The sequence below is a fragment of the Roseburia sp. 1XD42-34 genome (genome assembly GCF_009917385.1).
Taxonomy (GTDB): Bacteria; Bacillota; Bacilli; order Bacillales; family Amphibacillaceae; genus Virgibacillus.
This window is the reverse complement of sequence record NZ_QWLJ01000011.1, coordinates 57,672-149,114: the sequence shown is the minus strand read 5'-3', so window position 1 is coordinate 149,114 and position 91,443 is coordinate 57,672. Positions and strand designations below refer to the sequence as shown.

The following is a 91,443-nucleotide window of genomic DNA, read 5'->3' as shown; positions in this document are numbered from 1 at the left end:
GGTGCCCCTCAAAAAAAATCAATGATGAAGGGCTTAGCTTCGTATTGCCTTTAGCCAAGGGTATTTTCATACAAAAGCATAAAAATTTTGGCTTATGAGTACCGATATAACGGAATAGCCATGTCCGACTTAAGCGTCCAGCAACTAGGCGACTTTAGAAATGCGCCCTACGATAAGGCCTCATCGGTTCGTGCTTAAGAGGAGGGCCGACTAACAACGGGCTTGCCGCTCAGGCGTCGGCATACTCCTGTTGCAGGAGCATGATTCCTAAAACTTTAGTTTGATTCGCTCCAGTCGCTACGTTGCTAACCGGGCGCCCCCACGCCTTTGTTCCTTAAAAATAAGTAATAAGGCAAACCACACCATAAGTAATGGATGTCTTTAGTAAAATAAATCCCCTTTATTACAGATGATAAGAGACAAGCAGATAGCTCCCTTGGTAAAATGGGTTCAACAACCATTAGGAGACAATAAAATGAACAAAATTTAGGGATTCAATGAGCTACATTCGCCAAAGGACATTTTTAGGAAATACATGGGATATACTATTGTCTTAACACTAGAAAAAGTGGGATTTAAAGAGATTGGCACAACGGCTAGGTATTTGCAATTCTTGGAGATGCAGATAGTGAACTAATTGATTTTGAAAAGCATCTTGGATTATCAAAACAATTATAGAAAATGGAAAACGCCTGTCTTTGCATATATGGAGGTAGGTTATGGTGATAGCGCGGAACAAATAAATATATCCAGAAGCTCACGGTTGAAGCTAATAGCCAAATACCTACGTATGCCTTATCAAAGATTTACGAAAAACCTGAACCTACCGCGAAAAATTGATATTGTTCGAATGAAGAATATGCCCAATAGGAGCTTATGAATACAATCAGTCAGCAGTAGACCAAGCAAAGCCCATGTAAAAAATGATATTAGTAATCACTTTTCCCAAATTCCCTCATATAATTTTTAGAGGTGATAAAAATGCCGAGAGTAGCATATACAGATAATGACGTGGCTTTAGTGGCAAGGATGATGCGAGCAGAGGCGGAAGGTGAAGGACAGTTAGGGATGCTGATGGTTGGTAATGTTATTGTAAATCGCTTAGTTGCTAATTGTTTAGACTTTAAAGATTTAAGGTCCATAGACGACGTAATTTTTCAAATACAGGGAGGCAATTACTCTTTCGAAGCTGTACAAAAAGGAAATGTTTTCTACAACAGAGCGAGAGGTGTAGAAAAGAAGTTAGCCAAAAGAGTATTAGATCATTGGAGAGAGCATCCATCCAAGTATGCGCTATGGTATTTTAATCCATACGCTCCATGCCCGCCTACATGGTATGGTCAACCATTTGCAGGGCAATACAAGTTACATTGTTATTACGAACCACAGGCAAATACATGCGAAAGTGTTTATATGGGTTAGGTGTTTTGAAAGGATGGAGTTCACATTTGGAAAAGATGATCTTTAGCGAGAGCTCATACAAGGATTTCTTATCATCGCGATGAACTAGTGAAACAAATTGAAATAGCCCCTTTTCCTTTTGAGGAAGCGGGGGTTATTTTTGTAAGATTTGATAAGAGAAAATAATGTTATAAAAACTATGGGTGCATGCATTTGTGGGTGGGAGTTAGTTCCCCCTTTCTATTCTTAATGGAATCATGGTAGTAAACATTAATTTTTCCGTTGCCTATTCTTCACTTATTGTGGCTGTACTGTTATTTAATTAAAAACTTTGTACATGTGAGCTGTTTTCTCGATGGGCTGTGTTTAAACCGTTTGGCACTACCACGACAAGCATTATTATTATATGTTTTTCTACTTTTATTTAATGGATTTTTATTGCACTCATCGCTACCACTATCCGAATATATTTGACAACACAAACAGAAAGCAAGCCATTGTACCTAAAAAAGAAGAGATAAACCCATAAAGATTCTCTATCTCACTAATAAACACAATCTTGTTCTTTACATTCTTCTTTTTCTTCAGGGAAACCTTCATCTGTGCTTACTCCAGCAATTGTAAAGTCATCATGTAGCGTTATAGAAAACCCTATTTCATTATTTACATTTCCGTCAACTTTCATGGATCCCAAGAGACTTGTAAGAGGATCTTCTAACTCAATGGACAGAATGTTTTCATAGTTATTCGTAATATTCATTCCTAATTACTTTTTTGGCTTTTGCAATAGTTTCATCATCATATGTTTATCCCGTCTTTACAAAGCACCCTCCTAATAGTAGGATAATGGGGGATACTAAGAAATAATTTCCTTTTTTACAATCCCCCACCCTCTAAGCAAAAAAGCGCTATTAGTAACAATATATTATGCAAATTTAATAATCGCATGCTTTTTCTTTGCACTCCTCCTTTCTCTCAGGAAATTCTTTTCCTACAGCACTTGAAATAATTTTAAAATCATCTTCATAATCGATATCAATGGAGAAAGTTGCTTTTTCATTATTATTAACCGTACCACTAATCACCATTCCGCCCATAGGAGTACTATAATCATTCTTTTTGAAATTTATTGTATGGATATTTTTAAAATTTTTATTTAAATAACTTTCTACAGTTTCTTCCGCCTTACGAATTGTTTTATCATCAAAATTTTCCTTGTTTGAGTTCACAAAACAACCTCCCAATAGTATAATTGCAATAGTGGATATTATTGTAATTAAAAGATTTTTCACGCGTTTCACTTCCTAACTAGTATCAAAAATATGGGGGATACAAGAATGGTAAATCCTAATAACATAACAGACTTAACCGCTTCTACAATTTCCAGGCAATCTTACAAACAGATTCCAAAAAAGGTTTTCATTGAAACTTCTTCCTATACACAAGTTTGGGAAAACATCGAAACCATTAAAGACTCCGATACAGGTTTACATGGTTATGTGCTCCAAAACGCTGATACAGATGAAATCGTTATCAGTTTTAGAGGAACAGAGCTTCCTAAAACAACCGCAACCAAAGTGAAAGAAAAATATTTAGGAACACCCTCTCAAGATGCTAGGCTAGCTGGTGCTGGGGGAGGAGCAGAACTGAAAAATGGAAACATTGTTTATGAACAAAAGGACTCCGACTATTCTGAAACCATAAAGGATGTTGAAGAAGACCTCTATGGAATTGTTCTTGGTGATTCCGATTATACCAAAAAAGATTATAGAAAAACACCTTATTTAGGAACACCCTCTCAAGATGCCGCTTTATTAACTGATAAGGTGAAACTTAACCCCAAAGATAAAACCCTCACATATGACACTAAAAATCAATTTACAGCAGCTGAACAAGTGGTTGAAAAATATGTAAAGGAACATGGACCGGACAACATCGTTTTTACAGGACATTCTCTTGGCGGAGGTCTGGCTCAATATTATGCTGTCAAACATGATTCGAATGCCGTTACTTTTGCCGCAGCGGATGTGTTTCATTTATTATCCAAAGAAGATCGGGAACGTGCTTTAAATGGAGAATTTAAAGATAATATTATCTCCTATACGTATCCGAACGACGTCGTTGGCACTTTCTATAAGCATTCTATTGGTTCCGTATATTATATGAAAGATCCTGTGGAAACAAGAGGTATTGGACTTGCTACTCATGGGATAAAAAACTTTTTGGAAAAAGATTTATATAATAAAGACGGGTATTTCAACCCTGATTACTTATACGACGAAGTCATACAGGGGTCGCTTTCTATAGGGGGTATAACCAAGTCTCCACTTGAATTAAAAAATAGCGGTGTTGGAGATTTTCCTATTGTTATACAATCTGCACTAATGCATGCATTTTCTATTGATTTAAAAAATAGTGAGGAGCAACTAGCTTTCACAAGAAAAGCACTTATAAGATTTTTAGATCATTATTTTGCGGATATGAGCGAAATAAAAACCATGTTTTTAGGAGCAGCAGGAATAGGGACTTATGATAAATTGACCGTTGCAGATGTAGAAGATGCGTTTCGAGAAGTAGTAAAGGTGGAAGACGGCATTCCCATGCTGCTTGATCTGGATGGATTTGAAGATTTATTAGTCACTTTAAAAGACCTGCAGAAGGACACTGGGGAAATAGCGCATCATATGGAAAAGATGGCTCAGGATTTTGAACGTACAGACCAAATTCTTGCTGATTGGTTTGGAATTAAAAATTAAAGAGGTGATCAACTTGAAAGAATGGGAAGAATGGTGGGAAAATTATTTAATCAGCAGAAAACAGAAGGAAGCATTGAGAACACATATTAAAGATGTTTTGCAAAAAAAAGCAAAGGAATATAGAACATTCTTTGATGAATGCTTTTATGATGAGTCTCTTTATGATAAGCATTCGCAATTAAAGAGCATGATAAGGCAACAATTTGACGGAAAGGCAAAGAGAGCCCTTATAGAACGTCTTGAGATGAATACATTAAGAGTATCAAGTATGAATATTAAACGTTACATTGTTCATGACAGTATTCAATTATAATAATTTTTTGAGCAGGACTTTTACTCAAGGTATTTTAATATTATAAAAAAATTATTTAAATGCATTGCGGTAAGTACCTTCAATAATGGTAAAACGGAATTTCGAAATTAGTGAAACTATGAATCAATTTCTGAAGAACCCGGTACAGGTAACTCGTACATCGGGATTACCGTATTCTGTGGAGGATGAGTCGTCAATTGGGCGACTTTTCTACCTAGAAGGCAAAAATTATCTGACTTTTCCCTCTGCTTGTCTTCTTGTTTCAAAAACACCATTTATTTTAAAAGTATCGCCTTTTATTTGTAGTACGCGCAAGTAGAATTTTATTTGAATGTGAGAGTGCAATTCGTTAAATCCGGACGCCATTATAATTTGATTCTCTTCATAAATGGAAAAACCTAACGGTGCGCGTAAAATTCTTTCATCGCCGTTAGTTTATTTGTTTGTAAAGTCTATTGTTTTATTTCCATTATATTGCCTCCCTAATAAATGTCTCCCTTTGTATGGATAAGTAATGTCTTTAACTAATAACCAAATTATGAATACACATGAAAATTCTCACTTATTTGAATTAATTAAATGCTAATTACTCTTTTAATTCAACTATTCTGCCCGTTCTCGTAATAATTCTGTAGTGCACAGGGCATTCGTGGATGGGGCCCACTCTTTTTATTTTTGAAGAGGGGATGAGATCATGTCAGTTATGGAAGCGTGATGTCTTCCACCTTACTTGGAATGGTTTTTTATAGAATATTTGTAAGATCAAACTGGAAGTAGCATAAAAACAGCTTTTGTTAAAATAGAATAAGCAATATGATAGATTAAACTATTAGATATATTTAATTATCGGAAAAAAAGAAAATAAGTTGTTTTAACTCCAGATTAAGCCCCACGCTATAAGTAGGGGAACAGAAACGGAAGTACCTTTACGTGTGATAAAAAAGTCCTCCTCTGCTATCATGACAAAGGTTTCGCAAGTCAATGTCGGGCAAAGGAGGTCATCCATAGTGGATAAATCAAGTTTATCACAAGCAAAGTGGAATTGTATGTACTATATTGTGCTTATTTCTAAATATAGACGAAGAACTATGTATGGAAAAATCGGAAAAGATGTTCGTGAAATAATTAAAAGCTTTGTGAGTATAAAAGAATTGAAATTGTAGAAGGAAGTGTTCAATTGATCATATCCATCTATGTGTCAAAATACCACCAAAACTTAGTGTTTCAACATTATGGGGTATTTAAAAGGTAAAAGTGCGTTAATGATATTTGATGGACATCCAGAATACAAGCATAAAGGTAATAGGCACTTTTGGGCAAGTGGATATTATGTGAATACAGTAAGAAGAAATGAAAAAGTTATTAAGAATTTTATAAAAAACCAAACTGAAGCAGACATGATAGAAGATGAAATCAACATTTAAGAAATAACACATATAGAAAATAATTAATATGATCCATAAGTGGGGAGAGAACTATTTAAATGGAAAAGTGGAATTTTATATGATTATTTTGCGCTCTCAGAATTCTAAGGAACAAATTACCTCATGTGCTCCCACTAATTCTAGACATTTTCTACGTAAAGCTGCAAAGAACCAAAATTGTAAAAATTATCTCCGCTTTCATCTCCTATTATATGATACAATTAGTTGAGAATAATTATCATTATTAATAGTGTTCGTATTGGGAGGGCTATATCATGAATCTTACTGATTTACAGCAAGGTGAAACAGCTGTCGTATCAGATGTTACAAAATTAAATGACATAGTAAAACAACGTTTAATCGATATGGGTCTCGTGGAAGGTCAAGAAGTTTGTTTAAAATGTACCATGCCATTTGGCGGTCCTATAATGGTCGAAGTGTGTGGACAATGTCTCAGTTTACGTCGTAAAGAAGCGTCACGTATAGGGGTGAGATGATACGTGTCTCAATTTGCATTATTTGGCAACCCTAATACTGGTAAAACATCACTTTTTAATAACCTAACAGGTTCCTATGAATATGTGGGAAACTGGAGCGGGGTAACGATTGAAAAAAAGGTGGGAAAGCTTCGCAACCAAAAAGGTCTGTTAGTCGATTTGCCTGGTGTATACTCATTAAATCCACTTTCCAAAGATGAGGAAGTGGTGACAGAATTTTTATTGACGGGCGAATTTGAAAAAATATTGAATATTGTGGATGCTTCCCAGCTAAAACGCAATTTACAGCTAACGGTTCAATTAATGGAATTTGGCAAGCCTCTTATAGTGGGGCTTAATATGATAGATGTCGCCCAAATAAGAGGGATGAAAATTAATAACAAGAAGCTAGCAGACATATTAGGTGTCCGTGTAGTTCCGATTATTGCCCGAACTGGCAAGGGCTGTGATCTATTGACGAAGGAACTAACGAACCATACAACGAAAGAATCGCAGACTTCTTCTATTTTCAAAGTGGATTATGGCTTTTTAGAAGAAATGATTGATCGAATCAGCCAACTTATTCCAAATGAAGCTAACTTGAATAAAAGATGGGTGGCTATTCAATATTTAGAAGGTAATAAACGAATAACATCCTATTTGGATCAACACATATCAAATACAGCTATGCTTGAACAAATAAAACAGGAAGCAGAAGAAGAACTTGTAAAGCGCGGGCACTCTTGCTCTTTAAGACAATTTATCTATCATATGAGAGATAAAAATATTATTCATATATTGGAACAGGTCATAACGGTCACTTCGTCAAATAAAACGACTGCGACTGATTTAATAGATCGCATGGTTACAAACAAATTTTTGGGTCTACCAATTTTCTTGTTTTTTATGTATGTGATGTTTATGCTGACATTTGATTGGTTAGGATCACCGTTGTCGGATGTATTAGGTGGATTTTTCTCTGGTCCGTTAACTAACGGCTTGGAGAATGGACTAAATGCTATTGGTGGTTCTAGTTTCATTAAAGACCTGGTGCTTAATGGAATTGTAGCTGGGGTAGGTGGAGTGCTCGTATTTGTCCCACAAATTTTTATCATGTTTTTCCTTATCTCTTTCCTAGAGGATTCTGGTTATATGGCTCGGGTTGCCATGGTGATGGACAGGATAATGGAATCCATCGGACTTAACGGGAAAGCTTTTATTCCAATGATTATTGGTTTTGGATGTAATGTTCCTGGAATTATGGCAGCACGTACTATTGAACAACCGAAAGAAAGGTTGTTAACGATTTTATTAACGCCTTTCATGTCTTGCTCTGCACGTCTTCCTGTATATGCTTTATTCGTTGGTGCCTTTTTTGTGAAACAACGAGCAATAGTGGTCCTTTCTCTATATGTGCTTGGAATTGTTGTAGCTATGGTGATGGCGCGAATATTTTCCTATCTGTTCTTAAAAAATGAAAAAAGTGTGTTTGTTATCGAGTTACCCCCTTACCGTGTTCCTCAAGCTTTAACATTATGGAGAAGTACATGGGAAAAAGGGAAAGGGTTTATTCGGAAGGCAGGGACGTTTATTTTTGCAGGTTCGGTTTTAATATGGCTGCTGACCTATGCAGGACCACACGGATTGAATGTGGAAATGGATGATAGCTTTCTTGCTTTAATTGGTGGTGTTTTGGCACCTGTTTTTCAACCATTAGGATTCGGAACTTGGCAAGCAGCTGCATCCTTACTAACGGGATTTCTAGCAAAAGAAGTAGTGGTATCTACCATGAATATTATTTATCATGTTCCGGATACAGCGTCACTAGCTGGCATATTAAGCACACAGTATTCTGCTCTTTCAGCGCTGAGCTTTATGTCATTTATTCTATTATACGTTCCATGCCTAGCGACAGTAGCTACAATCAGAAAAGAAACAGCTTCTAAGAAATGGTCCTATATTTCAATTATATATTCGCTGCTCATTGCTTATATCATTTCCACTATCATCTATCAAATCGGCGGGTTACTTTTTTAAGAAAGGGGCGTGACACATGATGGTGAATTTATTGATTGGTTTAATTATATTTGGTTATGCGGGTTGGATGATGATTCGCCATATTAAAAAAAGCAAGCAGGGAAAGTGTACAGCTTGCCCGCTTAATAAGTCCTGTAGCGGTTCTTGCTCTGAAACAAACTCGGCCTCTATGACGGAGATGAAATAGATACTCTGACGTAACGTTAAATGCATATTGCAAAAGGTGGGTGTAGAGCTCAGAAATGTTTGGTGAGTCAAAAGAATATACTGATAAAAAAGTATAAGGAAACAACTGAGTAGCCACGTATAGCTACAGCGCGCAGCAACCAGGAAACATCATGTAATCACCTTACGATAAGTCACCATCAGTTCATTGTATTAAAAACGAGTTTGCCGCAGGGCCTTCCTTATTTTAGCCCGCGTGATTTTCTTGATCTCAGTTTGGTTCTAGTCGCTACGCTGCTAAAGGGGTGCCCTTGCCCTTTTTTCTGCATTTTGGTTGCGTGTGGGCGCAAAGGTGGAATAGTGAATTAAATAATAGCTTAGTCTCTTTAATTGTTTTATCCATAATTGGGGATATTTTCATATAGATTCGTAACATTCTTATGCTGTGTCAACAACATAAGGGATGTGATGAAGCTTAACATTAATCTCGCATCCATATATAAAGTTCTTATTTAAATTCTTTTAATTATGTCTGACTGATACTGTCTTTCCTTTGCTAAAGACTAGCAACTTATATGATAACGAATCATTTCGGTATTGCTTTCACAGTTGTGAATATATGAATAATTGATATAAGATAGATAATGAACGAACAGGGTAATTTAAGAGATAAATTAACAAGAGGTTTTATTAATGGGATTTTTATCCCGCGTGTAAGGTGCTGTCTCCCCTTCAAGACCTGAGTAAATACAAAAGGTCTAAGGAGGAGAAAACGGAAAACGGTACCTCAATGCCTAATTCGTTCAAGGGCTTTTGGGTCATACCCTAGCGGTACTAATATTCAGTAGGAGATGGAAGAAAACTCCTACTGAATGAAGTTTTACTTGATAATACTTGTTTTTATTAAAGGAAAGACAGGGAGTGGCAGAGATGCTGTCTAGTCGGATGATGCTTATTTTGCAGGAATTAATGGCTGCGAAAACAACTGTTACAAGTAATGATTTAGCTGATAGAATTGGTGTAACGCCAAGAACGATTCGAAATGATATAAAAGAGCTAAATGGTATTTTATTACAAAGTGGCGGTTTTATTGAGGCAAAAAGAGGAATTGGATATGAGTTAGTAATAGAAAACAATAAAACATTTAAAGCGTTTTTACAAAACATGACGCAGAAATCTAATGCTAGTATGTTACCCAGCTCACCTGAAGAACGCGTAATCTATATAGTTAGGATGCTTCTATTAAACAATGGTTATATAAAATTAGACGATATGGCGGATGAATTATATATAAGCAAATCTACCTTACAAAATGATTTGATTGGGGTTAAAAAAATATTAACAAAATTTAATCTAAAACTAATAAGTAAACCTTACCATGGAGTAAAAATAATAGGGGAGGAAATGAGTGTAAGGTTTTGCTTATCGGAATATTTATTTAATCGGGAGGAAATGTTGATTGATATGCAAAAACAAGCCGATTTCATCCTTCCGCAAGGAGACATAAATAAAATTTATACGATTATTTTAAAAGAAGTCAAAGCAAGTAGAATTGAGATGTCTGATATCGCACTCAATAATCTATGTATTCATATTGCGATAGCTTGTAAGCGAATTCGGGAAGAAAATTATGTACAGCTGGCCCCTGAAGATTTTGCAGGAATTCACACCCAAACTGAATATAAAGTGGCTAAGGGAATTGTAACCCAAATTGAAAACGCTTTACATGTTTCGTTTCCCAAAACAGAAATAGCATATATAGCTATTCACTTACTTGGAACGAAAAAAATTGCCAAAATAAATGTAAACCCAGAAGAATTTGAATCCTTTGTGGAAAGCGATTTACGATCCGCTATCAAAGAATTTATTCACAAAGTTGATGAACACTTAAAATTGCATTTGATTAATGATCATGAATTGTTTATAGCTTTAGGCTTGCATCTGCAACCTACATTAAATCGTTTGCGTTATGGAATGAATATGCGAAACCCAATGCTCGATGAGATAAAAACAAAATATCCTCTTGCGTTTGATGCTGCTATTTTAGCGAGAGAGGTGTTTAACAAAAGATTAGCAATTGATATTGATGAAGATGAAGTTGGTTATATTGCTTTACATATCAGTGTAGCCATGCTGAGACAAAAAATGCAACAAGATATCAAACGCTGTATAATTGTTTGCGCAACGGGTGTAGGAAGTGCGATGTTACTCAAGTATAGACTGCAATCTAAATATCCTAATCAGCTACAAGTGGTAGATACAACAGATTTTTATCGGTTAAATGAAATTTCTTTAAAGGGAATTGATTTTATTATAACTACTGTTCCAATGGAAAGGAAGTTAGCCGTTCCAATTATTTATGTAAATACGATATTAGGAGCGGAGGACTTAAGAAAAATAGAGGATTATTTAAAAAATAGAACAGAAAACAAAATAGACTTTCTAAAGGAAGAGCTTATCTTTTTGCAGAAAGACTTACCAACAAAAGAAGCCACTATCCAGTATTTAGTAGAAAAAGTCGTGACAGCTGGTTATGTGGATGGTTCATTTGGTGCTTCTGTTTTAAAAAGGGAAGAGCTCTCACCTACGAGTTTTGGCAATTTGGTAGCCATCCCTCATCCAATGGAGCCGTATACAACTGAAACCTTTTGGACAATCTGCACATTAAAAAAACCGATTGATTGGGAAGGAAGCCATGTGCAATTTGTTTGTTTATTAAGTATAGGAAAAAATAACACATCTGATTTAAAGCTAATGTATGATTATTTAATTGAAATAATTGAGAATAAACGAAAGGTCAATCAATTACTCCGCTGTGAAGAAAGAGATGAATTAATCGAGACAATAAATGCAATGTTGTGAAGTTAAATACATTATGTCACACAAGGGGGAATTATTTTAGGCTCCATCCCGCATATAAAGTGCTGCATGACTACTGTTTGAATAGGTAGAAGTTTTACTTGAACAAGTTGAAGCGGTAGATAACAGAACCTAAGTCCCCGATTTGTTCTACTAACCATCTGCAGGAGAAGAAAACCCAGCTGATGGAAGGTTCACTTTTTCACAGGACCCGTTTCAGTTGCTACGTTGCTAAACAGGCGCTCTGTATTTTTCTTAGAGTTATCGTAAGGTAGAAGCTTACTGATAACTCTTTTTTTCTGTAGGAAATCACCATGGATCGCAGAGTCAAGCCACCACCTATCGTGAAAAGCACTTGAAGACGGTTTTTTTCATGCAAAGTTAAGGAGAGAAACGATATCTCTCGCTAACGTTTAGTGACAGTCTGCTTTTTCTACTACGAGTAATGATTTCCTTTGCGTTGAGGAAAAAGTATGTGTTCAAATGTTAACGATTTCACTCTATGATATAGATGTAAGCAGAAAAGAGGAGAAGTACGAAGTATACAGAGATTCCGTTAACTTTAAGGGGAGATTTAAATTGAGCATAGAAGAAATGAGCTTTCAAATTATTTTACATGGAGGAAATGCTCGAACTTCCGCAATGGAAGCAATTCAACATGCAAAAGATGGAGAACTTGACATAGCTGAACAAAAAATTCAAGAAGCAAATAAGGAAATTGGGGAAGCACATCGAACCCAAACAGATCTCATCGAAAGAGAAGCGCGAGGAGAAAAAACGGAAATTCGTTTATTACTCATCCATGCTCAAGATCATTTAATGAATGCAATGACTGTGAAGGATCTAGCTCAAGAAGTAATTGAGCTTTATAAAAGAATACATTAATTGGAAAGGGGATTATTATGACGAACCACTCATTAAAAGTAGCAACCATTGGTGGAGGTTCAAGTTATACTCCAGAGCTAATTGAAGGCTTTATTAAACGGTATGAGGAATTTCCGCTGACAGAGATATGGTTAGTGGATATTGAAGAAGGAAAAGAAAAGCTTGATATCGTGGGTAATCTAGCTAAACGAATGATTAAAAAAGCAGGTCTTCCCATCGATGTTCACTTGACCTTGGATCGTAAAGCGGCGTTAAAAAATGCTGATTTTGTCACTACTCAATTCCGTGTCGGTCTGCTTGCGGCACGCGCTAAAGATGAGCGCATTCCGCTAAAATATGGGGTACTTGGTCAAGAAACAAACGGACCCGGTGGTTTATTTAAAGGGCTCCGCACGATACCTGTCATCTTGGAGATTTGTAAAGAAATGGAGGAGCTTTGTCCAAACGCATGGCTAATTAACTTTACAAACCCAGCTGGAATGGTAACAGAAGCAGTGCTTCGTTACTCCAATATAAACAGAGTTATTGGTTTATGTAATGTTCCAATCGGAATGGAAATGGGGATTGCTAAATTACTGAATGTGGACCATTCTCGTGTCCGGATTGACTTTGCCGGATTAAACCATATGGTATACGGCCTAGAGGTATATATAGACGGCGTGAGTGTCAAAAAAGAGGTTATGGAAAAATTGACAAATCCAGAAAATAGCAGTTTTGTTAAAAATATCGAAGGAATGGGTTGGGAACCAGAATTTATTCGTGCGCTCCATGCGATTACATGTCCGTATCATATGTATTACTATAAATCCAAAGACATGTTGGATAAAGCAATGGAAAGCGCTAATAATGAAGGTACTCGCGCAGAAGTGGTCCAAAAGCTGGAAGAAGAATTATTCGAGTTATACAAGGACGAAAATTTAAATATTAAACCGCCGCAATTAGAAGAGCGTGGCGGGGCATATTATTCAGATGCAGCCGTGCGATTAATAACTTCTATATATACAGATAAACGCGATATCCAACCAGTCAACACAAGGAACTATGGAGCTATTGCAAGCCTGCCAGCAGAATCAGCTGTTGAGGTTAGCTGCGTTATTACTAAAGATGGTCCAATACCACTTGCCATGGGGGATATCCCGGTTGCAGCCCGTGGGCTTGTACAGCAAATTAAGTCATTTGAACGCATTGCAGCAGAGGCTGCTGTAACAGGGAATTATGATCAAGCGGTGCTTGCTTTAACAATTCATCCACTTACTCCATCCGATACTATCGCAAAACAAATAGTAGATGAAATGATGGAAGCACACAAAGCACATCTCCCTCAATTTTTTAACTGACATATAAAAGAGGATGGCCTGGACAATCAATTGATAGATTCCGGTTACCCAGTTATAAGGTACGGTAAGGCTTCCGGATTGAGGAGTTGGATTAGCTGTACTGCAGCACTTTTAAGTGGAAAACAACAGTACTAAAGGCGCTGTTTTGTAAGAGGCTCAAGTACTTACCCTTGAGCCAGTAACAAGCCGTGAGTGACTCACTGAGTATAGATTTACTGGATAGATTTTTAAAAAGGAGCGAAGATAACGTGTTACATGAAAAGTTAAAACCGTTTCCAAATGATTTCCTATGGGGAGCAGCATCTGCAGCGTATCAGGTAGAAGGTGCCTGGAATGTCGGTGGAAAAGGAGTATCCAACTGGGATAAATTTGTTCGTCTTCCCGGAAAAACATTTAAAGGAACGACTGGGGATATAGCTGTAGATCACTATCATCGATACAAAGAAGATATTGCGTTAATGGCTGAAATGGGTTTGAAGACATATCGATTCTCGGTGGCATGGACCCGTATTTTCCCGAATGGAAAAGGTAAAGTAAACCAAAAGGGCCTTGATTTTTACAATCGATTAATCGATGAGTTAGTAAAACACCATATAGAACCAATCGTAACTATCTATCATTGGGATTTACCGCAAGCACTTCAAGACGAATATGGCGGTTGGGAATCGAGACAACTAATAGAAGATTTTAGAAACTATAGCGTTACCTTATTCAAGGCATTCGGAGATCGTGTGAAATATTGGGTTTCCTTAAATGAACAAAATGTATTTACTAGATTAGGGTACCAAACGGGAATGCATCCACCTGGGGTAAAAGATAATAAGTTATTTTATCAAGTAAATCATCATGCCAACCTAGCAAATGCAGTGGCAATTAAAGCGTTTCGCCAATATGTACCTAATGGGGAAATTGGACCAAGCTTTGCGTATTCACCGGCATATGCTGCTACATCAAAACCCGAAGATGTACTCGCTGCTGAAAACGCGGAGGAATTTACGAATCATTGGTGGATGGATATATACGCATGGGGAGAGTATCCGAAAATAGCTTGGAGTTACTTGGAAAGTAAAGGCATAGCTCCGTATATGGAGGAAGGCGATTTTGCGTTATTAAAAGAAGGAAAGCCTGATTTCATGGGTGTGAATTATTATCAAACGACAACCTATGAGAAGAACTCATTAAATGGGGTAACTATGGACGGACATTTTAACACCACTGGTAAAAAGGGAACAATGGAGGACACTGGGATACCGGGGCTTTTTAAGACCGTTACCAATGAACACGTAGAAAGAACCAATTGGGATTGGAATATAGATCCACAAGGTTTGCGAATTGGTCTTCGTAGAATAACAAATCGCTATAGATTACCAATCCTAATTAGTGAGAATGGTTTAGGTGAATACGATACAGTCGAAGAAGACGGCAGCATTCACGATGACTATCGAATTGCCTATATTAGCGCCCATGTAAAAGCAATTCAAGAAGCAATTACCGATGGTGTAGAAATGATTGGTTATTGCGTATGGTCATTTACAGATCTGTTAAGTTGGTTAAATGGGTTTCAAAAGCGATATGGCTTTGTATATGTTAATCAGCATGAAGAAGGTGAACTTGATCTTCGGCGAATAAAGAAGAAAAGCTTTTATTGGTATAAGAATGTAATAGCAAGCAACGGAGAAACTCTTTGACTAACGCTAAACATTACATGGTATTTACCATTAACGGAGGAATGTAACATGAAAAAAGTACTCATTATTTGTGCAGCTGGTATGTCATCATCATTAATGGCGAAAAAAACAACCGAATATTTAAAAAATAAAGGGGAGAATGTTTTAGTAGATGCCATTTCTGCTACAGAAGGTAGTAAGATGATTGAATCGAGCGACTTTGAATTGTTTTTGATAAGTCCACAAACAAAAATGTATTTTAAAAAGCTTAAAGAAACTGGAGATCGCGTAGGGAAAAAAGTGATAAACATTCCACCGCAAGCCTACGTTCCAATCCCTATGGGAGTTGAAAAGTTAAGTAATTTAATTTTACAAGAGCTTTTAAAATAATTTGTCATGGAACTGTTTATTAGAAAAATAAATCCTAAGAACCCTTACACGATTATAACAAATGCCCTTCACCACCTGCTAGGTCTTTGCTTACTAACGAAGGGCTAAATAAAAAATGAGGGATTGCATATGAGAAACAATGAAATAACGGTTATGGAACAAAACAGAAAAAAATTAAGTTTGAAGGCGATGTACTTTAACCGATATTTACTTGTACGGTATATTTCTGCGTTATTCTTTTTTACGAATTTATATTGGTTCATTTCATTGTTTATGAGCAATTCTTTACTGTGTTTTATCCCTTTATTGTTAATGATTGCATTAGTCATTAGTATTACGGAGCAAGTGAAAATATATAGTAAGCATACTAATAATGCTATATACACCAAATATTGTTTTATCATGTTGCTTTTAACAAATGTATGGTTAGGTATATCCATTTGGTTTTCGTCTACTTTCACGCATCTATATCCTTTTCTCTTAGATGAAGAGAAATCTAGAATATTAATTTTAATTATTTTGTGTGCAGGAATATTGTTAAGTACATTGGTTCTTTACCGTTTAGAGCGAATTAAACATAATGCAGATAAGCATTATAAACGCATGAAGCAATATGAAAAAATTGTGAATTAACATTTGGAAAGGGGTATTCTTATGGGAACAGAAAACAAAGTATTTGCTCTATTAGAAAAATATTTAATGGGTCCAATGGGTAAAATTGCTTCCTTACGTGTGGTACGTGCAATCATGGCAGCAGGTATGGCGTCCATACCGTTTGTTATTGTAGGATCGATGTTCTTGGTTTTTAATGTTTTACCACAAACATTTACATTTTTAGAAGGCTTTTATGATGGTACTTTTTTTAAAATTAGTGATTTATATATGTTAGCAAACAAAGCGACAATGGGTATATTAGCATTATATTTTGGACTTGTCATAGGGTATGAGTATACAAAAATACATGCAGAAGAAGAGGACCTAAATCTCAATCCATTGAATGGTGCTTTGCTATCATTGTTTGCATTCTTTATGACGGTGCCTCAATTGGTTTTAGACAATGGAAAAATGTCTTTAGTAGAAAAAATGGACGAAAACAATACTATTCTTTATGGCTGGGAAATGGTTGGAGATGGTGTTAGTCGTTTAGGAGCAACTGGAATATTCACTGCTATCATCATGTCTGTTGTCGCTGTGCAATTATATCGCTTATGCGTGAAACGAAATTGGGTAATAAAAATGCCCGAAGCAGTGCCAGAAGGTGTATCTAGATCTTTCACAGCCTTAATTCCAGCATTCTTAGTTGCTTTTACTGTTTTACTGATTAATGGTATTTTCATTGCATTAGGTACGGATATATTTAAAATTGTCGCCATTCCATTTGGATTTGTGGTTAATTTAACGAATAGCTGGTTAGGTATTCTAATTATTTATTTCATTATTCATGCGCTTTGGCTAGTGGGCATTCACGGTGCCAGCATTGTTGGGGGATTCTTAACGCCAATTGTTCTTGCTAATATGCAATCTAATATAGACGGGGCTACTATTCCATATGCTGGTGAATTTAACAATGCGTTTGTATATATTGGTGGTTCTGGTGCTACGCTGGGTTTAGTATTGTTTATTGCCTTTTTTGCGAAATCAAAACAATTAAGAGTGCTCGGTAAAGCAGCTGTTGCGCCTGGTATCTTTAATATTAATGAACCTATTATCTTTGGGTTACCAATAGTTTATAATCCATACTTGGCGCTACCATTCTTTTTAGCACCAATGGCAGCAGCTTCAATTGGTTATTGGGCAATTAAGCTAAATATGGTTGAAGCTATTATTGCGCAAATGCCTTGGCCAACGCCAATAGGTGCAGGTGCTTTTATTAGCACAGGTGGTGATATAATGGCTGTTGTTGTTGCAGTGATTTGTGCCATTGTAGCTTTTCTCATCTGGCTTCCATTTATAAAATTATATGATAAGAAATTAGTAGAGCAAGAAAAAGGAGAGGAAGCACTTATTTAAACGAAATTAGCTTGTTTATGAAAGAGAATTGGTAGTTTGCTCCGATCACATCCATATGTTAGTTAGTATACCACCAAAATTAATTGTATCTCAATTTATGGGCTATTTAAAAGGAAAAAGTAGCCTCATGGTTTTCGATCGCCATGCCAATCTTAAATATAGATATGGAAATCAAAAATGTTGGTGTAGAGGATTTTATGTTGATACAGTGGGAAGAAATAAAAAACAAATTCAAGAATATATCAGGAATCAGCGCAGGACAAAAAATAAGAGATTCTTTTAGAATCAGTGAGTGAATGTGGTGGGAAACCCGATCGGTGCGCCTTTAAGGTCGAGGCCGGAAATAAAGGCTTTCAGCCGCAGAGCAAACCACCAGTTCACACCACACACTGGTGGTTTTGATTTGCTTTTCTATATTTAAAGTTTTGAACAATCTCTTTTTTGGGGGAGTTTTTTGTTTGGTATAAACATTAGTTCACCACCCGCATAGAATTTCAGTTTCGCACACTGTCGAGAGCTCAACATAAAAATCATAATAAAAGCCAGGCACCTACAAAATCTGGCACCTGGTTCTTTTTTATTTCGTATAATTATCAAAATATCCTTGGATATAAATAATCGGAGTACCTTTATCGCCACTACCTGAGGTTAAGTCAGATAAGGAGCCAATAAGGTCAGTAAGCTTTCTTGGCGTTGTTCCTTGTGTTTCCATGGATCCTACAAGATCTTCGCCTTTATTTTCAATATAGTTGTTAATCGCTTCCTCAAGTTCCTTTCCTTTTAAGTCAGCAAAGTTATTATCAGCAAGGTACTTTAATTTCACTTCGTTTGGTGTGCCTTCAAGACCAGATGTATAAGCTGGTGAAACGACAGGGTCAGCAAGCTCCCAGATTTTCCCTACAGGATCTTTAAATGCACCATCCCCGTATACCATCACTTCTACATTATTTCCAGTCTTTTCCTTAAGCATCTGTTGGATTTCATCTACAACAGGCTGACAATTTCTAGGGAAAAGCTTAACTGTATTCTCTGTGGACTTATTAGAACCTAAAAGGCCGTATGCTTCATTATAGCCACTTCCATCAATAGATTGAGTTAAGATGTCATCCAAACTGTAAACTTTCTCTGCGCCGTTCGCCGTTAAAATTCTTTTCGTTCTGAATCGTGAATGAATATCACAGCTGAGCACGTTTTTCGTGTAGTCTAAGATCGTTTTTGGATCATTGGCGAAAATAACTTCACATTCAATCCCATATTCTTTCACAATGGATTTATAGTAATCGATATAGTCAATACCAGTAAACGTATGCTTTTGATGGCCAAAAAGGTAGCGGAATTGCTTTTCTGTTAACACATCTGTCCAAGGGTTAACGCCTTTTTCATCCAGCGTATCAAGATCTACTAAATGATTTCCCACTTCATCAGATGGATAGTTTAGCATTAGGACAATTTTTTTAGCGCCTTTCGCAATACCGCGGAGACAAATTGCGAAACGATTCCGACTTAAAATGGGAAATATAACTCCAATTGTTTCTTCACCAAATTTGGCTTGGACGTCCGCTGCGATATGATCGATCGAAGCGTAATTGCCTTGAGCACGCGCTACGACTGATTCTGTAATAGTAACGATATCCTTATCATTTATTTGAAAGCCTTCCACTTCGGAAGCTTTTAATACACTATTTACCACAATATCTTCAATTTTGTCACCTTGATTAATAATGGGGCAACGAAGACCTCTGACAACTGTTCCGACTACTCTTTCCAAATTAATCGCTCCTAACCATGCTAAAAATAAAACACTTATACTAGTAATATACATGAATGAAGGGCAATAAGTAAAACAAATGTACCAAATATTGATTAAAAAACGAATGATTTTACGAATTTATGTGGAAACGATCGTAAATTAACACTTCCTCCCCATGTAAAAAGAGCTGTGTTTATAAGCAGCCCTCGCTTATAAACACAGCCTATTAAACTGACTAATAGATTCCGTCTTTTTCCTCTTTCATACTGATGAAAATATTTTTTGTTTGGGTATAAGCATCGAGAATACTTTTATATGTTTCTCGACCAATACCCGATTTTTTATAGCCGCCAAATGGTGCACCGGCAGAGAAGTTTGTATACTGGTTCACCCACATGCGGCCTGTTTCTACTTTACGAGATACACGCAAAGCCGTGTTTAGATCCTTTGTCCATACGCCGCCTCCAAGACCATATTCGGAGTCGTTGGCTAAACGGACCGCTTCTTCTTCGGTTTTAAATTTAATCACCGTAGCAACAGGTCCGAAGATTTCCTCTTGGGCAATACGCATATTGTTATCTGCATCAGCAAGAATAGTTGGTGTCATAAACACACCATTTTCCAGTCCGTTCTCTTTGATTTGATAACCACCTGTGATTAACTTAGCGCCTTCCTTTTGCCCGATTTCAACATATTGTAAAATTTTATCCAACTGTTTTTGATTGATCTGTGCACCCATTTGTACGTCATCTTCCCAAGGGAGACCAACCTTAATGTTTTCGAACGCTGCTTTTAATTGGCTGACAAACTTATCATAGATACCCTCTTGAACGAAAATACGCGATCCAGCACTACAAACTTGTCCTTGGTTAAATAAGATACCAGATTGTGCGCCTTCAATTGCTCTTTCCCATGGTGCATCATTAAAGAAAATATTTGCCGATTTTCCACCTAGCTCTAATGTAGCTGGAACTAAACGATCAGCTGCTGCTTTTGCTACGGTATAACCAACCTCTGTTGAGCCAGTAAAGGCTAGCTTGCTAATGCCCTCATGGTGAAGCATATAATCACCTGAATTAGCACCTCTACCGGTAATCACATTGACAACGCCTGCAGGCAATACTTGGTCCAGTAACTTTGCCAATTCTAGTAAGCTAAGGGAAGTAGATGAAGACGGATGAATAATAACTGTATTCCCTGCTGCAATGGCTGGAGCAATCTTCCAAGCAGCCATTAAAATGGGGAAGTTCCAAGGTATAATTTGACCTACAACACCAATTGGTTCTTTTAGAGTTAATGTTAATGTATCATCATCAAGTTCCTTAGCGGTCCCTTCTTCAGAACGAATAACACCAGCAAAATAGCGAAAATGATCTGCACTTAATGGAACATCAGCCCCACGTGATTCTCGGATCGGTTTACCATTATCTAGTGTTTCCACCATTGCTAGATGATCTGCGTTTTCGTCGATCAAATCAGCAATTTTTAGTAGTAATTTGCTTCTTTCTTCAACGCCAACGGTTTTCCATGATTGAAATGCCTTTGTCGCTGCCTCCACTGCCATATCAACATCAGCATGTGTTGCATCTATTACTTCAGAGAGCTTTTCCCCTGTACTAGGGCTATAGCTAGCTATTTTTCTACCTTCTGTTCCTTCCACCCATTGGCCGCCAATATATAGATCGTACGATGGATCAATGAGCTGCGCTGTATTCACTTTGCTGTTCATGACTCCTTACTCCCTCTCTTTTTGTAAAATATTTACTTATATTAGCTATTGTACTTAGGATTGAAACTGTTTACAATTAAACAGCTTATGAGAAATAAAGTTGATTGATATAATATATTTGGGTATAAATTATTTTGTGTAAAATTACACACAAGAGTTTATATCCCTAAATCATTCCGCCCTCCCCTCCTCCGCTATATTAGAATTGGGTGTTGCTTCCATCTTAAATCAATTTCTAATCACACTTAATAGGATAGACCAGAATATTCCAGGTAATTACCACCTACATGATGAATGATTGAATTTGAAAAGCAATATGTTTATAGAACTAAAAGTGTTATACTCGTTGCAAGAAGTTAGTTTGGTAACTGAAATACTTTCAAGATCTGCTTTTTTTCGTAGTCTAAACATGTTCCTTGATATACATATTAATTGTTACGGGGGTAGTAATTTGAACAAAAGAAATAGATTTACTGTCCAAATAAAAAGAAATGCAACCATAATCAGCCTATTTATAACAATATGTGGAGTATTGGTATTGCAAGGTTGCAATAACGCAAACGGAAATGCCAGTAGCATTGACAGAGCAGCGAAGAAGGTGAGCGATTTGTTTGAATTGGAAGATGAAGAAACAGTTAAAGAGTGGGAAACAAGTAAAATAAAAGATTCAACAGACCAAGAACAAGTTAGTGAAGCACAAGAGGCAATTGATGAAATTGATATGAACACCTTGGAACAGATGGAGGACTATGATAATGTATTTAGTCTTCGTTCTGCTGTCCTTCATGCGCAAAACCAAATAAAAGAACGGAAAGATATACGGAAGGCGGCTGATAACAGGGCAGAAAACGAACAAATAAAAGAATTCATTCCAGATGAAGATGATGTTGTTTGGAAAAATAATAAACTAAAAAATAAAGATATGCTTGAAGAATTTATGAAAATTGCAGGAGAAAACGGCAAGAATAATACCAGTGAAATTAGAGTCGTGAAAGATGAAGGCGAACAAGGTGTATTAATTTATGATTTAAAATCAATGTATGATAAAGATGCTGACCAAAGTTGGATTCTCGTTACGCCAGATGACAGTTACTATAGCGCAATAGAAAATGAAGTACAAGACGTTTTCAATTCGCGGCAGCAATGTGGGTACATGGAAAAAGATGAGCAGGAAGGGTATTATAAGTTGTTTGAATGTCGAACACATTGGGAATATCGGCTTCTTCCAACAGGTAATCTCTAACGTTTTTATAGAGGTAAAGCGAATAGTTATTACCAACGGTTTGCAAATATTAGGGAGCGTACACTATTTGTGTAAATTGGGAATCGCACAAAACTATAAAGGGTTAACGTGAAGAAGTGGACGTGCTCGCTTTGTTATTTAAAGGTATAGTATAAGCTAATTAACAACGACGAGCCAAATATTCTATATAAAACTATGCATATTATCATCTAAACTTTAAATGATTCTTCTTTCTGGTTTTATACCTCTAACCGCATGTGGAGAAATGCAATTAATATTGCCAGGACATTTTTCTATTAAAGGGTGTTGGTGTTTAGAGGAACAAAGGCGCAGGACGCCAAAGCCAGACGTGGCTATTCAGTTATTCCCTTTTATCCCAAAGCAACAAATTTTATGCTTTCTTATCTTGCAAAAAAAACAGCTCTAATTAGGAGAGCTGTTTCCTTACATCATACCTTTTCCAAGTTTCATTTACCTTTTTACTTCATAATGCAGCTCAACAAATTGATTAAATCGTTTCGTTTTTTTCAAAGAAAGGTCTAATTGGTAGTTTCCTTTTTTAAATAATGGAATTCCATCACCTAATATAGCTGGGGCAACGGTTATAATAAGTTCGTCTAGCAATTTCTCTTGTAGAAAAGGATGCAATAATTCTCCGCCGCCGACAATCCAAATGTCTTTTCCTTTTTGCTGTTTTAAGTGTTGAATAAAACTAGACACATTGTCAGACACAAACTTCACGTTCTCCGTATCGGTAACAGGAGATCTCGTAAACACATAGGTTTGTTTATTCTTATATGGAAATTCCTGAAATTCCTGCTCCATTATCCAATCATAGGTTCTTTTCCCCATTAAAACGATATCAACGGTTTCATAAAACGCCGCAAATCCGTTATCTCCTTCACCATCTACTTGAAATAACCATTCCAAGGAATCATCTTTCGTGGCAATGTATCCATCTAAACTTGCTGCGATAAATAATACGACATTTCGATTTTGCTCCACATTCATTCTCCTTTCCATAGCTGTAAATTAAGTATATACTTTAAATATGACACCTTTTGTCATATTTATCCCGGATATAAGGTGATGTGAGATCTCACTTCAAGAATAGAAAATATGAACTGGACAATGGTAAGTGGAGATAACAATACCTCCATCCCTGGTTCGTTCATTTAACAATCAGAGTGGGGTGAGAGAAAAAGCCCCACTCATTAAAGATTCACTTTATAGCTTTTGCTTTATTTTCACCTAAGGGACTGATGTTATGAGAGCCGATCGATTAATGAATATTATGATCTTGTTGCAAAATAGAGGGAAAATGACCTCAAAGGAATTAGCTAGCGAATTAGAGGTGTCAATTAGAACGATCCTTAGAGATATGGATGCACTAAGTACTGCAGGGGTTCCTGTCGTATCGGAAAGGGGAAAAGAGGGAGGATGGCGCCTGTTAGATAACTTCCGTAGTCAATTAAGCGGATTTAATATGGATGACATGAAATCTTTATTTCTTTTCCCTTCAGAAAAATTACTCGAAGACTTGGGGTTGACTAGTCAAGCATTAGAGACAAGAGAAAAATTATTTGCAGCCATCCCTGATATGTATCGGAATGAAGCGCAAAGCATGTGGGAAAGAATTCACATCGATGCGAGTACTTGGCGACAATCTAAAGAAAAAGTAGGCGCTCTCAAAATTGTTCAACGTGCTGTTTTGAAAAGAAAAAAGTTAAGAATTCATTATGAACAGCTCAATGGGGAACAAAAGGAAAGGTTAGTTGAGCCATTAGGATTGGTGGCAAAAGGGAGTAACTGGTACCTCGTCGCTGTAAGAAATGGAGAGCTACGTAATTATAGAGTTTCACGCATACTCCATGCAAAAGTGGAAGAGAAAGATTTTGATAGACCACAGGGTTTTAACTTGGCGGTATACTGGGAACAGTCAAAAGCAGAGTTTATTCAAAGTTTACCTAAGTACGATGTGCAAGTAGAAGTAGACCCAGAAATAATGAAACGGCTTCGGTTTACAGGTAAGTTTGTTCAAGTTATAGAACCAGAGCATCAACGTGATGGTCAATGGATAGCAGCGACTGTACGTTTTCACGATGAGCAAGAGGCGATTGAATTTTTAATAGGGTTTGGACATAAACTGAAGGTAATTTCGCCAAAGGATCTTCCTAATAAAATCGTAGCGCTTGCTAAGTCTGTTATTGACTACTATCAAGGTGCCAAATAGGTTTGTTCTATGGATTGAATTATGAATAAAGAGGGAAGAGTAACAATAAAAAATACGTGATATATAAGTGAAACACTTTTCATATAGATAGCTAAAAAAATTTATTCCTTCAGCAAAGATCATTCTAAATATAATGTGCTTTAATTACAACAATCACTCTATTTATTAAAGCGGTTTCTTGTAAATAACCTTAAATCCGTATATTTGAAAGGGAGATTATCATGAATGTAAGCACTAATCAGCTAATGAAGGCTGTGAACACAGATGATAAGCGAATGAGAGTAAAGCCTGTACCGGGAAAAGAAGAGTCAGGTCATATCGACCCACGTACGCTTGAAGAGCTAAGTATGACTGCAGAGGAAGCATCTTCAGAAGAAATGACGAGCGAACCTACAGTTGAGATGATGCGTGCTGGTATCGGATGGTCCAACGCCAAAGATATTACTACACATGAACTTATAGTGGAAGACACAGAATTTGCAGGCATCCCTGTTCGAACATATGTAAAAAAAGATATAGTAAATGACATATTACCAGCCATTGTATTTTACCATGGGGGTGGATTTTTTGGCGGTTCTCTAGATCATGTTGATTTACCATGTAGACGGTTAGCAGATTTAGGGGAGGTACGTGTTTTCTCCGTAGAATATGGCTTAGCACCAGAACTCCCCTATCCAGAAGCTGTTATAAACGCACATCAATCAGTTGTTTACATTCATCATCACCACGAGGAATTAAAAGTAAATGCAAATCATATCAACGTCATGGGCGATTCAGCTGGGGGGAATTTAACTTACGTCGTTTCTTTATTAGACCGGTTATATGGGACAAACTACATTAACAATGCCGTTTCCATTTATCCCGTTGTATATCAAGGGAAAAATGAAGCGTTATTAAATCGTTTTTATGATTTATCGGCAATTCATGCACATGAACATGAGCAGTTGGTGCATGAGCATATAAAAGGATTTATGCATTTCTTTCATTTTATTGATCAATGGTATATTCAAGGGGCGGATGCCGAAAGCTGGATGATCTCACCGTATAATGCGGAGGAAGATTTACTAAAAAACATGCCACGCACTTTATATATTGCTGGGGAATATGACGCATTACGTCTTCAAGGAGACGCGTTTTTTGAAAAAGCAAAACAAGCGGGCGCAGATGTGTATTGCCTGCACTATAATGGAATGGTTCACGCATTTATGGATAAGGTCGGCGACTATGTCCAAGCAGACGATTGTTTAAAAGAGTCTGTCAAGTTTATCTTAGAAGCGAAATAAAATGAATTACGCTCTATATTGGAGAAGAAAGCAAAGGATAAATAATAGATAAAACAAGCAGGAGAGAATGAAGCCCTGCTTGTTTTTACGAGATAAGAAACCGCCATGGCTGGCTTGTACCAGCATCTACTCTGAAAAGCATGATATAAGCTTTTTCATACAAACAGCATGGGCTCTCACTCGACGAAAAGGTCGATGCAATATGTTGTAATTATTCAGTCAGTCGCGCATATTCCTGCTATTTGTTTAGCTTGTAAAAGATTTGTTGTGCTACATGGGCAGTATTCTTTTGGTGCGCCAAAAAAAGCGATATACGAAGGCGTTTTCTGCCTATCTTGCACGTCAATCTTATGGAGCCACAGTTACTCATACATCTAGACAAGCAAGCTCCCTATTCTCCATGGAGCACTTTTTCAAGGGAGAGCTACATGAGAAAGTGAGGAAGGACAGGAGGACGTATACCAAGAGGCAGATGTTTTTCATTTATTTAGAAACTTTGCTATACTTTTCTGATATATCACCTATTTATTTTGGTGTTGATCCGGAATTTTAGATAAAAAAGAATTTAGCCCCCAATACAGTGTGTACACTCTTAGGTCAACTCTTCAAAATACTGGGTAAAACGGGAAAAAAGATGTATAGTAAGTCCAAAATAAAGAATAAGCGCACCTTTTACGATATGCATCACCAATAATCGTAAATCATGACTTATCATATTTGATCTGCGATTATTTGATTTACTTTTCCCGGTAGTGATAACCGGGAGGCATCACCTTTACAGTTTTTACATGTATAAACACGTTCAACGTGTTACCCTTTCATCATGTTCGTCGGAATAAAAATTTGCCCACTTTACTCAAAGAAATTAGGAAACGGCGTCAATTATAGGAGTATTGTTTGAAAGTCGGTATAAGCATTGTTCGAAAAATCATCAGATCTTTTATGCAAAAGCGTAAACTAGTTTTCCATTTCGAAAATGAGGCTCAATATAAGTTTGGATATCTGGGCGTATGTAAATACCGGATTTTGTATCCTGGCATTCCGTAATTGCTTTAGAATGTCTAGTTTATTAAATATGCTTTTAACAATTGAATCTTCAAGAAGTATTATTATGGTAATTAGTAAGCGTATTTTATATTGACAGTTTTAGGGGTTAGTTTAGTTCCTAGAACACTTTGCTCTTTACCAAACAAGGCGTTTCTCGTCGGAAAGACCCTTCGTTTGGCTAACTTCGGTTTAACGTGGTCTAATGTGATTCTGTTAGTCTACTTTACCTTAATTATGTCTTTTTTCTAGTGTAACCTACCCATGTTTCGATATTTTAAGTTAAAAGAAATAAATTTATGGAGGAAATGAAGTTATGAAAAACATAATGAAGGGATTAAATATTTTGGTACTAGAAGACGATAAATACATATCTGAGTTTTTGCATGAGTTTTTAAGTGATTACTTTGCTAATGTATTTGTTTACACGGATAATAGATTTAACTATTCTAAATTAGAACATATAGACATATTCTTATTAGATGTTGAAATTCCTTTTGACAATGGTTATGAAATTTGTAAACGGATAAAATTGTTGTTTCCTCAAAAGCCAGTAGTGTTTCTAACCGCTCATAGCCAATTAGAGGATAAAATTAAAGGGTTGGAACTAGGAGAAGATTTTATACCTAAACCATTCGAACCTTTAGAACTTATAGCTCGATTAGAGAATTTATTGAGTAATAAATACAGTGAATATTTTTATTTGAGCGGTCTGTTGGTTAATAAAGTTAAACATAGCGTTTTGAATAGTAAAACAAAGCAAGAAATTAAGTTAAGCAATACAGAAAAAAAACTGTTTTTTTATTTATATAATAATATAGATCTTTGCTTATCCAAAGAACAGATCATTGAACACATCTGGGGCATTGATTATAATGGTAAAGCAAATTCTCTAAATGTTTATATAAATAATTTAAGAAATAAAGTAGATAGCAATGGAGAAATTATTCATACAATTTATGGATATGGTTATAAAATGTCAACTCATTAAGGAGTAAATATGTTTCACAAAAAAGTTTATTTCATAACATTCGTTTCTATATTATTTTTTCCTTTTGCTTTTATAGCTTCCAACTACACGATATATGGAATACATTTATTGTATAATTTAATGAGCGGTACGGATACGCCCTTTAAATCTGATGAGAATTATATATATATATTTTCCCTTTTCTTTATATTGATTTTATTATACGTATATTTCCTTTCTAAGACTCTTAAAAATATATCGGTTGAAATTACTAACCTTTCAAAACTAATACGAGATATAGCAGATGAACAAAATATTCCAGACATCGTTTCCATTTCAAGTTTAAAATTTGATGAAATAAGGCATTTAAGTGAATCTATTAATATATTAATAGAAAGATTACAATACAATCAAAAAAAATATAATGAGTCTGAAGAAATAAGAAAAAAATACTTAAACCAGCTCTCTCATGATATCAAGACCCCTCTTTCGATTATTAATATTAACTTATACTATATTCAGACAGGTAAAAATATAAATCAAGCAATAGAAGAAATCACCAAAAATGTAAATATTATATCAACACTTAGTGATCGAATATACCATAAAAATTATTTGAATTCTGATTCAATAATTATTAAGAAAGAACCTGTTGTGTTATCTCATTTTGTAGAGCAGATTTCACAGAAATGGAATAATGCTTTCAATCATAGGGAAATACAGTGTAATATGAATATTGATTCAAGTATTATTTGGACTTTAGATAAAATATGGTTTGAAAGATTGTTTGATAATATATTACAAAATGTACTTTATCATTCAAAAGCGAGTGCTGTAGAAATAAAAACGATAAAGGAGAAAAAATACGAGCGCTTAATTATTGTAGACAATGGTATAGGATTTGATTATCCAGAGCAAAACTTTTCTAATGGAAAAGGGTTAACCATAATTAAAGAGATTCCAAATCTATTAGAACTTGAAATCTCAATAAACAGTGATGAGTTTGGCACTAAAATAATCTTAACTCATCATATATAAAGCTAATTTGTAATCTTTTATATTTAGAATAATATCAAATAATTGACCGCTTTTCCCTAGAAAGAAACCTGGATTCCTATTTGGATATGAAAAGCCGGAGTCCCAAGAATAGCTCATTGTATGAGTACGCAATCCCTTGTTCCACTTTTCAATATCAGGAAAGGAATTTTCTCTAAGAGATTCTATGGCCTTTAACACCAACATGTTTCCATGTGTGCCATGACATACGCTTTTTCTGTTATTTAAATTAGATACGTCTAGACAGAGGATTTCTATTAGTTCTTCCATGTAGGTTATTTTAAGATATGGAATATATTGTTGAATTAAAATTCTTGCTAGTAATATACCAGAGAGACCGTTACACCAAGTAGTGGGTTCTTCAAAACTTAAAGCTTTATCTTCATAAATTAAAATTTTTTCTATTGTATGGATAATTTGCTCATCTTTATAAATGAAGTGAACATATTTTGCTAAAGTTAATGCTATACCTGAAGTGCCATGAGCCAAGCCTGGATTCATTTTCAAATCTTTAGCATCCTGGTCCCAAAATATCTCATCATTTGACACTTTAGATTTGGATAGCAGTAAATCTTTCAAACTTTCTATCGCATATAATATTTTTTTATGACCAGTAGAAGTGTAATAGTCGATTAATAGTGATATTATCCCGACCAGTCCGCCTATATAGTCTATGGGGTACCGACTACTATTAGCTATATGTGTATTATACTCCTGTATTAATTTTAGTAAATTGTCCACATTTTTGTTTATTTGATTTTCTTCAGAAATTTTATCGAGAATATATATATATTTAAAATAGGAAAATTTCCCATGGTAAATTGAAAAATTATTAGTTTTATCTATCTTATACAGATTTTCAATAGAGTTATTAATTTCCTTTAAACTGTATGAATAATTTTTCTTATTTTTTAATATCCAATAACTTAGTAATAACGCTATGCCTCCTAAACCGTCATATAAATTGTATCCAATAGGGCTAATGATTGCTTCCCCGTTACTATTATGACGAAGACTTAATAGCATTGAAAAATTATCTGTATTTGAAATTAGTTTTTCAATTTCATAGTTAATATCTTTTTTATCAGGCAGTTTTTTAAGTGAATGAACTTCAACCTTTTTTAAACTATTTTCTTTATAAGCGTCTATAGCTAAATCTAATAAATGGGACTGTTCTTCCAAGTCCTTAAGTGATAATTTATCTATTCTTAATAAAACTTCTTCTCTAGGTTTTTTCTCAAAAAAATTAAAAGCTACCTTCTCATTAGAAGTTGGACTTTTAATGTCTTTTTTATCTATATTTACAGTAAAGTAAGGTACATCATAATTTAAAAGACTTTTATATTCTAAATCAGTTATAACGTCTTTAGAATTATAATGAACATTTGAGTTCTGAAGTATGCTGTAAAGTTCAGTGTTATCTTTCAAGTGGCTTTGTTTTAAAAATTCTATATATGTAGCATAGGTATATGTTGGCTTGAGTACATATCTTACATTAAAATTTGGATAAGCAGACAGTATTTGCTTGTATTTTTTCTTATTCTCAACTATATACAAATATGCTTTATTAAATCCTCTCACAACTTCTTCTTTAAAAGAATAAATTTCCATAAATTTTCCTTTATATTTGGGTATATTTTTACTACTATTTGTAAAAAATTCTTTATAAACATAACGCATATTATTTGTGTTTTTATCAATTAAAAGTTCTTCAGTTTTAGATGTTAATGTTTGATTTGTAGTACCACCTAAAAATGTTATACCTTCTCCAGTGAAAGAAGTAGCATAGTCAAACAGTAAACTTTGCAAGATACTATCATTTAAAAAGAGGGGATTATTTTTTATAAGTTGATTATGACTGAAGTTGATAGTTCCTTGCATAATAGTTTCTAGGTCGATAATAACTGGATTATTAGAATTACTTATTATGTTTTCATAATGAATATCATTGGATCTTAACATATATGTGTAGAAAATGTGGATTCCCAAATGGTAATAATATGTTTCGATTTCTTTGATCGTATTGCAATTTTTATACTCTATAAACTCTTGCCACGCATGAGAATTATAATTATATATTTTGGGTATTTTTAACTCACTGTTATTATCATAATTAAATTTTTGTATTAGTTTGTAATAAAAGATATCACTTTCTAGGTTTCTTGGCTTGTAAACGAGCTTTGTACCGTTATTTAAAAACAATACTACGACGGTTTTTCCATTATTATGAGTATCTCCTTTGTCAACAATGATGTAGTTTATTTTAACATTTTGATTTGGAAAGATTTCTTCTCTGTTATTACAAAAATTCTCCATTAAATTGTGATAATATTCCAATAGATTAGCAATGTTATTGTCTAAAATACATCTTAAGTTTTTAAATTTATCTAATTGTAGGTCTAATTTATTTATGTAATAATTAATCCCAGCATTTTTAAATCCATCCTTCTCCTTTTTGATTTTGGAATTTTCATGAAAGTCTTCGAGCATAAATTTACCACTTATGTTTTCTATTTTTTCTATGACCATATTTTTAATGTCTTTTCTATAATTACTTGATAATATATGACTGAAATTTTTTTCTATTTCTATAATATATTTTTCTATTTTTTTAGAAAAAAGTTGTTCATATATTTGTATGCTAATAATGTTACTCATAAATTAAATCCCTCCTAAAAAATAATAGATGCCCCCTGTAATAGAGGGCATCTATTATTGAATAATGTACGTTAGTCATTACAAGGTTTGACAACGGATGCACATTTAGTTGTTGGACAAATCGCTAGAGAAACTGGAATAATTGTAGCAGGGGTTCCTTGTGGCTCACTTGCGCCGCCTGAAATCTCTTTTAAATCATTAGCACTAATTTTTTTGTAAGCCGTTACTTTATTTTCCATATAAAAAACCTCCTTTCTTTTATTAGGAAATAAAACATAATTTGCTAAATTGTTCAAATTATAGTATTATTTCTTCATAACATATTATTCTCACTTTTATAATAACACAAATATACAAAAATTCAAACAAATGGGAGGGAATTAATTTATGAAAGAAAAAGATTTACAATTGTACAATACTGCTGGAGATTTTATGAGTGAACTAGAAGAAGCATCTTTAGATAATATTTCTGGTGGTGCAGCAGAACCTATGGGGATATCTCAAGGTAATGACGGGAAGTACTGTACTATAACTTGGGAATGCTCTATTTGTCCTACGCATACTTGCTGGTGTTAAGAATAGTGGTGGTGGGGGTATATCCCCACCACCACTTAAACGTAAAGTAAAGGGAGATTTTAATGGAAAAATTAAATTATTTTATAGAAAACTTATATAAAAGTAAAGGTATTTCAGTAAATAACATAAAAAATGCACTTAAGGAATTAAATATACCTAATTTAGAATATCTACATAAACACTATTACATTAAAAATAGATCTTTAATATCTAACCTGCCAAATAATGAAAATGATGAGTTGAATTATAATAAGTTAAAGCTAAAAAAGATAGAACCCAAGGATAATAATAAAAACCTCCTTCTTTTTACTGATTTATTTTTGGAATTATATCATCCTCGTTTCACCAAAAAATTAAATGTGCTTAAAGAATTTGTGGATATGGATTTTTGTAAAGAAGAAAAAAATTTAACAGAGCAGATCTCACATTTACTAATGTCTGTTGCTCATAGGACATTAATCTATGATATTAATAAAAAAAGAACTTTAAAGGACTTTAATAGTGATGATGAAAAAGAACAATATACGGAGTATATTGAAGAATACTTGTCAAAACAAAATGAATTTATAAAAATTCTAAAAGAAAATGATACTTTAGTTTCAATAATGAGACATAAAGTATCGTTAATATCAAACTATATAGATGAGTTTTTACGTAACCTTATCAACGATATAGAAGAAATAATAGATTATTACAACGTTAAAAATAACCAAAATAAAAATGTATATTTGTCAAATATTACAATTAATAAAGGGGATACACATAATAAAGGGAAAAGTGTTGTATCTTTTGATTTAAATGGCCAAAAAATATATTACAAACCAAGAAATGGTAGCATAGACTTATTTTATGAGAAAGTGTTGAAGCATTTCAATGAGCATTCCAATGATTACTTCCTCAAGTACCCAAGAAATATTTATAAGTTAGATTATTTTTGGTCGGAATCCATTGATTATTATGAGATCGAAAGTAAAAAAGATATATCTGACTTTTACATAGAACTTGGTATACATTTATCTTTTTTGTATGCGTTTAATGCAGTAGATTTCCATTCTGAGAATTTGATAGCTAATGGTAAATGTCCCGTCCTTATTGATTTGGAAAGCTTATTTAACGTAAAAAGTTCATTAGTTGAATTTCAAAATGCAAGTGATGTTAATCAGCACAGATTAGCTCATTCTGTAAAATCAACAGGGGTGCTTCCCTTTGTTTTTGGGAATAATAAATCTGACATAAGCGGAATAGGGAGACGTGGGGATACTCAGACCTTTATAAAAGTTCCAACTATACAAAATGAGAGAACATCTAATGTTAAAATAGTTTCAGAGTATAAAACCTTACAAGCTTCACAGAATCATCCTAAGTATAAAAATCAATACGTCAATGAATTAAATTATATCGGCCCTTTAAAAGAAGGTTTTACAATAGGTTATAAATTCATTTGTGACCATAAAAAACATATTGTTAATACTATTAAAAGTATGCGAGATGAAATAGAATTAAGGTATATTAATAAGCCAACCATTTATTATGCAAATATTTTAAACGTAAGTCATCACCCTGTTTTTTTGGAAAATAGGGCAGTAAGAGATCTACTATTAATTAAACCATTTATTGAGGAAGGCGGAAAATTATCCAAGTTAGAAGCTACTGACTTAGCAGAAGGGGATATACCTTATTTTAAATATCGTTTATCAAGCAGAGAAATAATACATAATAGTTGTATACTAAAAAATTTTTTGAAAGATATTCCTTTGGATTTTGCTATTGAAAAATTAGAAAATCTATCTACAGATGACCTATCATTTCAATTAGAATTAATCTCAAACTCGTTAGTTGATGATAAGAAAGAATTAACAGAAAAAAAGAATAAACGATTTATAAAGGATTTTTCAAATTTGTCTCTTGATAATAATTTTATTGATAGGGAAAATTATTTATATAACTTTGCATTTCTTATAGAAGAAGAAATTAGTAAACAACAAACAAAATATAATAATACATTTAGTTGGTACACTTCAGTAGTAACGGGGGATATCGGAACAAGGAAATCAAACCTTTTTGTTATGGATGGAAAGTTATACGATGGGTTATCAGGAATGGCTTTCTTATATATATCAAAGTATTCTGTAACTAAAAACAAGAAATACATTGATAAGGCTCAACTGATAATTGATGATATATTAGCATCTTATGGTTTACCTCATAAATATCCTATTGGTGCATTTGATGGTATTTCTTCGTTAGTATACGTACTGGCTTATTTTTACAAAACTACAAAAATAAATAAGTATAAGGAAAAGGCTATTGAGATAAGTATTGGGATGAAGGAAAATATTAAAAAAGACAAGACCAATGACATTATAAGCGGTGCATCTGGTGTTATGTTAGTTTTAATTAATTTGTATAACCTATCAAAGGATTCCAGAATAAAAAAATTGGTAGAAATTTGTAAAGATACCTTAATTAATAATGCTGAGCACCAAGAAGATGGAACCGTAAGTTGGAGATGTATATCTGACCAATACTTAACGGGTTTTGCTCACGGGAATTCAGGTATTTGTTATTCTTTAAACAAATACGTTGAAGATATAAATTCAAATGATGTTACGGTTAAAGAGATTATAAAACAATCAAATGAATTTGAAGAAAAACTGCGATCAGAGAATAAATGGCTTGGAGGCTCTCATGATTATGAAGATACGCCTTACGCATGGTGCCATGGATCCCCGGGAATTCTTCTAAATAGAATATCCTCAAAAATGAGTGAATTTGAAGATAATCAAAAGATAAAAAGTGAAATTTTAAAAAATGGATTTTCAAGAACCCAATGTCTGTGCCATGGGGATTTAGGAACTGCTATGATTTTAAAAGATTTTTATACTGTCTATAAGCAGCATGAAAAGTATGCTATTCCAATAAATATTATCTACAATATTATAAAAAATAAAGAAGTTAATGAGATAAAAAGTGGTTTAGGTATTAATAATATACAAACCCCAGATTTAATGATAGGGTTAGCTGGAACTGCATATGGACTTTTATATATTACGAATCATCATTTACCAAATATATTAAAATTAGAACTTTAAGAAGGGTAATCAACATGTATAATTTTAAAATTCCAATCATATTACAAAACCACCAATACGAATGTGGTTTAGCTTGCTTATCTATGCTATTTAGCTGGAAAGATAGTAAAGTAAATACTAATATGTTTGATCATAGTTATAATATAGGTAGAGACGGTATTTCTGCTCAACAACTTAAAAAGATTACTGAAAAGCATAAAGCAAGTTTTTATGCTTTTCAGGTTTCTGATATTAAGGATTTTATTATTAAAGGTAAAATTAAACAACCATTAATGTTATATTGGAAAAATAATCATTATGTAATTCTTAAAAAAATAAAAAATGATATTTTTTATATTATTGATCCAGGTACTGGAGAAAAAAGTTTTAGTGAAAAAGAATTCTACAAAAATTTTTCAAATGTAGTTTTTTTTATAAATAAGAAAGATAGAAATAAAAATATATTCTTAAAAAAAACAAGCTATTTAAAGGATCTTTTGAAGATAGTAACACCTTATAAAAAAAATATTTTTACTATTATATTTTTATCTGTATTGTTTCAAATTTTGAATTTAATATTGCCAGTACTTACTCAATATGTAGTAGATTATAATGGAGCTTTAAACAATAGTTTATTATCTAACACCCTGTTAATATTAATAATAATAGTAGGTTTAAGTGTCTTTTTATTACATATTGCAAGGACTTTTTTTGTAGTTAACTTACAGATTAGAATCAATAATTACCTGACAGATGGGACTATAAAGAAAATTTTCAAATTACCTTTCAGTTTTTTTGAAAAAAATACTTCAGGAGATTTATCAACACGAATTAATAATATAACTGTGATAAGAGAAATTCTTTCAAATGTTATGACGAGCTTGCTGTTAGACGTAGCATTGATATTTATTTTTTCCATTACTATGTTATATTATTCTCCTATTCTTACGGGTATAGTCTTTATAGCTGTTATCATTCAGTTGCTGGTTACTAAGCTGGTTATTCCCAGAATAACTCTATACACAAATCAAGAAGTCGCAAACCAAACCCTTTTTCAAACAAACTTTCTATCAGTTCTCCAATCAATAGATTATATAAAGACTTTAGGAAATAATAAACTTATTTATAATAGGACTATTAACCCTTTTCATGAACAACTAGTAAACTATAAGAAAAAAATGCTTTCTTCTGCAGTATTAGGTGGAACATCTTATACAATTTCTGTAGCCCTGCCATTACTCATAATATACTTGGGAGTCTTTCAAGTAGGTTTCGTGGGTCTTAGTATAGGAGAAACTATAGCTTTCTCTACAATAGCTGTAAGATTTTTAACTCCTTTTTCATCTATCTTTAATAGTATACAGTCTTTTAAATACGTTGAAGAAATTTTCAATAGAATTAATAAGATCCTTTTGGAAGACGATGAAAGCGAATTGTTAAATAGAAGTAAAAAAATAAGTGATTTAAAAGGAGGTATAGAATTACAGAATGTCTCATTTGGTTATGGAGAAGAAAATGTTTTAGAGAATATAAACCTTCAGATTAATTATGGGGATAAAATTTTAATAAATGGCAGAAGCGGCAAAGGTAAAACCACATTATTAAAAATAATTGCGTCTCTTCATTTTCCGACAACAGGGGAGATTTTAATTAATGGTAATAATTTAAATGAATACGATATTAGTAGTTATAGAGAGAATATAGGGATGGTAACCCAAGATGTTTCATTGCTTTCTGGTACTGTTAAGGAAAACATAAGTTTTTTTAATGAGGCATTAGATGAGGAAGTTATTATAAATAGTAGTAAAATAGCATGTATATATGATGATGTTATGAATTTTGCTATGGGATTTGATACCTTGCTTGGAGAAAATGGTACAAACTTGTCAGGAGGTCAAAAACAAAGGTTATCTATTGCAAGAGCAATATCAAGTAATTCGGATTTGTTGCTAATTGATGAAGGGACTAGTAATTTGGATGAGGTAACTGAACAAACCATAATAGATAATTTGTTCCAGTTAGATAAAACAATTATTTTTATTACCCATAGGCATAGTTATATTCCAGGAGTAAATAAAAAGGTAGATTTTACTGAGAAATCAATAAAGGTTACTGACTTTGATTAAATTAATTTTTGAATGTTTTACAAATCCTATTGTTTATTTTCATTCTTTTAACTTATAGGGTTTGACCTAAGGTTTCTAAGGAGTATGAAGGCATAAGCATCAATCCAAGTTAACCCCCTATTTCATATGAACCCTGGCATAATGGTTTGGTTTTATTATTTAAGACTAGAACAACGGAAATTTTATTGACTAATCCAACTTGATACTATCCTTTAAAAACCAATGAGTAAAAAATCCGGTGTTACAGGTAACTTCGCGATATATTCTGAAATATATAAAAATCAGCCGTCTATGAGGGATTTCTTTTTGTAGAGATAAGAAAGCATTCCTGTAATAAAGCAAAATGAGGATTGAACTAAAAACGCCCCCTTGGTATGATACGAGGTGTCCAAAGCTAAACAGCAAAAATGGACCCTTAAATGAACCAAGGAGGACTATTATGCATTATAAACAAAATGAAAAGATTTTACAACTGACAGACAAAACCTTAATTATTGGAGTCGATATCGCCAAAAATAAACCTGTTGCTCGCGCTCAGGATTTCCGTGGGGTTCAATTTGGAAAACCACTACTTTGAAAATGCGTTGGAAGGCTTTCAAACATTCCTTCATTGGATGGATGAATGGGCCATACACCAAGAGAAATCCGATTTTATTGTCGGTATGGAGCCAACGGGGCACTACTGATTGCCCCTTGGCTTATTGGCTAATGGAAAAGCAACTCAAAGTAGTCTTAGTAAATCCAGCACATGTAAAAAAATCCTAACCATTTGATTTATGTCTAACTTATTAAAGTCACTTCAAAATGGGCTTTTGACTTTACGCTGACAATATAAAAGAAAGTTAGATAGTTTTGTTCTTGATTATTTTCAAACTCAGTATTAACATAAATAATGTTAATATTACAGTTAATCCAATTCCCATAAAAGTAGAAAATAAAGGATCTTCATAATAAAATTCATTGTCAACAAAGTATAAACCAGCTCTATATCCGAAGGTAAGTGGTATCATGTATGAAAATGGAGCTGCCATTAAGATCATAGAAATAAGGGAACCTCCTATTCCAATGGAAATACTTATCACAATGTTTCTTGTTAGTTGGATGATTACAGAAAAGATTAAAGAAACACTGATGACAACAATTAGGTGTAATGTTGTGAAAGACAAGACTATTTTGTATAGATTAGAAATTTCCCCATCTATCACACTATAAAAACCCAATAGAATTACTAGATTAGAGAGAAATATTATTAACATAATGAGTAGTGATACAAGTAACTTTGAAAAAAATAATTTCATTCTCGAAATATTGTATGTTATCCAATCTAAATACGTATTATTTTTGTATTCTATATAAAATATAGATGAAATGATAATACTACTAATAATAGGAAGCAACATAAAATATTGGTTATAAAAAGTAAAGTAAAAGCCATTCTCTAGAGCCATATTTCTGTTGTTTACAATAAAATTCGCAAAATTTAATATTAAAGGAATGAGGTTTAAAATAAAAATAAATTTAATATATTTTTCACTTCTTATTTTAATTAATTCATTTTTAATTAGTTGAATCATACGGTTTTCACCTCAGTTATTCCTAGTGACATTAATTCAATATATAGATTTTCTAAATCTACATATTGAATGTCTTCCATAAAAATAGTATTATTTTGACTCATAGCTTCAAATTTTTTGCGGCTTAAAACAACTATATTTTCATTCTTATCGTTCGTTAATAAAGTTATTTCTTCCTCTTTTTGTTCATTTGATATTTCCCTAACTTTCCCAATAATGTAAGTGTCGTCTTCGTTTTCTATTTCCAATATTATTTCTCCGTTGTTTATAAAAATGATAGTATCTGTTATATGGGAAATCTCATTTAAATTATGACTGGAAATCATAACAATTCTATTTTTATTTCTTATTTCTTTTTCTACTAAATTCCGCATCTCTTTTATTCCCATAGGATCTAGACCATTAGTAGGTTCATCTAATAATAAAGTATTTGGATTTCCCATTAGTGCTTTTGCTACACCTAATCTTTGTTTCATTCCCATAGATAGGCTCTTAAATTTTTTATTTTTAACATGGAATATTCCTACAAGCTTTAATAAGCTGTCAATATTTCTTTGCCAGTCATCTAATTGAGCATAAGATGCATGTAATTTTAAATTTTCAAAACAACTTAAGTTAGGATAAAAAGCCGGATATTCTATTAGTTTTCCAACTAACGTATGATCATCATCAAGTATCTCCCCTTCATACTTTATTGCACCTAAAAGAGCTTTAAATAACGTAGTTTTTCCTGCTCCATTGGGTCCTAGTATCCCATACACTTTCCCTTTATTTAATTTAAGATTTACTTTTTTTAAAATGGATTTCCCATCAACATGATATGAAACATCTTTTATCAGTATCATGAAATTTCCTCCTAGTTACGTATAATTAAAAAAACAATAAAACTTATAATGTAAATAATAAAGAGAGTTGCAGCTAATTTAAAATTACTAAACTTAAATCCATTTTTTACAATTTCTATAATAAACAACGAAATGGATAATATAAACGTAATAATGGCTATGGTTATGAATAATTTTTCCATGAATAACATAAAAACCCCCCTTTAATTAGAATAAGGTTTGATTATGTTATAGTTTATAATATAAATATTAAAGGAATCTTAAAAATGATAATTTACTTCTTCATTTCTTTGGATTTTCAAAAGTTAAAACAAAGAATTAAACATACCTATAGAACTACAAATTAGAAATAACTCTAGATATGATTTTTCATAATCAGATCTACGGTTATTTGGATTTATTGCCAAAACCTTTTTGAATCGCTTTTGGTTAAGGCATATATTGGGTAAGAATCTTGTGAGAGGGTAAAGTTTTGATCAGGTAGAGATGTTCGTATTTCAAATGATAACGATAAAGGTCTATAACTGTGTTTATTTTCGCTATGTCAGTGATCTGTAAACAGATGGCGGTGGTTGAAGTTGGTGGTATGGCGATCCCATTTTATCTCGCATACGAGGTGCAATACTCACCTTTCAAGAATTGGAGATCCGTATGCAGCAATCAGTAAAAGGATCTACATGTCTTAATTTATATATAGACTAACAATTGGCGGGGTAAAGTGCCCCCGCTTCTTTTTTTCCTCTTTCGATAACAAGGAGCGGGCCAAACAGCTAGGAAGAGCAAGGTACTAAAACACTATTCTACCGAGAAAGAAGGTTACAAGCACCTGCTCCCCTTTTTTTCACTTTTTTTTTGCAAGGTATCGTTTAGAGATGACTCAACTCTCTTATAATAAAGCGTGTATCCAAACCAAAACAACGCATAAATAATCGTAAAGCCAATAATCGTAATTAAAACGGCTTTCCAATGGAAAGGAACCCAGTGTAGAGAAAGCGCAAAGGTAAAGTAGATAGTTAAAGATAAACTGTAGTGTACTAAGATTTTCTTTAGAGGGCTCCAACTTTCCAGCTCAAAAATAAAGGAGGCCAGACCGTAGTAAATACCAAGGGCAAGACTTGCTAACGTATAAAGCCATATTTGAAAGATAGGGAGTGTTATGTTTAATATCATCAGAATTGTTAAGAAGGTGAAGACTGCTATCGCCCCATAAGCGATTCCGTATATCATTCGGCGCAAAATTTTAGCTATCATGACGAAGTCCTCCCGACGTCAGTTTCTCTTTAACGCTTGTCACATATTTACGTGTAATATATTCTTTATTTCCTGAGGAAAAGTAAACACATAGATTTCCATTAAAGGAGAGTTCAAACCGCTGAATACGATTTACATTACCAATCACCGATTTAGAAAAACGAATGAAATGACTGTTAGCAAGCGCTTCCTCTACTTCAAACAATTTCATTTTTATTTCTAGTCGTCGTCCATTTTCCAGTGCTGCGTAAACTTTCCTTTTTTCTGAATAAATATAATCAACTGTTTCCGGATCTATAATAACTGTTTGATCCTCTTCCACGCCAAATAACCGTTTCGGCTTTTCTTTCTTAACCAAAGCAACGAGTTCCTGCAGTTCATCTGTCCACTCATTCGTTTGAATAATAATGGAAGTCTCCTCATATTGATCATCGATATCAATTTTAACCTTCATTATATTCCTCCCACTAATGAACCCATTAATGCTTTGCGCGATTTAAAAAGCTTGGATAGGCAAAGAATGCAATAATGAAACCAACCGCACCGAATGTGAGTAAAATGAGGCTAGCGATAAAGAAATCATTGTAAGCCAATGTTCCGGTCATCGTTTCTTGAAATGCGTTATGTGCCCAATATTGAGGCGTTAGTTTTCCAATCTTTTGGAAAAGCGATGGCATCGCATCCAAGGGCATCCAAAGTCCACCTAATAATGCGCCCCCTAAAGCAATGACTTGTGTAACCGCGACCCCCATGTTGCTAGTACGGATAAGTAAGGACAACGCCAGCCCAAGCCCTGTAATGCAGATAGTTAGGATAAGTGCTAACATACCAAGCAATAAAGGTTGTTCTATTGGAATATTATATACGACTTTTCCAAAAGTGAGCAATACCATAATTTGAGTAAACACAAGCAATACATATGGCAACCATTTTCCAAACAGATAAGCGTATGGAGACAGGGGTGTACTTGCAAGCCGTGCTACCATTCCTTTATCACGGTCGTCAATAAACGAAAACCCCATCGAGATCATTATGAAAAACACAAACATCACTACATAACCTGGTACAATGGATATAATTACATACTCTTTATCGGCTCCTTCTGTTCCGGAAGTAAAAATAGAAATAAATAAAACAGTAAAAATGATTGGCAACAGAAATGTCCAAAAGTAAAGTCCTTTATCCTGTGCATTTTTCATCAGTTCCATTTGCAAAATAGATCTCATACTTAGTTCCTCCTTTTATTGTTTTAAGCACGAAGCTCCGTCCCAGTAAGCTTGAAAAATATATCCTCTAACGTTGGATAGATCAGCTCAAATTGCTTTAACGCCAGCTTTTTTTCTCTACATATGCCCAGCAGTTCTTCCATTGTCCGCATAGGATGAGCTGTTGTTAGCTTATAGCCATTTTTATATGGTTGTATATGATCTGATAATTGATGGAGGTCTTTAAGCAAACTTTCGCTATTTGGACAGGCGAAAAATATTGCAGGTACAGCGTGTTTTTCGATTAAACGATGGATAGTGTCATGTTCAATTAATTTTCCTTGGTCAATAAATGCGACTTCATCGCAAATTTTATTTACTTCCTCTATATAGTGACTAGAATAAATAATGGTACGGTTTTCTTCCTTCATTTGCTTAATCATGTCTAAAATATAATGTCTTGATTGTGGATCAATGCCGACTGTTGGCTCATCCATAATAATGAATTGTGGCTCATGCATTAGGGCACATCCTATATTTAAACGGCGTTTCATACCGCCTGAAAAAGTTTTCACCTTATCTTTTTTTCTCTCACTCAACCCGACATAGCGCAGTACTTTCTCGGCTTGCTTTTGTAACGCTTTGCCACGTAATTGATATATCCTGCCAAAGAAATATAAGTTTTGGATGGCGGAGACATTTTCTTCTAAACAAATATCTTGAGGAACATATCCAATGGTTCGTTTCTGATCAGTATTGGATGTACCTGTGAAGATAATCTTACCTTCGTATGCTTGAACAATATGAACAATAATTTTCAGAAGCGTTGATTTCCCTGCTCCATTAGGACCAACTAAGCCTAAGCAAGCGCCCTTGTTAAGCTTCAGGGAAATATCGTTTAAAGCCGTCGTTTTTCCGTATTTTTTACTAACATTGTTTATTACTAACATCACGAACACCACCTTTATTAGATGGCTTCATCATAAAATAAACGATCTGGTAAGAAGGGAAATCCTACGTAACATTACTCTTTTTATGTTCAAGATGCAGTAATCGGTGTTCCACGATTGAAAACTCCCTAAAGGAGCACATAAGTTGTCAGTTCACCGTACATTTTTCCTTTATGGATTATACCTTTTTTCTAATTATCTGCTTTTTCAGATGATTCATTTCTAGTAAGGCCCCACTTAATGGTTCTCCTTTTATTTTTACCTACCGTTCAGATAAAAATATTGCCATAAAAAACAGCTGCCAGAACCTAAAAGCCTAACAAACCAAAAACATAATATTTGGGATAACAGTCTTTTGATAAAAGAAGGAGATTTGTCCATAAGATGTTGGAAAGACAGAGGGTTATTATCAAATTATCTGTTAAGTACGGGGGGATAATATTCTGTATTATATTAATTGTTGTTTTAAAATAGGTTCTGGTGTGAGTGATGTACGGGTAACACTGTTTAACATCTGATAAATTTCACCTTTGTTCTTTAAGTTATTATTTGATTATCATCAGGTCGTTATATTCAAAATCCTCGGTTACTGTCCCCTAACGAATCTCTATATACTTTGTTAAATTTCCTTTCATTTGTAAGGTTATTTTTTAAAACGCATTAATTAGGTTTTGACGGAGTTAATATTTCGGGACTTTTGGAATGGGGTGCCTATTTTCGAGAATATTAGTCTTCGATGTTTAATAGGCTTTATGAGAGAGATGACAAAAGGTATATCCTCCACCTCTCTCCTATCATCCTTAAGCTCTTTTTACTCTCCTTTAGATTGACGATTCCCCCTGTTTTCTTTCAGGTTAAAGTAAGCATCCATCATTCGTTCCCCTATTTTCAAGTTAATATTTTCTGCTTTTCCAGTGTGAGGAACGACAACAGCGAAGGCAACCTCAGGGTTGTTTTTAGGCGCATAGCCAATGAGAGATAGGTTTTCTGTGTAATCTCCGTTAAAGGTATTTTCTGCTGTGCCCGTTTTTCCTATAGCATCATAGTTTTTATCGTTAAATGCAGTATAAGCGGTACCGCCTGGTTCCTGAAAAGCGCGTCGGAAGCCTTCCTGTACTCGCTTTATATATTCCTGTTTCATCTCCACGCGGTTTAATACAGTTGTATGAGCACTCCTAAATATAGGCCCGATTTCCCTAGATGAAGGCTTTGGAGTGCGAACTTCCTTTAAAAAATGCGGACGTACTCTATAGCCATCGTTGGCAATCGTAGACACATATTGAGCGAGCTGCAAGACTGTATATGTATCATATTGTCCAATCGCAAAATCCATAAGATTACCCGCGGCTGGATTTGCGCCCTTATACCCTGTGCTTTCATTCGGAAAATCAATAGCTGTTGTAATCCCTAATCCAAATTGGTGGAAATAATTGCGCATTTGTTGAAAAGACTCCGGATCAAATGAGACAGGCTGATTATATTGATAATTATATTCCCCGCCCATTCTTAAGGCGGTATAAAACATGTATACATTCGAGGATCGCTTTAAAGCATCAAGGTCATTTAGCCAACCTAATGCTGAATCGGTATAGGAACTTTTTTCAGGTGTTCCTTTAATTTTCATGGGAATATCATAAAGCCTCTCACCAGGTTGAATAACCCCTGATTGAAGACCTGCTAAAACGGTAGCCCCTTTCACTACGGAGCCTGGAATATGCTGATTATAGATGGCCTTATGGGCGGCATGGTAGAATTTCCTCCTTTCCTGGTCATAACGTTGTCCGGAAACAGCCAATAAATCTCCTGTTTTTGGTTTGATAACCACCGCTAAGGCATCCTGCATATATCTATTTTCATATGGATACTTGTTTATTACAGCCTTCATTTCTTCACGTAGAATAGTATCTACTTTTTGTTGTAATTCCATATCAATTGTCAGAACCAAATCCTTCCCTCGCTGTCCGTCTACTGCAACATTTTGGGTCACTATCTCACCATGTTTATTTGTTTCATATACCATTTGTTCTTTTCGACCTTGAAGCAGATCTTCATACTGTTTTTCCAGCCCGCTCGTGCCAACGCGGTCATTACGACTATATCCAAGGGTTAGATAATATTCTAATTGATCTAAAGGTAGTCCTTCTTTATGTGATGAAATATTACCGAATAGACTTTGGATTGATTCACCATATGGGTAAGCACGATTCCAATCCGTTGTTGCATTAATTCCTGGTAGATCAGTTAAATTTTCTGCAATGCTTGCATATTCTTTTTTGGTCACCCCTTCATTTTTAATGATATGGGGAGTGAATTCAGTTGCCTTATCCAATTGTTTTTTAATAGCAATAATTTCTTTTTCTTTAACAGTAAGCTGATTCATTTCCTCTTTTTTAATTAAATCCAGCAGAGCATGATAGGCTTCTCCGTTATTTAAGTTAGTTCTCTTTTGCTCAGGCAATCTTCCCTCCACCTTCTTTTTATGCAGCAAATACACATATTCTTGTAAATCCCTTTCTGTCAATAGATTGTCTAAGTAAGTTTGCGGTTTCTTTCTTTTTGGCACCATGGTGATTCGTTTGGAAAGCTTCTTAGCAAGCTCCAGACGATCTTCCGCTTGAATCCCTTTGGGAGGTGTGTATGTGATAGCATATACAGGTTCATTATCGACAACTATTTGATAGTTGCGGTCGTACATTTTTCCTCTGGGAGTTGAGATTTTAGCTGTTTCTTGGATTGTTTGCTCAATTTTATCTTGAAACTTCTCTCCATGTAAAATTTGTACGATTCCTAATTGAAGGATAAGTATCGCAAACAGGATGAAAATAAACAGAAAGACGATATTGACGCGAAAGGAAATTTGCTCTCTTTTTTTCTTTTTAGTCATATGATTTCTTCCCTTTTTCCATAATTATTTGATAGAATGGAATATTTTTCCGGATTTCGATACGACATATCCACTTCCCCCACGCTCTTTTACGTCTTCAACCATCATGGTTAATAACAGCTTAGCTTGTTCCGTATCATAGCCAACAAACCAGCCATTTTCCGTTCCATCCTTGTCCTCCTTCGTTGCTTTGATTTCCGCCGTTCCCGATTTGCCCGCAATGGTCATACCAGGAATATAAGCGCCGCGCGCAGTACCATTTGGATCTTCCACTACTTGGATAAGGTAGTTAGTAATTTCATTGGCTATTTCTGGAGAAACTATTTTCTTTCTCCAGATTTTTCGTTTTTCGTCCTTGAGCAAGTGAGCATGTAGCATATCACCATTATTGATAAAGGGTGTATAAACTAAAGCTAAGTGCAGAGGACTCATCATCACTTCTCCTTGACCATAGGCTGAATCGGCTAAGTGAATTTCATTTTTTATCCCTTTATTTGAGAGAATGGAAGGTTTGATTGTAATAGGAGTAGGCAGTTTTTCCTCAAATCCAAACCGCTTTATTTCTTGTGTATAAGTTTCCAGTCCAATATCCAATGCCTCTTGAGCAAAGTAAATATTATCCGAATAAACAAAAGCATCGCGTAATGTTACCTTAGGCTTTGCGCTAACTCTTGTAACATAGTAATCTCCCCATGATTCATCCTTTGACCAATTTAGATCGTCTATATATCTGACTTTATTTGGATCCGTTATTCCGGTTTTTAATCCAACTGCAGCTGTTAGAGTTTTAAACACAGAGCCAGGTGCATACAGATTGGTAAAGCGATTTAATAACGGCTTCTTGGGATCCTTACTCCACTTTGTCCATTGCTCGTCTGAGAGACCTGTTACAAAAGCGTTGGGGTCATAGGAAGGAGAACTGACTAAGGATAGAATCTCACCCGTTTTTGGTTCAATAGCTGCAGCAGTTCCTGCATCCCCATCAAGCTGCTGATAAATACTATCCTGAAGTGCTGCATCAATCGTTAATTGAATGTCCTCTCCCGGAACGGCATCTACTTTGGCAAGTGTCTGTTTTAAGCTTCCATCAGCATGCTTGATAAAGATGTGTACACCGTTCTTTCCTTTCAAACGATCTTCAAAGACGCTTTCTAAACCAGCTTGACCGATTATATCGCTGGCAGAATAACCTTTTCCTTTTCGTTTCGCAAGTTGTTCAGCAGTAATTTCACGGACATAACCAGTTAAATGTGCTGCACCAGGACCAAAAGGATAGAATCTCACTGTTTTCTCCTGAGCCTTGACTCCGGGTATTACCAAATAGGCATCCAAATTTTTTTCGCTAACAGGGAGCGTAGCTAGTGGAACAAATGAATTTGGCTTTACCCAGCTAGCATTTAATATCTGATTCATCTCTTTTTTTTCGATATCTAAAAGCTTTTGCAACTTACTCTTTGCCTGATCTGATTCAAGTTTCTCTGGGACGACGCCGATCACATTGGTTTCTGCATTAATGGCTAATCCGCTCCCATTTTTGTCCCTAATTTCTCCTCTAGAAGCATCTAAGTGTTGGACAGATATCTGATCTCCTTCTTCCATAGAGGGGAAAATAAGTGAAGGATCCCACGCAACGCCCCAATCCTTGGGTGCTTTATCTGTTTCCTTTACAATGGTTATATCGTTATCAAATTCAATAGGACCAGCTAAGGTGTCCATTTTTAGACGGTATCTAAAAGCTTTCGCCTCAGACTCATCATCCGCTTGTTCGTCTTTTATTGCTTCTACCTTCAAGGCTTTAGCTTCTATACCCTGATAAATTTTCTTATACCGATTAACAAACTGCTCTTTTGACACTTTTTCTTTTGTTGCTTGAGACAGGTACTGATACATTTTTTCAAAATCCATCTGCTTCCAGCTGGCTAAATATGCTTGATATATATCTTCGGGGTCTTCCGATTTGAAGCAGCCCGAAGTACCTAAAAGAAGTAAACTAATCAAGACTACGCGAAGCCATATTCGTTTCACCGCTATCATCTCCTAACCTAGATTAAAAAAGTAAGTAGTAATTAAAATTCAATTGACTACAAGTGTAATCCTACAAGGCATGCGAAATTACTAAAAAATCCAGTAACTCTTTGTTGACTACAATCGTAATTTTATACTACAATTGTAGTCAAGTGAAGTCAACAAAAAATAAAGATCCAAAATATGGAGCTTCTTACACTATAGGAAAATCTAAAAGTTATATAGATTTTTAATCATTATTGTCGAAACCCTCATTCAACCAAAAAATTAACATGGAGGGGAATTCATGTTCTTTACGCTATTTATTACGGGATTGCTTGTTTCTTCCTTTACAATTGCTATTCTTTTACTGATTAAGAAAGTATTCCAAAATCATTTATCAGCTAAATGGCATTATAATCTATGGTTTCTCTTGCTATTTGCGTTGACACTTCCTTTTATGCCAACAAATTTAATATCGGAATCTTACTTTACGCCATTGCATACTTTTCAAGGTAACGAGCCGCATGAAAGCAATAGATCAAATAGTGGCACTGAACAAGCGCTGGATAAAAGCGATCATACTATGTGGATGCAGGATTTTGCAACCAACGTAAATCGCCCTGATCTAGATCATTTTAATATAGTTATTGCGAGCATCTGGCTTATAGGGATAGTAGCGCTCTTTATGCTTTACATTCATTCATGGTGGAAGCTCAGAAGCATAAAGCGTTCAGCTATGGCGATAGAAGATAAAGACGTGCTAGATTTATTTAGTGAATGTAAAAGGAGACTGCGTATATCCAAAAAGATAAGGCTGTTACAAGCTCCACAGAATGCATCACCGATGACCTTTGGCTTATTCACGACATATGTGGTTCTTCCAAGCGGCTTTCAGCAATGGCTTTCCAAAGAAGAGATTAAATATATTTTACTTCATGAACTTACTCATTATAAGCATAAAGACACATTCACGAATTATCTGCTGATTTTTTACCAAATCATCTACTGGTTTAATCCGTTTATATGGATTGCTTTTCGAGCAATGCGTCTTGATAGAGAAATGGCGTGTGATACAGCTGTATTAAATAGGTTGGACAAACATGACCACGCATCTTATGGGAAAACGCTACTTTATTTTATTCACTCGTCCTCTACCTTCAAGCCTATTTCAATAGCTAATCAGCTGAACGGTTCAAAGTCGCAAATAAAAAAGCGGATTATGGAAATTGTTGCTTATCAACCAGAGCAGAGGAGAAAAAGGTATGTAAGCATCGGCGTTTTTATTCTAATGTTCATGGTTGTTTTTAGCCAAATTCCATTTGTATCAGCTATGACGTCTAAGCAGGATCGCTATGAATTCCACCATAACCAGGTTAGCTATGAAGACTTAAGCGAATACTTTCACGATTATGAGGGCAGCTTTGTCTTATATGATAGAAATGCGGATGCTTATACCATTTACAATCAGGATCAGAGTACATTAAGGGTATCGCCTAACTCGACATATAAGATTTTTAGTGCATTATTAGGTTTAGAAACAAATGCAATAACTGCTGATCATTCCACCATGAAATGGAATGGTACTTCATATCCTTATCAGACTTGGAACCAAGATCAAACTCTTTCATCTGCTATGGCATCTTCGGTAACATGGTATTTTCAGAAGATAGATCAGATGGTGCAGGAGGATAAGATCGAAGCATACTTAAAGCAAATTAACTACGGAAATCGCGATATTTCAGGAGGCTTAGCAGGATATTGGCTCGAATCCTCTCTACGAATATCTCCTGTAGAGCAGGTGCAATTGCTATATGATTTTTACACAAACAAATTCCAGTTTAAAGAAAGAAATATCCAAGCAGTAAAAGAGGCGATCCAATTAGAAAAAGCAAATGGCTCTGTCCTCTCAGGTAAAACAGGGACAGGTAGCGTGAATGAGAAAAATACAAACGGCTGGTTTATTGGCTATGTAGAGGCAAAGGGGAATACGTACTTTTTTGCCACCAATATTCACCAAGACGATCATGCTTCTGGACGCGAAGCAACGGATATAACGCTATCGATTTTAAAGGATAAACACATCTATATCCAAGACGAGAATTTTTAACTAACCGATGGAGACATTCTAAAGCGTAGCTCTCAGGAATTAATAGGGAGGAAAATAGTAATGACAAAGCATGTACCAAAAATATCGGAAGCTGAGTGGGAAGTCATGGAATCGTTATGGAAACGATCCCCACAGCCACAAACGGCTAATGAAGTATATAAAGCTTTACAGGGACATACGGACTGGAGTCCTAAAACAGTGCGGACACTCTTAGATCGACTTGTTCAAAAAGAGGTGGTTGATGTAAATCGGGATACAAAAGTTTATACGTTTTTCCCTTTGTATTCACAGGATGAATGTCAGCGAACGGAAGCGAAATCTTTTATTCAGCGCATTTATGGAGGCGCATTTAAATCACTCCTCGTTCAGTTTATGGAGGAAGAAACCTTATCGGATGAAGAAATTAACGAACTACGCTCTGTTTTGGATAAGAAAGCAAAAGATAAATAGTAGGCAAAACAAGCAGGGGAGTGTGAAGTCCTGCTTGTTTTTTGGTTCTCGTAAATTTGGTTATACCAGCTGATATTTTCCAAATGTTAGCATATTCCCTGTATTTCCCTTTTTGATAATCTAATTTAATGTTAGGTCTGTTTTCTTTTGCTAACAAGTTCCTCCAGTTGGCTAACTTCCTCTCTCTCTCTCTATTTATTAACTACACTAGATAATGAAACAACCTTTTTTTAGAAGATAAGAAAGCTTAAAAATTTTGGCTTATGAGTACGGTATAACGGAATAGCCACGTCCGGCTTAAGCGCCCATCAACTAGGCGACTTCACGAAATCGCCCTACGATAAGTCATCATTGGTTCGTATCCTCACCGTGATTCCTAAAACTTTAGTTGTTTCGCTCCAGTCGCTACGTTGCTAAACGGGCACTTGCGCCTTTGTTCCGTTTTTCTAAATGAAAAATCGAAAATCGCTGGCATTTAAATTCTACTCTCATTCTTCAGTTGGTGATTGGGTCTTTTATTGACCGCTGTAGTCGCAAATGGATGATGATCTTTTCACAATGGGCAAGGGGAGTAATTTTTCTAATTCCACTTTTTGCATTTTTACGGAGACACTTTCACCTTGGCATATATACTTTGTGACATTGTTGTCGGGTTAATTACTCCGCTGTATGTTCCAGCAAAATCAAGCAATCATTATACTTCCCTATTTCAAGTTTATAGATAGTTAACGGTTTCCCAGACTGTGGATTACACTACATAGCTACTGGTAATAACACTAGCTACGCAATCAATTGCATGTGTCTTACTGTGTCCAGAACTTTTACCCTGGCGGAGTTAATAATACGTCTAAGTAAAAGTTTAGTTGCAGTTATGGTTTAGAAGAGAAGAATTAGCCGACTATTTTAGGCAGAAAAAGTCGTACACGAATATCTCATTTCGATTAAAATATAAGTATGAAAGGAGACAGAGTATATGGACTGGCTGGAGAGAATGAATAACGTACTAGATTACATTGAAGAGAACCTTGAACAAGAAGTAAGCTATAAAAAAATGGCACAAGTGGGCTGCTGCTCAGAATATCATCTTTCCCGGATGTTTTCCGCTATTGCTGGTATATCCCTCTCAGAATATATTCGACGCAGGCGTTTAACCCTTGCTGGATTTGAAATTCAAAAAAGTGATATTCGAATAATGGATGCAGCGATAAAATATGGATATGATTCTGTTGATTCATTCTCCCGTGCTTTCAAGAAGACACATGGATTACCCCCCTCAGCTGCTCGTGCAAAGGGGATATCCTTAAAAGCCTTTCCTAAAATCTCATTTCAAATATCCATCAAGGGAGATACTGAAATGGAATACCGAATCGAACAGTTAGATTTTGAAATAAAGATTGTTGGAAAAAGTAAATTTGTAAAAACGAGCAAAGCGTTTAAAATGATACCTACACTGTGGAATACTGCCAAAAAAGACGGCTTTATGCAAGAGCTTATCGATATGTCCTGGGAAAATCCAAAATGTACCCTTGAAAGTCTGTTAGGTGTTTGTGGAAAAGAAGCAGCTATTACCGATGATGAATTCGCATATTTTATGGGGGTGCGATATGATGACGATGCACCAAGTGATATGGAAACATTGATTATCCCGCCAGCCACTTGGGCTGTTTTTCCTAATATTGTGGAGGCTTGGAAAAGGTTATACTCGGAATGGATTCCAACTTCCGGTTATGAACTAGCTAATTTACCGTGTATGGAATGTTATTATCCTCCAAAGCATAAGCCAAGGCATGAGCTGTGGGTGCCAATTAATGCTAAATAGAGTTTATGGTGAAAAGAGAATTTCCTGTAATATGGAAACTCTTTTTTTAAGATTCGTTGTAGGAAAAATCATTGCACTTTCAACGGACTTCTTACGTTCTAGTCAAAATATCGCTGATACTCCTACAAGGTGCGCCTAAGCAGTATTGGATGTCCAAGTGAGTTAGGATCCCAACACAGGACCAGAACGTTGCTAACCCATTATTGCGCCCGCATAATGTTGGGATTTGCCATGCCCGCTTTAAGCATCTCCATTTTCGTGGCGCTAGCTTGAATCGTTTTTCTAATGTTTGATAATTGCTTAAATCGCTGAACGGAATTGTGATAGCCATTTTTTCCTCTATTCTGGGTGAACCTCACTTTAAAAGGTGGTAAAAAAGTTAGTAGCAAATGGGGGAGTCGAAGTGATTCTAATAAACATAGTAAGGATTTACTTGGGAAGGCGGGCGTGATTCGCTCGCTTTTGCGTTGGCGACTTTAAGATATTTATTCCAACGCTAAACTTTCAGAACCGCAAAGCTTATGTCACGGCAGAACTAAACTTAAAGAAAAACGTGCGGGCTCTAGGACTCTTCAGAGAAAATAGCAAGCTGTAATATATACTCTTTTCCAACCTTGTACTGGTATAAATCATAGTAATATCAATTGTTATCAGCTAGTTGTCTTTCTTATAAGTTAAGAAAATATAAAATTAGTGGCTTATGTATAACAAAATAACTGAATAAGCCATGTCCGGCTTAAGCACCCAGCAACGATGCGACTTTAGAAATGCGCCCTCCGATAAGTCATCATCCGTTATATCGCTAAGAGGAAGGCCGACTAATATACGGGCTTGCCGCCCGACATCGGCATACCCCTGGTTTTAGAGGCATGATTCCTAAAACTTTAGTTGCTTCTTCAATGACAACTGTCATGTAAATAGTCCTTTTTGGATAGAAATAAGCAGTCCAATTCTAACCAGCATAACCAACTTAACTTCTTCTTACAAAATTTCTTCATCAATAATTAATCTTCTCATTTTTCTATCTGTTACCTTTTTGTAACCATATGGTACTCATCCATAAAAAGTGCTCCCATTCTCTAAAGTAAGAACTGCTTACGTACAAAACGTATCCTATTTCTTATAATGGTTTACTTTTATAAAATTGTATACTATAATTTAATTTGCATGAACGCAAAATAATGATAATAATAAAAAACTTTTAATGCATAAAACTATTTTTCCTTTAGCTATAAAATGCACTTGACCAAATAGGAATGGACAAAATATTAAAAACTTACTTTTAAGATGCTTTTATTAACCATTATCGGTTGCCAAGGTATAAAAGCAAAAATGATAAAAATAGCGCTATGCTTACCAATCGTTGAAATTTCAAGCTAGAAAGCATGTAAATAATGTAAAATCTTTTCCTTATGTCAAGAATACGAAAAAAATTTCTACGTCCTAGAAGTACTCGACTGTTGAAAATCCTCTGCAAAACAAAGGGACAGAAAATTAAAATTTATTTACACAAACATAAACTTACTTAATTAGGAGGGATGGTTTTCTTTAACTAGTTTAATAATTAAAAGTTTAAAATGAAAAGTTTTTTAAACAGGTAAGATAGAAGCCTTATATAAGCGAAGAAGGGTGAACAGAAAATGCAGTATGCATGTCAACCTTTTTCAAGCTCTTATTTTTTATCCCGTATCAAGATGCTGCCAGCCTCCCGCTTCAAGACTTGAAAGCTGTTCTGCAACGAGTCCGGTGGAGAAAGCAGCGTCTAAAGCCAATTCATCTAACCATCAGCTGGGGACAAAAGAAATCCCACTGATTACAGGTTTATTTTAATAAGCTTTGCTTTGAATTTAGTAGTTTAAATAATTTTTAACTTCAGATGTGAGGAGGAGAATCGCTATGCAACAAATTAACGTAAAGAAACTCAGTGTTTCTTATTATGGAAAACAAGTTATTTCAAATGTAAGCTTCTCATTTGAAAGTGGGAAACTTATTGGCATTATTGGACCAAACGGTGCTGGAAAGTCTACCATGATGAAAGCGATGCTTGGGCTAATACCACGCGATAGTGGCGAAGTGATGATAGAGGACCAACCATTACAAACCATTCAAAAGAAAATTGCCTACGTTCCCCAACGATCAAATATAGACTGGGATTTCCCTATTATTGTTAAAGATACCGTGTTACTAGGCACATTTCCCAAATTAGGTTTATTCCGCCGTCCTAAAAAGCACGATCGTAATTGGGCGATGGAATGCCTAAAGAAAGTGGGAATGGAGAAGTATGCAAAGAACCAAATTGGCGAACTATCTGGAGGACAACAGCAACGAGTTTTTTTGGCGCGTGCTTTAGCGCAAAAAGCAGAGTATTTCTTTTTAGATGAACCATTTGTTGGTATTGATGTAGCGAGTGAAGAAGTTATTATTCGTATACTAAAAGATTTGCGCAATGAAGGAAAGACAGTATTTGTAGTTCATCATGATTTATCCAAAGTAAAGAGTTATTTTGATGATCTCGTTTTAATTAATAAAGAAATTATAAGCTCTGGACCCGTAGAATATGTATTCAAGCCAAAATTAATGCAAAAAGCTTATAATTATTCACTTAACATGATGGAAAGTGTAGGAGGTGAAGTGTAATGGAATTTATCCAGGATATGATGAACTACGAATTTTTACAAAAAGCACTAATTACATCGATTGTAGTAGGAATTATTTGTGGAGTCATAGGAAGCTTCATTGTACTTCGCGGTATGGCTCTAATGGGGGATGCAGTTTCCCATGCAGTGCTTCCAGGAGTAGCAATTTCCTATATGTTAGGAATCAATTATTTTTATGGGGCGGTTTTAACAGGAATACTTTCAGCTATAGGAATTGGAATAATTAGTCAAAATAGCCGTGTGAAAAATGATTCTTCTATTGGAATTGTTTTTTCCGCAGCCTTCGCTTTTGGGATTATTTTAATAACATTAGCTCAAAGCGCTACGGATTTAACACAAATTTTATTTGGAAATGTATTGTCGGTACGCTCATCAGATATGTGGTTAACCATTATTGTGGGTGTTGTTGTCCTTCTTTCAGTATTGTTGTTTTATAAAGAGTTTCTTGTGTCCAGTTTTGACGAAACAATGGCTGCTGCGTACGGACTAAAAGTAAGAATGATTCATTATGCCATCATGGTTTTATTAACTCTTGTGACTGTGGCTTCATTACAGACAGTTGGCGTAATCCTAGTCATATCTATGTTAATCACTCCGGCTGCAACAGCCTATTTATTAACAAATCGGATGTCAGTAATGATTTTTATGGCTGCTTTTTTCGGAGCTTTATCAGCCATTATTGGACTATATTTTAGTTTCACTTATAATTTACCATCTGGTCCGGTAATCGCACTTGCAACCACAGCAATGTTTTTGGTGGCATTTCTCTTCTCCCCAAAACAAGGTGTGCTTTTGCGTACACTAAGAATTAATAAAAGAAAGGACATATTTACGGATCCCGTTTAAAGAAGCGGTCCCAATTATCAATCGATAAAAAAGCTTCAATAAGACAACCAAAGTTTGAAACGAGTGCTTTAGCTGTAGGTTAACTTAGAAAATTGCTAATAGGGAAGGGAGTACTATTAATGAAGAACTTACTGAAAATAATTTTAGCAGTCAGTCTGACTTTAATTATTTTGGCTGGTTGTGGAAACGAAAACAAAGAAAAAGGAAATGCAGCTTCAGATTCTGATGAAGAGAGCTTACTAGTTATTTCTTCATTTACTATCATCAGTGATTTAGCTAGAGAAGTTGGTGGAGATAAGGTTGAGGTACATAACTTAGTACCTACTGGGACGGATCCTCACGAGTATGAACCATTACCCGAGGATATAAAAAAGGCAACGGATGCAGATGTTCTTTTTTATAACGGAATGAATTTAGAGGGTGGTAAAGACGGGTGGTTTTTCAAGATGATCGATTCCGTCGGGCAAAATGAATCTAATGTGTATAACTTAACTGAAGGTGTTGAACCAATGTATTTATCAGCTGAAGGCAGCAGGGAAGAAGAAATAAATCCACACTCTTTTATTGACCCAGGGGTAGGCATTAAAATGGTTGAAAATATGCGGGATGCTTTCATTGAAGTAGATCCTGATAATAAAGATTACTATGGAGAGCGCGCAAAAGAATATTTATCAAGGTTAAAGGAAATTGATAAAGAGTATCAAGAAAAAATAAAAGCTATTCCAGAGGATAGGCGTATACTAGTGACGAGTGAATGTGCGTTTCAATATATGCTTGATCACTACGGAATGGAAGAAGAATGTATATGGAGAGTGGATACAGAGGAAAACGGCTCACCAGAACAAATTAAATCATTGGTTGAATATATTAATAAGAATAATGTTCCAGTCTTGTTTGTAGAATCGAATGTCGACCCTCGCCCAATGGAAACTGTATCTAAAGAGTCTGGTGTGGACATTTATGAAAAAGCAATTTACTCTGATGAAATTGGTCAGCCTGGGGATGAAGTAGACACTTATGTAAAATATTTAAAATATAATATTGAGATTATAAGTGATGGTTTAAATAGGTAACTAAAAATATAAACGCTCTCTTTTCTCCTATACTAGATAAGTTGAATAGCATAGACGTGGTAGACTACAAGTTGGGCTGCTCCATTTATAGAGGAAAAACTCATTAACATGTACAGGGGCATATTAGAACTTGTTTTCTTATGAAAGAGAGACGAAGAAGTTATCCCGCAGCATCTTTTGAATTCCTGCGGGTTTAGCTTGGTAGAAAGCTTAAAATCGTAGTAAGGATTGGGTTATGAATGTTTTATGTATATCTTTTATCTTTGTATGAGAAAGTCTAGATACGTAAAAATTTTACCATAAAACTTGTGGGAAAGAAAATAGGAGTATGGGTTAGAGTGTGGCATTAGAATGTATTAAAATTAGACGTGATAAAGTGAAGCTTCATGCAGTAGGAGCTTTATTCCATCTCCTACTGCACGTTAGTACCTAAAAGGGTATGACCTAAAGGCCCTTAAATGAATGGGGCATTTAGGTGCGGTTTTCTTCCGCTTAGATCTTTTGTAGCAACGCAAAGATATTGAAGTGGGAGTCTTACGGTATCTTGCATGCGGGATAAATCTCATAGTCAGGAATAAGAAGTTTACCAGTTTTTTTCACTTTATGGCAGCCTTGGCTCTTCATCTTGATAAATAGAATAAGACCAACCGCCAATATCCATCGTAGAACACTTTTTATCTTGACAGGAGAAATGATATGTTTGTTTCTTAGTGCTAACGTTAACTTCTAGATTGTAGGGAAATACTCCCCCTTTAAATTTATTTACATCTGTTTTAATAGCAATAACCTCTTCTTTCTCTGCCAATCGTTTGTAGCTATCACTTTCTATTGTTTTTTGAACCATTTCACTCAATATAATTTCTTCCTCAGCAGTAGGTTCAAATAAGCTTTTCATTACGATTGATTTTCCTACTAAATATACATTTAAAGCTAGACTGAGCAAGAATACTAGCATAATTAATTTCTTCTTTTTCATAGTTTTTTCCACGCTTCGTGACTCCATTTTTTCTAAGAAGTGTGTAATTTGTATATGTTAAATGTTAATTTTTTGTTAATAAGTAGTTGGCAAGCTATGTACTGCTTTTTATGAAGGCGCTTTCCAATAAAGTTGGGGAGGCTTATATGCACTTTTATAAAACTTATGTACATTATTAGTCGGTGAGGCGCACAATATATTGACCACAGCTAAAGTGTTTCTTGGAAAATGTTAACTATTTTAGCGTATATCCCGATATTAATAGTAAATTACCTATCATTCTATGAAACGGAATGTTTTATAAATGAAAAATTTACTTTGGTATTATTTATTTCCTTTGTTAATTTTTTGAAGGTCTAGTCATGCTGTAACTAAGTGTTGTTTTCTATATAATTTAATCTTACATAGCGACATAGCTACTAAATATAATGAAAGTTATATGGAGGGATAAAATGAACATAAATGGTATAGGGAATTCGATCACCTCATGGCATCCAACGGAAAGAAATACAAAGAGCTTATTTTTAAAGGACAAAGATAATAATGATTCGAAACTAGAAGTTGTTACTATTAATGGAAGTATAAGAAAGTATATCGTTCTACGTAATGGGGAAAGGATTTTCATTTCTGAAGAAAAAATAAGCAAAGACAGTCTACAAAAAGATTCAACTCTTGGACAAAAACCGCAAAGTAATACTGCGGAGACTATAGAATTTTTAAACCATCTAATGGGAGTAAGTTCCTCACATACACGACTTCAAATATTTAATATGGATGGAGGAGAAAAAAATAACAAAGAAAAACGTTAAGCAAAGGCAGCGGGGAAAGCTTCCATTTTATTGATATAATTTATGTGGTTTTTTAATAGATAAGAAGTATAAAAATGTTGGCTTATGAGTACAGATATAACGGGATAGCCACGTCCGGCTTAAGCGCCCAGCAACTAGGCGACTTCCCGAAATCGCCCTACGATAAGTCATCATCGGTTCGTTACCTCACCGTGATTCCTTTATCTCAGTCGATTCGCTCCAGTCGCTACGTTGCTAAACAGGCGCTCTGCGCCTTTGTTCATAGGTATTTCTATGGGAAAACGATAAAATGGTATGATGTTCAAACTGGTCTTTCAGAGGGAAAAATTCTTCATAATAAGATTGGTTTTTATTCATGGCTTAACGAAATCCAAAACCCTTCTATAGACCAATAATATAGTGTCACGAATATCCGCAGTTAAAAAATTCTGAATGGCTGAGGTTTTATCATGCACACTGGTATAGTAAACAAATCCTTTGTTTACGGATTTTTATACTTGAATAAGCGTAGAAAAGGGGCTGGGCCAAGATTTAACAAGCTACCCCACCTTTTTTATGTTTTTTGAATTAGGCCACAAGCAAGGTACGATAGATCAATAGGTATGGAGTAATTATCTCAAGTCCTTTGGCATGGACTAAAAATTCTCATAGACATATCCCGCACGATTTTCATACCTTTTATACACTGATCCCATCCTTTTCACATGCGGATAACATCTCTCTAGAAGTTTTAAAAAATAGAAAAAAACGCCGATGTTCCTAATTTAACGATTACAAATTATGATACTTCATTTTTCTTCCTTTACTTTTTTTCACCGGATATTTCTTAGCGTTTTTCTGCATTTTTTCTAAAATAATCTCTTTTATATCTAGGTTTAAATCATCGCTAAGCATGAAGGCATAAATCATGACGTCTGCAAGCTCCTCTTTGATGTTTGTCATGTTAGCTTCTACAGCCTGCTCGCTTGTTTTCCATTGGAAATCTTCTAGCAATTCTGCTGCTTCCAGCGAAAGAGAGATTGCCAAATCTTTCGGATTATGAAACTGTCTCCAATCTCGGTCGTCCCGAAATGCGTTAATTTCCTGTATTAATTCCCTTATATCACTCATGTCTTTTCACCCTTTATAATCATCTATGTTTAAGTAGCAGAATTATTTTTATTGCTGCGCTACTCTCTGCTTACTAGCTTAGATATATGCTATAGTATATCATACCTTCTATGTGAAAAATTTCGTGAAAATATATTACAATACCTCTAAGATTATCTTTTATGGTAAAATTTAGTTGGTATATAAAATTAAAAAACTTGTAATGTTAATGGATATTATTCCGCCTAATTTAAGGTAAGTTTCTCCATGTATTCAGTTACTTCGTGTTCCGATGGAGTGCCGCATTTAAATGATAATATGAGCTGATTATGGTAAAGAATAGAGCTATTAAAGCGAGTATGAACACCTATGTAGCCTACGTAGCGAATAGAATAAATAGATAGTTTAAGTGGAAATCAATCTATATCGGATTTGTTTTTTCTTTTGCACTATAGGAAAGCATAAAACGTTAGGCTTTATAGTATAACAAAGACGATAGTTTTCACTAAAGATTTGGCGATAAGCCAAGTTTTTCTAATAAGATAAGAAAGCATTCCTGTAATCAAGTAATTTAGTTCTACTATGAAACTTTCCTAGTCACATTTTGCTAGTTTTTTCCGATGGAGCGATATCGCGAATGATCCCGAAACAAACGCTGCACATCCCGGGCAACATAAAAACGATCATTGACAAAAGTCGCGTTGTGTTGGAAATAATCCTAGCAGGATGTGATCTACTTCGCTCCATCTCCGCTAATAACTAGGTGATGCTTGTTTGGATCATACTTGTAAGTCTTCATAAAAACTGTTCAAATTTCTCCCCAAGTGGGTGTTTCATTTTACGAATAAAATGTCGTTTTTCAACGTTTTGCCCTTCTTCCATTCCTTTCTAGCCCTGGTGCACACTAGCATTCTTCATTTCCCTTCCTTTTTTCTTTTTCTCCTGACTTTTGGTATGATACTGATTCTCCTGGAACTACTTCAGTATTTAAAAGTCGTTAACGCATACCTTCACGACTGATTACGGGGTAGCCCAAAAGCTTCTCCATTGCTTTACTAGCCTGTCTATTGGAAACGCCTGTCACAGCCAGCATCTTTGTTCTGATAAAGATCAGCGACTTTCCAAGTCTCTGATCCAGCCCATTATCAGGTAATGCTTACTTTGACGGACTGTCTTATAAAAAGAAAGTTGAAAACATGATTTTCTAAAAAGCATTCCTATTTTCCTACCCTTAGGAAATACTACAGTTATAGCGCTTGCAATAAACGCGTATTAAAATAAAGATATAGAAAGGTTGTGGTTTGTTTGCATAAAAAGCATAATCAATTAATTGACTTTCTATTGAATCAAAATGGAGAATATGTATCCGCTGCTACGTTAGCTGAGTTATTGCATGTGACTGATCGCACAATTAGAAATTATATTAAAGAAATTAACAAAGACTGCCATGACATGATGATTACATCCTCACCGCGGGGGTATGCAATTATGAAGGGAAATGGTGAAGATAAAGCGATTCGTTTAAGTGATAAAGAAATAGAAGATGCACTGTTGGAATTCCATATTATAAAATTTTTAATGAATAAAAATGACTATACTTCCTATGATGAAATCGCCGATAAATTTTTTTATTCACCACAGACAATAAGAAGTCGTATTCAAAAGTTAACCATGAATATTCATGCTTTAGGAATTGATGTAGAAATGGATACAAAAGTTTTTAAAGGAATTAAAATGATTGGAGCAGAGATGCAGAAAAGAATTCTTCTTGAAAGCTTTTTTACATCTATTTCTGTAAAGAAGGAAGTATATAAGGATTTTGTCGTAAGCGGGTTCCACTCGTGGGTTGATGCTAGTACAGTTGAAAGCGTTTTTAAGATTATAGATGAGATCAATAAGGAGCATAACTTAAATCTTGAATTTTCGATGTATAAGAAAATTGCGATCCAATTAATCATTATGATTCATCAAATAAACCACCACCATCTAGTTGAAATTAAGAATACAGAATTAACTAATTTAACCTCCTTTAAGGAGTTTGAAGTTGTAGAAGCTGTTCGTTCTCATCTATCCGAATATGCCCATATAACAGATGATGAAGCTGTTTTTCTAGTGAATTATTTAATATCGTTACAGTTAGATTTAGAAGGATCACAAATAAAAAACAAAGACGCAGATATTATAAGTAAAATCGAAGCCATTTTACTTCAAGTAGAGCACGTATACCAAGTTCCCACTTACTCTGAAAAACGTTTTAGAAATAATATTTCAAACCATATTTATCGAATTATTTATCCTGCATCGCATAATTTGCTTATTTATAATCCCTTTGTAAAAGAAGCAAAGTCGGAATACTTTTTTTCCTTTAGTATCGCTTCTCATATTGCCTTTTTATTGGAGAGGGAATTTTTGGTAGAGATTCAGGATAGCGAAATAGCTTATTTAGCTTATCATATTCAGGTTATTCTCGATTCGCAAAGTAAGAAGAAACTAAAGACGATTATTCTTTATAGCAGGGGATACGAGCGAACGAAGTTACTTGCTTCCAAAATAGCAACCTATTTTGACGAGCTGGAAATTTTAAAAATAGAAAAATATTCCCCCGACTATGCTTTTCAACATGCATATTTATATATTGGAATAAATTTAGCAAGTACACCAAAGACCACTGAAAATTTCATTATGATTCAAAGTGCCTTTCAAAGTAGTGATATTAAGAAAATTCGTTTTTTCCTTGAAGCACAGAATTCTATTATTGAGCAGGCAGCAATTCACTGGATACATGAAAGCAATCCTGAACAAGTGATTAGCCAGTTGCTCATGCTGAATAACCAAGGGCATTTTTATGAACCGATTATGAAAAGAGAGAGAATATCCTACACATCTATTGGAAACTTAGTAGCAATCCCGCATCCTTATTTTAAAAAAGAAGAATTTAAGGAGAAGGTAATTATTGGCGTTAACAAAAAGGCGGTTAAATGGGGGAGTGAATTAGTTCAGCTGATCATTATTTATATTCCCTCTGCTGATATAGAACGGAATGAATACGCCTTCGCTGAATTTTTTCAAAAAACCAAACGTATTGAGAATGTGCGGAAGTTAATCCACTCTAGCTCAAAAGAAGAGTTTATCGATATTTGGAATCGAATATAAATCAAAGAGGAGAGAAGAAACATGTTAATGAATATGAAGGAATTGTTAGAAGTAGCTTATAAAAATAATTTTGCAGTAGGTTCCTTTAACGTAGCAAACAGCGAATTTGTCAGAGTGGTTATTGAATCTGCTGAAGAGAAAAAAGCACCAGCTATCATTCAAATTCACCCTAATGAGCTTGACTTAGTTGGCGATGATTTTATTGCATATGTACGTGAAAGCTGTAAAAACGCAAAAGTACCTATGGCTATTCATCTAGATCATGGATCGTCTGTAAAAGATGTTATGAGAGCTATTCGTAATGGCTATACGTCGGTAATGATTGATGCCTCTCATGCTTCATTTGCGGATAACATAGCCATTACAAAGGAAGTTGTCAACATTGCTCATGATGTAAATGTGTCCGTAGAGGCTGAATTAGGCACAATTGGTTCAAATGAAGGAAGTTCAGAAGGTGGAGCTGATGAAATTTTATATACAGATGCTGATGACGCTAAGAGGTTTGTAGAAGAGACCGGTATCGATACATTGGCTGTTGCTATTGGAACATCACATGGGCAATATAAACATGCAGGAAAGCCAGAATTGAAATTGGATTTACTTGCTGAGATAAATCAAAAAGTGGCAATTCCTCTTGTACTTCACGGTGGAAGTGATAACAAGGACGAAGAGATAGCACAGACATACTTGCACGGGATTGCAAAAATTAATTTATCAACAGATATGAAAAGTGCATTCTTTCAAGAGATGCGACGTTTTTTAACAGATAATCAAGGAGCATATGAGCCGGATGTCATTATGCCAAGCGCTCGGAATGCAGCCAAAGAAGTAGTAAAGCAAAAAATGGACTTATTTAATTCAACAAACAAAGCCCATCTCTACTTTGGTTAAATCTCATGATTAGGAGGGAAGTAAAATGGAACTAGTAGATATTTTAACCCAAGATAACATCATTTTAAATCTTCAAGGTAACAATCAAAAAGAAGTCATTGATGAGTTAATCCATAAGTTAACGGAGAGAAGACTGACAACAGATCCTGAACGTTTTAAAAAGGCAATTTATAAAAGAGAGAATGAGATTTCAACTGCTGTAGGTTATGGCGTAGCCATCCCCCACGCGCAATGTAAATCTATTACGAAGCCTACCATTATAATGGGAAGGTCACTACAAGGAGTTGATTATGGTGGTCAACACACCAATTTAATCTTTATGATTGCAGCTCCGGAAAATGCTCCAAATGAGCATTTATCCCTTTTATCGAAGCTGTCGACTTTTCTCATGAGTGAGACATTCCGAGCAAAGCTAATTGTTGCAACATCAGAAATGGATGTAATAAAAGCGATTCAGGAACAAGAAAAATTAGAAAAGCCAGCTTTAAATGATGAATCTGCAAGTGGAAAATATGTGGTGGGAATAACTGCATGTATGACGGGGATTGCTCACACATACATGGCAGCAGAGTCATTGAAAGAAGCGGCAAGAAAACGGGGCATGAATGTAAAAATTCAAACAAACGGTGCTAATGGTCCTGAGAATAAACTTACACCAGCAGACATTCAACATGCAGATGCTATTGTAATTGCTCATGATGTACGGGTTGATACCTCCATATTACGTGGAAAACGATTTGTTGACGTACCTGTAAAGAAAGCAATTAATCATGCTGATGAATTAATTGATCAAGCATTATCTTACCATATTAAAGATTCGAGTGTAGCTGAACAAGAAATGATAGAAGAGCCTCAAACAGAAGAAAAATCTGGTTTAAATTTCTATAAGCATATTATGAGTGGGGTTTCCTATATGATTCCATTCGTAGTTGTTGGCGGTATTTTCATTGCTATTTCGTTTATGTTTGGTATTTACGCTGCAGACCCTGAAAGTGATCAATATAATATTATTGCACATTTCTTTAGTCAGGTTGGAGGTGAAGCAGCATTTGCTTTAATGATCCCAATTTTAGCAGGCTTTATCGGATTTAGTATTGCTGATAAACAAGGGCTAGCTCCTGCAATGATTGGTGGGATGATGGCCAGTATAGGTGGTTCTGGTTTTCTTGGTGGAATGATAGCTGGGTTCGTCGGTGGTTTTGCAGCTAAATTCGTTGGTAAGTCGATGGCTAAAATTCCAAAATCATTCCAAGGATTAATTTCTATCTTAGTCGTTCCTTTAATTAGTACATTTATTGTTGGTGCTTTCATGTTCTTTATTTTAAATACACCAATGTCCTTACTAAATGAATTTTTAGAAGGTTGGTTAAAAGGGTTGACGGGAATTAATGCAGCTATACTAGGAGCTTTATTAGCTGGAATGATGGCTTCGGATATGGGCGGACCTATTAATAAAACAGCTTCCGCATTTGGTTTAGCAATGTTTGCGGCAAATATTTTTGAACCATCTGCAGCGTTAATGGTTGGTGGTATGGTACCTCCAATCGGTATAGCGCTAGCCACGACAGTATTTAAAAATCGATTTACGCTTCAAGAAGTTGAAGCAGGTAAAGCGAGCTATGTTTTAGGGGCCAGTTTTATTACAGAAGGAGCGATTCCGTTTGCAGCTGCAGATCCATTAAGGATAATTCCTGCAAATATAATTGGAGCAGCAGTTGGAGGAGCTGTATGTATGGCAATGGATATATCTTTAAAAGCTCCTCATGGCGGAATTTTTGTTATTCCAATTGCCAGCAATAAACCATTACTTTACATTGGCTGTATCTTATTAGGTTCTTTAATAACATGCTTTATCATCGGCTTTTTGAAGAAACCTCTTTCTGATAAAGACAGAAATAGTGCGAAGCAAATGATGAATGTAATTTAAATCTATAAAAGTTATATTTGTATGGTAGAGGAATACGTGCATATAATACCCCTTTAACAATAGGTTCCTTTAATTAATAGAACAAAATTTGTTCGAACACGTGTGCAAAAATTTTGCACACGTGTTTTTGATTCCTGAAAAACCGCTTTCCAATCACAATGTACAAGTTTGGCATGAAGTTTGCATATCTATTCATGACGTTGCACAAATCAAATGAACGAAAGAAGGGAGCTAAGACAACACAAATCGATGTTCCATGGCTTGGAAAGTTATGTAAACAATGAAAGAAACAAGGAAAAGTTCCTTGGTAGCTGTTAAGCAAACCACATTACATAACTGGGTCTCTTTACATTGTAATAAACATGTGAATGAAAATACAGATAATGGGACATATCTTTTGAAAGGAGAAATGAAAGCGAGCAACAATCTGAGTGTTTTCATTGGTGAGTATTTGTAAACTCTAAACATCAGGAGGAGGATAAGGTATGGCAAAAAAACGGGCATATAACTTAAAAAAAATCGGGTTGGTTTCATTGGCTACATGTTTATTGTTTAGCGCAAGTATTGGTGGAGCGACTGCCTCTGCAAAAGGGAAACTCCCTGAAATTGAACAATTTCCAAATACGCTGGACATATCCGCAGCCCCTACTGCTGAGATATACGGCACGTACTCGACAAATAAGTTTAACCATTTTTCCGATTTGGGTGCTTGGCATGGTTACTATTTGCCGGATTACAAAGCCAAAGATTTGTTTGGAGGATTTGCGGGCCCTATCGTTATTGCTGAGGAGTATCCAGTGAATCTATCCAAGGCGATAAATAAAATTTCGATTAGCAATACAGATACGAAGCAAGTATATGATTTAAGTGACAGTAATCGTTTAGATTTTACCTATTATCCAGGTCGATTAGTTCAACAATATGAAATGGATGATTTTAATTTAACGTTAGAGCTTATTTTTGTCAGCAATCGAACAGCTATGATCCAAACGCAAATTAAAAACAATACGGAACAACCGTTGCATATTGACGTTTCCTGGGACGGTGCATTGCTAAACAAAATAGAAGAAGGCAGTTATACCTTGAATTTAGAGCAAAGTTTACAAGCAACGAAGCATGGCGTTCAGGTTAATTTTGCAAATATACGAGAAACATGGATGTACTTTTCTACCGACCAGGCTGCATATTTAATTGCTCACGATCAACCCGTAAAAACAGCCGTTAACGGGGAAGAATATGTGACGGCATTGCGCTCACCTGTGACAATTAAGCCTGGTAAAAGTTTTACAACTTATACGACAGAAAGCTATACATTTACGAACAAAGAATGGAAAGCAGAACAGAAAAAAATAAAGAAATACATGAAGCAAGCGAAAAAACATTTTAAGGATAATGAAAAACGATGGCAAGGCTATTTGGATAAAACGTTTAACGAAAAAACATCTGAACATTACCCGGAATATCAAAAAGTTGCCACTAAATCAATTGAAACACTGATGACAAACTGGCGCAGCCCAGCTGGGGCGATTAAGCATGATGGAACTATTCCGTCCATGTCCTATAAATGGTTCATTGGTATGTGGGCGTGGGATTCTTGGAAACAGGCTGTAGCATTAGCAGAATTTAACCCAGAGCTTGCGAAAAATAATATCCGTGCTTTATTCGATTACCAGATTACATCTAATGATAAAGTAAGACCACAAGATGAGGGAGCGATTATCGATGCGATTTTCTATAATCAGGATCCATCGCGTGGAGGTGAAGGCGGAAACTGGAATGAAAGAAACTCCAAGCCACCTTTGGCGGCGTGGGCCGTTTGGAACGTTTATGAGCGTACAAAAGATAAGAAATTCCTAAAAGAAATGTATCCAAAATTAAAAGCATACCATCAATGGTGGTATACAAATCGAGATCACGATCAAAACGGTATTTCTGAATATGGTAGCACTGTAAGCGATGCAAACTGGGAAAGAAATGATGCTAACGAAATTATAAAAGATAATGAAGGTAATCCAAAGCTGAACGAAGATGCGGTTATCGAGGCAGCAGCGTGGGAAAGCGGTATGGATAACGCAACCCGCTTTGATAAAGAAGGCGTAGGACAAGGAGATCCGGGTGTTTTAGTGTTTGAAAATAAGAATAAGGCGAATGAAGTCATTGGTTATTCTATTAATCAGGAATCGGCTGATTTGAACGCCTATTTGTATGCTGAAAAAGGCTTTTTAACATCGATGGCAAAAGAATTAAAACAACTAAAAGATGCGAAGCAATTTACAAACGAAGCAAAAACTGTTAAGAAATATATGAAAAAATATATGTACGATGAGGAAACAGGATTTTTCTATGACCTGCAAATAAATAAAGACGGCTCTAAGAAAAGGCTGTTAACGAACCGAGGGAAGGGGACGGAAGGTTGGATTCCGCTTTGGGCAAAATTAGCAGATAAGAAGCAAGCGGAAAAAGTGGTTCAAAATATGATCGATCCGAAAAAATTTAATACGTATATGCCATTTCCAACAGCCTCCAAGGATAATGCGAAATATGATCCAAATCATTATTGGCGTGGACCGGTATGGATGGACCAAGCATTATTTGGTATTGAAGCATTGCAAAATTATGGTTACAACAAAGACGCAAAAACATTGACGAAGAAATTATTTAATCATGCGGAAGGTTTACTGGGTGATGGACCGATTCGTGAGAACTATAATCCGGAAACCGGAAAAGGCTTAAGTACGAAAAACTTTAGCTGGTCAGCTGCTTCATACTATTTACTTTACAAAAACACGCTACTTAATCAAACGACAACGTCCCAAACGGGATTACCATTTGAAAAATAATCGATAACTCGATTCAATAACATAACCTTGTATCAGGTCTTATATCCAGATTGGTTAAGGAATAATCAAAAAAATCCGGGGGTTGTAGTAAATACCAATATTATGGGAAAAGAGACACCGGAAGATACTTTTATCGTAGGTTAATTACTTGTAAGAGCCCCCACTTCAGAAATTCGAGGAGAAGCCAAGAATTTGTAAGTGGGGGAAAATCGATTCATTCAACTAACCATCCATGGGGGAGAGAACTTCCCACTGATTGGAGTTCTACTTTATAATTCATTACATCGAAGCTTCATAAATGGATTTAACCGCTTGTTGCAGCGCTTGATTAAATTCTTCATCTGTCTGATTAACATTTAAATCTTGACTCAGTGCTCTAGAAAAGCTAGCGATCAGACCGTCATTTTCTTTTAGTTTAGCGTTTGCTTCATCTCTAGAGTAGCCGCCAGAAAGGGCAACAACACGAACGACATTCGGGTGTTCGATGAGCTCCTTATACGTATTCGGTACTGTAGGAATGGTTAATTTTAACATGACAAGTTCTGACTTGTTCAAGTTATTAAGATGACGTAGTATTTCCGCTTTTAATAGTTCTTCGCATTTTTCTTTTTCCGGACTGTTAATATCTACTTCTGGTTCAATGATTGGTACTAGGCCAGCAGCTATGATTTGTTTACCAATTTCAAACTGTTGGTCGACAACCGCTTTGATGCCTTCTGGATTGGCGTCTTTAATAACAGAGCGCATTTTCGTTCCAAAAATGTGCCGTTCATTTGCACGCTTTAATAGCGCTTCAAGGTCTGGGATTGGTTTCATAAGCTGTACGCCGTCCGATTTTTCAGCAAGACCCTTATCTACTTTTAAAAACGGTACGATACCTTTCTTTTCAGCTAAATAATCGCCTGTATACATTCCCTCAATTTCACGGTCCATCGTTTGCTCAAATAAAATGGCTCCTAAAATAAAATTGGAATCAAAAGCCGGGGATGTAATAATCCGTGTACGCATTTCATGTACTAAATCGAACATTTCGTCTTCATTCGAATATGCTTCTTCTTTGATTCCATAAGCGGCTAAGGCTTTTGGCGTGCTACCCCCACTTTGGTCAAGTGCAGCGATAAATCCTTTTCCCTTTTTCATTTTTTCCAATTGCTGTTGTTGCATAATTTTCCACTCCTTTACTGTATTACTGCTAGCTTCTTCAGCTTAGAACGAATGATACATTGAAAGTAACAGAAGCAACATGTACATGTTAATTGTAGCACTTAAGCACAGAAGGTTATAGTCATGTGCATGATAATTCACGTATTTTAAACCGATGTTTGGAGAAATGCCATTTTTAAGCACCATACGGTTGGAAGAGCGGGGCAGCGACTTGGATTGTCAGAATATATGGTATACTATGAGGAAAAATGCCACATTAGAAGGAGTGATATAAATGAACATAAACAATATCTTCTGTATCGGTCGTAATTATGCAAATCATGCTGCTGAGCTTGGTAATGCTGTACCGGAACGCCCCCTCGTTTTTTCTAAACCAACCAATTCTCTCGTAACAGCCTATGGTCAAGTTATCCCTTACTCATTTGATAAAGGCGATATTCATCATGAGCTTGAGATCGTTTTATACATAGGAAAAAATGTAGCAGATGATTCGAAGATTGAAGATGTGGTCACCAAGATGGCACTTGGAGTAGATTTGACGTTAAGAGATGTACAATCTGAATTAAAAAAGAAGGGGCATCCTTGGCTATTAGCGAAAGGCTTTAAGCATGCAGCTGTAATCACAGACTTTTGGGATTTTCCTGGGGAAGCGGCTTGTGTGGAAAAGGATTTTTCCTTGTTGCGAAACGGAGAAATAGTTCAACAGGGAAATATTACTTCTATGATCTTCTCTTTCCAGACGATTTTGGACTATCTTCAAGCGCATTTCGGCTTGCAGAAAGGGGATATTATTTATACGGGAACTCCTGAAGGGGTGGGACCAATTCATCAGAGTGAAACATATGAACTAAAGTGGGGGGAAGACGTGAAAGGGAGCTTTGTTGTGGAGAAACGATGAGCGAAAAGTTCATGAAAGAGCAAAAACATCCCGTGGGGGTGGAAGGTACGATCATTCGTATTTTACTGTCATTATTGTAGAAGTAATGGAATACTTAAAGATTAACTTTGTTTTAAACTATAGTAGAAACTTATAATTATTTCAATAAGCAATCTATCTTGACAAACAAGACAAGTTAGATTGCTTTTGTTTTACTTTATGAAAGCTACCTGTCCTATAAAACCAATGCAGCGATAATGCCACAAATAAACAGTGGAATATTATAATGAATAAAGGTTGGCACACAGGTGTCCCAGATGTGATGATGTTGACCGTCGACGTTTAAACCAGATGTAGGTCCTAATGTACTGTCGGAAGCAGGAGATCCGGCATCTCCGATTGCTCCTGAAGTACCAATTAAGGCAGCTGTTGCTAAAGGACTAAATCCTAAGCTTGTACATATGGGAACGAATATAGCTGCCAATACCGGAATGGTTCCAAAAGAGGTACCAATGCCAATAGTGACTAGCATTCCAATGATCATCATGACAACAGCGGCTAAGAATTGACTGTCTCCAAGCCAAGCACTTGCAGATTGTACGAGTGCTTGAACAGACCCAGTTTCTTTTAAAACAGCGGCATAGCCGGAAGCAATTAGCATTACAAATGCGATAACGCCCATCATTTTTACCCCATCTTCCACAATAACGTCTCCACTCTGCCACGTTTCGGCACGAAGCACAAGCATGGTTAAAATGCCGCCTAACGCAGCAAGTGCAAGCGATCCATACATAAGCTGCAAGGTCAGGGTAACAGCTAAGCTAAGAAGGGTCACAGAGTGTTGCCACTGCCAACTTGCATTGGTCTTATCGTTGGTTGCTGCTGCATCATTTGTAAATTGGTTTGGGATCACACGATATTCTCTAGGTTTTCGATACGTATATAAGATAGCTATTGCTAATCCAATGACCATCCCTGCTACTGGAATGATCATGGCTAAAGGGACTTGCGATAAGCCAATTTCCATCCCGTTCGCTTTCATTTCATCAACAATGATGTTTTGGAAAATCAGCCCAAATCCTATAGGAATCAGTATATAAGGAGCTTTTAGGCCGAATGTTAATGCTGTTGCAATCCCCCTTCTATCTACTTTCATTTTATTAAAGATGGTCAGAAGTGGCGGGATTAGAATCGGGATGAAGGCAATATGTATAGGAACAACATTTTGCGAGAGACTGGCTACACCTGCTAACAAGAATAGTACGATAGCACGTCTTCCTTGCATGTACGGTAATACGCGTTGAATGAAAAGAGTAGTAATACCAGACCTTGCAATCATAACCGACAAAATACCTAAAAGAATATAGCTAAGCGCTGTCTCACCTTGCCCTCCGAGGCCCCCAATTAACAAGGTGAATGTCTCTTCCAACGATATTCCTGCGCCTATTCCTCCGACGATAGATGCGATGAGTAAAGCGAAAATTACATGGACACGCGCTAGGCTTAAAACAACTAAAGCTAATACAGATAATACAACAGGATTCAATAACATCGGATTGCCCCCTTTTACAAAATAATTGGCAAGAAAAGAATAACAACATACTTAAAGCGTTTTCAAATTAATGTTAGTTAATTCAGATATTTTGAATTTTCGGCTGTCTTAAAGCTATTATAAACAACGAAATACAGGCTGACCAATACGCTTTTTTTATTACTTTATAACTTTTGCTTATAAAAGCTTATTAAGCTTGTTGCTTGGGCACGACATATTCAATTTCTTTGTTCTTTATTCTTCTGTGGAGAGGTGTTTAAGACAGGCAAAAAAAACGCAGCAACTACTACACGCTGTTCTCTCATTTAACCGTCCTTCTACTGTATTATCATTTTCTTTTTTAAGTCTTGCATAAATAAAACCATAAACAGATCCATAGCCATCTCTAGACGATTACGATTCGGGTAAAAATTAAGCCAGGAGAGGGGACGGTAATTCGTATTTTATTGCCTTTGAGTTAGGAACAGGTCTCTTTATCATTTGCGAGAACAAGGTAGTAACATTAAATGTATTTATAAACAGTTAAGCAGTTACATTTAATGTTACAGGTCCTTTTTTCTTATAAACCACAAGCCTAATTTTTTTGGAGCATCCTTATTTCTTCTCTTCTTATAAATTTTCTCCCCTTTCATCAAATAGGAAAGGTTGACTAAAATTTATCCCCCCATTTAATGTTTTGAAAAAAGCAATTTTATTCCTAGTTTACAGAGGGAATGCATTGCTTTTTTTGTTTCCAATAAGGGTTTTATAGCATATGAAAAACTATGGCTATCGTCATGATAGCTAAGTTTTTTTGAAATTTGTTTCACAAAAAATAAAGTGGTCGCTTGGGTTCCATACGTGCAAATTATCAGCAAGGTAACCTCGAAGCCATAATACATCGTTAATCCGTCTTAGGTAGAATCCTTTAGGGAAATAATCGTCTTCTGTTTCTATTTGCGATGCTATCGTGATGGAGCCAGATGGAGCTTGAGGCCGTTTTGAACTATTATTCAAGCTACATTCTGGCTGATTTACGTATTCCAGTCTGAGGTAAACCGCTAGTTCAAGAGGGCATAATTTTAGGGCGAGGACGCTAGCTCGTTTAAACAGTTCATGCGTAGTAGCTCCTTTAGCGTAACCAAGGTCACGTACGGTTAATTGTACGGTGTGTACCGTATATTTTGTATGAGAAGTTGTAAATACATCACTAGCTAACAGTAGTTGTGCATATTCGTTTAATGCGATTGTACTTTGTTGCAATTTTTGAATAAGCTGGGTTTTAGTCAACCCGCCAATTACTAAAGTTCTATGAATAGTTGGGCAATTAGGGTATACTTGTCTCCCTTTTATATGCAATTATCATCTACTCCTCTATTTTGGGTTGTGAAGTAAAAATGGAACAGGTATTATTGAATTTTCAGTCCTTTACCTAATGCTTAGTGTTATCATTATATCATTAGACCATAAGCATCTGTATAGTTGTAAAAAAATATCTTTAAACAGATAGATAGCAATAAGGCAAATCTCCTTGTATAATACCTTGGTAGGTATTTATAGGGTGGATGAACTGATATGGTTTTTATCAAATAGTACTCTACTTAAAAATATCTGTGTTGCAAATATAAATATGGTAATGGTGGGTTGTTGAATCTGTATATAGTGATGAGCTTAAGTACCTAACTTTTTTGGTGTAAACATGAATTAGTTCATTATATTATAAACGTATCTTGTTCGGATTTAAGAGAGGGGAAGGGGCAATGAAAGAAGATAAGAAAATGATTCACCATTATATGAAGTCAAAGGAAGAAAGACAAAAGCTGTATAAACGATCTTTATGGATTGTTTTACTATCGCAAATTTTTGGCGGGGCAGGATTAGCTGCTGGTATTACTGTTGGAGCACTGCTAGCCCAAGATATGCTAGGAACAGAAAGTTTTGCAGGGGTACCGGCAGCTTTATTCACGCTTGGTTCTGCACTAGCTGCATATCTTGTAGGGCGTTTGACACAACGCTTAGGACGTCGCCATGGATTGACCTTTGGATTTATTTCCGGGGGCGTTGGTGCTATTGGCGTCATAGTAGCTGCGAACATGAATAGTGTACTGTTGTTATTTATATCTCTTTTTGTATATGGTGCAGGTACAGCGACGAATTTAATGGCGCGTTATGCAGGGACGGATTTAGCTTCTGAAAAACAAAGAGCCAAAGCTGTCAGTGTAGCGATGGTTGCTACAACGTTTGGAGCCGTAGCTGGTCCAAACCTTGTTACACCTATGGGAAAAGTTGCAAAAGTAATCAATATGCATCCGTTAGCAGGTCCGTTTATCCTTGCTGCAGTGGCCTATCTTTTAGCTGGATTGACGATTTATTTGTTTCTTCGACCAGATCCATTACTCGTGGCAAGGGAGCTTGCGGTTTATGAAGCAAGCCAGAAACAACCTGGCTCGTCTACAGAATCTAGTCTTGCTCATAAATCTAATCGTATTGGCGTTTTTGTCGGAGCGATGCTGTTAGTATTGTCTCAAGTCGTTATGGTTGCAATTATGACGATGACGCCAGTCCATATGCAAAATCATGGTGGTGAATTGACAGCCATCGGAGTGGTCATCGGTCTTCATATTGCCGCGATGTATTTGCCATCACTTGGCACAGGGTTATTGGTAGATCGTATTGGTAGGAAATCTATGGGAGCTGCTTCCGCAATCGCCTTAGCTATGTCAGGCATTATAGCGGCTTTTGTTCCGGGAAATTCATTAGTTGGCTTAACGAGTGCTCTCGTTTTATTGGGTCTTGGTTGGAACTTCGGACTTATTAGTGGCACAGCTATAATTATTGATTCAACAACGATTCATAACCGAGCGAAAACGCAAGGGTCAATTGATATTTGGGTAGCGCTTGGAGGTTCCTTTGGCAGTATCATTTCAGGAGTCATAGTTGCCTATTCCAACTATGCAATTTTAGGATTTATTGGCGGGTCGGTCGCACTCATGTTAATACCGATTATTTACTGGTCACGATTGAAACAAAGAAGAAAAGAGGAAACCACGTTGTCTGCATGATTTGTAGATAGCGTGGTGTTTTACTAATGAGATAGGAAAGTATAAAATGAGAAGCTTGTGGATAGCGAAATAACCGAATCGCCACCGTCCGGGTGCATGAGCCCAGCAACGATGCGACTTTAGAAATGCGCCCTACCATAAGGCCTCATCGGTTCGTCTCTAAGAGGAAGACCGACTAAAAACGGCCTTGCCGCCCAGACGTCGGCATGATTCCTTTATCCTGTAAAAAGGCGTTATAGACTCCCACCTCAAGAATGGGAGATGCGAGCGGAGCAAGTCGAAGTGGGGGGATAACAGCACCTAAATCCCCGATTCGTTCATGGACCTTTAGGTCATACCCTGGTGGTACTAACCATCAGCGGGGATGAAGAAAACCCCGCTGATGGAAGGTTCACTTTATCTCTAGTTGATTCGTTCCATTCGCTACGTTGCTAAACGGGCGCTTGCGCTTTTGTTTTCGAACAAATATGGTTATTTAAAAATGATGGAATAAGCGAGGTAAATAGAGTTAACGGCACTTAACAAATTTATTTCTTCTATTACAGGTGACTTAAAGTTGTCCATTTTATGGCTACTTATACAGATGGTTTGGTCAGCATTTTCTGCTAGAAAACTATTTGGAAATCCTGTAATAGCGATGATAGGTATATTATTTTTGTTAAGCTCCCTAACAAGCCTGACGATAAATCTAGTTTCTCCTGAAAAAGAAATGACTACTGCTACATCGTTTGCTGTCATCGTTTTTGCTTCTATAATTTGATTTTCAGGGTCACTGTATGCCGTTGCATCTTTACCAAGACGTGTAAATTTGAATTGTGCATTTCTTGCTAGTAGGTGAGAATAGGTTACACCAAAAAATGAAATTTTAACTGCTTGGCGGATTTTATGAGTGGCTATCATAACCTCTTTTGAAGATAATAGTTTTTTTGTCTCATATAGAGATAGTTGTAGTTCATCAAAATAATCAGTTAATTTATTTGCGTTGTATTTGCTCTCTGTATATCCCCTCATCACTTCATTCGTATTATACTCAATAAATGTACGTGCACGTTCTTTTAACTCTTTGAAGTTTATGTGATCAAACTTTTTGCAAAACCTAGTAATAGTAGCAGGAGATGTATGACAGGCTTCTGCTAATTTGTAAATAGTCATATGAGGTATTTTTTCTACATTTCGTAAAATAAATTGCGCGATAATAATTTCTGACTTGGTGTGATCTGTTGAAGATTCAATAAAATTTAATAGCTTTACCATAAAATTATACACGAATGGATCCTCCCTTCTTCTTGATTGTATTATAGTATACAACTAAAAAATTTCATAAAATGAAATTATTGAAGCGTTTTCTGTTTTGTCATTTATAATCTTCATAGTGACAAAATCAAATCAACAGGAGAGGAATTTTAATGAAAAAGTTTAATGTAGTTATTGTGGGTGGTGGGAGCACATTCACCCCTGGGCTCTTAAAAGGAATGTGTTCTAGAAAGGATACGTTTCCTATTAAACGGTTAGTAATGTATGACATTGATGCCAATAGACAGCAAAAGATAGGTGAATTTGCAAAAATATTACTTAAAGAAGAATATCCAGAGGTTCATTTTAGTTACACAACCAATAAAGCTAAAGCATTCACAGAAGACATAGATTTTGTACTTTGCCAAATGCGTACGGGCGGCTATGAAATGCGCGAAAAGGATGAAAAAGTTCCTTTAAACATGGGATTAATTGGTCAAGAAACATGTGGACCTGGAGGGTTTGCTTATGGAATGCGCTCCATTGGTGACATGATTGAATTAGTAAATGATGTCCGAGCAAAATCGAAAGATGCGTGGATTTTAAATTATACAAACCCAGCTGCTATTGTAGCTGTTGCGCTAAAAGAGGTATTTCCAAAAGATAATCGCATTCTTAATATTTGTGATCAACCTGAGAATTTACTTCGCTCTTATGGGAAACTGCTAGGTGTTCATGAGCGGGACTTTGAACCTGTTTATTTCGGGTTAAATCATTTTGGCTGGTTCACTAATTTATACGATACTGAAGGAAATGACCTTCTACCAAAGCTACGAGAAAAAATACTTAATGGAGGGTTTCGTCCAGCTGATGCAGAACAGCGGGATCAATCATGGCTAGATACTTATGCAATGGTGGAACAGATTGTTCGTGATTTTCCTGAGTATTTACCTAATACGTATTTACAATATTATCTGTACCCAGATCAGGTGTTGAAAAAATTAAATCCAGATTTCACTCGAACGAATGAAGTACAAGCTGGACGAGAAAAGCGCGTATTTAAGGATTGTGCGCTTGCCGTGGAGGCCGGAACGGCAAAGGATTGTGATGTCGTTCAAAATGATGCACACGGTGAATTCATCCTATTTGTGGCAGAGTCTATTGCTTACAATAAAGGGAACAACTTTATTGTCATTCTGAAAAACGATGGATTGGTGAGCAACTTACCACAGGATGCAATGGTAGAGGTCGCTGCAAGCATTACAGCAAATGGCCCTAGACCTTTCGCTGTTGGGGAAATACCTACATTTTATAAAGGGCTCATTGAAGCTCAGTATGCATATGAAAAACTAACGGTCGAAGCTTATTTAGAAAAGTCCTATGGTAAAGCCTTACAAGCATTGACATTAAATCGAACGGTGGTCTCTGCAAAACAGGCTAGAAAGGTGTTAGATGCTTTAATTGATGCCAACAAGGGTTATTGGCCAGAATTGAATTAATTTAACTGGCTTACTCTCTACACATATGTAGAGAGTAAGCGGTAAACGTATTAAATGAATTCGATCTCAAAGGAGGCTTAAAATGAAAAAGATTTTTACATTTGACTTTTTTCAACGCATTGGAAAAACGTTTATGGTAATCATTTCTCTATTGCCAGCTGCTGGATTATTATTAGGTATTGGAACAACCTTGCAGTCACCATATTTGATCGAATATTTTCAGTTTTTGGATAATTCTGTATGGAAAACTATATCCAGTTTAATGAAAGGTGCAGGAGGAGCCATATTTGGGAATTTAGGTGTTTTATTTGCAGTAGGTATTGCCGGAAGCTGGACAGGTGGAAAATCACCAGCAGCTCTTTCAGCACTTGTAGGGTATTTAATTATGCATACAGTTATTGGCATTACTACTGGAGTTAATATGGATAATATTAGTGAAGCTGGACATACACTGGAACTTGGAATTCCAACTTTACAGGTTGGTGTTTTTGGTGGAATAGTAATGGGATTTATAGCTGCTGCATTATATAATAAATACCATAACTTCAGAATGCCTGAAATGTTGTCGTTCTTTGGAGGAGCTCGCTTTGTTCCAATAATTACAGCAGTGTATTCTGTAGGAATTGGACTTATTTTGTCTTTCATTTGGCCCATGGTTCAAGAATGGATTTATGAGTTGGGAGCTGCATTATCTGGTGAGAATACACCGCCATTTTACATGTTTATTTATGGAATTGTGGAAAGAGGCTTGGTTCCGTTTGGATTACATCACATATTTTATATACCAATTCGTTTTTCTGAGGTTGGAGGAGTCTATACTACATTAGCTGGACAAATGGTATCAGGAGATACAGCGATGTACATGTCACAGCTTGCTGATAAACAAATAGATAGTGCGGTTGAAATTACAGCTGGAAGATTTATGGCAGGCAAGTTTCCATTTGTCATGATTGGCTTACCTGCTACAGCGTTAGCAATGTATCATATGGCTAAACCAAAGAATAAAAAAGCTGTTGCAGGTTTATTATTAACTGCCGCAGGTACAGCATTGTTAACTGGAATTACTGAACCGCTTGAATTTACATTCTTATTTGTAGCCCCTTTATTATATGTTTTTCATACGTTTATGGCTGGTTTGTCTTTTATGATTATGTATATGTTAGATGTTAATATTGGTTATGCAGGTGGGTCAGGAATAATTGATTTTATTCTATTTGGTATTTTACCAGGGGTTGGAGAGCCGTGGTGGTATGTATTAATGGTAGGGATTGCAATGGCAGTTGTTTATTATTTGGTCTTCCGCTGGGCAATAAAAAAATGGAGTTTGATAACTCCAGGTAGAGGCGAAGAAGGAACAAATCGTTTATTCACAAAAGCAGATATGAATAAAGACAGGGAAAATAAAAGCGCAAATGATATAAATCAAAAAGCATATGAAGTGTTAGAAGCGCTTGGCGGATATGAGAATATTAATAATTTGGATGCCTGTATTACTCGTTTACGTGTTGGTGTGCATCACAAGGGAAATGTAGATAAAGAAAAACTACAAATACTTGGCGCTTCTGGTGTACTAGAAGTAGGAAATGGTGTACAAGCCATTTTTGGTCCTACATCAGACATATTGAAAAATGAAATTTTAACAATTATCGATCAAAGCGTCAGTTTGATTCGTAAGGAGCCTTCAAAGAAGCAAAAAAAAGAAGCTCATGAGGAAATAGAGCCTACCATGATGTTGACTGCTATATCCCCTCTTTCAGGGAAGGCAGTTTCTTTAGAAGAAGTTCCTGATGAAGTGTTCTCCCAAAAATGGATGGGTGATGGCATAGCTATTGTTCCTGAGAAGGGTAAAGTAGTTTCCCCTGTAGAAGGTGAGTTAGCCCATGTTTTTCCAACAAAGCATGCCATTATAATTCGTTCTGTTGATGGTATAGAAATCTTGATTCATATGGGATTGGATACGGTTAACCTTGATGGAAAAGGGTTTGAAATCAAAGCTACAGTAGGGAATACTGTAAAACAAGGAGATTTATTGGCAGAGATGGATTTGGCTTTTATTGAAAAACAGGGATATAACGTGATTACGCCAATTATTGTTATGAACACGGATAAGTTTTCAGTAGATCAGCCTCTGCTATCGAGGAACGTTAGAACGGGAGAACAAATTTTTACTGTAAAACCAATATAAAGACGGTACCTGCGGAGAATACTATATATTTGTATTTTCTACAGGTGCTTTTTTATTCCTGTTTAGATGGTGTGGCATTTGTTGCAATACAGATTATCCAACTCCTGAACTTATAGCACTTTCTATACGAAACAAAAATAAGAATCCCAGAGGCAGTTCACTTCGGATCGCAATTTGATTGGTGCTTTTCTTAAAAGCTTTATCCAATATGGCATTCATATTTTGAAAAGACATGTGATTACAAAATATGAATCGCAAAAATAGTTAGATGTAAGATCTTTACTTATACTTTAGGAGGAGAAGCCAAGGGTTTAACTTTAAGCAAATTGTCAAATGTGTTGGCTGATTCGTTATATGCCAATCGGGAGGGCATAACAGAAAACCCTTGCTCATTGAAATTTACTTTATCCCGTATATAAGACTGTAAGACTCTACAGTTAAGGAATCTGAGGAGAAGCCAGAACTATAAGTGGAGACAATCAGCAGGGGATAAATGCGTCCCCCTGATTGAAGATTAACTTTATCTTGGCATAAGGCGCTTTTCTATCCAGCCCATACCCAAGTCAGCCACAACCGCCATCAATGCTGTCGGGATGGCACCAGCCAAAATAATAGCTGTTCCATCGGAGACGTTTGTTCCTCGAATGATAATTGCTCCTAAACCACCACCACCAATAAAAGCTCCAATCGTTGCAATACTAATGCTGATGACAAGTGCTGTTCGTAAGCCTGCCATGATAACGGAAAGCGCTAGTGGGAATTCAACCATCCGTAATAATTGAAATTTGGTCATTCCCATTCCGCGACCTGATTCAATTAATGCTTGATCGACATTACGGATACCCGTGTACGTGTTACGAAGGATTGGTAGTAGAGAATATAAAAACAGCGCAGCGACGACGGTATTCGGTCCTAATCCTAATACAAGCATAAGAACAGCAAGCATGGCTAGCGCTGGGATAGTTTGAATGACATTAGTAAATGAAAATATCCACTTACTTAAGTTTGCATGCCGTGCGATGAAAATACCTAAAGGGATGGCGACGATAGCTGCAAACAAAACACCGTAGGCAGACATGAGAAAGTGTCGGTAAAATTCCTCCCAAACATACGAATAGTTTTGCGTGTAATAGTTCCACAACTCAGCTAATGTTTCCAAAAAATCACCCGCTTTCCTTCATTATTCATTTTCAAAGTAATGATGTTCTTCCAAGAATTCTTTTGCCACAATATAGGGCTCTTTCATTTTTACATCTGCTTCATAGTTCATGTAGCGCATCGTTTTCTCATCAATTTTACCTGCCAAAGATTCCAAGATGTCCTTTACTTCTGGGTGGCTTTTTAATATATCATTTCTTGCAACAGGCGAAGCATCGTACGGCGGGAAAAAGTTTTTGTCATCTTCTAAGCTAACTAAATCAAATGCCTCAATACGGCCGTCCGTAGTATAAGCTAGTACAACATCCATATTTCCACTAGCTACTGCTTGGTAGACAAGCCCAATTTGCATTGGATATGCTTTTCCAAATTCAAACCCATATGTGTCAATAAAGCCTTGGTAGCCGTCACCTTCACGGTTTAGCCAAGCATTATCAACTCCAAGACGTAGATCAGCAGCATATGGTTCAATATCAGAAACCTTTTGTAAATTTTTTTCTTCAGCTAACTTGTTAGTTACTGTAAATGCATAAGAATTTTCAAATCCATACGGGTCAAACCAAGTTTGGTCAAAACGTTCTTCAAACTCCCGTTGAACAATCTTAAGTGCCTTATCCGTATCTGTAACAAGATCCATTTGCAATGTTCCAGGCAAATCAGTGCCTGTATATCTTGTTCCTGTAATGTCAACTTCGCCTTGCTCTAACGCTTGATGCTGCACAATAGATGACCCCATATTGCCAATGATTTCTGCATGATAATCGGTTTTATGTTCAATAAGCTGTTTTATAATATAGCCGATAGTCATCGATTCTGAATTGTTTAATGTACCAATTTTTATCGTTTCTTTAGAAGATCCGCTCAGGCCTGGTAATGAACAACCACTTAAAAGTAGTAAAATAGTAGTAATAATGACCAGTTTCTTTTTTGACTTGAACAATGTGCGTATCCTCCTTTCTAGGCAGCTTTTGATGAACCACTAATTCCTGTTGGAGTTAAACGTTCTTCCAACCGACCAAATACATAGTCGATGATTAACGCAAGCAACGTAGTCGGAATAGCTCCTGCCAAAATAAATTCAGTTTTAAATAAATTCAAACCATCAAAAATAAAGTCACCTAAACCACCTGCGCCTATATAAGCGGCGAGCGTGGCCCAGCCAATTAAATAGACAGTAGATACTCGAATTCCAGCCATGATTACAGGCATTGCTAATGGGAGTTCTACCATTCGAATCCGCTCCCATCCCGTCATCCCCATACCACGCCCTGCTTCTAGTATGTTTTCATTTAAGTTATATACACCTGTATACGTATTACGTAGAATAGGAAGAAGAGAATAGAAAAACAAAGCAACAATAGCAGGTACTTTTCCAATCCCAAGAAGCGGGATGAAAAAAGCTAAAATTGCTAATGTAGGAAATGTTTGAATAATACCTACTAAAGACATAAATTTATCGGCAACTTTGGGAACACGTGTTAAAGCCACGCCCAGTGGTACAGCAACTATGATTCCTAAAAAGATGGAAAGCAATGAAATATAAAGGTGCTCCCAAGTTTTAAATAATAGTTGGTCTCCATACTCTGTAAAAAATGTTTGTAACGTCTCCACATGATCACTTCCTTTGTATTGGAGATTTGGCGTATTAAAATCATCAAAGAGGTTCATTCATATTAAAAATTCCCCAGGCGTTCTTCGTTCATTTAAAACTTCCTTTTGGGGAGCAGATACTGGTATTTACAGGTTGCTATTCTGCTTTACTAACTATAGAAGCACTGCTTATATGCTGTCACCATTGCCGTTTCCCCAAATAGAGTCATAAACAATATTTGCTAAGCTGGCGCGGGTTACAATCCCGATCAGCTTGTCTTCTTTATCGACAACAGGGACATAGCGGAATCCATTACGCAATATTTTATGAATGGTATCACGTAATAACGCATGCTGCTCCACTTTGTAAATTGCGGTTTCCATAATATCTTTTACATTACCATGCTTTTTCCTATTTTGTTCAATCATTTCAATATCAATCATACCTTGCAGAACATAGTGATCATCGACCACTAATAGGGAATCTACTTTATGATCCTTCATGACTCGAATCGCTTCGGATATTGCTTTATCCACGTTAATGGAAATCGGATTGTCATTCATAATCTGTTGAACTGTTTGCAGGGTAGGTCGTGATTCAATAAGGCGATGTTTTCCAATGAATTCTTCAACAAACTCATTGGCAGGCTGACTGAGAATTTCCTGTGGCGTTCCTACTTGTACAATTTTCCCTTTACGCATGATAACAATTCGATCTGCTAGTTTAATAGCTTCATCCATATCATGGGTAACAAAGACGATGGTTTTTCCTAGCGATTGTTGTAACTTTTTAAATTCCTCTTGTAATCCATCACGCGTGATTGGATCTAATGCTCCAAAAGGCTCGTCCATTAAAATAAGTGGTGGGTCAGCGGCAAGAGCACGTAATACACCAATACGTTGCTGTTGACCACCACTTAATTCGTTAGGATATCTATCTAAATATGCTTTATCCATATTTACTAACTGCAATAATTCTTCTGCGCGTGCCCGGCGCTTATCCTCAGACCAGTTTAATAACTTAGGTACAAGTGAAATATTTTCTGCGATAGTCATATGAGGAAATAAGCCAATCTGCTGGATTACATACCCGATAGATCGTCTGAGTTCAACGATGTTTTTGTCCTTAATATTTTCATGATCAATGTAAATATTTCCTTCTGTTGTTTCAATTAAGCGATTAATCATCTTCATGGTAGTTGTTTTACCGCATCCACTTGGTCCAATAAATACAATAAACTCTCCGTTTTCTATGTTTAAGTTGATGTTGTCGACTGCCTTTGTTCCGCCCTCGTATACTTTTGATACATGTTCGAATTGAAGCAAAACAAAGCACCCCCTTCTCTATACTTAAAAAATTCCGCCACGTTTAATTTATCATTAGTCACCTGAAACTTATTATAAGATAAGGAATATTGAAATAAAAACTGCAAATGGGCTTATATATAGTATAACATATGTAAAAAATATATTTTACACATTTTATATTAGATATTTCATATAATTGCTCCGTTTTCCTTCTGTTAACTGTCTATTTGTCTTTTTGTTTTTAAAATAAACTATGGTATATTTACTGGTACAATAGAACTTGTTCAAGGAGTTAGTGGTATGGAAAACTTGCCAAATCAAATTGAAAAATTAGAAAATCAAGTTGTAGAGAAGATCGCGGACAATGTGTATACATTTGGCGTTTCAAAGACGGTTGGGCGTGTATTTGGTATTGTTTCATTGAATCGAGATCCGATGACACTTGAGCAATTGTCTGAAGCTATGGGTATGAGTAAGATGCGGATGAGCCAAGTTGTTCGTGAAATGATAGAATTAAACTTAGCAGAAAAAGTGTTTATTAAGGGCGTCCGCAAAGACTTGATTAAAGTAGAAAATGATTATTACCAGACATTCATCGCACTGTTTACTGCAAATTGGCGCAAGACTATTACTAAAAGTAGATTGCATGAGCATAGCTTATACCAGAAGTTGATTGATTTGCAGGAAGAAGGATCGCTAAATGAAGAGCTAGAAGCGCAATTGGATAATTTACTAAAGGAGATAAAAGGCTCACTCGATTATTTGAACTGGATTAGCCGGTTAATTGAGTTTTTTGAGTCTGGCGAGATCTTTAAGCATGTTCCGAAGGTTGGGGATAAATGAATGATAAGTGATAGTACCATATCAGGAAGAAGAACCAATTTAAACGGATAAGAAAAGGTTATAAACTAAAAGGATTTTGGAGGAAGTGAGCGTGGAAAAAAACGGATATAAAGTGTGCTAGATAAATAACCCAAGGAATTGGTTTTACAATGAAAAGCAGATCTGTTACGTACAAACAGGTCTGTTTTTGATTTTTAAAGAGATGAGAAAGTATAAAAATTTTGGCTTTGGGACGATATAACGGAATAGCCACGTCCGGCGCATGAGCCCAGCAACTAGGCGCCTTCACGAAAGCGACCTACGATAAGTCATCATCGGTTCGTATCCTCACCATGATCCCTAAAACTTTAGTTGCTTCGTTCCAGTTGCTACGTTGCTAAACGGGCGCTTTCGCCTTTGTTCGCAACTATAGCATGATGCGATGTCAATTACTACTCGGAAAATAGCATGCATCTGTTTAGGGTAAGTATACAATCTGTATATGGTTCTGATTTTTTTGTGTGAAGACAAGAAAAGTTATCATCTAAAAAGGGCACTCGACTTTAGTATGTTCTGTTTTTTAGTGTTTTTTCTTTATCTTGCGTCTAACAGGATTTGTACTAAACAGGAGACAACATGGGATGGGACCATCTTTGAGTTGCACGGGAAGGCAATAAGCTGTTCACAGGAGAATAAGGACGCCTGCCATGCTAATTTGTTCTGTTCTCGCGAGGAAAACTTCTACTGACGGAATCTCCGTTTCACCTTATAAGTAACCCTTGTGGCTAGACATTTTCAACAAGTTTTTTGACTTTTTGTTCAAAGATTAGGAAAGCATAAAATGATGTGCTTATGGATAAAAAAACCAACTAGTCATGTTTGGCTTCATCGTCCTGTAACTATGCGACTTTACGAAGCCCCCTATGATAGGTCATCATCGGTTCGTCACTAAGGGGAAGGCCGACTAAAAACGGGCTTGCCGCCTGACGTCGGCATACCCCCTGGTTGCAGGGGCATAATTCCTTTATCTCATAAAAAGGTACTACGCTCCACGCTCCGGCTTCAAAATAAATGATGTGAGCTTATCAAGTCGAAGTAGGAGATAACAGTCCAACAGCACCTAAATCCCTGATTCGCTGAGTTAACCACCAACGGGAATGAAAAAAACCCCACTAATTGGAGGTTCACTTTATCTCTGTAGCTTCGTTCCATTCACTATGTTGCTTAACCGGGGCTTGTGGATTTCTTTATAGAAATATGAATCTTTGCAGTTTATAGTTTTAGTCGATTATTTTACTTTAGATGAGGGAAGCTAACAAAGCAACTGTTGGGAGTATTTTAAGGCTAACATGTCATGCCGTTTCCTAGCATGGCGGAAAATGTTTATTTGCTGGTAAAAACCGTTTTCAATTATAGTTAAGCTATAGCAAGCAAGAAAAATACTTCACAAACAGGAGGTCCCCATGAACAGCTCAAAACTTCAGTCCACTTTAATGAAATGGCTGATGCCGATTGCGAATAAAGTGGAGCAACAGAAGCACTTACAAGCAATAAAAGACGGAATGATTGCAATTGTTCCAATTATCATTATAGGTTCGTTTTTTATTTTGCCAATTGCATTTATGAACATGTTCCAAAGCGGCCCTATTCATGAGTTTTTTGCTAACCATATTGATAAATTAACGTATCCAGATAAGTTTACAAATGGTTTGTTATCCGTTTATGCTGCATTCTTTATTGCTGATTCCTTGGCGAAGAAATATGCGATGCATTCCGCACAATATGGGATTACAGCTGTAATTATACATGTGATTCTGAGCGGTGTTGTTACGGAAAATGGACTTGATATGACTTATTTAGGAGCACAAGGGTTATTCGTTAGTATTATATCTGCTATTTTAAGCGTTGAAGTAACTCGCTTTATGATTAAGAAAAAAATGGTTGTTCGATTGCCAGACAGCGTACCACAAATGGTAGGAGATAGCTTTAGTAATTTATTCCCAATGATTGTTAATATTCTGCTTGGTTCTACCATAGCTATTTTATCAACGAGTTTAGGAGAGGTTGCCTTTCCGCAAGTAATTATGAATGTGCTAGCACCAGCAATTAGTTCCATGGATAGCTTGCCATCCTTATTAATTGTTATACTTCTAACGCAATTTCTTTGGTTTTTTGGTTTACACGGTCCAGCGATTACTTCTGCTGTATGGGCGCCATTTGCGATCACATATCAAGCGGAAAATATTGCCAACTATGCAGCAGGTGCTGATGTAACCCATATCTTTACATTTGGGTTATACTATAACATATTACAAGTGTCCGGTTCTGGCCTTACATTAGGGCTCGTATTGCTTATGATGCGTTCAAGAGCGAAAAACCTAAATGCGATTGGTAAAGTGTCCATTATTCCTTCATTATTTGGAATTAACGAGCCGCTTATCTTTGGCGCTCCAATCATACTAAATCCATTTATGTTTATTCCTTTTGTCTTTGGTCCACTTATTGTTACGACATTAACTTATTTTGGCATGACATCTGGTCTAATGGGTATGCCAATTGCTAACCCACCAGGATTTTTACCACCTGGCGTAGGAGCTTTCCTCATGACATTGGATTGGCGAGCAGTTGTATTTGTTTTCATTAGTTTAATTTTAATGACGCTTATCTATTTGCCATTCTTTAAAGCAATGGAAGCAAATGAGATAAAAAAAGAGAGCGAAAAAACAGTTTAAGTGCCGCTTTATAAGATGCGTGTTTATTAGGAAAACTTAGTAAAATAAAGATACCAAGCAGGTGATATCGATGTTTACGGAACGACAAAAGGAAATCATTGAGTTGATTTTAAAAAATCCAAATGGTATTTTTGGCGCGAAATTAGCTGATAAATTAAATGTATCCACAAGAACCGTAAGAAACGATATTGCCTCCATCAATAAAACGTTAATTCATGAATCGTTGCGCATTTTGTCTTCGAATAAAAAAGGCTATTATCTTTTGCCTGCATATATACAGACTTTAACAGCTTTTATGAATCCTACCACCACCATACAGCGTCAAGGATTTCAAAATCAGGAACAACGTTTATATGTTGTTTTAGGGAAGGTGCTGTTTTTAAAAGAGCAGGATTGCTTTCAATTAGCGGATGAGCTCTACGTGTCCGAACAAACGATTTTTAAGGACTTAAGTAAAATAAGACAACTCTTGGAAACAAAGTATAAAATACAGCCAATGGAAATCCAGCATAATCAAATTTATTTTTCTGTCACAGAGGAAGAAATTAGGTATTTGTTGTTTAAAATCTTAAAGGAGCTTATTTTATCGGACAAGCCCGATTATTTAACAGATGTCAACCTGTTAGTAAATGGTCACTTTGATCAAAAAGAGTTTGATTTATTAACAATAAAAATGAAAAATTATTTAGCCTCCCAGAAGCTCATTATAGATGACAAATCGTTTGAAATGATGGTTGGTGCTATTTATCTCACCGTGTTAAGGAATCGATTTGGATTTACAATAAAGTCTGATGTACAGTCCTATTTTAATGGAAATGTCAGTTCTTTATTACAGGAATTGGTGAAATCAGGCATAGATATAAAGGAAAAAGATAAAACGAGTCTCAATCGGTTTTTTTGGTCCCTTAAAATTCCAACAAACTCGAATTCGTTAGAAGAAAATATTAGTATAACAGCACTAACCATTTTAAATGAATTTCGTAGAGAAGTATTGGATAAATATAGTATCGATTTAAAAGAAAGCGTAGAAACGATGGAAAATCTGAAAGTGCATATGGAATATATGCTTCGCCGTTTAGATACGAATTATGAACTATCCAATCCAATCATTAATGATATAAAAAAACGTTATCCATTTTCGTATGAAGTAGCCATGTTAATTGTTCATATTGTATATCGTTATCAAGAGAAATATTTAGCAGATGATGAAATCTCTTATATTGCGATTTATATTGAAATATTTTTACGAAAAAATAATAACCGTTTGAAGACGATTGTTATTAGTGATACGAGTATGGGGATTAATGATATTATTCAAAATTGGCTCACTAGTAACTTTAGGAATCATTTGGAGGTCGTTGCATGCCTGCCATTGATCGCATTAGACAATTATGTGGAAAGTCAACAAGTGGATTTAATTATTACAACGAATATTTTAAATCTTGATCAAGCTATTCCTTGCCATGTTATTGAGCGAATTCCTGAGCGAAGTGATTATTATTCACTTACGAATAAAATCCACAAAATCAAAAATAGTAATCGATATGAAAAGCTGATATTACGCATGTTCAGCGAAGAATTTGTTGATATCTATGAGGAAGAACAGTGGACGTTTGACGAGCTAATTAAAAATATGGCACAGAAATTAAAACGACATCACCGTATTCAAGATTTAGAAGGGTATGTAAAGGATGTTATCCAACGTGAGGAAAATTATCCAACAACGATTGGGAAGCATTTTATGATCCCACACCCATTGTCTTCATTTGCCAATAAAACAACCGTTCATGTAGCGGTGCTGAAAAAGCCTCTCTTGCATAAAGGAGAAAAGATTAGAATGGTGTTTTTGCTAGCCATTGAAAATAAAATGGATGATGATGTAAGCACGTTGTTTCACTTTATGCAGCAATTAGCTTTAGATCAGGACTCCATCGCCAGTTTATTAGATGCAGATGGAAAAGAAGCTTTTTTAGAGAAAATTATCGCCTTATCGACATCGTTTTTTAACAAACATTATATAGAGTAAGTTTTGTAATTATTCTGTAGTAGATTATAGTAGAGGAAAAACGGAAGCTTTTTCCATAAGTTCTAAGTTTTTTTAAAAGGAGAGAACGAAATGAACATATTATTAGTATGTAATGCTGGAATGTCCAGCTCAATTTTAGTGGATAAAATGAACAAGGCTGCAGCTGCACAAAATTTAGATGTAGTCGTAGAAGCAAGATCGAACAATGCTATTAATGAAGAAGTAGGAAAATGGGACATTTGCTTAGTTGGTCCACAAATTATCTATGCGGTTGATTCTATTAAAGCAACTTTAGGTATTCCGGTTGCTGCTGTAGAGCCACGAACTTATGCCATGGCGAATGGTGAAGAGGCTTTGAAACAAGCTTTCAAAATGCATGAGGAAGGGAAAGCATAATTTATGTCCAAAGTAGAGCGATTATCAGAGATAGCAATGAAAATTATTACCTGTGCAGGGCTTGCTAAATCGAATTATTTAATGGCTTTAGAAGATGCAAAAAAAGGTAATGTGGAGGAAGCGCAAAAAAAATTACAAGAAGGTGCCGATGAATTTGCTGAGGCGCATCATGTGCATGCCTCTGCATTATCTGATGAAATGAAAGAATTGGAGCCACAAGTAACATTACTACTCGTGCATGCTGAAGATCAGCTCATGAATGCAGAAACGATAAAAATATTAGTGCAAGAATTAATGGAAATTCATCAGGCAAAATAAGTTAAAACCCTATTAAACTGATAAGATAAATAGATTATATAATGAAGGAGATAATTAGACATGAGTGCAACCTATAATGTATGGGCAGAAACGAAAACAAGAAATAATTTACAGGTAGATGAAGTCGTTTCATCTTTACAAAAATCTATCCGCAGAGCGATGGTAGAGGAAGCTTGTGCGTATGCTTATGAACTATATATTAGCTCCCCGCAATTACTCGATAGAATGTGGAGAAGATTATTGACTATCTCTGTTGAGGATATCGGATTTGGTAATTTGAATGCCGCGATTCACGTACAAAATTTAAACGAAATGCGTAAAAACTTCCCATATAATGATGGTGACCAGCCAATGTATTTTATCCACGCCATCCGGATCTTATGTGAAAGCAAAAAGGACAGATCGAGTGACTTTTTAAAAAATATTATTATTAAAGGTTTTGCGATGGGGCAAAAACCGGAAATTATGGATGTGGCACTAGACAAGCATACGAAACGAGGAAAAGAAATGGGTCGGGGGTCGAAGCATTTCTTTGAAGAAGGAACCAAGGTTATCCCACAAATGAAAGTAGACAATGATTATCGCGAACGCTATGGAAAGATACTGGAAACCTACGATCCTAAAAATACGGTGCTGAATGCATTTGTTTATAGTACTGATCAGTTTTAATAAAAAAGAAGGCTGAGTCTCTATGAGAGGTTCAGCCTATTCATTCTGAAATAAAAATGGT

The 91,443-nt window shown here is 35.7% G+C and carries 69 protein-coding genes and 3 pseudogenes; 46 read left to right on the top strand and 26 right to left on the bottom strand.

The window, feature by feature from the left end:
* Positions 1–981 precede the first annotated feature (981 nt).
* The gene (locus tag D1839_RS08735; RefSeq protein ID WP_120379411.1) at positions 982–1,422 is read left to right on the top strand and encodes a cell wall hydrolase; all 441 of its coding nucleotides are present in this window, start codon (positions 982–984) and stop codon (positions 1,420–1,422) included.
* 523 nt (positions 1,423–1,945) lie between these two features.
* Here the strand turns inward: D1839_RS08735 and D1839_RS08730 are convergent.
* Positions 1,946–2,161: a hypothetical protein gene (locus D1839_RS08730; RefSeq protein WP_120379412.1), complete on the bottom strand. Its 216-nt coding sequence runs from the start codon at positions 2,159–2,161 to the stop codon at positions 1,946–1,948.
* Between the two features lie 175 nt (positions 2,162–2,336).
* On the bottom strand, positions 2,337–2,630 hold the full coding sequence (locus D1839_RS08725) for a DUF1433 domain-containing protein (protein ID WP_158589623.1): 294 nt from the start codon (positions 2,628–2,630) through the stop codon (positions 2,337–2,339).
* 108 nt (positions 2,631–2,738) lie between these two features.
* Between D1839_RS08725 and D1839_RS08720 the strand changes: the two genes are divergently transcribed.
* From D1839_RS08720 to tnpA (D1839_RS08655), 14 genes and pseudogenes are all read left to right on the top strand, one after another.
* Positions 2,739–4,157 (top strand): alpha/beta fold hydrolase, encoded by a 1,419-nt coding sequence (locus D1839_RS08720; protein WP_158589624.1) that lies wholly within the window; start codon positions 2,739–2,741, stop codon positions 4,155–4,157.
* A 13-nt stretch (positions 4,158–4,170) separates the two neighbouring features.
* Positions 4,171–4,470 (top strand): hypothetical protein, encoded by a 300-nt coding sequence (locus D1839_RS08715; RefSeq protein WP_120379415.1) that lies wholly within the window; start codon positions 4,171–4,173, stop codon positions 4,468–4,470.
* Between the two features lie 959 nt (positions 4,471–5,429).
* Positions 5,430–5,894 (top strand): annotated as a pseudogene (gene tnpA / locus D1839_RS08710) (IS200/IS605 family transposase).
* A gap of 275 nt (positions 5,895–6,169) precedes the next feature.
* A complete protein-coding gene (locus D1839_RS08705; protein WP_120379416.1) occupies positions 6,170–6,391 on the top strand; it encodes a FeoA family protein in 222 nt (73 codons plus the stop codon).
* Positions 6,392–6,394: 3 nt separating this feature from the next.
* A complete protein-coding gene (gene feoB / locus D1839_RS08700) occupies positions 6,395–8,407 on the top strand; it encodes a ferrous iron transport protein B (protein WP_120379417.1) in 2,013 nt (670 codons plus the stop codon).
* A 16-nt stretch (positions 8,408–8,423) separates the two neighbouring features.
* Positions 8,424–8,594 carry a FeoB-associated Cys-rich membrane protein gene (locus tag D1839_RS08695; protein WP_120379418.1) on the top strand — a complete coding sequence of 57 codons (171 nt, stop codon included), beginning with the start codon at positions 8,424–8,426 and terminating at the stop codon, positions 8,592–8,594.
* 908 nt (positions 8,595–9,502) lie between these two features.
* The gene (locus D1839_RS08690; RefSeq protein WP_120379419.1) at positions 9,503–11,434 is read left to right on the top strand and encodes a BglG family transcription antiterminator; all 1,932 of its coding nucleotides are present in this window, start codon (positions 9,503–9,505) and stop codon (positions 11,432–11,434) included.
* Between the two features lie 576 nt (positions 11,435–12,010).
* Positions 12,011–12,316 (top strand): PTS lactose/cellobiose transporter subunit IIA, encoded by a 306-nt coding sequence (locus D1839_RS08685; protein ID WP_330585463.1) that lies wholly within the window; start codon positions 12,011–12,013, stop codon positions 12,314–12,316.
* Positions 12,317–12,333: 17 nt separating this feature from the next.
* Positions 12,334–13,653 carry a 6-phospho-beta-glucosidase gene (locus D1839_RS08680; protein ID WP_120379421.1) on the top strand — a complete coding sequence of 440 codons (1,320 nt, stop codon included), beginning with the start codon at positions 12,334–12,336 and terminating at the stop codon, positions 13,651–13,653.
* Positions 13,654–13,901: 248 nt separating this feature from the next.
* On the top strand, positions 13,902–15,341 hold the full coding sequence (locus D1839_RS08675) for a glycoside hydrolase family 1 protein (protein WP_120379422.1): 1,440 nt from the start codon (positions 13,902–13,904) through the stop codon (positions 15,339–15,341).
* A 48-nt stretch (positions 15,342–15,389) separates the two neighbouring features.
* Positions 15,390–15,710, top strand: coding sequence for a PTS cellobiose transporter subunit IIB (locus tag D1839_RS08670; RefSeq protein WP_120379423.1), 321 nt, complete (start codon positions 15,390–15,392; stop codon positions 15,708–15,710).
* 129 nt (positions 15,711–15,839) lie between these two features.
* A complete protein-coding gene (locus D1839_RS08665) occupies positions 15,840–16,343 on the top strand; it encodes a hypothetical protein (RefSeq protein WP_120379424.1) in 504 nt (167 codons plus the stop codon).
* A gap of 21 nt (positions 16,344–16,364) precedes the next feature.
* The gene (celB, locus tag D1839_RS08660) at positions 16,365–17,720 is read left to right on the top strand and encodes a PTS cellobiose transporter subunit IIC (protein ID WP_120379425.1); all 1,356 of its coding nucleotides are present in this window, start codon (positions 16,365–16,367) and stop codon (positions 17,718–17,720) included.
* 25 nt (positions 17,721–17,745) lie between these two features.
* Positions 17,746–18,003, top strand: a pseudogene (tnpA, locus tag D1839_RS08655) (IS200/IS605 family transposase); the annotation flags it as partial.
* 294 nt (positions 18,004–18,297) lie between these two features.
* On the opposite strand, the gene D1839_RS08650 reads toward tnpA (D1839_RS08655), so the two are convergent.
* Both D1839_RS08650 and D1839_RS08645 read right to left on the bottom strand, forming a co-directional pair.
* The gene (locus D1839_RS08650) at positions 18,298–19,488 is read right to left on the bottom strand and encodes a coenzyme F420-0:L-glutamate ligase (protein ID WP_120379426.1); all 1,191 of its coding nucleotides are present in this window, start codon (positions 19,486–19,488) and stop codon (positions 18,298–18,300) included.
* A gap of 217 nt (positions 19,489–19,705) precedes the next feature.
* Complete coding sequence (locus tag D1839_RS08645; RefSeq protein ID WP_120379427.1) at positions 19,706–21,199, bottom strand: aldehyde dehydrogenase family protein; 1,494 nt, start codon at positions 21,197–21,199, stop codon at positions 19,706–19,708.
* Positions 21,200–21,737: 538 nt separating this feature from the next.
* On the opposite strand from D1839_RS08645, the gene D1839_RS08640 reads away from it, so the two are divergent.
* Entirely contained in the window at positions 21,738–22,442 is a 705-nt protein-coding gene (locus D1839_RS08640) for a hypothetical protein (RefSeq protein WP_120379428.1), read from the top strand.
* A gap of 471 nt (positions 22,443–22,913) precedes the next feature.
* Here the strand turns inward: D1839_RS08640 and D1839_RS08635 are convergent, their stop codons facing one another.
* The gene (locus D1839_RS08635; RefSeq protein WP_120379429.1) at positions 22,914–23,447 is read right to left on the bottom strand and encodes a dihydrofolate reductase family protein; all 534 of its coding nucleotides are present in this window, start codon (positions 23,445–23,447) and stop codon (positions 22,914–22,916) included.
* Positions 23,448–23,709: 262 nt separating this feature from the next.
* On the opposite strand from D1839_RS08635, the gene D1839_RS08630 reads away from it, so the two are divergent.
* The 4 genes from D1839_RS08630 to D1839_RS08615 all read left to right on the top strand — a co-directional run bounded on the left by D1839_RS08630 (position 23,710) and on the right by D1839_RS08615 (position 29,010).
* A complete protein-coding gene (locus D1839_RS08630; protein WP_120379430.1) occupies positions 23,710–24,675 on the top strand; it encodes a helix-turn-helix transcriptional regulator in 966 nt (321 codons plus the stop codon).
* A gap of 221 nt (positions 24,676–24,896) precedes the next feature.
* Entirely contained in the window at positions 24,897–25,958 is a 1,062-nt protein-coding gene (locus D1839_RS08625; RefSeq protein ID WP_120379431.1) for an alpha/beta hydrolase fold domain-containing protein, read from the top strand.
* A gap of 1,360 nt (positions 25,959–27,318) precedes the next feature.
* Positions 27,319–27,993, top strand: a complete 675-nt coding sequence (locus D1839_RS08620; protein WP_120379432.1) for a response regulator transcription factor — start codon at positions 27,319–27,321, stop codon at positions 27,991–27,993.
* A 9-nt stretch (positions 27,994–28,002) separates the two neighbouring features.
* Complete coding sequence (locus D1839_RS08615) at positions 28,003–29,010, top strand: sensor histidine kinase (protein ID WP_120379433.1); 1,008 nt, start codon at positions 28,003–28,005, stop codon at positions 29,008–29,010.
* Here D1839_RS08615 and D1839_RS08610 read toward each other — a convergent pair.
* Complete coding sequence (locus D1839_RS08610) at positions 28,993–31,686, bottom strand: type 2 lanthipeptide synthetase LanM family protein (protein WP_120379434.1); 2,694 nt, start codon at positions 31,684–31,686, stop codon at positions 28,993–28,995. The two genes, D1839_RS08615 and D1839_RS08610, sit on opposite strands and share 18 nt — an antisense overlap.
* 71 nt (positions 31,687–31,757) lie before the next feature.
* Positions 31,758–31,925, bottom strand: a complete 168-nt coding sequence (locus tag D1839_RS08605; protein WP_120379435.1) for a class II lanthipeptide, LchA2/BrtA2 family — start codon at positions 31,923–31,925, stop codon at positions 31,758–31,760.
* Between the two features lie 148 nt (positions 31,926–32,073).
* Here D1839_RS08605 and D1839_RS08600 point away from each other — a divergent pair, with 148 nt between their 5' ends.
* The 4 genes and pseudogenes from D1839_RS08600 to D1839_RS08585 form a co-directional block, all read left to right on the top strand.
* Positions 32,074–32,262 (top strand): plantaricin C family lantibiotic, encoded by a 189-nt coding sequence (locus D1839_RS08600; RefSeq protein WP_120379436.1) that lies wholly within the window; start codon positions 32,074–32,076, stop codon positions 32,260–32,262.
* A 62-nt stretch (positions 32,263–32,324) separates the two neighbouring features.
* Complete coding sequence (locus D1839_RS08595; protein ID WP_120379437.1) at positions 32,325–35,354, top strand: type 2 lanthipeptide synthetase LanM family protein; 3,030 nt, start codon at positions 32,325–32,327, stop codon at positions 35,352–35,354.
* A 14-nt stretch (positions 35,355–35,368) separates the two neighbouring features.
* Positions 35,369–37,459, top strand: coding sequence for a peptidase domain-containing ABC transporter (locus D1839_RS08590; RefSeq protein ID WP_120379438.1), 2,091 nt, complete (start codon positions 35,369–35,371; stop codon positions 37,457–37,459).
* A 439-nt stretch (positions 37,460–37,898) separates the two neighbouring features.
* Positions 37,899–38,047 (top strand): annotated as a pseudogene (locus tag D1839_RS08585) (IS110 family transposase); the annotation flags it as partial.
* A gap of 254 nt (positions 38,048–38,301) precedes the next feature.
* Here the strand turns inward: D1839_RS08585 and D1839_RS08580 are convergent.
* From D1839_RS08580 to D1839_RS08540, 9 genes are all read right to left on the bottom strand, one after another.
* Positions 38,302–39,033: an ABC transporter permease gene (locus D1839_RS08580; RefSeq protein WP_120379439.1), complete on the bottom strand. Its 732-nt coding sequence runs from the start codon at positions 39,031–39,033 to the stop codon at positions 38,302–38,304.
* Positions 39,030–39,878 carry an ABC transporter ATP-binding protein gene (locus D1839_RS08575; RefSeq protein WP_120379440.1) on the bottom strand — a complete coding sequence of 283 codons (849 nt, stop codon included), beginning with the start codon at positions 39,876–39,878 and terminating at the stop codon, positions 39,030–39,032. Before D1839_RS08575 ends, D1839_RS08580 begins: the two co-directional genes overlap by 4 nt.
* Before the next feature lie 11 nt (positions 39,879–39,889).
* The gene (locus tag D1839_RS08570) at positions 39,890–40,069 is read right to left on the bottom strand and encodes a hypothetical protein (RefSeq protein WP_120379441.1); all 180 of its coding nucleotides are present in this window, start codon (positions 40,067–40,069) and stop codon (positions 39,890–39,892) included.
* A 625-nt stretch (positions 40,070–40,694) separates the two neighbouring features.
* On the bottom strand, positions 40,695–41,129 hold the full coding sequence (locus D1839_RS08565; protein ID WP_120379442.1) for a DUF3021 domain-containing protein: 435 nt from the start codon (positions 41,127–41,129) through the stop codon (positions 40,695–40,697).
* Positions 41,119–41,583 carry a LytTR family DNA-binding domain-containing protein gene (locus D1839_RS08560; RefSeq protein WP_120379443.1) on the bottom strand — a complete coding sequence of 155 codons (465 nt, stop codon included), beginning with the start codon at positions 41,581–41,583 and terminating at the stop codon, positions 41,119–41,121. The genes D1839_RS08565 and D1839_RS08560 overlap by 11 nt, the downstream gene beginning before the upstream one ends.
* A gap of 25 nt (positions 41,584–41,608) precedes the next feature.
* Positions 41,609–42,355, bottom strand: a complete 747-nt coding sequence (locus D1839_RS08555; protein ID WP_120379444.1) for an ABC transporter permease — start codon at positions 42,353–42,355, stop codon at positions 41,609–41,611.
* A 23-nt stretch (positions 42,356–42,378) separates the two neighbouring features.
* Entirely contained in the window at positions 42,379–43,284 is a 906-nt protein-coding gene (locus tag D1839_RS08550; protein ID WP_120379445.1) for an ABC transporter ATP-binding protein, read from the bottom strand.
* 811 nt (positions 43,285–44,095) lie between these two features.
* Positions 44,096–46,168 carry a peptidoglycan D,D-transpeptidase FtsI family protein gene (locus tag D1839_RS08545; RefSeq protein WP_120379446.1) on the bottom strand — a complete coding sequence of 691 codons (2,073 nt, stop codon included), beginning with the start codon at positions 46,166–46,168 and terminating at the stop codon, positions 44,096–44,098.
* 24 nt (positions 46,169–46,192) lie between these two features.
* On the bottom strand, positions 46,193–48,193 hold the full coding sequence (locus tag D1839_RS08540; RefSeq protein ID WP_158589626.1) for a penicillin-binding transpeptidase domain-containing protein: 2,001 nt from the start codon (positions 48,191–48,193) through the stop codon (positions 46,193–46,195).
* 286 nt (positions 48,194–48,479) lie between these two features.
* On the opposite strand from D1839_RS08540, the gene D1839_RS08535 reads away from it, so the two are divergent.
* The 6 genes from D1839_RS08535 to D1839_RS08510 all read left to right on the top strand — a co-directional run bounded on the left by D1839_RS08535 (position 48,480) and on the right by D1839_RS08510 (position 57,127).
* Positions 48,480–50,282 (top strand): BlaR1 family beta-lactam sensor/signal transducer, encoded by a 1,803-nt coding sequence (locus D1839_RS08535; protein ID WP_120379448.1) that lies wholly within the window; start codon positions 48,480–48,482, stop codon positions 50,280–50,282.
* A 60-nt stretch (positions 50,283–50,342) separates the two neighbouring features.
* Positions 50,343–50,732, top strand: a complete 390-nt coding sequence (gene blaI / locus D1839_RS08530) for a penicillinase repressor BlaI (RefSeq protein WP_120379449.1) — start codon at positions 50,343–50,345, stop codon at positions 50,730–50,732.
* 973 nt (positions 50,733–51,705) lie between these two features.
* The gene (locus D1839_RS08525; protein ID WP_120379450.1) at positions 51,706–52,551 is read left to right on the top strand and encodes an AraC family transcriptional regulator; all 846 of its coding nucleotides are present in this window, start codon (positions 51,706–51,708) and stop codon (positions 52,549–52,551) included.
* Positions 52,552–54,447: 1,896 nt separating this feature from the next.
* Entirely contained in the window at positions 54,448–55,188 is a 741-nt protein-coding gene (locus tag D1839_RS08520) for a metal ABC transporter ATP-binding protein (protein ID WP_120379451.1), read from the top strand.
* Positions 55,188–56,054 (top strand): metal ABC transporter permease, encoded by an 867-nt coding sequence (locus D1839_RS08515; RefSeq protein WP_120379452.1) that lies wholly within the window; start codon positions 55,188–55,190, stop codon positions 56,052–56,054. Before D1839_RS08520 ends, D1839_RS08515 begins: the two co-directional genes overlap by 1 nt.
* 119 nt (positions 56,055–56,173) lie before the next feature.
* Positions 56,174–57,127 (top strand): metal ABC transporter solute-binding protein, Zn/Mn family, encoded by a 954-nt coding sequence (locus tag D1839_RS08510; protein ID WP_120379453.1) that lies wholly within the window; start codon positions 56,174–56,176, stop codon positions 57,125–57,127.
* A 601-nt stretch (positions 57,128–57,728) separates the two neighbouring features.
* On the opposite strand, the gene D1839_RS08505 is transcribed toward D1839_RS08510, so the two are convergent.
* Positions 57,729–58,115, bottom strand: coding sequence for a hypothetical protein (locus tag D1839_RS08505; protein ID WP_183030216.1), 387 nt, complete (start codon positions 58,113–58,115; stop codon positions 57,729–57,731).
* A 440-nt stretch (positions 58,116–58,555) separates the two neighbouring features.
* On the opposite strand from D1839_RS08505, the gene D1839_RS08500 reads away from it, so the two are divergent.
* Both D1839_RS08500 and D1839_RS08495 read left to right on the top strand, forming a co-directional pair.
* A complete protein-coding gene (locus tag D1839_RS08500; protein ID WP_120379454.1) occupies positions 58,556–58,912 on the top strand; it encodes a hypothetical protein in 357 nt (118 codons plus the stop codon).
* 74 nt (positions 58,913–58,986) lie between these two features.
* Positions 58,987–59,307, top strand: a complete 321-nt coding sequence (locus tag D1839_RS08495; RefSeq protein ID WP_120379455.1) for a hypothetical protein — start codon at positions 58,987–58,989, stop codon at positions 59,305–59,307.
* A gap of 376 nt (positions 59,308–59,683) precedes the next feature.
* Here the strand turns inward: D1839_RS08495 and D1839_RS08490 are convergent, their stop codons facing one another.
* Positions 59,684–60,022, bottom strand: a complete 339-nt coding sequence (locus D1839_RS08490; RefSeq protein ID WP_183030215.1) for a nucleotide pyrophosphohydrolase — start codon at positions 60,020–60,022, stop codon at positions 59,684–59,686.
* Between the two features lie 1,284 nt (positions 60,023–61,306).
* Here D1839_RS08490 and D1839_RS08485 point away from each other — a divergent pair.
* The 4 genes from D1839_RS08485 to ygjK all read left to right on the top strand — a co-directional run bounded on the left by D1839_RS08485 (position 61,307) and on the right by ygjK (position 68,812).
* Positions 61,307–63,154: a BglG family transcription antiterminator gene (locus tag D1839_RS08485; RefSeq protein WP_120379456.1), complete on the top strand. Its 1,848-nt coding sequence runs from the start codon at positions 61,307–61,309 to the stop codon at positions 63,152–63,154.
* Positions 63,155–63,175: 21 nt separating this feature from the next.
* Positions 63,176–64,045, top strand: a complete 870-nt coding sequence (locus D1839_RS08480; protein WP_120379457.1) for a ketose-bisphosphate aldolase — start codon at positions 63,176–63,178, stop codon at positions 64,043–64,045.
* 25 nt (positions 64,046–64,070) lie between these two features.
* On the top strand, positions 64,071–65,972 hold the full coding sequence (locus tag D1839_RS08475; protein ID WP_120379458.1) for a PTS fructose transporter subunit IIABC: 1,902 nt from the start codon (positions 64,071–64,073) through the stop codon (positions 65,970–65,972).
* Between the two features lie 485 nt (positions 65,973–66,457).
* Entirely contained in the window at positions 66,458–68,812 is a 2,355-nt protein-coding gene (ygjK, locus tag D1839_RS08470; protein WP_120379459.1) for an alpha-glucosidase, read from the top strand.
* A 279-nt stretch (positions 68,813–69,091) separates the two neighbouring features.
* On the opposite strand, the gene D1839_RS08465 is transcribed toward ygjK, so the two are convergent.
* Positions 69,092–69,976 carry a fructose bisphosphate aldolase gene (locus tag D1839_RS08465; protein ID WP_120379460.1) on the bottom strand — a complete coding sequence of 295 codons (885 nt, stop codon included), beginning with the start codon at positions 69,974–69,976 and terminating at the stop codon, positions 69,092–69,094.
* Positions 69,977–70,250: 274 nt separating this feature from the next.
* Here D1839_RS08465 and D1839_RS08460 point away from each other — a divergent pair, with 274 nt between their 5' ends.
* On the top strand, positions 70,251–70,874 hold the full coding sequence (locus D1839_RS08460; protein ID WP_120379461.1) for a fumarylacetoacetate hydrolase family protein: 624 nt from the start codon (positions 70,251–70,253) through the stop codon (positions 70,872–70,874).
* Between the two features lie 214 nt (positions 70,875–71,088).
* On the opposite strand, the gene D1839_RS08455 is transcribed toward D1839_RS08460, so the two are convergent.
* Positions 71,089–72,405 carry a Na+/H+ antiporter family protein gene (locus D1839_RS08455; protein WP_120379462.1) on the bottom strand — a complete coding sequence of 439 codons (1,317 nt, stop codon included), beginning with the start codon at positions 72,403–72,405 and terminating at the stop codon, positions 71,089–71,091.
* 783 nt (positions 72,406–73,188) lie between these two features.
* Positions 73,189–73,743 carry a helicase gene (locus tag D1839_RS08450; RefSeq protein ID WP_183030214.1) on the bottom strand — a complete coding sequence of 185 codons (555 nt, stop codon included), beginning with the start codon at positions 73,741–73,743 and terminating at the stop codon, positions 73,189–73,191.
* Positions 73,744–74,144: 401 nt separating this feature from the next.
* Between D1839_RS08450 and D1839_RS08445 the strand changes: the two genes are divergently transcribed.
* The gene (locus tag D1839_RS08445) at positions 74,145–75,446 is read left to right on the top strand and encodes an MFS transporter (RefSeq protein ID WP_120379463.1); all 1,302 of its coding nucleotides are present in this window, start codon (positions 74,145–74,147) and stop codon (positions 75,444–75,446) included.
* A 471-nt stretch (positions 75,447–75,917) separates the two neighbouring features.
* On the opposite strand, the gene D1839_RS08440 is transcribed toward D1839_RS08445, so the two are convergent.
* A complete protein-coding gene (locus tag D1839_RS08440) occupies positions 75,918–76,712 on the bottom strand; it encodes a MurR/RpiR family transcriptional regulator (RefSeq protein WP_120379464.1) in 795 nt (264 codons plus the stop codon).
* A gap of 140 nt (positions 76,713–76,852) precedes the next feature.
* Between D1839_RS08440 and D1839_RS08435 the strand changes: the two genes are divergently transcribed.
* A complete protein-coding gene (locus tag D1839_RS08435; protein ID WP_120379465.1) occupies positions 76,853–78,178 on the top strand; it encodes a 6-phospho-alpha-glucosidase in 1,326 nt (441 codons plus the stop codon).
* A gap of 82 nt (positions 78,179–78,260) precedes the next feature.
* A complete protein-coding gene (locus tag D1839_RS08430) occupies positions 78,261–80,363 on the top strand; it encodes a PTS transporter subunit IIABC (RefSeq protein ID WP_120379466.1) in 2,103 nt (700 codons plus the stop codon).
* A 520-nt stretch (positions 80,364–80,883) separates the two neighbouring features.
* Here D1839_RS08430 and D1839_RS08425 read toward each other — a convergent pair.
* The 4 genes from D1839_RS08425 to D1839_RS08410 form a co-directional block, all read right to left on the bottom strand.
* Positions 80,884–81,522 carry an ABC transporter permease gene (locus D1839_RS08425; protein ID WP_120379467.1) on the bottom strand — a complete coding sequence of 213 codons (639 nt, stop codon included), beginning with the start codon at positions 81,520–81,522 and terminating at the stop codon, positions 80,884–80,886.
* Positions 81,523–81,543: 21 nt separating this feature from the next.
* Complete coding sequence (locus D1839_RS08420; protein ID WP_120379468.1) at positions 81,544–82,461, bottom strand: osmoprotectant ABC transporter substrate-binding protein; 918 nt, start codon at positions 82,459–82,461, stop codon at positions 81,544–81,546.
* A gap of 17 nt (positions 82,462–82,478) precedes the next feature.
* The gene (locus D1839_RS08415; protein ID WP_286164756.1) at positions 82,479–83,132 is read right to left on the bottom strand and encodes an ABC transporter permease; all 654 of its coding nucleotides are present in this window, start codon (positions 83,130–83,132) and stop codon (positions 82,479–82,481) included.
* Between the two features lie 168 nt (positions 83,133–83,300).
* A complete protein-coding gene (locus D1839_RS08410) occupies positions 83,301–84,437 on the bottom strand; it encodes a betaine/proline/choline family ABC transporter ATP-binding protein (RefSeq protein ID WP_120379470.1) in 1,137 nt (378 codons plus the stop codon).
* A gap of 282 nt (positions 84,438–84,719) precedes the next feature.
* On the opposite strand from D1839_RS08410, the gene D1839_RS08405 reads away from it, so the two are divergent.
* From D1839_RS08405 to D1839_RS08380, 6 genes are all read left to right on the top strand, one after another.
* Positions 84,720–85,262 (top strand): GbsR/MarR family transcriptional regulator, encoded by a 543-nt coding sequence (locus D1839_RS08405; protein WP_120379471.1) that lies wholly within the window; start codon positions 84,720–84,722, stop codon positions 85,260–85,262.
* 1,442 nt (positions 85,263–86,704) lie between these two features.
* The gene (locus tag D1839_RS08400) at positions 86,705–87,973 is read left to right on the top strand and encodes a PTS sugar transporter subunit IIC (RefSeq protein ID WP_120379472.1); all 1,269 of its coding nucleotides are present in this window, start codon (positions 86,705–86,707) and stop codon (positions 87,971–87,973) included.
* Positions 87,974–88,043: 70 nt separating this feature from the next.
* Positions 88,044–89,999 carry a BglG family transcription antiterminator gene (locus tag D1839_RS08395; protein ID WP_120379473.1) on the top strand — a complete coding sequence of 652 codons (1,956 nt, stop codon included), beginning with the start codon at positions 88,044–88,046 and terminating at the stop codon, positions 89,997–89,999.
* Positions 90,000–90,089: 90 nt separating this feature from the next.
* Positions 90,090–90,395: a PTS sugar transporter subunit IIB gene (locus D1839_RS08390; RefSeq protein WP_120379474.1), complete on the top strand. Its 306-nt coding sequence runs from the start codon at positions 90,090–90,092 to the stop codon at positions 90,393–90,395.
* A 3-nt stretch (positions 90,396–90,398) separates the two neighbouring features.
* Complete coding sequence (locus D1839_RS08385) at positions 90,399–90,713, top strand: PTS lactose/cellobiose transporter subunit IIA (RefSeq protein ID WP_120379475.1); 315 nt, start codon at positions 90,399–90,401, stop codon at positions 90,711–90,713.
* Positions 90,714–90,773: 60 nt separating this feature from the next.
* Positions 90,774–91,382 carry a hypothetical protein gene (locus tag D1839_RS08380; RefSeq protein ID WP_120379476.1) on the top strand — a complete coding sequence of 203 codons (609 nt, stop codon included), beginning with the start codon at positions 90,774–90,776 and terminating at the stop codon, positions 91,380–91,382.
* Positions 91,383–91,443: the final 61 nt, after the last annotated feature.

What these genes read in the sequence shown, in the direction of transcription:
- D1839_RS08665 (WP_120379424.1), top strand. Translation starts at nt 15,840, where the DNA reads ATGAGAAACAATGAAATAACGGTTATGGAACAAAACAGAAAAAAATTA.
- D1839_RS08590 (WP_120379438.1), top strand. Translation starts at nt 35,369, where the DNA reads ATGTATAATTTTAAAATTCCAATCATATTACAAAACCACCAATACGAA.
- D1839_RS08600 (WP_120379436.1), top strand. Translation starts at nt 32,074, where the DNA reads ATGAAAGAAAAAGATTTACAATTGTACAATACTGCTGGAGATTTTATG.
- D1839_RS08445 (WP_120379463.1), top strand. Translation starts at nt 74,145, where the DNA reads ATGAAAGAAGATAAGAAAATGATTCACCATTATATGAAGTCAAAGGAA.
- D1839_RS08535 (WP_120379448.1), top strand. Translation starts at nt 48,480, where the DNA reads ATGTTCTTTACGCTATTTATTACGGGATTGCTTGTTTCTTCCTTTACA.
- D1839_RS08690 (WP_120379419.1), top strand. Translation starts at nt 9,503, where the DNA reads ATGCTGTCTAGTCGGATGATGCTTATTTTGCAGGAATTAATGGCTGCG.
- D1839_RS08705 (WP_120379416.1), top strand. Translation starts at nt 6,170, where the DNA reads ATGAATCTTACTGATTTACAGCAAGGTGAAACAGCTGTCGTATCAGAT.
- D1839_RS08550 (WP_120379445.1), bottom strand. Translation starts at nt 43,284, where the DNA reads ATGTTAGTAATAAACAATGTTAGTAAAAAATACGGAAAAACGACGGCT.
- D1839_RS08400 (WP_120379472.1), top strand. Translation starts at nt 86,705, where the DNA reads ATGAACAGCTCAAAACTTCAGTCCACTTTAATGAAATGGCTGATGCCG.
- D1839_RS08510 (WP_120379453.1), top strand. Translation starts at nt 56,174, where the DNA reads ATGAAGAACTTACTGAAAATAATTTTAGCAGTCAGTCTGACTTTAATT.
- D1839_RS08605 (WP_120379435.1), bottom strand. Translation starts at nt 31,925, where the DNA reads ATGGAAAATAAAGTAACGGCTTACAAAAAAATTAGTGCTAATGATTTA.
- D1839_RS08570 (WP_120379441.1), bottom strand. Translation starts at nt 40,069, where the DNA reads ATGTTATTCATGGAAAAATTATTCATAACCATAGCCATTATTACGTTT.
- D1839_RS08435 (WP_120379465.1), top strand. Translation starts at nt 76,853, where the DNA reads ATGAAAAAGTTTAATGTAGTTATTGTGGGTGGTGGGAGCACATTCACC.
- D1839_RS08515 (WP_120379452.1), top strand. Translation starts at nt 55,188, where the DNA reads ATGGAATTTATCCAGGATATGATGAACTACGAATTTTTACAAAAAGCA.
- D1839_RS08610 (WP_120379434.1), bottom strand. Translation starts at nt 31,686, where the DNA reads ATGAGTAACATTATTAGCATACAAATATATGAACAACTTTTTTCTAAA.
- D1839_RS08615 (WP_120379433.1), top strand. Translation starts at nt 28,003, where the DNA reads ATGTTTCACAAAAAAGTTTATTTCATAACATTCGTTTCTATATTATTT.
- blaI (WP_120379449.1), top strand. Translation starts at nt 50,343, where the DNA reads ATGACAAAGCATGTACCAAAAATATCGGAAGCTGAGTGGGAAGTCATG.
- celB (WP_120379425.1), top strand. Translation starts at nt 16,365, where the DNA reads ATGGGAACAGAAAACAAAGTATTTGCTCTATTAGAAAAATATTTAATG.
- D1839_RS08555 (WP_120379444.1), bottom strand. Translation starts at nt 42,355, where the DNA reads ATGAGATCTATTTTGCAAATGGAACTGATGAAAAATGCACAGGATAAA.
- D1839_RS08405 (WP_120379471.1), top strand. Translation starts at nt 84,720, where the DNA reads ATGGAAAACTTGCCAAATCAAATTGAAAAATTAGAAAATCAAGTTGTA.
- D1839_RS08455 (WP_120379462.1), bottom strand. Translation starts at nt 72,405, where the DNA reads ATGTTATTGAATCCTGTTGTATTATCTGTATTAGCTTTAGTTGTTTTA.
- D1839_RS08460 (WP_120379461.1), top strand. Translation starts at nt 70,251, where the DNA reads ATGAACATAAACAATATCTTCTGTATCGGTCGTAATTATGCAAATCAT.
- D1839_RS08645 (WP_120379427.1), bottom strand. Translation starts at nt 21,199, where the DNA reads ATGAACAGCAAAGTGAATACAGCGCAGCTCATTGATCCATCGTACGAT.
- D1839_RS08680 (WP_120379421.1), top strand. Translation starts at nt 12,334, where the DNA reads ATGACGAACCACTCATTAAAAGTAGCAACCATTGGTGGAGGTTCAAGT.
- D1839_RS08560 (WP_120379443.1), bottom strand. Translation starts at nt 41,583, where the DNA reads ATGAAGGTTAAAATTGATATCGATGATCAATATGAGGAGACTTCCATT.
- D1839_RS08480 (WP_120379457.1), top strand. Translation starts at nt 63,176, where the DNA reads ATGTTAATGAATATGAAGGAATTGTTAGAAGTAGCTTATAAAAATAAT.
- D1839_RS08695 (WP_120379418.1), top strand. Translation starts at nt 8,424, where the DNA reads ATGATGGTGAATTTATTGATTGGTTTAATTATATTTGGTTATGCGGGT.
- D1839_RS08580 (WP_120379439.1), bottom strand. Translation starts at nt 39,033, where the DNA reads ATGATTCAACTAATTAAAAATGAATTAATTAAAATAAGAAGTGAAAAA.
- D1839_RS08620 (WP_120379432.1), top strand. Translation starts at nt 27,319, where the DNA reads ATGAAAAACATAATGAAGGGATTAAATATTTTGGTACTAGAAGACGAT.
- D1839_RS08670 (WP_120379423.1), top strand. Translation starts at nt 15,390, where the DNA reads ATGAAAAAAGTACTCATTATTTGTGCAGCTGGTATGTCATCATCATTA.
- D1839_RS08730 (WP_120379412.1), bottom strand. Translation starts at nt 2,161, where the DNA reads ATGAATATTACGAATAACTATGAAAACATTCTGTCCATTGAGTTAGAA.
- D1839_RS08565 (WP_120379442.1), bottom strand. Translation starts at nt 41,129, where the DNA reads ATGATAGCTAAAATTTTGCGCCGAATGATATACGGAATCGCTTATGGG.
- D1839_RS08720 (WP_158589624.1), top strand. Translation starts at nt 2,739, where the DNA reads ATGGTAAATCCTAATAACATAACAGACTTAACCGCTTCTACAATTTCC.
- ygjK (WP_120379459.1), top strand. Translation starts at nt 66,458, where the DNA reads ATGGCAAAAAAACGGGCATATAACTTAAAAAAAATCGGGTTGGTTTCA.
- D1839_RS08735 (WP_120379411.1), top strand. Translation starts at nt 982, where the DNA reads ATGCCGAGAGTAGCATATACAGATAATGACGTGGCTTTAGTGGCAAGG.
- D1839_RS08390 (WP_120379474.1), top strand. Translation starts at nt 90,090, where the DNA reads ATGAACATATTATTAGTATGTAATGCTGGAATGTCCAGCTCAATTTTA.
- D1839_RS08395 (WP_120379473.1), top strand. Translation starts at nt 88,044, where the DNA reads ATGTTTACGGAACGACAAAAGGAAATCATTGAGTTGATTTTAAAAAAT.
- D1839_RS08520 (WP_120379451.1), top strand. Translation starts at nt 54,448, where the DNA reads ATGCAACAAATTAACGTAAAGAAACTCAGTGTTTCTTATTATGGAAAA.
- D1839_RS08630 (WP_120379430.1), top strand. Translation starts at nt 23,710, where the DNA reads ATGAGAGCCGATCGATTAATGAATATTATGATCTTGTTGCAAAATAGA.
- D1839_RS08575 (WP_120379440.1), bottom strand. Translation starts at nt 39,878, where the DNA reads ATGATACTGATAAAAGATGTTTCATATCATGTTGATGGGAAATCCATT.
- D1839_RS08465 (WP_120379460.1), bottom strand. Translation starts at nt 69,976, where the DNA reads ATGCAACAACAGCAATTGGAAAAAATGAAAAAGGGAAAAGGATTTATC.
- D1839_RS08595 (WP_120379437.1), top strand. Translation starts at nt 32,325, where the DNA reads ATGGAAAAATTAAATTATTTTATAGAAAACTTATATAAAAGTAAAGGT.
- D1839_RS08495 (WP_120379455.1), top strand. Translation starts at nt 58,987, where the DNA reads ATGTTGGCTTATGAGTACAGATATAACGGGATAGCCACGTCCGGCTTA.
- D1839_RS08385 (WP_120379475.1), top strand. Translation starts at nt 90,399, where the DNA reads ATGTCCAAAGTAGAGCGATTATCAGAGATAGCAATGAAAATTATTACC.
- D1839_RS08545 (WP_120379446.1), bottom strand. Translation starts at nt 46,168, where the DNA reads ATGACTAAAAAGAAAAAAAGAGAGCAAATTTCCTTTCGCGTCAATATC.
- D1839_RS08525 (WP_120379450.1), top strand. Translation starts at nt 51,706, where the DNA reads ATGGACTGGCTGGAGAGAATGAATAACGTACTAGATTACATTGAAGAG.
- D1839_RS08625 (WP_120379431.1), top strand. Translation starts at nt 24,897, where the DNA reads ATGAATGTAAGCACTAATCAGCTAATGAAGGCTGTGAACACAGATGAT.
- D1839_RS08490 (WP_183030215.1), bottom strand. Translation starts at nt 60,022, where the DNA reads ATGAGTGATATAAGGGAATTAATACAGGAAATTAACGCATTTCGGGAC.
- D1839_RS08475 (WP_120379458.1), top strand. Translation starts at nt 64,071, where the DNA reads ATGGAACTAGTAGATATTTTAACCCAAGATAACATCATTTTAAATCTT.
- D1839_RS08380 (WP_120379476.1), top strand. Translation starts at nt 90,774, where the DNA reads ATGAGTGCAACCTATAATGTATGGGCAGAAACGAAAACAAGAAATAAT.
- D1839_RS08430 (WP_120379466.1), top strand. Translation starts at nt 78,261, where the DNA reads ATGAAAAAGATTTTTACATTTGACTTTTTTCAACGCATTGGAAAAACG.
- D1839_RS08500 (WP_120379454.1), top strand. Translation starts at nt 58,556, where the DNA reads ATGAACATAAATGGTATAGGGAATTCGATCACCTCATGGCATCCAACG.